Source organism: Daejeonella rubra, from assembly GCF_900103545.1.
Lineage (GTDB): Bacteria > Bacteroidota > Bacteroidia > Sphingobacteriales > Sphingobacteriaceae > Daejeonella > Daejeonella rubra.
Genome location: NZ_FNHH01000003.1, coordinates 57,672 through 173,014, shown reverse-complemented (window position 1 = coordinate 173,014; position 115,343 = coordinate 57,672). Strand labels below are relative to the sequence as shown.

The following is a 115,343-nucleotide window of genomic DNA, read 5'->3' as shown; positions in this document are numbered from 1 at the left end:
TGGGAGTAATGATCTGGCTTTTTAACTTTAGTATCATTATGAATGCTCTGGCTGGATTTATTAATCCAATATTCTGGCTGCTGGCCGCTGGCAGTATTTGTCTGAAAATGCTTGCTGAATTGATCTTTCTTATTCCTGTTTGCCGTTTTGAAGGAAGAATGGAACTACTCAGGTTCCAGCCTTTCCTCACTGTAATCCACATGTTCTATCTTGTATATATTGGTATTGCAGGGAATACAGGGAAGTACAGGTGGAAAGGGAGATTGGTAAGGTAATTTTTATAAAATAATCTATTAGAGAATTGTAAATGGAGCATTGCGAGATAGTTTTGAATTCAAAATGTATTCTCATCATTGTATCTGATAACCTATTACCCATAACCTACATTCAAAAACATCCTATCCGCAATGTGAAAGCAATATCTTCTTGTTAATTTGCATTATTTAAGTAATTTTAAAAGCAATCATTTCCCAAACAAAACGAATTGTCAAAAAAATCAACTTCAGTTATTAACGATGAAAGTGATTTGATTCAACTTCTCCTGAAACGTCAGGCAGAATTGAATTCTTTACTTGAAATTACTCAGGCAATTAATAAGAATAGTGCCTCCTCGGTGCTTTTTGAGATGCTTGAGTTGATTCTGAATGTTCATTTAAAAATTGGAAAGATTCGTTTGTTAATTCGTGAAGGGGAGCATTTTTATTGCGCTACCCGATTTGGTGGTGAATTTGAAAATGCAAAGATCCTGCAACAAACCTGTCAGGCTTTGGATAATTTCAAGGAAATAACTTCACTAAAATCAAATTCAGATCCACTGCTTAATAAATATGAATATTTTGTTCCTGTATTTCATAAGGATGAATTTCTTGCTTTTGTTCTGATTGGAGATTTTGATACCGGTCAGCAGCTGTTGAGTAATGATCTTAACTTTATTCAAACACTGATCAATGTGATCGTTGTTGCCCTTGAGAATAAGAAGTTATTCAAGGAAAGGGTTGAGAGGGAACGATTGCAAAGGGATATGGAACTTGCTGTTGAAGTTCAGGGCATGCTTATTCCGAGGAGTTTGCCTAAAAAAGGAGCAGTTGAAGTAGGAGCAACTTATCTTCCAAATGAGAATATTGGTGGTGATTATTTTGATTTTATTAAAACCGGTCCGAATGAATTCTTATGGTGTATTGCCGATGCTTCTGGGAAAGGAGTATCTGCGGCCTTGCTCATGGCAAATCTTCAGGCAAGCCTCAGAGCCTGGGCATCTGTTGAGAGCGATCTGGTAAAAGTTACAAAGCGGTTGAATGAGATCGTGGTTTCAAACACAAATGGAGAGCGTTTTATTACCTTATTTCTTGGCCTTTATAATGAGTCAAGCAGGGAATTGCAATATGTTAATGCCGGGCATAATCCTCCGCTTTTGGTAAGAGATGGGGAGGTCAAGTTCTTAAAAGATGGAACTACCATCATAGGGGCATTTGATGCACTTCCGGGTATTTGTGTTGGCAGAGAGATATTAACTCCTGGAAGTGTTATTTTTAATTATACAGACGGTCTTGTAGAAAGCCCCAATGAAGAGGTCTATATTTCTGATGAAGAGTTAGTTGGACATTTGTTGCAAAATAAAGATCTTCCGGTTGATAGCCTGAATGAAAATATATTAAGAGATATTCAATCTGCAAATAATGCAGTAATGAATTCGGATGATATAACGATCCTGACAATTCGTGTACTTTAAAAACCAGGTTTGAAATAATGCTTTTATCACCATTTTTTTCTGATATTTAAGCATGCTGCTACCTTATTTACAGGATGAGTTGATTGAAGCAGGCTGTGATGAGGCCGGCCGGGGCTGCCTTGCAGGGCCTGTTTTTGCTGCTGCAGTGATCCTTCCCAGGAATTTTTCACATGATATCCTCACTGATTCAAAACAGCTGAAGGAGAAAGATCGTGTTGATCTGCGAAGAATAATTGAGCGGGAAGCATTGGCCTTCGCTGTTTCAATGGTTGATCATCTGGAGATTGACAGGATCAATATTCTGAATGCATCAATCAAGGCGATGCACCTGGCACTTGAACAGCTAAGTGTGCAGCCGGGCTTCGTAATAATTGACGGTAACCGCTTTAAGCCATTTCAGGATATTCCATATGAATGTGTGGTAAAAGGGGATGGTAAATATTATTCCATCGCGGCTGCGTCTATTCTGGCAAAGACCTATCGGGATGATTATATGCTTAATCTTTCGACTGAATATCCAGACTATGACTGGGCAAATAATAAGGGATACCCTACAATTAAGCATCGAGAAGCGGTAATAGCTTTTGGTTTTACGCCCTATCACCGCAGAACCTTCAGGATAAGCGACCCTCAGCTTCGCCTTCCATTATGACCTGAAAGGCAAGCAAAAAATAGAGTCTGCCTTTTAATCGTTTTTAATTACTTTTGCCGCAATCAAATATAACCTCCGGATCATGAAGAATGTTGCTTTAAATGATACTCATATAGCGCTGGGTGCCAAAATGGTTCCCTTTGCAGGATTTAATATGCCCGTTCAATATAGTGGGATAAACATTGAACACGAAACCGTTCGAAAGGCGGTTGGTGTATTTGATGTTAGCCATATGGGAGAGTTTATTTTGAGAGGTGAAGGTGCATTGGACCTGATCCAGCGTGTATGTTCAAATGATGCCTCTAAACTTTTTGATGGAAAGATCCAATATTCCTGTCTTCCAAATGACCAGGGTGGAATAGTTGATGATCTTCTGGTTTATCGGATAGATGAGAAAACCTATATGCTGGTTGTCAATGCTTCAAATATTGATAAGGACTGGGACTGGATCTCAAAACATAATACAGCTGGAGTAGAGATGAAAAATATCTCTGATCAGACTTCACTGCTTGCAGTTCAGGGTCCTAAAGCTATAGAAGCACTTCAAAGTTTAACAGATGTGGATCTTTCGTCAATGGAATATTACACCTTTAAAAAGGGTGTATTTGCAGGAATAGAAAACGTATTGATCTCAGCAACTGGCTATACCGGTGCTGGTGGTTTTGAGTTGTATTTCGAGAAGGAACATTCTGAGCATATCTGGAATGAAATATTTAATGCGGGGGCGCCTTTTGGGATTAAACCTATCGGACTTGCTGCACGTGATACCTTACGATTAGAAATGGGATTCTGCCTTTACGGAAATGATATCGATGATACAACCTCTCCTCTGGAAGCAGGACTTGGCTGGATCACGAAGTTCAGCAAGAACTTTGTAAACTCTGCAAATCTGGCTGCTCAAAAACAAAATGGTGTTGAACGTAAACTTGTTGGTTTTGAAATGATCGAAAGAGGCATTCCTCGTCATGATTATCAGATTGTTGACGCTGATGGAAATGTGATTGGTAAAGTAACTTCTGGTACTCAATCTCCTTCTCTTCAAAAGGCAATAGGTATGGGCTATGTTAAAACAGAATTTTCTAAAGAAGGATCTGATATTTACATCAGTATCCGTGAAAACAAAATATTAGCGAGGGTAGTAAAATTTCCTTTTAAATAATCTTTATCCAAGAACAAAGAATGCAAAAACGTAATCTCGAAGTTTGCCTGACTCCTGCCCTGCTTCATTTACATGATTTTACCGAAAGTATCGTCGTAGTTATTGATATTTTCAGAGCCACTTCATCCATCTGTTATGGTATTGAAAATGGTGCGGTCTCTATTATTCCGGTAGCTACAATTGAAGCATGTGAATCTTATCGTCACACCGAATTTCTGTTGGCGGCTGAACGAAACGGAGAGGTTGTCGATGGATTTGATTTTGGTAATTCGCCCTTTTCTTATGTTAAGGAGAAGGTAGGAGGTAAAACTATAGTATTGACGACCACCAATGGAACACATGCCATAAACATGTCGCGCGGTGCAAATAAGATTGTGATCGGTTCTTTCTTAAATATTAGCTCCTTGTGTAACTGGCTAAAAACTCAGCCCAATGATGTTTTACTTTTATGCTCAGGCTGGAAGGATAAAGTTAATCTGGAGGATACGCTTTTTGCCGGTGGGGTTGTCCATTACCTGAAAGATGAAAATTATTCTCTCGATGATGCAGGTATTGCATCAGAAGATCTTTATAATATGGCCAAAGAGGATTTGGGTCTATATCTTAAAAAAACTTCACATAGTGAACGTTTAAAGAAGCTGGGAATTGAAGAAGATATTGCTTTTTGTCTTAATTTGAATATCACATCCAGCATACCCATTCTGGATGGAGAGCGACTGATCAGAATGGTGTAATATAGGCCTTACAGCAAATCAAACGCTGAAAAGTATATTATTTTAACTTCTCATTATTCTTATGCCTGTCGGCATCACGGATATTTTTCTTCTCCAGATTTTTTTGGAGTGCTTCAGTAAGGTCTGTTCCGGTTTGATTGGCCAGGCAGATTAAAACAAATAATACATCAGCGAGTTCATCACCAAGGTCGTGGCCTTCATCTGATTTTTTAAATGACTGCTCACCATACTTTCTCGCCATGATCCTGGCAACCTCTCCAACTTCCTCCATAAGTATAGCTGTATTAGTTAACTCATTAAAATAACGAACACCGGTAGTATTGATCCAATTATCTACGATCTTCTGTGCTTCCTCTATTGTCATCAGAATTGATTTATATTATTCCCTGGCTTTGGTATCGATGCAAATGGTAACCGGACCATCATTCACCAGACTAATTTGCATGTCTGCACCGAAAATGCCGGTTTGGATTTTTGTTCCTGTAATCTTAGTCAATTCCACTATCATTTTTTCATACAAAGGAATAGCATATTCAGGTCTTGCTGAGCGGGTAAAACCTGGTCTGTTGCCCTTTTTTGTTGATGCAAAAAGCGTAAACTGGCTAACAAGCAGGATATTCCCTTGTACGTCTGCCAGCGCTTTGTTCATCAATCCGTTCTCGTCTGAAAATACACGAATGTTTGCAATCTTCTGTGCAAGCCAGGTCAGGTCCTCATCGGTATCGCTGTCTTCAATTCCCAGCAAAACCATAAATCCATGAGCGATCTCACCGCTGATTAGCCCTTCAATACTGCAGGATGCATTGCTGACACGTTGAATTACTGCTCTCATCCTCTGGTTTCATTATCATGATAGATACTCAGGTAACTATCATATCGTGAAGATTCTAATTTACCCTTTTCAAGTGCTTCCAAAACGGCACATCCCGGTTCATTTATATGTCTGCAGTTGTGAAAGCGGCAATTCCCCATCAGTTTTCTGATCTCCGGAAATAAACGGCCAAGATCCTGTTTTTCAATATCAAAAACCCCAAGTTCACGAATGCCCGGAGTATCGATCAGGTATCCACCGAAAGGCAATTGGAACATTTCTGCAAAGGTTGTTGTGTGTTTACCCTTATCGCTCCAGTCAGAGATCTCACCTGTTTTAAGCTCTTTTCCCGGCAATAGTGCATTGATCAGAGTTGATTTTCCAACCCCCGAATGTCCGCTGACAAGTGTTACCTTGTCTTTTAGCAGATCTCTTATCTGATCCAGGTTAGTTTCTTTTATTGCTGAGACGCTGTAGCAGGGGTATCCTGCATTTTCATAGATCGATTGGTATTGCTCAAGAATTTCAAGTCCTTCTTCACTGAATAGGTCCAGTTTATTGAAAATCAGCTTGGCAGGAATTTCATAAGCCTCTGCTGTGACCAGGAAGCGGTCAATAAAGCCCAGAGAGGTCCGCGGAGAAGCCAGCGTTACGATTAAAAATGCCTGGTCTAAATTTGCCGCAATGATCTGTGCCTGTTTGGAAAGGTTAACAGATTTTCGGATTATATAATTTTTTCGGGGATGGAGCGCAGTAATAAGTCCTGTTTCCTGATCGGGTTCAGGTTCTACACGTACACGGTCGCCAACAGCGATCGGGTTTGTGGTTTTTATATCCAGTGTTCGGAATTTTCCTTTTATACGACAGTTTATGGTCTTTCCCTCGTCGGTTAAAACCTCGTACCAGCTCCCTGTTGATTTTATTACTAGTCCCTCCATCTGCTATGCAAAGATAAAACCTTGATTATGTATTCAGTAATTAAGTGCCTGATTTGTTGCTGTTTTATTAAGAAATAATCTTTTTTTAAAATAAATTAACAATCATTTGTTTATTCAAAAATTAAGACCGTAATTTACGGCACACAAAAAAGACATGATAACTACCTTTTATACCACAACAAACACAACAACCACCACGCTATCGCATGGGGAAGGTGATTGTATGGTGTAAATTAAACATAAAACATCAAAAAACGCCTTCCTCCGATAACGGGGAAGGCGTTTTTTTTTATCAGAAATCGAAGAAATACTATTAATAATGAAAGTTTTAAAGTTCGGGGGTACCTCGGTAGGATCGGTTGAATCGATCAGTAAATTATTGCAGATCATTGAAAAGGAACAGGCTCATTCCGGAAATCCGGTTGTTGTTCTGTCAGCAATGAGTGGTGTAACCAATCTCTTATCAGCTATGGCTGATAAGGCCGAAAAGGGAGGCACCTTCAGCAATGAATTAAAGGAACTTGAAGAGCGTCACTTCCATGTGATCAAAGAGTTACTAGCCGTCTCAAAGCAGAATCCTGTATTTACAAAGCTTCGTATCTTATTTAATGAGCTTGAAGATTTACTTCAGGGAGTAATGATCCTGAAGGAGTTGACTCCCAGAACGCGTGATCTGGTACTTAGTTATGGTGAGCGTTGTTCGGCATTCATGATCAGTAAAATAGCCGGACAAAAGTCGGACGATGATCTGTTTGTAAATGCAGCAGAATTAATTAAAACTGATAGCTCATATGGCCAGGCCCGTGTGAATATGGAGCTTTCTGAAATGCTGATCCGTGATCATTATAATAGAAATAGCGATAAAATTATTTTTGTTACCGGTTTTATTGCAAGCAATGAGGAAGGCAGAATTACGACCTTAGGTAGAGGGGGGAGTGATTATACGGCGGCTATTTTTGGTTCAGCTTTGAACGCAGAAGAGATAGAGATCTGGACTGATGTAAATGGGATGATGACTGCCGATCCGAGGATGGTCAAAAAGGCGTTTTCTCTGCCTGAACTTTCCTATACTGAGGCCATGGAGCTTTCGTTTTTCGGAGCAAAGGTGATCTATCCGCCAACGATGATCCCGGCATTTCTGAAAAGGATCCCTATCGTAATACGTAATACCTTCGAGCCTGAATTTCAGGGTTCTGTGATCCGTCACAACTGTCAAAGTTCTAACCTTGCAATAAAGGGGATCTCATCCATAAATGATATCAGTATCATCAACATTGAGGGAAGCGGAATGGTAGGAAAAGCCGGATTCAGCGGCCGCTTATTTTCTTTACTGGCACGCGAGCAGATCAATATTATCCTGATCACCCAGTCTTCGTCAGAACATAGTATCACTTTTGCTATCCATCCTTCTGATGCATCAAGGGCTCAGCATTTAATAGAACATGAGTTTGAACTGGAACTTTTGGCTAAGAAAATTGAAGCTCCTGTTTTTGAGCAGGGCCTTTCGGTACTGGCCATAGTGGGTGAAAATATGAAGCAAACCCCTGGAATTTCCGGCAAGCTATTTCATGCTCTTGGCCGTAACGGGATCAATGTGAGAGCTATTGCACAAGGTTCATCTGAGTACAATATTTCGGTTGTGATCTCACGCGAAGATCTTAATAAGGGGCTTAATGCAGTTCATGATGCCTTTTTTGTAGAGCTAAATAAAACATTACATGTATTCTGCCTTGGCACCGGCAATATTGGAACTACCTTATTTAAACAATTGCTGGAGCATAAAGATTTTCTTCAAAAACATAATGGCATTCAGATCAAGGTTGTGGGTATCAGTAATACTCGCAAAATGATGTTTAATGAGGAAGGAATTACGCTGGAAAGCTGGGAGAATGATCTGCAGGATCAGGGTGAAACTGCCGAGCTTTCTGGTTTTGTCAGCAGAATGAAAGCCATGAACCTGCCTAATTGTGTCTTTGCAGATAATACGGCAAGTAAAAACCCTATTGAATTCTATCATGAGATCTTCAGTTCAAATATTTCCGTTGTAACTTGCAACAAGATTGGAAATTCAGGGTCTTTTGCACAGTATAAGCAGTTCCGTGATACAGCAAGGCTTCATGGGGTTGACTATTTTTATGAGACCAATGTTGGTGCAGGGCTACCGATCGTAAAAACCCTGAAGGACCTGATGATCAGTGGTGACCGGATCATCAGTATCGAATCTATTCTTTCAGGAACTATCTCCTACATTTTCAATAATTATAAAGGTGATGTGACATTCCATGATATTGTGAAGCAGGCTCAGGAAAAGGGCTATACTGAGCCAGATCCAAGGGATGACCTTCGCGGTACAGACTTTATGCGTAAAATGCTTATTCTGGCCCGTGATGCGGGTTATGAGCTTGAAGCGGAGGATGTTGATATTGAAAGTATGCTTCCTCAATCCTGTATTGATGCTGAATCTGTAGATGATTTTTACCTTGCTCTTAAAACTGAGAATGATTTTTTCGAAAACATGAAAAAACAGGCTGAAGATGGTAAAAAAGTACTGCGATATATTGGTAAACTGGAAAATGGCAAGGTGAAGATCAGCCTTCAAATGGTAGATGATGCACATCCTTTCTATGCCTTGTCCGGAAGTGATAATATCATTTCATTTACAACTGAAAGATATAGAGAAAGGCCGATGGTGGTTAAAGGTCCGGGTGCTGGTGCTGAAGTTACTGCAGCAGGCGTTTTTGCAGATATAGTGAACGTGGGGGCACTAAAATTCTAAGTAGTGGAATTAATTTTAATATTTTTGGTTAGGATGCTTTTGGCAGCTTGTTCAGGAGATAATGGTACAATATGAAGAGATCAGTTAATGTTTTTGCTCCCGCCACGGTAGCCAATGTTGTTTGTGGATATGATGTTCTGGGATTTGCAGTAAATGCACCAGGTGATGAGGTGATCATGCGGTTAAGGGATGAACCCGGTGTGATCATAACAAAGATCAGTGGCGATGAAGGCCGTTTACCCTACGATCCTGCAAAAAACACGGTCAGCTTAAGTGTACAGCATTATCTCAATCATATTGGACGCCCTGATGTAGGGGTAGAGATAGAATTGTTTAAGAAAATGCCAATTGGCAGTGGATTGGGTTCCAGCTCTGCCAGTACTGTTGCCGGCTTGTTTGCAATAAATACGCTGATGGACAGTCCTTTAAGTAAAATGGAACTCGTTCCTTTTGCTATGAAGGGAGAAGAGATGGCCTGCGGATATGGCCATGCGGATAATGTGGCTCCTGCCTTGCTGGGAGGATTTGTCCTGGTCAGAAGCTATGAACCGCTCGATATAATCAAACTTCCCTATCCTGAAGAATTGTTCTGCTCCATTGTATTTCCACAGATCGATGTGCCTACACGTGATGCCCGACAGATTATTCGCAGTAAGATCCTTTTAAAGGATGCTGTTGTACAATGGGGAAATGTTGCAGGCTTGGTTGCTGGATTATATACCAAAGATATTGATCTGATTGCGAGGAGCATGAAGGATGTGATCGTTGAACCTGTTAGGTCTATCCTTATTCCTGATTTTTATAAACTCCGGGAAATTGCCATGGAAAATGGTGCACTGAGCTTTGGGATCTCAGGTTCCGGACCATCAGTTTTTACATTTACCAGGAATGAAGATGATGCCCGGATCATCAATGAAAAATTACAGAAACATTTCCTTTGGCTGGATACCGAAAGTATTGCTTACCGTTCGCCTATCAATGCTCAGGGACCTATTATTTTAGACTAATGAATTTATATAGTACCAATAATAAAGATTTGAGAGTACCCTTCAAGGAGGGTGTATTTAATAGCTTACCCGCTGATAAGGGATTATATATGCCGGAAAATATCCCGGTGCTGGATCCTGAATTTATCAGTGATCTTCATCTGTACTCTTTGCCTGAGATAGCATTTCAGGTTTCCAAAGCAATATTGAACGGAGCTATTCCTGATGATGACCTTCAGCGGATAGTAAATGAAGCGATCAATTTTGAGGCTCCGGTGGTAGAGATTTCTGGACGTATTCATGTTCTGGAGCTTTTTCATGGTCCTTCATTAGCTTTTAAAGATTTTGGTGCACGCTTTATGAGCCGCGTAATGGCCTATTTTCTGAGACAAGGCGAGAAAGAACTTAATGTTCTTGTTGCTACATCAGGTGATACTGGTGGGGCAGTAGCTCTCGGTTTTCTGGGTGTTGCCAATACCATGGTGACGATCCTTTATCCTAAGGGAAAGGTTAGTCCGATACAGGAGTTGCAACTCACAACTAACGGACAAAATATTCGTGCAGTAGAGATTGACGGTACATTTGATGATTGCCAGGCTTTGGTTAAAAGGGCATTCAATGACCCGAAGCTGAAGGAACGATTCCGCCTGACATCAGCCAATTCAATTAATATCTCCAGGCTTATCCCGCAGACCTTTTATTATTTCAATGCTTATGCCCAGCTTCAGCGTCAAGGCTTCAGCGAAGTAGTTTTTTCGGTTCCCAGTGGAAATTTCGGAAATATCGGTGCTGGTATGCTTGCCTTGAAAATGGGGCTTCCAGTGAAGCAATTTCTGGCTGCAACCAATGTGAATGATACCGTTCCGTCTTTTTTAAAAACCGGGGTCTATCAGGCTAAACCTTCTGTCCAAACCTGGTCGAATGCGATGGATGTTGGTGACCCGAGTAATTGGGTGCGTATCATGGATCTTTTTGGAGGAAACAGGGAAGAATTGAAAAAGGTTTTAACAGGTTATAGTTATAGTGACGAGGAAACCCTTGATGCGATAAAGCAGGTCCATGCTGACCATGGCTATATCATGTGCCCGCATACGGCAATTGCATGGCTGGCTTTGAAGCAATGGATGAATGATCATCCTTCAGAAGAAGCTGCCGGTGTGTTTTTATCTACTGCTCATGCTTGTAAGTTTCCGGATATTTTCCCTGAGGAAATCGCCCGGGAAATTGAAACCCCTGCTCAGGTAAAAGAATTGGAAGAGAAAATACGGGTAGTTGTAAGCCTTGGTAATGATTTTGAATCCTTCAGGAAGTATCTATTGGGGTAACGCTCAATAATATCACCCCTACGGGGTTTAATGCCACAATAATATCACCCCCTTCGGGGTTTAATATTCTAATCATTCCTAATTATAATAATGACATCCCTTCGGGATTTTGCATATCAAATATTGGTGTTTGGTTTTTCATTCCAACCAAACTGAATAATGCTATGATAATTTAATCAACGGGATCCGAGTAACTGATATTATTGTAAAAAAGCTTGAAGGGCTGATATTATCATTGAATCTCAATGAAATTCCAGCTAAAAACCCTGAAGGGTGTGATATTATTTTTGGATCTCAATTGAATTCCATCAAAAAACCCTGAAGGGGGTGATATTATTAAAAGATTGCTTCTGCGATTCTTTTTGTCGGTCCGGGATTACTCATAGTATAAAAGTGTAATACAGGTGCCCCGATTGTCATAAGTTCCTTACATTGAGCGATCATATGCTCAATTCCAACTTCCCTGACTTCCTTTTCTGATTTGCATTTTGCAACCGCTTCACTTAATTCTTCAGGAAGATCGATATGGAATATTTTTGGTAAACTAATCATTTGCTTGGATGATGTGATCGGTTTTAAGCCCGGTATGATCGGAACATTAATGCCATTTTTGCGACATTGATCAACAAATTCAACATATTTTGAATTGTCGAAAAACATTTGGGTAACGATAAATTCAGCTCCCATTTCAACTTTCTGTTTCAGGAAATTAAAGTCGGATTTCAAATTAGGGGCTTCGAAATGTTTCTCCGGATATCCGGCTACCCCGATACAGAATTTCGTTTTATAGGCCGTATCATGATCTTCATGAAGATAAATTCCGTTATTCATATCAACAACCTGTTTCAGAAGGTCGGTAGCATATGCATGCCCTCCGGGGGTTGGAATAAATCCGGAATCCGCATGGCGGGCATCTCCACGTAATACCAATACGTTATCGATCCCAAGAAACTGGAGGTCGATCAGTGCATTTTCTGTTTCTTCTTTTGTAAATCCTCCACAGATAAGATGCGGAACAGCATCTACTTTATATCTGTTCATGATCGAGGCACAAATTGCTACTGTTCCCGGGCGCTTACGATAAGAAACTTTTTCAAGCAAACCATTGTCATGCTGCTTATATATATAATCTTCCCTGTGATAGGTTACATCAATAAAAGGAGGATTAAATTCCATCAAAGGATCAATAGCATCATAAATACCCTGAATACTCTGACCCTTAACCGGTGGTAGCAGTTCAAATGAGAAGAGTGTTTTGCCTTTGGCGTTTTTTATATGTTCGGTTATTTTCATTTTATTTCGTAGTTAGTTGGTTCGTAGTTAGTTGGTTAGAAAATTGGCTACTAAATGACAACTAATTGTTTTATTATGCTTCCTTTTTTTCGGTGTTGTACCTTATGAATCCATTTAATAATTTTCCTAAATTCTCTATTTTATTCAAGCAGATACTAAGTTGATCTTCAGTAATATATGATAAGTCTTTTGAAATATATAGTTGTGTTTCTAATTCATATAATGAACCTCTGGCAATTGTTAGAAATTGAATAGTCTCTTTTTTATGTTGTCTTCCACAACCCTCAGCAATATTTGATGGAACCGAAACCACACATCGTCTAATCTGTGAAACTATTCCAAATTGTTCTGATTTTGGGTAGGTAGAAGTCAACTCATACGTATACGAAGCTAATGCTCTGGCATGTTTCCATACATCTAACTCTGTATATTTCTGATAAGCACTCATAATAGTCTAACCAACTAACCATCTAACTACTAACCAACTAATACGCTAAATTAGGACTCAACCACCTCTCCACATCCTCAAGCGGCATATTTTTGCGAATAGCATAATCTTCCACCTGATCTTTGTTGATCTTTCCCAAGCCAAAATAACGGGACTGAGGATGGGCAAAATAGAAGCCGCTGACTGCTGCTGTGGGATACATCGCAAAACTCTCTGTTAAATGGATAGTAGTCGCGTTTTCTGCATCCAGAATCTCAAATAGGGTTTCCTTTTCGGTGTGATCCGGGCATGCAGGGTAACCTGGTGCCGGACGGATACCGGTATATTTTTCCTTGATCAGTTCTTCAGAGCTTAGTGCTTCATCATGAGAATAGGCCCAGAATTCTTTTCGTACCAATTCGTGCATGCGTTCTGCAAATGCTTCGGCAAGTCTGTCGGCAAGTGCTTTGACCATGATACTGTTATAGTCGTCATAATTCTTTTCGAACTCTGCAACAAGTTCATCACATCCAATACCTGTTGTTACTGCAAATCCACCCCAATAGTCGGCGATGCCTGATTCTTTTGGTGCAATAAAATCTGATAAGGCATAATATGGTTCACCTGCTGCTTTCTCTGATTGCTGGCGAAGGGTATGGATCGTTTTGTAAACCTGAGTTCTGCTTTCATCAGTATAGAGTTCGATATCATCTCCAACAGAGTTTGCAGGCCAGAATCCGATCACTCCTTTAGCCTTCAGCGATTTATCAGCGATGATCTTATCCAATAAGACCCTTGCCTCATCGTATAATTTTTTGGCTTCAACCCCAACAAAATCATCTTCAAAGATGCGTGGATAACTGCCTCTCAGCTCCCAGGTATGGAAAAATGGAGTCCAATCGATGTATGGGACCAACTCTTCCAGAGAAAAATCAGCAAATATCTTAGTTCCTAAAAACGTAGGCTTCGGAACTGCCGGAAGACTCAGGTCAATTTGAAATTTAGCTGCCCGGGCTTCTCCAATAGTTTTGAAGCGCTTGTCCGATTTCTTGTTTAAATGAGCTTCTCTTGCCTTGTCATATTCCTCCCGGATGTTGTTGATATAAGCATCCCTGTTATCATCACTCATCAGTGTGCTGCACACCGTTACACTTCTTGATGCGTCAAGTACATGTACCGCCGGACCAGAATAATTGGGTGCCACCTTCACTGCTGCATGGATTCGGGAAGTAGTCGCTCCACCAATAATAAGTGGAATGGTAAACCCTTGTCTTTCCATTTCTTTGGCGAAATGCACCATTTCGTCAAGCGATGGAGTGATCAGTCCGCTAAGTCCGATAATATCAACATTTTCAGCTTTCGCTGTTTCTATGATCTTTTGTGCCGGAACCATAACGCCAAGGTCGATCACCTCAAAGTTATTACATGCCAGAACTACCCCAACGATGTTTTTACCAATATCATGAACATCACCTTTTACGGTAGCCAATAATATTTTCCCTGCATTCTTTCGCTGATTACTATCAGCATTGTTAAGTTTTTCCTCTTCGATGAAGGGCAGGAGGTAGGCCACAGCTTTTTTCATCACTCTGGCAGATTTCACAACCTGCGGAAGGAACATCTTACCCTGACCGAACAAGTCGCCCACTATACCCATTCCGTCCATCAGCGGTCCTTCGATCACTTCCAGAGGTTTATCATATTTCTGACGGGCTTCTTCAACATCATCGTCCAGGTAATCGATTATTCCCTTAACAAGAGAATGCGAAAGTCTTGATTCGACACTGTTTTTACGCCATTCTTCATCTTTAACTATTACTTTACCCTTTGTCTTGATGGTATCTGCAAAATCAACCAGGCGTTCAGTGGCATCTGATCTGCGATTAAGTAATACATCTTCCACCAGTTCAAGAAGATCTTTAGGGATCTCTTCATATACCTCCAGCATACCGGCGTTCACAATACCCATGTCCAGTCCTGCCTTAATTGCATGATACAAAAATGCAGAGTGCATGGCTTCACGGACTGTATTATTACCTCTGAAAGAGAATGAAATATTACTTACTCCGCCACTTACTTTTGCAAGAGGCAGGTTTTGTTTGATCCAACGTGTAGCCTCTATAAAATCGACGGCATAATTATTATGTTCTTCCAGACCTGTCGCCACTGTCAGGATGTTTGGATCAAAAATGATATCCTGAGGCGGGAAATTGACCTCGTTAACTAAAATATCATAAGACCTCTGACAAATTTCTTTACGTCTTTCCAGTGAATCGGCCTGTCCGGCTTCATCAAAGGCCATGACTACCACGGCTGCACCATATTGACGGATCTTTCCGGCATAGGTTTTAAATGCTTCCTCGCCTTCTTTCAGGGAGATAGAGTTTACAATTCCCTTGCCCTGAAGACATTTTAATCCGGCTTCAATGACACTCCATTTGGAGGAGTCGACCATGATGGGAAGTTTTGAAATATCCGGTTCTGAGGCGATAAGGTTCAGAAATTTGACCATGGCAGCTTCAGAATCAAGCATTCCTTCATCCATGTTCACATCAATGATCTGGGCACCGCCTTCAACCTGCTGGCGCGCGACAGATAAAGCCTCATCAAAATTTCCACTTAAAATAAGTTTGGAGAATTTAGGAGACCCGGTGATGTTAGTACGCTCACCAATATTCACAAAATTGGTCTCAGGTGTTAATGTTACTGGTTCAAGTCCGCTAAGGCGTAGAAATGGTTCAGGAACAGGAGGAACCCTTGGAGGGAATTTTGCTGCTTTTTCAGCAATACATTTGATGTGCTCAGGTGTAGTACCACAGCATCCACCAACAATATTGACAAAGCCATTCGCCATGAAATCTTCAACCAGATGGGCGGTTTCATGCGGTAGTTCATCGTATGCCCCAAATTCATTTGGAAGTCCGGCATTTGGGTAGGCGGAAATAAAACAAGCTGCTTTTTCAGAAAGTTCTTCAATATGCGGACGCATATCTTTTGCACCGAGGGCGCAATTCAGTCCGATACTTAGCAGGTTGGCATGACTCAAAGAATTCAAAAAGGCTTCAACGGTCTGTCCAGATAATGTTCTTCCGCTGGCATCCGTGATCGTTCCTGAGATCATGATATCGATCTTTTTACCACTTTCATTCTCGTAGTTTTTTGCTGCGAAAAGGGCGGCTTTTGTGATCAGGGTATCAGTGATTGTTTCGAATAAGAGAACATCTGCGCCACCTTCGATCAATCCCTTAACCTGTTCATAATAGGCATCAACGAGTTCATCAAATGTTACTGCCCGATATCCGGGATCATTTACATCTGGCGACATGGACGCCATTTTAGTTGTGGGGCCTAAAGCTCCGGCAACAAAACGAGGTTTATCAGGGTTTTTGAGTGTATATTCTGTGGCAATTTCTTTTGCGATTCGCGCACCTTCAAAACTCATCTCATAGGAGAGGTCTTCCAACTGATAATCAGCCATGGAAATACGTTGGGTGCTGAAGGTGTTGGTTTCAATTATGTCGGCGCCGGCTTCCAGATATTCAGCATGTATTGCTTTAATGATATCTGGACGAGTTATATTTAAGAGGTCATTATTGCCTCTTAAGTCGCATGGATGATCTTTAAATCGTTCGCCTCTGAAATCTTCTTCTGTTAATTGATAGCGCTGGATCATTGTACCCATGGCTCCGTCAATAACTAATATTCGTTTTTTTAATTCTTCTCTGATGCTCATTATTCTTTTTAAGATATAAGATATAAGATATGAGATATGAGAAAGGAAATAGAAGTAATCATATGCAAATCAATAATGCATGATCACAACTATCGTATCTCAGACCCAATTTCTCACATCTATAACAGGCTTATCTTCGAAAAGTCGGTATTCATTGACTTTAACTTATCTGTTCCGCCTTGGGCGGATAGAACGTAGCACCTTGTTAGCACAGGTTGCTAAGACTTCGCAGGGTCTAATCCCTCCGTCTTTCTGAATAAGCAGTGCAAAAGTGCAAGATAATTTGCTGAAAAGCAAATTTGTATAATCAGTTGTCACCCGATAGCTATCGGGTTAACAGTTTGGGTACGGTAGCCAGACAACAGACAACAGACAACAGACAACAGACAACAAACCTTCTACTTCTTTCCGCCGAATAAACGAAGCAGCATGATAAATAGGTTTATAAAATCAAGATAAAGGGTTAAGGCACCCATGATCACCATTTTATTTGCTGATGCATCGCCATACTCAATTCCGGCTGCAATACGCTTAAGTCGTTGCATATCATAAGCTGTTAAACCTACAAAAAGTGCTACTCCTATAAAGCTGATAATGTAATCCAGCTGGCTGCTTCCTAAAAAGAAGTTGACCACGCTGGCAATGATTATTCCTACTAAAGCCATCATCAGGATGGGACCGAATTTGGTTAGATCCTGTTCAGTAGTATAACCTGCCACAGCCATAACTGCAAATAGCAGAGAGGCTGATATAAAACAGCCGAGAACCGAAGAAGATGTATAAACCAATAAAATATAACTCAGACTTATTCCGGTTGCAGCAGAATATAATACAAAAATCAGGGCCAGTGCAGGGAAGGAGAGCCGGTTCATACCGAATGACATCACCAGCACAAAGGCCAAAGGGGCAAACATCGCTATAGTTCCCAGTGTAGTTCTTCCGCCAGTTGTAGTATCGATCAGCATGCTTAATAAAGCCTGATCAGAAGAAAATGACCATGCAAATCCAGCAGAAAGGGCAAGTGCGATAAACATCCATAAAAATACATTTGGCAGAAAGTTTCTGGAAGTTATTCCACCTTCACGCTGAATGATAGGCTCGTTGCTATACTGGTATACTGTTTCTCTTTGTGACATATTAATTTGTTTTATCGAATTTAATGAAAATGATCTGTTCAAGTGTTATCGAAGCGTAAAAGTTTAAAAGATGCCTTTAGAATTCAGCTAAATCTTTAAGCTGATTTACCTTTCAGCTTTTACCTTTCCCCTTTCAACTTTCCGCTTTCGGCTAATTAAGCCTTCGGCTTAATTCCATTTCAACATTTTTAAATAGCTGAATTGGTCTTAGGTTTCGCCATGCCATATCATCCAGGTTACCACCAAAGTTGATATAATAATCAATATTATTTCTTTTGAACTCACTGATTACGTGTTCCCTGAAGTTTATGCCAGCTATCCATCCATCTTCTACATCCTGGAACCATTCTTCATAATAACAATCATCTGAAGAATGAAAGTTGAGAACATTTTCTCCGATAAGGATGAATTTATTAATTCCCTCATCAATCATAAGTTCGATGATCTCCCGTTTCAGGGTCATGATATCATTATGAAGGGCATCATTCCACTCTCCCATAAATTCTATTATGGCAAATCCTGTCTCATAATCGGCATATAAAACCTTAAGATAGAGCGTTTGCGAACCAAAGAAATCCCATTGCGGGTGAATCAGGTAATTATAGATCTGTTTATCAAATTCAAATTCACTATATTTTGTTTCAAAAAACGGCGAAAGAGGATCTTCAGAAGCGATATAATCGTCTCTCCAGCGGTAATATGGTTCTATTTCATGCATGTGAACTTTGCAGGATCTTTATTTTTCCTGTGCGTTTTCAACGGCTTTACGCACGCTTCCGTATGTATCAAGCAGGGACTGTGCAGTTTTTTCATCCAGGGATGTTGCCTGCATCACCATATTTACGGCTCGTCCTACCAATTTAACATTGGTTAACTGCATATCTACCATTTTATTGCCTTTTACCCGGCCAAGTCTGATCATAGATGTTGTACTGATCATATTCAGAACCAGTTTTTGAGCAGTTCCCGATTTCATACGAGTAGAACCGGTTACAAATTCAGGCCCTACAACAATTTCGATCGGGTATTTAGCTGCCTGTGCAACCGGACTGCCGGCATTACACACAATACATGCTGTTTCTAATCCATTTTCATTGGCTTTATTAAGTCCTCCGATAACGTAAGGTGTTGTTCCTGAGGCTGCAATGCCAATCAGTACATCTTTATCCGAAATGTTAAATTCCTGGAGGTCTTTCCATGCTTGTTCTGCATTATCTTCTGCATTTTCAACTGCTCTTCTGATGGCGGTGTCACCGCCGGCAATGATACCAACAACCATATCAAAGGGAACACCATAGGTTGGCGGGCATTCAGATGCGTCAAGAATTCCCAGTCGACCGCTTGTGCCGGCACCGATATAAAATAAGCGCCCTCCTTCACTGATCTTCTCAACGATAATATTTACCACCTTTTCAATTTCGGGGATTACCTTTTCAACGGCTAAGGGGACTGTTTTATCTTCATTGTTTATTCCGTGCAGCAGTTCTGCAACAGACATTTTATCTAAATCAGTGTAGTTGGAGTCCTGTTCTGTAGTTCTTTTCATTTTCAATATTTTCTGGGGCTAAAATCGGAATATTATCTTGTAGCTGATAATTAATTGAAAATAAAATACCCGTTCTGAAATTTCAGAACGGGTATAGAAAAAATATTCTATTGATTAAAAATTAATTTCGAAACCAGCAGTAAGCAACCTTGGTAAACCTACACGGATTCCTTCTGGTCTTCGTGTACTGATATATCGTTTGTTACTTAGGTTTTTAACTGAAATATTAAGGTTGGCATTCGTTTTTGGGATACGGTAGAAGGCATTTGCATCAATGATGTATCTGCTTTTTAACTGGCCGATCCTGCCATTTGAAGAAGCTGAAGCAGTATTAAGTTCATCTGTATATTGCGAACCTATATAATTGCCGGCAATTCTGAAGCCGAAGCCATTTTGTAAATTCATTCCTAAGGCATTCCACATCATGACATTAGCTGAATATGGCAATGCATTATTCTTTACATTGATTGAAGCACCGTTTACCTGGATAAAACGATCATTACTATAAACAGAATTCTGAAGGGTTAAATTGGTTTCCAGAGTATATGAATTTTTTGACCCTGAAATTTTGCCAAAATCAAGCTTGATGCCTGCCTCAATTCCTTTGTGCAATGTTTGTCCGCCATTAACTACACCCGTAGCATTCACATTGCCTGATGAATTTGAAACCGGGATGATCTGGTTCTTAAAGTCAAGGATGAATGCGGTAAATTCTGCACTTAGAAAATTTTCGAAGCTCATACGCGTTCCAAGCTCATAGTTGGTGCTTAGTTCAGCATCCAGATTATAAGGGACCCCTTCGGAAGTAATTGCATCTTTTATTCGTGGAGGAGCAAAGCCTTTGTGTACTCCGCTGAATATGTTGACATTATCATTAACGGCAAAGTTAATGCCGAGGCCGGGAATAAGGGTAAAGGTATTATCATCCGAAACGATACTGGTATCCCTGATCACGTTATTTATATTATTGATGCGGTATCTTCCACGAAGGATCTTGCGCTCATAATCAAAGTTTTCCATTCTTAACCCAGCATTCAGAGAAAGTTTGGAACTGATATTAAATGTATTCTGGGCATAGGCACTGATAGAATTGCCCGTTCTGACTTCCTTATCGCGCATGGTGCCCTCTGCGGTATTGGCATTCTGGCCGATTATGAATTGTTCATCAGCTTTTTCATAAAGAAAACGAAGGCCTGTTTCAAGCTCGTTTTTAATATTCAGGAAATTGTAATTGATACTCAAACGTGGTTCAATTCCGGCTACCTCAAACTGCCGGTTACGGTTTCCTGTTGAATTGAGCATGTAAACGGCACCGTTTGTTATGCTCGTGTTCCCCCAGATTACACCTGTTTTGTTTGCGGTTGCAGAGTTGAATGAAAAGTCTTGTCTCTGCCAATTGCGGCTGGTTGTATAGGCATAAGCGGTTGTTTTTAAGCTGATGTTTTCGTTGATCTTAAGCTGATGGGTAGTACTTGCAGAAAAACGTTTGATCGGTAAATTGTCAAATGGCGACATCCTGACAAAATCCTCACCTCCCTGATCGTACATGGTTTGAGTTAAACCAATATAAGTTGAATTAGATTCTTCATCATAATATCCTAGTTTGATCCCTAAATTTGAATTTGAGTTGAGCTCGATCTTGATCTTTGCGGAAAGGTCGTTAAGCCTGAAGCTTGTTGGCCCCAGGTCATCCGCTCTTTTATGGAGGTAGGAAACAATAAAACCTGTTTTGCCGATAGTATTGCCATAAGTTCCGAATCCTGAAAAATAGCCATTTTTAGCACCGGTCAGTTTGATTCGGCTGGCTTCCATTGAAGGGGGGTCGGCTGTGAAAAAGTTAACAACACCGCCAATGGTTTGCGGACCAAACAAGATCTGTCCGCTTCCTTTCAGTACCTCAATTCCTGCCATTTTATCGATTGATGGTGTAAAATACATTTCGGGTTCTCCATAGGGGCCTAATGCAATGGGTACCCCATCTTCAAGCATAAGAACATTACGACTTCTGTCCGGATCTAAGCCGCGGATACTGATATTAAGCCTTAAACCGGCACCTTCTTCATCCACCACATTAACTCCGGTTACTTTGCGCAATAATTCGTTGGATGTAAGCGGTGCAAATTGTTTGATCTCTCTTGAATTTAGAATGGTGGCAGATCCCGGAGTTTTACTGATCAGGCCATCTCTTTTTCCAATGATGATGATCTGGGGCATTTCAATTATGGTACTGTCTGATAGTTTAACAGCTTGAGAAGGCCTTTTTGGTTGTGCCCAAACTCCTGATGCCAGGATAGAAAGAGAAAAGAAAACTGCGAAAATTCGCTTCATATTATTTAGACTAAATTCAAATAGGCTGCAATTATACGAGTTGATCTTCAAAAAATCAAATTATTTAGAATGATTATGAATAATATTATTGAATTTTAATCGTATTCAGAAGTAGGAGGATTTTGAATAGATTTGAGATCGCTATTAAGATGAAGTCCGGAACAAAAAAAAACATTCTGATTGCTGCCGGATATTCGGTTGTTTTGATCGCAGGATTAATTCTGGGGCCTAAATTAGTGCGTGAAAATCAGAATTCGAAAAACGGCTCCTTTCTTCCCTTTGGTTTATCAAACCGCTCTGCAAAAGTTGAGCAGGTGATCCAGATCATCAATGAAAATTATGTCGATTCTGTCAAGTTAGATACAATTCAGGATATTGCAATTCAGGAGATATTGAAGCAGCTTGATCCTCATTCTGCCTACCTGGCACCTGAAGAGGCGCAGCTTATGTCAGATGACCTTGAAGGAAACTTTAATGGTATTGGGATTGAGTATTATATTTTGAACGACACATTACTGGTTACTTCGGTAAATCCTGGTGGACCAGCATTCAAGGCTGGTTTACGGCATGGCGACAAAATTCTGGCGATCAATAAAAAAGCTGTTTCCGGTATTCGCATCACTTCAAGAAAAGTGGTAGAACAGATCAGGGGTAAGAAAGGTTCTTCGGTTGAATTGCTGGTAAAACGAGATACAGTAAATAGAAATTTCAGTGTTTTGCGCGACAGGATCGTTGTGAGCAGTATTGATGCGGATTATATGCTGGGCGATCAGACCGGCTATGTCAAGATCAGCAAATTTGGTGCACAAACTGATGAAGATTTTCATGCAAGCGTGTTAAAGCTTAAAAAGCAGGGAATGAAGAACCTGATCCTGGATCTTCGCGATAATGGTGGCGGTTATCTGAATTCAGCTACGGCCCTTGCGGATGAATTTTTAAAGGATAAGGCATTGATCGTTTATACGGAAGGATTGCATGAACCCCGGACAGATTATTTCGCCAGTTCAAAAGGTGAATTTGAGGATGGAAAGCTAGTGGTACTTATTGATGAGAATACAGCATCTGCAAGTGAGATCGTGGCCGGAGCAATTCAGGATCTTGAAAGGGGTACCATCATTGGCAGACGCTCATTTGGGAAGGGACTGGTTCAGGAGCAGTTTGATTTCGGCGATGGTTCAGCCCTTAATTTAACGATAGCCCGATATTATACTGCTTCAGGAAGATCGATACAAAAATCTTATAAAAACGGGAATCAGGCCTACTACAAAGAAGTGAATGACCGGCTTAAAAATGGAGAACTTAGTTCAGACGGAAAGGGATTAAGCGATAGTCTTTTTAATAAAAATAAGTCCTACACTACTAAGTCTGGGAAACTGGTTTATGGCGGTGGCGGAATTATGCCTGATATATTCATTCCTGTAGATACCAGTGGTTATACAGAGCTATATAGCACCCTTACCGTAAAGGGTGTTTTGAATGAAATGTTATATAATCATCTTGTCAGGAATAACCAGAAGTTCAACTCAGCTGAAGAGATCATCAGGAGTTTTGTATTGAGTGATCAGGATATAAAAAAAATCATTCAAATTGCCGCTGCTAAGAAAATTAAGGCAAATGCAGGTCAGTTACAGACTTCGAGGAATGAAATTGAAACGCAGCTTAAGGCTTTGTTTGCCAGGTATCATTTTGGTGATGAGGGTTATTACAAAGCTTTGAACTCTGGCGACCAGGCTATAAGCCGGTCGCTGGAGGTATTCAAAGTTTCTTCTTTATAATTATTTTTTACTGGATCGAATCAACAGTAATGGTGTCCTGGCTTAATGAGTCGGCTTCGATAGCTGAATTAAGCATTGAGTCGGCAGCTGCGGCCTCCTGAATTGAATCTTGTCTGTCAATTTCTCCCTGATCTGTACTGTTACAGGCTGTGAATAATATTGCTGATGCGCAAAGTGTAAATAATGTCTTTTTCATAGTTTATTAGTTAGTTGAATTTTATTTCTGTCTGAAGAATATTTGTATTGGTACTCCTGTAAAATCAAAGTTCTCACGAATTTTATTTTCTACAAAACGCTTATACGGCTCTTTAACATATTGTGGCAGGTTACAGAAGAATGCGAACATGGGTGAAGATGCGTTGATCTGTGTCACATATTTGATCTTTACATACTTTCCTTTCACAGCTGGAGGAGGGAAGTTCTCAATGATGGGAAGCATGACATCATTCAGTTTTGAGGTCGGGATCTTTTTCAGCTTATTCTCATAGACCTTTGATGCTGCCTCAAGTGATTTGTAGATTCTTTGCTTCTCAACTACTGAAGTAAATACGATCGGCACATCAGTAAAGGGAGCGATCTTTTGATAGATCTGTTCTTCAAAAACGCTGGTGGTTTTAGTGTTCTTTTCAATCAGATCCCATTTATTTACCAGGATCACGATCCCTTTTTTATTCTTTTCTGCAAGGTGGAAGATATTGATGTCCTGCGATTCAATTCCTTCTACAGCATCAATCATCAGGATCACCACATCGGCTTCTTCAAGTGCTTTAATGGTACGCATCACTGAATAAAATTCGATGTTCTCTTTAACCTTGGTTTTTTTACGAAGTCCGGCCGTATCGATCAGCATGAATTCATGCCCGAACTGGTTATAATGGATGTGAATAGAGTCGCGGGTTGTTCCTGCGATTGGTGTCACAATATTTCTTTCGCGGCCTATCAGTGCATTGATCAGGGATGATTTACCAACGTTTGGCCTACCTACGATCGCATATTTAGGAAGCTGATTTTCATCTTCATCTTCCGGTTCGAAATGTTTGATCACCTCATCAAGAAGCTCACCGGTTCCGGAACCTGACATGGATGAAAGCGGATAGATCTCGCCCAGACCTAAGCTGTAAAATATGCTGGCATCAGTTAGTCGCTGATTATTATCAACTTTATTAACAACCACAAAAACAGGCTTCTGACTGCGGCGAAGTAATTTGGCAATATCATCATCAAGGTCGGTAATTCCGGTAACCACATCAACCATAAAGAGAATAACTGTTGCCTCTTCAATTGCGATAACCACCTGCTCACGTATAGCGGCCTCAAACACGTCGTCAGAGTGCGCAACATAACCGCCTGTGTCAATCACTGTAAAATGCTTATCGGTCCACTCAGCCACTCCATAATGCCTGTCACGGGTCACTCCGCTGTAGTCATCAACTATCGCTTTACGCGTTTCGGTTAATCTGTTATATAATGTCGACTTACCTACATTGGGGCGGCCTACGATTGCTACTATATTGCTCATTTTCTTTTGATCTAAGATCCAAGAGTCAGGATGTAAGACAATTTAAGTCTTAATCCATTCGCACTTCAATCTGATTTGATATATTTATTACTCCAAGAGCCTCCAATTCTTGATTCTTGACTCTTGAATCTTGGTTCTATTTAATCTTCATACCCAAAACTCTTCAAATAGTTCTTCCGGTTTCTCCAATCAGGGATGACCTTCACGAACATTTCTAAAAAGACTTTTTTCTGAAGGAACTCTTCCATATCTTTTCGGGCATAGGTTCCAACTTTTTTAAGCATTTCACCTGCTTTACCGATGATGATATTTTTTTGAGAATCGCGTTCTACAATGATCTCAGAACTTATCCGGATGATCTTTGCTTCATCTTTGAAAGCAGTGATGATCACTTCGGTGCTGTATGGGATCTCTTTATCGTACAGTTTAAAAACTTTTTCACGGATTATTTCCGAAACAAAGAATCGTTCATTCCTGTCGGTGAGGGTGTCTTTATCGTAATATGGCGGATGCTCGGGCAGATTATCCATAATGAATTGCATCACTGCAGGAACATTATGATCATGTAATGCAGAAACCGCAAAAATTGCCTGTGGTTTCAGTTTTTCCTCCCAATACAGTATTTTTTCCTTTACCAGATCTTCGTTTGACTTATCGATCTTGTTGATAACCACGGCAATAGGTGAAGTGGTCTTGGCTAATTTTTCAAGAACATCATTTTCGTCATATTTTTCGTTGATATCTGTGACAAATAAGATGATATCTGCGTCGACAAGAGAGGAATTTACAAAACTCATCATCGATTCCTGCATTCCATAAACCGGTTTGATCACTCCGGGAGTATCAGAAAAAACAATTTGTGAGTCAGGTTCATTCACGATACCCAAAATGCGATGGCGCGTAGTTTGTGCCTTAGGAGTGATTATGGAAAGCTTTTCACCAACCAGGGCATTCATCAGGGTAGATTTTCCAACGTTTGGTTTCCCGACGAGACTAACAAATCCGGCTTTATGCGACATGTAAAATTTATTTTAAAATATATTTGCACCGCAAAGAAACGAAATATATCTTTGCAGTCCAATTTAAAAGCAACACAGGGCGTTCTTTAAAGCTTTAAATTGTCACAGTGCGGGATGGAGCAGTTGGTAGCTCGTCGGGCTCATAACCCGAAGGTCGTCAGTTCGAGTCTGGCTCCCGCTACCCAGGTAGTATCAAGCTGAAAGCAAAAAGCGTAAAGCCGAAAGCCGAAGCAAGCAAAAAGCATCTTCCGGGAAGCTTTTACCTTTTACCTACTTAGCTTTTAGCTTAAGAAGGCCCGTTCGTCTAGGGGTGAGGACGCCAGATTTTCATTCTGGAAACAGGGGTTCGATTCCCCTACGGGCTACAGACGTTAATGTCAAAACAAACCAAAAGGCTGTAAATCAATGATTTGCAGCCTTTTTTATTGACGCCAAAACACCATATTATTCACCAAATCGCATTAAAGCAGTGAGTAATTCAGTGAGTCAACAAAACGGAAAACTTTACTCACTGGAAACCTCGTAACTCACTGTATAATAGGATGTTTCATAATAGAACATCTTGACAGTCCGGTAGCTGCAAGCTTAATTTTGTTCACAATTTAAGCTTGTTTTATGGAAACAAATTACAGCCTGCTCTTCTACCTGAAGAAGCCAAAAAACTACACAACGGGCCCGATCCCAATCTATATGAGGATCACTGTTAATGCCCCAGGCAAAGAAGTATCAACCGGTCGCGAATGTGAGCCTCACCGCTGGTGCAGCAAATCTAATCGAGAGAGCGGAAACAAAGAGAGCACAAGATTATTAAACAGCTATCTGGACGAACTGAACAAAAAAGTCGAAGAAGCGCACACCTTGCTCACTAAGGAGCGTAAAGAGATCACCTCCACAAGCCTTAAAAACAAATTTCTGGGAAAGGAAGAAAAGAAGCCCATGCTGATGGAACTGTTCACACTTCACAATAATCAAATGGAAGAGCTGATTGGTAATGAGTATGAAGATAACACGCTAAAGGGTTACAAAACTACGTTCCGGCATTTAACCTCGTACTTGATTACAAAGTACGAAGTGGGGGATATCTGCATTGATGCACTGGACTATAATTTCATTAAAGGCTTCGAACATCATCTAAAAACATTCTTTAATCTTGCGCCGGTTTCTGCAAAAAAGTATATCAAAAATTTTAAAAAAGTTGTCAATAACTATTGCATCAAACCCAGATTGCTTAAAGATAACCCTTTCTCTGATTATACAAATAAAGCGAAAGCAAAGGAAAGAGAATTTCTGCACCAGGTACAGTTAGATCGGATGGTCGACAAAGATATCAGGGTCCAACGGGTAGATCGTGTGAGAGATATTTTCGTCTTCTGTTGCTATACAGGTCTCTCTTATGCCGATGTCAAAAAGTTAAAAAGAAGTGAAATTATGACTGGGGTAGATGGCGGTAAATGGATATTTACCAGTAGAAAAAAAACAGAGACCAATTCCAGTATACCTTTATTAGCCCCAGCCATCAATATTATCAATAAGTATAAGAAGCATCCGTTATGCTCTGAGTACGTTCTCCCGGTTTTAAGTAACCAGAAAATGAACAGCTACCTCAAGGAAATTGCCGATATGTGTGACATTACTCAGAATCTCACTTTTCACCTTTCCAGACATACTTTTGCTACAACCGTAACCTTGAGCAATGGGGTTCCTATCGAAAGTGTAAGCAAAATGCTTGGGCATTTAGACTTAAAAACTACGCAGCATTATGCAAAGGTTCTTAATACTAAAATTAGCGACGATATGAAAGCTTTGAAAAAGAAGCTTGCTATTGCTTGATCGTTAATGCTATGATGCAAAAGCTTATTGCCGTTTGGTGATAAGCTTTTTTGCTTTAAAGGGCTAAAAACATTACCAACTTTTCCAGATTGGGAAAGCCGCATAGAACAGATCAGGAATTTTGAGCCATAAAACATACACTTATGGCTCAAATAGAAATTATATCTAAGGAGGATCTACTGCAATTTAAAAATGATTTAATACAGGAAATCAAAGCAATAATACAACCTGCACGGGCAGAAACTACACAATGGCTGAGAAGTCGTGATGTTAGAAAAATGCTCAAAATTTCTCCCGGCACTTTGCAAACTCTTAGGATTAACGGAACGCTCCGTTTTACCAAAGTGGGAAGCATTATGTTTTATAAATACGAGGATATTGTTCGTCTCCTTGACAGTAAGTAGCTTTCAATGAAAAATATTCATTTATTCAAATTGGCAGGATACATACAGAGAATTACCTCAGATAACAGGATGAATACATCGCACCTTAGTATCTATATGGCATTGCTTACCTGTTGGCAAAATCAAAAATACCCCGGCCAATTTAAAATCTCAAGAAAAGAAGTGATGAGATTAAGCAAGATAGGAGCAATCAGTACCTACCATAGATGTATGAAGGAATTGATTCAATTCGGCTATTTTAAGTATGAGCCTGAATATGATAGTTATAAAGGCAGTAAAGTAAGTTTTATTCACAAAAGACTGAACTTATAGAGTTGGGCAATAGCTTTATGATATTCTGCCTCAAGTCGTAAATATTTAGAATATGAATCAAAATAAAACCGCTCATCCTGTGCATACTGAATGATTGTAATTTGACCGTATTTAAGTGCTTTGTCTAACAGTGCGGCATTATTGAGGGATGCGAGTAAAGTACGGTATTCTAACATCGCATTTTTACGAATCTCCAGCTGATCGTAATACTGTTTGTTCTCCAGTTGATGTTGCAGCTTATGATTGACCGCATTGAAATTCGCATAACTGAGGTTTGCTTCTGCTGCTTTTACACGGTTCCTGTTTTCCCAAAGGGGAATGCTGATACCGCCATGAATACCTTTGTAACTCTGACCGAGGATTGCCTGAGAGTGGTATCCGGTTTCTATTTTAGGGAGATTAAGGCGTTTTTGGACGGTTATCTGTTGTTGACGGATTTGTTGCTCGTGTTCGTATACCTTAAGAAGCGGGTCATTGGCTTCAATCAAACTATCTAATGTTCTAAATTCAGGCACTTGAGCAACGAGGGGATAAATGGTGTCTGTAAGGTTTACTTCTATTCCACCATTAAGTTCCTGCAAGCGAGTTAATGTTTGGCTGATCGCGTTGTCGTTCAGCAGGACATCCTGCTGAATGTTCAGTAGTTGCAGTTTAGCTTTATTTACATCGAGAATAATTGCATCCCCTTGATCGAGTTTCTTTTGATAATCGGACACCAAAGCTTGTGTACGTTCCAACCTACGTTTCAGCTCCGCTGAAAGTTTATTCAGGTAGATTAGTTCCAGAGCTTCCAGCTTCGCCTTAAGTAAAATATCCTGGATGAACACGCGATGCTCGAGGTCGGATTGGATTGACTGTTGATTCGACAGTTTCCTTTTACTGCTATAAACCGTCGGAAAATCCAGTTGTTGAGTAACTGTAAAATCACGCTGGTTCCCGGCACCTGCTGGTGACCCTGAAAGATAATCATACTCTACTTTTGGATCGTAAGGCGTAAGGCCTGTTGCAAATTCAGCTTTTCTTGCAAAGTGGTATTCTCTGTTAGCCTGTACAGCTTTATTGTTTTTGCTTACCTGCACCAGAAGACTGTCTATCCCCGTTTGAGAATAGACAGTTGTGGTTATCAGCAGGCAAAACGCGCTAGTTAACAATTTCATCATTTTCCTTCGTATTTCTGACAGTCATATAATAAACTATCGGTACAACAAATAAATTAAGCAAGGTAGAACTGAGCAAACCCCCAAGGATTACCTTAGCCATCGGGCTTTGGATCTCATTGCCAGGAAGAGTGCCGCCCATTGCCAGAGGAATGAGTGCAAGCCCCGCTGTTAGTGCTGTCATCAGTATAGGACTCAACCTGTCTTTAGATCCTTTAATCACCGTATCATACTGGTTTAATCCTTCGGCATGGAGGGTTTTATAATGGGAGACCAGCAGTATTCCGTTTCTGGTTGCAATTCCGAAAAGGGTAATAAAACCAATAATGGCCGGGATGCTCAGTACCCCGGAGGTTAGCCAAATACTTAATACACCACCTATCAAGGCCAGCGGTAAGTTCAGCAGGATGATGGAAGATATTTTCAGGTCTTTAAATTCATGAAAAAGCAGGAAAAATATGATCAGTAAGGCTAGGAGTGAGGCGACAATTAAGGTTTGTGATGCCTCCGCTTCAGCCTCAAACTGGCCGCCGTATTCAATCCGGTAGCCTTGCGGGAGTTTCACACTTTCTCCAATTTTTACTTTGATCTCATCAACCACACTTTTCTGGTCCCTTTCGGTAACATTTGCAGATACCACCGTCTTGCGCTGTACATTTTCCCGATTAATGGTATTCGGGCCAGTTGCTGAAACGATTTCAGCTACATAGCTTAAAGGTATTTTTTGACCGTCGTGAGTGTCAATCAGTGAATTGCGTATATTCTCAATATTTCCGCGATTGGCATCGTCGAAACGTAGAAGAAGGTCGAACCGTTGAGCCCCTTCATATACCTCTGACACCTTTTCGCCAGCAAATGCGATATCTACAAATTCGGTAAACTCACCGATAGTAATGCCATATTTACTGAGCATGGCCCGGTCGGCTTTAATCTGAACCTGTGGAATTTCTATTTGTTGTTCTACACTCAGATCAACCAGCCCATTAGTGCCCTCTATAGCACTTTTTACCTGGTTGGAAATATTGAACAAGGTGTTAAGATCTGTTCCGAAAATTTTGATAGCAATATTAGCACGGGTGCCTGAAAGCATGTGATCAATACGGTGACCTATAGGTTGCCCGATCGTAATATTCGCTTCCGTAATACCGGCCATTTTTTCACGCACCTCCGCCATGAATTCCTCCCGGTTTCTTTCGTCAAGTATAAACGGTGCATCAATTTCTGATGCGTTTACCCCTTGGGCGTGCTCATCCAGTTCAGCACGTCCCGTCCTGCGGGTGGTAGTTCTTACTTCCGGGACAGTTAGCAGAGTTTTTTCAACCCTTGCGCCAATTGCATTGCTTTCCTGCAAGGAAATTCCAGGCAAGCTGGTGACACTTACTACCAACGAGCCCTCGTTAAATTCAGGTAAAAAGCTTCTGCCCAGTGTAAAGAACAAGATCGATGCAAGGACGAATAATACCAGTGCCCCGCCCAGAATTAACTTCTTAAATTTCATTGCTTTTTCCAAGGACCGTTCATACCAGCCATTCAGTCGCTGCACCAGCCAACTTTCACGGTGCTGGCGGAGCAACATCTCGTCTTTAGTAAGGAGATAGCTGCATAGCACAGGAGTAACAGTGATAGCTACCACAAGTGACGCGAATAAAGCTACGATGAAGGCAATTCCAAGCGGGGCAAGCAATCTGCCTTCCATACCTGAAAGGAAAAATAGTGGCAGAAACGCCACAATGATAATAAACGTAGCATTGATCACTGATGTACGGATCTCAACTGAAGCATCGTAAATCACGGTCAGTTTATTTTGTCGCTCTGCCAGAGGCTTCGCGGCATTTTCTTTCAGTCGTTTGAAGACGTTTTCAACGTCGATGATAGCATCATCAACCAAATCCCCGATAGCAATAGCCATCCCGCCGAGGCTCATGGTATTAATAGAAAAGCCTAACCACTTCAAAGTAAGCACAGCAGTAAGAAGGGAAATCGGGATAGCCACGAGTGAAATGGCAGTAGCGCGCCAGTTCATTAGGAATAAAAACAAAATGATGACCACGAAGATTGAGCCTTCAATTAAGGTCTTTTGGATGTTGCTTACCGATGCATTAATAAAATCTGCCTGGCGAAATATTTTCGTATTTATATTTAAATCTGCTGGTAGCGTTTTTTTAAGATCAGTGATTGCAGTATCGATCTGATTGGTCAGCTCCAGCGTGTTAACGTTCGGTTGCTTCATCACCGTCATGATTACCGCTGGTTCCCCTTTTAATGAACCATCACCTATTTTGATAGATGAGCCAATTTTTATTTCCGCAACGTCTTCGATCTTAATCGGAACTCCATTATTGGTTTTGATCACTGAGCTGCCCATTTCATTCAGATCGCTGGTACGACCAATCCCGCGAACAATATATTCGTTGCTATATTCACTCATAAAACCACCTGCGGCATTTTTATTGGCTTGCTGTGCGGCTTCCAATAATTCATTGAGTGAAACGTTATAATAGCCCATCTTCTGTGGTGAAGCCAAAATTTGATATTGTTTGTACTCTCCGCCTATAACCACTACCTGTGATACACCGCCAATGGATAGCAGGCGGGGCCGTATACTCCAATCTGTTATGGTGCGGACATCCATCAAATTTGTTTTGGAGCCTGTAACGCTGATCAGCATGATCTCACCCATGATAGAGGATTGCGGGGCCATTACCGGCGCACTAACACCCAAAGGTAACTGATTACTAACAACGCTTAATTTTTCACTCACGGTCTGCCGCGCGCGATAAATATCGGTTCCCCATTCAAATTCAACCCATACGATAGAGATACCTGCTGAAGATGAAGAGCGAACCCTTCGGACATTGCCAGCGCCATTAACGGCAGTCTCAACAGGAAAAGTTACCAGCTTTTCTATTTCCTCGGGAGCCATGCCGTGCGCTTCTGTTAAGACGACAACTGTAGGGGCGGTTAAATCCGGAAAAACGTCCACTTCCATTTTCGAAGCGGTATATGTGCCCATTAGCATAAGCAGGGCGGCTGCTGTCAACACGATCAATCGGTTGTGCAGCGAAAATTGTATAATTCGGTTTAGCATCGCCTTTAGTTAATGTTCATGGCCGTGAGCAGGCATAGTTCCACTCATTGTTGCCAGTTTAATCTGATAGCTACCTTTATCAACCACACGCTCGCCTTCAGCAATGCCGGAAAGGATCTGGATGTTCTTTCCATCATTGGCACCTGTTTTCACTTCACGTTTCTGAAAGGACTCCCCGGCTGTTTGCACATAAACATAAAACACACCCTGCTCCTCGATCAGGCTAGTTTCAGGTATCACGAAAGCATTATAGATTGGCGTGGTTTGAAGATACACCTGGGCGTATGATCCGGGCATTATTCCCGACTTGCTGTCGATCTCAAAATGTACAGGGATGTAAGGGGTATTATTGCCGGTTGTTTTTGCAACTGAAAGGAGCCGTCCGTTCAATTCCTGGGTGCTATAGGTTTGCTTATTTTGGATGATAGTGAAGTTAGCTTGCTTAATTAAGCTCATCCGATCTACATCCTTTAAGGAAACATCAGCCCTTAGAACCAGTCGGCTATTTTTTGTAATGGTTGCAAGTGGTTGGCCTGCTGCTACATACTGGCCTTCGGTTACCAGCAGATCCTTTATAAACCCACTTGATGGCGCAACAGCACTTTTGCCTCCTGCTCCATAACTTTTGGATAGGTTGGTTAATGCTATTTGGCTTTGTTGATATCGAAGCTTTGCCTGCTGAAATTCGGTTTGAGTAATAAGCTTGTCTTTGATCAGCTCGGAAAATCGTTCAAACTCTGCTTTCGCGGAATTTTGTTCAGCCCTTGCGGTACGAATAGCTGCATCAATATTATCGACTGCAATATCACCTCCTGACACCGAAAACAATGCCTGGCCGGAACGTACAGGTAAACCTGCAAGGATATTAGCTCCCCTGAATTTGACTATTCCAGCTGACTTTGCAACTACCACAGCTTCATCGCCGGGAGCTGCCTGAACCTGGCCAGTTGTCTTGATCACATCATAAATTGTTTGTCTCACTACTGGCATATTAGAAAATTCAACTTTCCAGGCCTGCTCTTTCAGGTATGAAATGTCTGTTCCAACTTCCTCTTTCGGCTGTGTAGCAATTGCAGTTTTTTCATCCGCGTAGATGGGAATGCTGTCAATCACTATTTGATCACTAAAGTCTTTGGTTTTAATGTCAAATATCAGTTTACCTGTCCCTACGTGTGTTGGCTGCAAGGCCAGTCGATATATTCCTGGTGAAGAAGGAGCATCAGCGCTGTGTTTTATTCCTTTGTTACCAGTCACAAGACTTACCGTCACTGTTCCTTCTGTGTATGGTGTGAAGTTCTCACCGAGGTGGGTAAGATGCGCTGCAAACTTGGAAACCTGTCCCACTACCAGCGGCTTAAACTCAACAAAGAGTTCTGACTTATCAGTATATAATGTATAAGATAGTGCCTGTAGTTCCTCACCGGGGTGACTACCATCGGCAGCATGTGCATGATCTTCTTCTGTTGAAGTTCTATTGCACGACATAACACCTGTAAGGAGCATACAGGCTACTATTAAACGTTTCATATAAATAAGATCTAGTGTGAGTTTTTCTCCCCGTTGTCATGCGAATGTGCACCAGCCGTGTCCGCTTGTGCTGAATCTATTTTGAATTCTTCCTGTTTAACAGAAGCAGTATCTGGAGCATGGTCGTCATGAGTAGAGCCGTCGTCATGGGTATGGGAATCTTTTTTCTCCTGATTGTTGCACGCGGCAATACTGAATGAAGCGGTAAATAGGGCTATAATTAAAAATATCTTTTTCATTTGTGTATAAGTCTGTTTTCTGGTGCCAATGAAGCTTGCTTGCGCAGGTTTCATGTCGTTAGTATTACGTGTAATCTGTTAAGCATAGCAGATTAATCACCAACGTGAATAATAGATAAAACATCCCATAAATGGGGTAATCGAATACTAAACGAAAGAAGGAGGTCCTCGGAAACCGATGCCCTGAAGATAAGGGGCTGGAGGAATAAGATGGTTCCGAAGTTTGAGACGTAATTTAGAAGCGATATTATGGTACCGAGGTACTATAATATTCACACACTGTAATGGTGTATGCGGTGTAAGTTGCGGCTGTGTTATTTGATATTTGGAATCCGCCGGTTTTATAAGGGCATTTCCAAATTCAGCGCTATGATCAGTTTTATTTAATGGTAACGACTGATCACCTTCGCTGTGATGGTCATGATCTTGATGATCATGTTTGTGCGAATGGCTCTTAGCGACTTTCTCAACATGGTGATGAGGCATAATATTATGTACCTGCAGCATCAAAAATGCTGACAAGAATACTGATAATATGAAAATCCTTTTACACACCTGCCGTAAAAGTAATAATTAATTGGTAACAATGGAGGATTTCACTTGCAAAGTTCAGGAGATTGCTGGAACTCAAATTTAAACCGTAACGAACTTCATTATTGTTTTCTAATAAAATGGCCTGTCCTTGCTCCAAAACTTATCAGATCAATTTATATCTGACTACTTTATCATCTTCCCAGACACAAATTACCCTACCATTGGTTAATATATATACTCGCGGTGAAATCCCGTTTCCAATCTCTAAAGGGGTTTCTTTGCTCAAATCAAAGACGTTGATAACGTTTTTGTCTTGCCATGCTATCACTGTTCTATCTTTGTTTTCAGCCATACTTACATCGCGCCCACTGCCTACTTTCTTCTCGCTAGCATTTTCTGACCAATAATACACATCGCTGTTTCGTCTCCAGGCTGTTGATGTTATTCCGCTTTCCCTAATCGCTAAGCCGCCTCCATCCATTGGGCATGCACTGAGGCGCCACGTCCCAGTTCCGGATTTTTTGGGTATTGCAAATGTCTTACCCTTGTTGGTTGAAACTGCATAATAAATATCCCTTGAACCCATCAGCCAGTTGCGGAAGCCAATTGCCAGTTTGTTATTATTGAACGAAATATTTGGCTTGCAACATTCGCATACATGTTCATCCGGTGATTTATATACCATTAAATTTTCTGTCCATTTGGATGATCTGCCGCTCATGGAGGAAAAAAAGATATTATTCTTCTTTTCAGATCTTATATCAAGCCAAGTGGCGTAAAAACTATCATCCTTATCGGCAGTCAGAGCCATAAGCCCTTCTACAGCCGACCCGATTTTGTCATTCACATTAGCCAACTTAGCCCAGGTTTTATTTAAATGATTAAGTTTAAACGAATGAATGGTGCCCTGTTTATCAATTGCAGTTATCAAACTGTAGTTTTTTGAAGAAGCGATTTGCGGTCCCCTGGTATGCCCTAAATGCATGTCGGTTATTTGACCAACTAATACTGGTTTTGAGAAAGTTGCACCATTATTTGCAGAGGTAATGCAATAAATTTTTTCTCCTTCGCCATACGCGAGCCTGACAGTGCCTTTGGTATCAATTGCAACATTGGGTTGCTGACCCTTAATATCCGCAGCACTTATTTTAAACGGAATAATTAAAAGAAGGGAAAGTACTAATCTTATCATAGCTTGTTTATTAGATCCGTTTTAAAGATAACTTCTTATAGATTGTTAATGTTATAATTTCTGAATTTTAAGCAGAAGTAAGCCCTCAAAAGGAGGGCTTTACTTACACTCAATCAACTAAATCTAAACTTCTGCGCTTCACAAGCCTGACCTTCCTTTCTCCAAATCGGCGAAATTACTTTTCAACTCTTAGTTTTCTAGCCATTTCAGGTGTAATATTTTCTGCATACACACCATATGCATCTACCAGCATGCCTTTCAGGCTGTTATCGATTGCTGAAATCGCATATACAATGCTGTTATCAGCAGGGTCACTAGCACCTTCAAAACGATAATACTCATCTATAGTAAAATCTTCGGGATAAAGCTGTAAAGCTAAAGAAGGACATTCGATGCAAAAAGGTTTGAGATTCAAATTCTCAGTATAGCCCCGGCTTGTCAGGCTATTTATTGCCTGCGAAAGCGTATCGTAGTTTAACATAAATAATAATTTGACTGTAAAATTGATTTTTATTTGAATGATTTTTTAAACTGCGTACGTAGTAACTGTGCGTTTAATGCCACCACAACAGTGCTTAAGCTCATCAGTACAGCACCCATTGCAGGACTTAGCATAAAATTGGGATAAAGAACACCTGCTGCCAACGGAATCGCAATGACGTTATAACCAACTGCCCAGGCAAGGTTCTGCATCATCTTCCTATATGTCTTTCTGCCGAAGTCGATCATCTGCACAACATCTTTTGGATCGCTGTTTACCAGAATTATATCCGCTGTTTCAGCTGCTACATCTGTTCCGCTGCCTACAGCAATGCCTACGTCTGCTGCTGCCAGGGCCGGTGCATCGTTTACGCCATCACCAGTCATAGCCACTACTTCGCCTTTGGCCTGAAACTCGGCTACTTTCTCCTGCTTTTGGTGCGGCAGTACATTGGCTAAATAACCATCCATCCCTAACTTATTGGAAACAGCAGCGGCAATCTTTTCATTGTCACCCGTAAGCAGAAATGATTTGATATGCATGTTCTTTAACTGCTCAATGGCTTCGGCTGAAGTTTCCCTGATTGTATCTGCCAGCGTAACGATACCCACCGGTTCGCCATCAATCATCAGGAAATTGACTGTCTCCGTGTTCTGATCAATTTCTGTAGGTATAGCCGGAAGCTCCATATTCTGTTGTGCAAAATAATTAGGGCCCGCCGCAACAACGACCTTACCATTGACTGAACCGGACACCCCGATACCCGGCATGTAGGTGAAAGCGGACGACTGCCATAACTCCATGTTCTTTTCCTTCAATTTTTTCAACATGCCCCTGGCAATGTAGTGCTCAGAATGCTGCTGGATAGCGGCAGCGTACTGCAATATTTCATCGCTGCTGTATTTATCTGAAATGCTGAACACCTTCTGAACTTCATGTGAACCTTTGGTTAGTGTCCCGGTCTTATCAAAAATGATCGTAGTAAGCTTTCTTGCATCCTCAAACGCTGTTCTGTTTCTGATGAGCAAACCATTCGTTGCTGCTGCCGTGGTAGAAATTGCCGCTACCAGGGGAATTGCAACGCCTAAAGCGTGCGGACAGGATATAACCATTACCGTCACCATTCTTTCCAGTGCAAAAGCCAAATCATTGTTGATATACCAAATTATGAACGTGGCAACGCCTGCAACAATAGCAACAATTGTAAGCCATTTAGCAGCTTTATCAGCAAGGTTTTGTGTTTTGGATTTGGCATTCTGTGCATTTTCCACCATGGTTATTACTTTGTTCAGATAGCTTTCTTTTCCTGCGCCTGTAACGTTTACCCTTAAAGCGCCACCACCATTAACTGCACCGGCGATTACTTTAGCACCGTTCTCTTTCTTCACGGGCACACTTTCGCCGGTAAGCATGCTTTCATCTACAAATGAACTGCCGTCTATTACTAAACCGTCTGCCGGTATTTTTTCACCGGGCTTGATGATAACTGTATCTCCTTTCTGCAAGTCCTGTATGTCTATGTCTGATACTTCCCCGTTTCGTTCTACATGCACATTGGAAGGAAGCAAGGCCACAAGGGATTGCAAGGCGTTTGAAGCTGCCATTGACGACTTCATTTCTATCCAGTGCCCCAGCAGCATAATGTCAATCAGCGTTGCCAATTCCCAAAAGAAATCCATCCCCTGCAAACCAAATACTATGGCAACACTGTAAACAAAAGCAACGGTGATAGCCAGCGCCACCAGGGTCATCATGCCAATGGCATTGTTTCTGATCTCGGCTACCATCCCTTTCAAAAAAGGCATCCCGCCATAGAAATAGATTATCGTGCCCAGGGAAAGCAAAACATATTTATCGCCCTGAAAGCGGATGCTGAAATTAAACCAATCCTGTACCATGTGCGAAAGCAGGAGCACAGGGATGGTTAATATTAAACAGATCCAAAAGCGTTTTAAAAAATCATGGGTATGATGGCCTGCATGCTTATCATGACCCGAATGATCATCATGCTCTTTAGAATCAGGTCTGGCGTGATCGTCGGGTGCAGCATGGTGATGCTGATGTTCCGCATGCTCATGATGTTTGTGGTCGTGATTGCCGGTTTCTCCAAAAGGAATTAAATCCATCCCGCATAACGGGCATTTTCCAGGCTCATCTGTGAGTATCTGGGGATGCATTGGACATGTATATTTCTTCATAACAAGGGTTAAAGATTCTTATATTATTTATCCTTAATTAAGTATAAGATAGAACTTTTACACTGAAATATTTTCAATGTTGTAAAGTTGCGGGATTTCAGCGTCCCATCCGTAGGTTTCCTTTATACCTTTTTGTAGAGCTTCTGCACTTTCTTTTTCGCCGTGTACAATAAAGATTCGCTCTGGTTTATTTTTTATTTTGCCCATCCAATCGATAAGTTCGGCGTGGTCTGCATGGCCCGAGAGTCCTTTTATTTCAACTACTTCCATATCAAATGGCACCCATTTTCCGTAGACTTTAAGTTCTTTACTGCCCTCCAATAATTTTCTTCCACGGGTGCCCTCGGCTTGATAGCCTATAAACAATAAGACATTTTTGGAGTTCTGTGCCTGTGTTTCAAGATAGTTGAGCATCCTACCACCTGTGAGCATTCCACTACCAGCAATTACTATTTTAGGTTTATTATCTGTTCGCAATTCCATCGTTTCACTATAACTGTTTACAACCGTGAAATTCGAACACATTTCATCACATTCTTTGGCTGTTAGTCGATGCCAGTCCCTTGTTCGGTGGAACAGTTCCAATACATTGGCTCCCATTGGGCTGTCCATTATCATTTGTACTTTGGGTATTTTTCCTTCCTTAAGCAATTTCCAGAAAATAAGCATCATTAGTTGCGCACGTTCAACCGCAAAACTTGGGATAAATAGACTGCCACCTCTATTGATGGTGTCGTTAACTAGTTTTTCAATTTGGGGAATGGCTTCCTGTTCATCAGGATGAAACCTTCCTCCGTAGGTCGATTCTATGAAAAGAACATCGGCCATATTTGGTTTCAGGGGTGGGTACAGTAGTAAGTCATTTGTTCTTCCAATATCTCCCGAAAAAACAAAGCGTTTTCCGTGTACTTCTAATTCTATGAAGGTAGCGCCCAAAATATGTCCGTTATACTTAAATCGGGCTCTAATACCATCAAACAATGGAATCCATTGTGATTGCGGAACACCCTTAAAATGTGGAATAGTTTTTTCTACATCCATTAAATCGTAAAGTGGTTCTGCCGGACTGTGTTTGGAATATTCTTCCTTATTGGCACGCCCGGCTTCCTGTTCTTGTATTTTTGCACTGTCGTTCAGTATGATTTTTGCTATATCCAATGTTGGATGTGTTCCATAGATTGGGCCATTAAACCCTTGTTTCACCAATCGGGGCAGATAACCAATATGGTCTAAATGGCCGTGGGTAAGCAATACTACATCAATTTCTGACACTTTCACAGGCGGATACTCCCAGTTTTTAATGCGTAATTCCTTCAATCCCTGAAAAAGACCGCAGTCTATAAGAATTTTACGATCTCCTGTGTCTACTAAATATTTTGAGCCGGTTACGGTCCCTGCCGCGCCCAAAAAATGGATGTCTATATTATTATTTTTCATGTGTCATGCATTTTTAGTATCCACCTAATAAGGTGTCGGTATTTAAAATTAATGTTTGTTTATTATTATGAATTCACATTTTTAATGTGTGGAACATAATTCTTCTGAATCTTCAAGAATAGATCTATGTCTTGCTTCAGGCACTCCAATTTTATCTAATAAACCAGGGCTTCCATGAAGTTCTTTGCAGAGTACAATGCCTTCATCGAGTAATTTTGTTTTTTCAACCTTTGTGAGTGTTGTTAAAGCGGTTAACGGATGTAGCCCGGATTTGTCTATTCTATCTTTTAAACCATTTCCTCTGGGGTAATCCCAACTTGTCAATAATAATCCAACACATTTTCCATATTGAATGGCATCAGTTGTAAACCGGGTATTGGTGTACAGGCCTCCTTTATGAATTTTAGCCTCGTGATCTTTTAATTGCAGCCATTGTTTTTCTATATCCAAAAATCTTGAATGGATATATAAGGGAATCTTTACATTACAAAATCGTCCCTGATCACTATGGTATTTGCATTCTATCATGAAATGAGTATTATCTTTTTTTGCTATCACGTCTACTTCATGCTGTACACAATTGCCTTTTACAATTACACCAACCTCTGCCTCAAATCCTTCGTGAGCCAATAATTTACCAACCAATTTTTCAAAGGGAAAACCGGATGGGCCCAATTCCATCAGGGCTTTTTTGAGCGTGTACTTTGAGGCACTAACCCTTGATTGTGCCTTGAGTATTTTAAACGCCATCTGATAAATTTTTTGAGTGGAAATACCATCATATAATTGGTTTTCAACTTGCGTTACTATTTGCTGGATCAGTTCTTCACTTGCATGGGAACGTCTTAAGGAACTACGAAGCTTATTCACGTCAAAAGATACGACGTCGCCAGAATACTTTACTATGTTAATTGGGGGTTTCATTTTTATATGTATTGTCATTACTGGTAATGCTGAATGAATTGGTTTTGACCTCGGCAATGCTTTTTAAAAATAGCTTAAGAAGCTGCATACTTTACGCTATTGTAATTTTGCCGTCCAAATAAACGCTTTGAACCGCATTGACTAATTTAATCCCTTCAGCGAATGGTTTTTGAAATGCCTTTCTCCCCATAATCAACCCAATCCCCCCTGCTCGTTTATTGATAACGGCTGTGGTAACTGCTTCAACTAAATCAGACTCACCTTTAGATCCGCCTCCTGAATTGATCAATCCTATTTTGCCCATATAGCAATTGGCCACCTGTAATCTGCATAAGTCAACAGGATGGTCGGTGGTAAGCGCTTTATACATGGCATCGTCATACTTTCCAAATCCTATTTCTCTAAATCCGAAATTGTTGGTCGGCAGTTTTTGTTTGATGATATCCGCCTGGATGGTCACGCCCAAATGGTTGGCCTGTCCTGTTAAATCTGCTGCCGCGTGATAATCTTCCGTTTCAGTCTCAAAAGCATTATTGCGGGTATAGCACCATAAGATAGTTATCATTCCTAAATTATGTGCTTCTTCGAAGGCTTCTGCTATTTCATTAAGCTGTCTGTTGCTTTCTTTTGAACCAAAATAAATGGTTGCACCCACGGCAACAGCTCCCATATCCCAGGCCGATTTTACCTTTCCAAATAGTGTTTGGTCATAGGTATTTGGGTAGCTAAGTAGTTCATTGTGATTGATTTTTACAATAAACGGAATTTTGTGGGCATATTTACGGGCGTTCAACCCCAATACTCCAAACGTAGATGCCACACCGTTACAACCTGCCTCAAGGGCAAGTTTAATTATATTCTCGGGGTCGAAATAGTCCCGGTTTTTATAGAATGAAAAAGCGGCACTATGCTCAATACCTTGATCGACAGGCAGAATGCTTAAGTAACCCGTCCCCCCAAGATTCCCGTTATTGTACAGCTGGGCAAGGCTCCGCAGGACTTGTGGATTTCTATTGCTATTTCCAAATACATGGTCAAGACCATCCATACCGGGGGTTTGCAATTCATTCTTGGGTATTTTTTCACAAACGTGATCTAAATAGAAAGATGCATTTGTCCCTAATAGTTCCGGAATATTCTGCCAGTACTTTCTCTCAAGGTTTGATGTTTTTTCATTTGCCATTATAAGTTTATTTTATTTATAGGTGACAGTAAAATAATCTCCAGTTGTTTGCCTAAACACCTGCTTCTGTAATGAACCTGAAAGTGTTAAATATTCCGTTACATTATAATTAATTGTTCTTACCCGCAGGCCCATCAAATAAGCCTTAATGGAAATCTTTTCTGTAATCTTCAGGTTATTGTTTTCTTTTGTCAGCACTCGATTCGTAATATCTACATTGTTTTTTGAACCAAGAAAATTAAGAATCCCTGATTCCACATACATCGTCAGGCTCATACTTCGTATCATATCGTTAGCCGTTAAAGCATATAACTTTTTAAAATCTCCGGATTTTACAGATACCCTAACCTTCCTCTTTTTGGGATTGATTGCAAAGACCGATAAAAGCACGTCGGCTTCTCCCGCGTGGCACTCGTAACTGGTCGTATAGGTTTCTTCTAACTTCTGTGCTTCGTCATAAAGTTCCGATTTGATATTTATAAAGAAACTCTCCCCCCTTTTGGTCATTTTGCCGGCGGTGAATATTTGCTTCCCGGTAAGTTTTCCTTTATTGTCAAAGCTCTCTCTTGTTATCTTTTTGCCTTCTATTTGCGCAATCAACATTGCTTTGTCCTGAGCTTTCATTGAAGCGAATGGAATTAAAAGCAGCGCGAAAAATAATATGCGGTAAAATGAGTTTTTCATGTCGCGTTTTCTTTAAAAGTGCGCTGGTTAATAGAAACTTTGTTTTATGCCCAGGCTTTCATTCGTCTTTAGTATTGACTTTTCAGCCTCTGTTTCTATTCCTGTCAATGCACGGATAGCGTCGATGGTTTCAGGGATTACGATAGCCTGATTGTCCACTATGTAAGCATAAAACAATTCGTCACCCTGTACTTTCAGCATATCTTTCCAAACTGCTACTTCGTACATATCGCCATACGGTCGGCCCATTTCCAGCATCAGTTCTTTCAAGGTATTGTTGGCAGGCAGCCCGTCGCTGTAATTGATCAACGCTATCCTTGTGGAATTACCGAAAGCCCGTAATACTTCTTCTTTTGACGCCTGACGGGTTAGCTGCACATTCCAGTAGTGCAGGTGGCTTAGCGTTTCGGGCACCTTAATAGCAACCGTTATTACATCAAGAGAAGGGTCAATAGTTTGTGCATCCGGCCCCTGGTGACTGGGTATGTCTTTTTCAGGAACCAGCGTATTCATTATACCACTTAAATGACTTTCCCAGGGGTCGGTCGCCCTTCGAAGCAATGTACCTCTTGCTTTTACTAGTAATCCGGCGTTTTTTAATGCTGTAAGCGTACGCACAATAGAAGTGGTATTGCACGAAACTACACGGGTGCTTTCACGTCCGATGGCAGTTTCATAATTGTTTTCAGCACCAAAAGAGTGACCCGTGGTTTCATGTTTTTCTCCTCCGTGAACAATGAATTTTTTGCCCATTAGCCTGTATTTCGGAATGTTTTGCGCCGCAATCTTTTTTGGCGTACAGTCTATTACAATATCTGCCGCATGCAACATTTCATCCAGGTTCCCTATCACTGGAATACTGGCTTCTTTCATTCTGGCACTGAATGACAGGTCAAAACCATAAACAGGATAACCTTTTCTTACAGCCATTTTGATGCGCCAGTCAGTAACAACATCACAAACACCCATTAGCTCCATGTCATCCTGCAGCTTTACCGCATCGGCAACCCGTTTGCCTATTACGCCATACCCATTGATGGCTACTTTAATTCTTTCCATATTAATAAGTGGTTTTAATTGTCCATAATAAAGATGTTTAGATCGGACTGATTTTGAACGTTACCCCATCAAGAAGGCTAGTTCTCTATTAGTGCATTAGTTTCTTTATTCCAATAGCCAAAAGATCGCTCAAATCAATTTCATTGGAAGGATGTGGAATGGTATTACAGGTTACTATCTTTTTCACTCCGCTATCCAGTAATTCCTGATAGGCATTGCCCGCAAAAACCGCGTGTATACCTATGCATATCGGGGGTTTCATTCCAGCATTTTTTAAATGCTCCACTGTTTTAATCATTGTACGGGCGGTTGAGATGATGTCATCTACCAAAATAGGGGTATGATCCTTGTATTTATCAACCTCGGGGACAGAAACCTCCACTTCGCGGTCGCCGTGACGTACCTTTTGCAGGACCGTAAATGGGACTCCCGCATTCCTGGCAACCTCTGAAACCCATTGCTCGCTTTCAGAATCGGGACCGATAAGAACCGGGTTTTCGATGTTTTGCTTTAACCATTCTGAAATAGCATCTGCTGCACGGACAACCTTGTTTGGAATGTCATAAACTTCTTCCAGAGAGCTTATCCGATGCAAGTGAGGATCAACTGTAATAATGCTATCGGCAAAACCTGAAATCAATTTTCCGAAAAAACCAGAGGTTATCCCTTCACCTTCATTGAAAACTTTGTCTTGTCGCATATAGGCCAGATATGGGACTACCAAACAGGTACATTTCGCACCCAGTGATTTTGCTGTATGGCTTAAAAAGTAAAGCGGCAACAATTTTTCGTCTGGTTCATGCAAAGTACAGATCAGTACCACACATTTGTCTTTTACGTCAGACAAGATACGAGTATAGGTTTCTCCGTCTGGAAATTTACGAAAGGTTACTTCGCCAACTTCGGCATTCAGTTTTTTTGCTAAAAGCACTGTGAGATTTTCGTTTCCCGGAAGGCTTAATAATATCGTGTTCATAATACGGTTTTTAGATTACGGTTATAATATTGTCGTGATAGTTCTTATATTCCAGAGCATAGTTTAGCTCGCCTTTGGATTCCGCATAGATAGTGAATAGCAACTGGCCCTTTTCAATATTTTCTCCCAGACGGGCATTTAAAAGGATCCCTGCAGATTTAGCAGTAGGCGCGCCCGAAAGCTTGGCGAGTTTTGCAATTTTTCTGTTGTCGATTATTTTTAAAATACCTGACTTTTTGGCCCTGACTTCGAATTTATAAGGTGCTAAAACAGGTTGTGAAAAGTGACCCTGCGCTTCGCAAATAGCAATAAATTTTTTATAGGCTTTACCAGATTCCAACAGCTCCCTCGCTGTTTGATATCCAGTTCCAGAGTCGACTTTTCCAGACAGCTCCAACAGTTCTCCAGCTAAAAGCAATGATCTTTCTGTCAAGTCTTTAGGTGCATCCGCTTCATTTTTCAGCACCTTTAAGATATCGAGGGCTTCAAGAGCAGGACCAATTCCTCTTCCCACAGGTTGCGTACCATCTGTGATTACTACTTTGACATTCAATCCAATTGCATTCCCTATGGTTTCCATGTGATTCTGTAATTCCTGCGCCATTTTTGTACTTCTCACTTTTGCAGTTTCACCTACCGGAATATCTATCACAACGTGCGTGGATCCCGCCGCTGCTTTTTTTGAGAGTACCGAAGCAATCAATTGCCCTTCGCTATCAATATCCAGCGCTTTCTCGATTTTTATTAATAAATCATCTGCAGGGCTTAACTGAGCGGTTCCTCCCCAAACTATACATCCTCCTTCTTGCGCTACTACTTTTTTTATTTCTTCGGGAGAAAGTGTCACATTGGTAAAAACTTCCATGGTATCTGCAGTGCCGGCAGGCGAGGTAATAGCCCGGGAAGAGGTTTTGGGCATAGTAAGGCCAAAAGCAGCAACAATGGCAACTACCAGGGGCGTTGTTCTATTGCCCGGCAAGCCCCCAATGCAATGCTTATCGACTACAATCTCCTGGTTCCAGTGCAATTGCGTACCTGAAGTAATCATGGCTTTGGTAAGACTTGTGATTTCATCAAGATCCATCCTGTTTCCCGCACAGGCGGTGATAAATGCTGTCAGGTCGATATTGGAATAATTGCCCTGAACGATATCCGTTATGATTTCATTGTACGCCCTATAGCCCAGCTTCTGATTGTAGATTTTTGCCCGTACGTGGCCCAAAGATTCAATAGGTTCCAAGTGTGAAACATACAGGGTTTCATTTGGGGAAACATTCAGTTCCTTTGCCGCGGCATCAGACAACCCAATTTCATCATGCAATAAAAGATTTGATGTTATCACATTAAGGCTTGCTACGATTGAGCCGGCCAGAGTCGATATTCTAATTCGGGTAAGTGCTTCAAAGCCTTCTGAAATACAAATGTGGCAGTTCTCATGCATATATACCACCCTTTCATTTTGTGTGTTGATTCCGAGATATCTATATTTTACAACGTTAGATTGGTTTTCCATTTTTCCTTTCCATATTTTAAGTATCTGCCATTAATTATTAAATCATACTGATTTTGAACTGATATTATAAATAGCAGCAATGCAGGCTCCTACCAGCCAGCCGATAATAAAAACTTCAATGACCCCCATACATGCTTCCCAAAAAGAAACGTTCATCCGGATAATAGACGTCGTGTCTATCCCATGAAGAATGCTATTAAAAAATTTCACGGTTCCACTTTGACCTACGGTGGTCATTACCAAAATACAACCCACATACAGCAGGGCAGCGGTAGATCCTGTTGCAAAGCCAAACTTTCTTACATTAATGGTGTTCATGATTTTCTGGTTTAGTAGTTTCTGAATTCTGTTGCTTTTGGTTGTGATTGCCGTGAGAATGCATAGGCATCAATAAGTGGCAGGCAAACATAAAGATGATAAAAATGAACAGCGAAGTGTCGGAACCAAGGCCCAGCGCCGGCGCAAAAAAAATGAGCAGTAAAGGAATACCGCATCCGATAATCATCCAAAGAAAGTGTTTCATAATTTCGAGAATTTGTTATTGTTAATTTAAGCATTTAATGTTTCTGTTAATTTTGACATATATTCACGGGTTAAATAATAACTTTTAACCGTTTCAGAAGTTGATTAATCAAAAGTGAGAGGAATGCGAATACAATGATGATGCTCCAGTCTTTCCAGCCATGAATGGTTATTTTCAAAACATCGCGGATCGCTGGGATCCAGTATGCTGAAAGGGCCAGAATCGTACAGGCAAACACAGCGTACCACACGTAACGGTTTGTAAACACCTCTGATTTAAAGAAGGACACACCTCTTTCGAAATACATATTAAACACATGTAGTACCTGTGAAAAAATAAGGGTATAAAACAGGATGTTATTGCATAAATCCGTATTCCAGGCTTCATCAGCGTGCAATAATCCATGGCTTGCAAACACTGCGCTTATTGTAGCAATAGCAATTACAGACGAATAAACAAAAAGAGCCTTCCATCGTTCCCTGTCAATAATGGGTTCAGAAGAGGAAAACGGCTTACGCTCCATGATGTGCGGAGCGGCTTTGGTAACACCCAGGGCAAGCGCCGGCAATACATCCGTTATAAGATTTATATAAAGTATTTGTATCGGAAAAAGCTGAAAGTGCAAGTTTAGGATAGCTGCCGTTGCAATAACAAAAAGTTCACTCATATTGCATGAAAGCAGGAAAATGATGAACTTCCGGATATTGTCGAATATGGTCCGCCCTTGTTTTATTGCAAGTACAATGGATGAAAAGGCATCATCTTTTAACACCATATCGGCCACTTCCTGAGCTACCTGTGTGCCTCTTTGTCCCATGGCAATTCCTATATCTGCTTTCTTCAGGGCGGGTGCATCGTTTACACCATCTCCAGTCATGCCAACCACCATTTTCTTTTCCTGATACAAGGACACCAGGTCTAATTTCTGTGCCGGACTAACTCTTGCAAAGACCGATGTGTTCAGCCACTTCGTTTTATCTTCTGCTGTAAGCTCCGCATAGGGTTTCATAGCGTTGCCATGCATCACTTCATCTTCCTGATTAGCCAGACCTAACTGCAGCGCAATATTCTTTGCGGTGGCAGGATGATCACCGGTTATCATTACAACTTTAATTCCCGCAGATTTACATTCCGCAATGGCCTGTGAAACTTCGGGTCTGGGAGGGTCAATGAAACCAATTAAACCTGCCAGGGTTAGTTGATGCAGGAAATAGCTTTCCTTTTCGCTGGTATTACGGTAGGCAAAAGCAAGCATTCGCAAACCTGATTGTGCCCTTTGTTCGGCATAATTTAGCCAGTTGTTTCTTTTCGACTCATCAAGAGCTACCACTTCACTACCCTCTAATACCGATGTGCAGGAATGCAGCAATTCTTCTACTGCTCCCTTCGCCGCGATATAATATCCTTGTTTACTACCATGAAATGTGGCCATTACTTTGGTGTCAGAAGAAAATGGAACTTCATCCAGCTTGGGATATTCTTTAATATAGTCCAGCTGTTTGGTGTGTCCGCAATAGACCATTTTTAGTAATCCTACTTCCATAGGGTCACCCGACTCTTTTTCAGTACCACCTTCAGAATAATAAGTAGCCGTGTTGCATAAAGCGGCAATACAACATAGCTGATCATAAGCTGCTCTATCTTCAATTTCATTACCATCCATCCATTTAATGGAAGCGCCGGCAATATCCAGATTGATTCTTGATGCGCCTTCGTTGATTTGAATAAAGGCAGCCTCGATCTTATTTTGAGTCAGCGTTCCTGTCTTGTCTGTACAAATTACATTGGTGCCTCCCAGCGTTTCCACTGATGATAATTTTTTAACAAGTACATTGTGCCTTGCCATACGCAACATGCCAAACGCCAGGGCTAATGTTGACACAATAGGCAAGCCCTCCGGAATAGCTGCAACAGCCAGTGCAATGGACGTTTCCATCATTTGCACTAAATTTTGACCGTTTATAATCCCAGCGATAAAGATGATAACCAGCAGGATCACCGTCATCCAGATCAGTTTTTTACTAAACGACCGGATCTTTTTCTCCAGCGGTGTTGCTGCCTGGCCGGCCTTTTGAACCATGCTGGCAATCGTGCCCAATTCTGTATGCATGCCTGTTTGGACCACAAGTGCATAGGCATTGCCATTGGTAACAAACGTGCCTTTGTAAAGCATGTTATAACGTTCGGCAAGTGGAGTTTTTTCCGGCAGCACAGACACATTCTTTTCAATGGGCAGAGACTCGCCGGTTAAAGCAGATTCATCGGTTTGTAACTGAGTTGATTTTATGACCCTGGCATCCGCAGTCACCATATCTCCACCTTCTATAAATATGATATCACCGGACACCAATTCTTCCGAAGGTATTTCAGATAACCTGCCATCTCTTAGTACCCTCGCAGGAACTATTGTAAGTTTTTTCAGCGCCTCCATAGAACGTTCAGCCTGGAATTCCATAAAAAACCCGATGACTGCGTTGATCACAATAACAGCCATAATGGCGATACCATCCAGCCACTCCTGAAAGAAGAACGAAAGCCCTGCCGCAATTGCCAGCAACAACATAAAAGGACTGATAAACTGATTAACCATGATCATTAACGGGTTAATCTTTTTTCCGGATTCAATCCTGTTATATCCATAAAGGTCAAGACGGCGGACAGCTTCTGCTGCTGACAGTCCATGTTCAGGATCAGCGTGAAGCTGCTTCAACGCTGCTTCATAGTTTGAAGTCCAAGGTGTTTCTGTCGTTATAATTTCAGGGATTGACATAATATTATGCTAGCTGATTGATTAGAGACTATTAATCCCTACATATCCATTCCTTCCATGCCCGGCATTCCAGTTCCTTTTTTTAGTATTAACTCACTGTTGAGCAAGTAAGCGCCATTGGTTACTATTAATTCGCCTTCTTTTAAACCGCTAAGCACTTCTACTTCTTTTTTATTCTGAATGCCCAACTGGATCATCCGGTTTTCGTACGTTCCTTTTGCGGTCTTTACCCAGGCAGAAATCATTTCGCCAACCACTATCGAGCTCTTTGGAATCACCATAGTCTTTTTCTCATTCCTTTTGATGCTGATATATGCCATCATTCCAGGCCTCAATTTATTAGTAGGATTTTCGACCTGAAATCTCACGAGGCTTATTTTACTGTCTGCTTCTAAGCTTGGGTTATCAAATACCGGCACAACCGTAAATATTTCTCCTGGCAACGCGTCAAATTCTGCCTGTATGGCTGCCCCGCCATCTAACCACTTCAATTCATTAACATACATTTGGGCCTCTATCCAAAGTCGCGACATATCAGCAATACTGAACATGGCTGTACCTTCCTCCACATATTGCCCTTCGCTTACAGGCAAGTCCGTTAAGGTGCCGGAAACCGGGCTGTAAAAGGTAACCAGGGCTGAGGCAACACCAGATTTCTCTATTTGCTCAATTTGAAAGTTGGTTAGTCCCAGCAGAAACAATTTTTTCCTGGCTGCCTCAATAAGCTGGTCAAATGATACCTTTAAATCACTCGGGTTCGCTTTCATTTGAATGGCAGTCAGCAATTCATTTTCGTATGCTATGAGTTCCTCACTATAAATGGCATAAATTGGCTCTCCTTCCCTTACGTATTGCTGCGGATTTCTTACAAATAATTTATCAAGCCTGCCACGAATCCGCGAAGTAATTACAGTGAGTTTTCGTTGATCAAAATTAGCAGTTCCCAATACCGTAGAAAATTCCGCCATTGATTTTGTCCTGACGGTATCAATCCTAATATTTGCATGCCTTTCATCCTGGTCGGTAAGAGATAAGATCTCTTTACCAGAGGAGTCAGGAGCGGCATGTGCCTCTGTATGTTCCTCCTGCTCAGCCACCTTTTTGTCATTCGTACATGCAGCCGTTAAAAATATTCCCCACAAAACCATCACCCCAATCGCTATGATTATTATATTGTTCCGTTTCATAATTTAATATTGTATTATGGTTTCACTATCTGCCAGGTAGCCAGCATCTTTAGCAACAAATTCGCTACTGTTCAATCCTTTTAATACTTCAATGTATTCGTTACTTCGGTTGCCGGTTCTTATTGCTCTTGCCTGAAAAACGTTGCTCCCATCTTTAGTTTTTGTTTTTAAGACCCAAACGATTGCGGTGCTTCCCACATGATAAACACTGCTTGCAGGAACAATCAGAGAGCCCGAATTAACTAAAGCACTGGCCCTGATGAGAGAGTTTTGTTTGAGCTTTCGATTTGGGTTGGAAAAATATAGGCGGGCTTGTGTAAACTTCTGAGCACCCCTGTAAACCGGCTCTACCATCCGGACAACTGACCGAAGGGTCTGGCCCGGAAAAAGTTCACTTTTTACTACAACTTCTAATCCGGGTTTAGCTATCTTTTCGTTTTCATGTGAAAAGGCTACGATGCCCAATACCGTTTGGAAATCATTAATCCAAAATACCGTTTGGTCTTTACTGACATACATTCCTTCCCTGATAGAATTATCGTCTAACGAAGTACTGGCATTACCTGTGAATGCGCCCGCTCCGCCATTCATTCCACCACCCATACCCCCCTGGCTACCAGAGGAAGTCATACCACTACTGGCAGCCGATGGATTAAATAGTACATAGCCTTCAAAAGGGCTGTAAATGGATATGGTAAAGGGCGCAGCAGGGTTTTTATCAATTTGGGCAATCTGAGCATTCGAAAGACCAAGAAGCAATAACTTTTGCTTTGCTTTTTTCATCAGGTCCAGGTCATTGCTTTTCTGGCGTATAAAAATGTATTCGGAAATATATGTGTTTAAGTCAGGGCTATATATTTCCATTATCTTTTCTCCTTTACGTACATACTGATAATTGTATTTTACGTAAAGGCGTTCAATGCGTCCGCCGATGCGCACAGAAATTTTCCGGTTCCTCCTTGGGTCGAACGTGATGTAACCTTGTCCGGTAATTGTAAACTGCTGGATACTGTCTTTCACAGGTACGGCCGATTGTTTTGAAATAACGCTTTGATTGGCGGGCAGCGCACTCAGGTAAAGTTCATCCAGTGTATCCCGGGCTGGCTGCATATCCATTTGTTGATGCTCTTTGGCTTTTTCATTTGAATGGTCCATATTAGAATGGTCTTCCATCTTTGAATTTTTATTCATTCCGACCACAGTATCGGTTTCAGTTGCATGGTTTCCTGTATGTTCCTGTTGATTCCCGTTGGAACTACAGGAAGCCAAAAGCAGCAACATGATGAAACCAGATGCAGCAATTGAATACTGCCTGATCGTATATAGAATATTTTTTTTCATGACTTATTTTTTTTCCCGCTGGTATTCGTATTCTGATTGAATGGCAAACACCTGCGCGAGTTTATCAATGCGTTCCATTTCTTTCATCAGCAGCATGTTCCAGGCATCCAGTAACACAAAAAAATTACCGGTGTTCTGACGATAGGCGAGCAGGTTACTTTCAAGATTTTTTCGGTAAGCGGGTAAAATGCTGATATCGAAATTTCTCAGCTGCTGGTTCTCAAAGTTGAGCATAGTGATTTTTTCGCGGATCATTTGCCTCGTCATTAAACGCATGGTTGATCGTTCGTTTTGCATGGCTTCAATATCGAAATTCATGGAACGAACTTCGGACTTATACATTCGCGACGACCAGGGAACAATGGGGATCGTAACCATGCCCATTAGGGAAAATTGGTTAGGCATACCAAACATCTGCCCGTGAGAGAACTGGATGCCAAAGTCAGGCTTAGAACCTGTGGCAGCCAACCGAAGGCTGCTTTTCATGGAACGTATCCGGCTTTCAGTTGCAAGAATATCGCTACGATTAAAAAACGTAGTATCATCGGTATTCACAAAATCGGCCTGATAATCTGTTGGTTGTAAAAGCGAATCAATCACAAACGGCGTATTCACATCCCTGCTCAATAGAGTATTAATCCCGATAGTACTTTCGGCAACCTGTGAAAGCAACATGGTTTCCATATTTTTCAACTCACTAAGAGAAGCTTCAGCTTTAAAGATGGAAGGCAGGTCTGACTGGTTGTAAACATATTTATCCCTTGCTGTTTTGACAAGCATCTTTAATAGCCCTTCATAATCATGCACCAGCTTTATTTTCCTTTCAGCAGTGAAACGGCGATAGTAATAAAGCCGGGCGGCATAATGAAGAACATTCTTTTCCCATTCGGCTTCATTGCTGGATATGTCCTGCTGTGAAAGAATAAAGTCTCTTTTTGCATTGAGCTTGGCAGCGTTTGGAATCATTTGTTGAGCTGAAAACATGATGCCCGCCTGGTTCATAGCAGATTTTTCCCTGATCATACTTAACTGATAGGGAAACTTGTCAATTGCTACCGAAACAGTGGGCGGCATCCAACTCCGGGCACCTTCGGCAAGCGCTCTTATACTGCTGATCCGGTTTTGATAAACTCGTAGTAGCGGATAGGATTCATCAACCTCTTTGAATATATTGGGCAGAGAAAGAGCAACTGTATCCTGTGCTTTGATGGTACTACCCGTAACCAGCAGGTTTAGAAATAGTGCTATTATAGTTTTTACTTTCATGTTAGAGGTCTTTATTGACTTATTTCCATAATCTCGAGCTTTCCAGCCTTTTTTAATTCCCACTCTTTTACCAGATTGAAAATGACCGGCAGTACTATCAATACAAAAAGAGTTGCCGTAATCAACCCAAATACAAAGGGAATGGTTATGGGTTTCATTACGTCACTACCTGTGCCTGTTGATACCAGCACGGGTATCAAACCCAGGATATTCGCCAGAACAGTCATGAGGAGTGGCCGCACTCTTTGGGTGGCCCCAAACAAAATAGCTTCCTTAAGCGCCGGAAGACTGATAGCTTGTGGATTGTTCCCTTTTTCCTGCACCAATTTTTTAACGGTATCATTGAGATAAGAGATCATGAGTACACCGGTACTTACGGCCACACCAAAGAGGGCAATAAAACCAACAGCAACTGCCACAGAGAAATTGACATTGTAAAAGTATAAAGAGTAGACACCCCCGATAAGAGCCACGGGAATACTCACAAAGACCATGAGTACAGCCTTATAGGAATGAAAAGTAATAAATAAGATAAAAGCTATAATCAGAAAAACGATGGGTATGATGATGCTTAAACGTTGGTTGGCCCGCACCTGATTTTCATACTGTCCACTCCATTCGATATAATAACCTTGTGGCAGCTTTTTAAAGGCCTCATCGATCCGTTCTTTGGCATCTTTTACTACACTTCCCATATCCCTTCCGCGGACGTTAAAAAGCACGGTGCCTCTCAACATAGCGTTTTCAGAACTTATCATAGGCGGGCCTTCTGTAATTTTTACATCAGCAACTGCTGAAATGGGAACTACTCCATAATTCATGGTTTGAATTGGGATTCGTTCAATTTCATTAATATCGTTGCGGTATTCCTGCGCTAACCGAAGGTTTACATTAAAGCGCTCCCTTCCCTCTACGGTTGTGGTCAGGATCATCCCACCGAGGGCGCTCTCAATGACCATATTTACATCATCTACGTTGAGGCCATAGCGGGCTATGTCACGCCTGCGAATTTTTATATCGAGATATTTGCCTCCCGTAAGTTGCTCTACATACAAATCTGCCAAACCTTCTATTCCTTTAATAGTGCTTTCGACCTGGCGGCTAAGATTGTATATGCTATCGAGGTTTTTGCCGTATATTTTTATCCCTACATCTGTCCGGATACCGGTAGATAGCATGTTTATCCGATTTATTATAGGCATGGTCCATCCAACACTGACACCAGGTATTTGAACTCTTTCATTCATTTCTGAAATCAGCTTTGCTTTGGTCATTCCCTTACGCCACTGATCCTTTGGTTTTAATATGACTATTGTCTCAATCATGCTTATCGGTGAGTTATCAGTAGCTGTATTGGCCCTACCTGCTTTTCCTAGTACATTCTCCACCTCCGGGAAACTCTTAATAATTTTATCCTGTAACTGAATAATTCTTTTGGCTTCGGAATTGGAAACATCAGGAAGTGTTACAGGCATGAAAAGTAAAGAACCTTCATCGAGAGGGGGCATAAATTCTGACCCCAGGTTAGTTACTAATGGAATACTTCCAATCACCAGCGCCAGGCATGCAGCTAAAATAGTTTTGCGCCAGTTAAGACAAAAACGGGCAACGGGTTTATAAAGGGTGATAAATAGGTTGGAGACAGGGTTACGGCTTTCCGGTATAAGCTTCCCTTTCATGAACGTCCTTGTTAACATTGGAGCAACAGTAATTGCAAGGATAGCGGCGCCAATAAGTGAAAAAGTTTTGGTCAGAACAAGGGGGCTAAACATTTTAAATTCCTGCCCGGTAAGAAATAGAATTGGTGCGAATGAAATAATCATTATGAGGACTGAAAAGAACACAGAGCGCCCTATCATTTTTGAAGATTCCCTAATTATTTCCACACGTTCTTCATCGGAAATTTCATTTGTATTGCCGATCCGCTCTTTTACTTTTTTGTTTTTATCTACTGACATACTAATCTTCAGTTTGAGGTTTTAAAACACGGTTAGTCAGAGAACGGTAGGCATTCTCAGCCATTACTATCCCAGGGTCAACTACATCGCCGATAGCAAGAGCAATTCCACCCAGTGACATGATGTTTGAGGTTACCCCAAAAAATTGCATCAGGATAAATCCTATAAGTACAGATAAAAGGATGCAGGCAATGGCAATCAAACCACTACGGATACTGAATAAGAAAATAATTACTACAATGGAAACGATCACAATCATTTGCCATAACGATTCGGTCAATGTATCAATAGATGCCAGAATCAAATCACTTCGATCATACGCAGCTTTGAATTTTACACCGGCCGGTAAGCCTTTTTCTACCTCCTGCATCTTTACTTTAGTCCGCTCTATCACATCTTTTGCATTTTCGCCAAAACGCATGACTACAATGCCGCCTACTACCTCACCTTCACCATTTTCATCCACTATACCTAATCTTAAATCAGCTGACATTTGAACATCGGCCACATCACTGAGCACAACAGGTATTGATTTATATGTACCAATGGAAATATCTCTTATATCTTCAAGGCCGGTTATATAACCTTGTCCCCGGATCAGGTATCCGGTGGAATTCATTTCGTAAAGACTTCCGCCCACATCCCGGTTATTTGCAGTTACAGCTCGGGTAATATCCATTAAAGGTACCCCATAATAGATTAGCTTGTGAGGATCAATGGTTACCTGGTATAGCTTTTGAAATCCTCCAAAAGAGGCAACTTCACTTACTCCATCCACATTCTGAAGTGCAAACTTTACATACCAGTCCTGTAATGCCCGCAACTCTCCAAGATTATAACCATCTCCATCTAATGTATACCAAAATACATGGCCTAAGCCAGTTCCATCCGGTCCCAGAGTAGGGGTAACACCTTGCGGCAAAAATCGCTGCGCATAATTTAGTCGCTCAAGAACTCGGGTACGGGCCCAGTACTCATCAACACCATCATCAAACACGACAAAAATGAAGCTCATACCAAACATGGAAGCAGCCCGGATAGATTTTATTTTGGGTATGCCCTGTAAATTGGAAACCAGTGGATATGTTATCTGGTCTTCCATGATCTTGGGATTACGGCCCATATACTCTGTGTAAACGATTACCTGATTTTCAGAAAGATCAGGAATTGCATCCACTGGCATGTTTTTAATGGAATAGAATCCGCCTATGGCGATCATAACTATCCCTAACCACACAAAAAACCGGTTATTAATTGACCAGGTAATAATTTTTTCGATCATTTCATCTGCATTTAATGTTTGATGTAAGCATGTACCTGAATGGCTATTCGCGAAAGCATTTTATATTTATTGAAATTATAAAGGGTTGTTGCGATCTAATTTTTTAAAATCGCCTGGTCTCAGAGGGCTTTATTCATTATTAATTATCCAGTTCAGCTTTATACGTTTTATAAAGCGGATCATAATCACAGAAATGCTGTTTTAATTGTTGTTTTAGGCAGAGACTGTGGTGTAGAAAATCCATCTGGACTGAACAGTACATTGGAGAATATTTTGCAGTTTCTTTGGGGGAGTGGGGCGAATGCTTGTAGACATAAATAATTAATCCGTCGGCTGGATTAAGTATCTTGAATTTGTTATTATCTAAAAACCTAAATTCCTCCCCTTTTCTGCTATAGCCGCAAGAATTATATCCTGTAGACGCAGTTACGAATAAAAAGAGGCAAATTTTGAACTCGGGGAGGTGCTTTTACAAGTGGGTCTCCTTCCATTAATGAAGGAACATATATAGCACTTAATTCAAAAGAATTGTGGATTAGAGCATTAGATGCAAACTGTGGTAATTGATAAGACGTATTGGGAGTTTTCTGATCTTTATCAATTTTAAGAAACTGTTGTTGGTCTTTGCAGCAGCCATTACTTTCGCTTTCTTTCATGCCGCAATTAGAGCAAGCGACATCTTTGCTTTTTGATATGCTCCAATCAGTCAATTTTCCCATGCAATAGTGCATGTTTATCATTGCACCAGAAGATGTGGTGATGTATAAAAGAGCTAATATGAAAACAGCAAAGTTCTTCACAAGAGTAAAAATTATTATTAAATGTAAAAATTATTAGTAAATGTAAAAATTATTAGTAAATGTAAAATTATTAGTCACTACATATTATGACTAGAATCATAAAAAGGAGTGACTCTCAGCACTAATTCAGTATCAATAGATATAAAAAAGTTATAATGCATCATCACCTTCTAATACATTAGAAACTTTTATATTAATTAGGCAAAGAATTATATTGGTTTAAATGACGGTGGGGCCTTTTTAGAGCGACTAGTTTTCCGAGCCCTTTCTACTCTTTGTGCTTTATATTGTGTGGGAGTAAATCCAGTAACTTTTTTGAATTGCCCGGATAAATGAGGTAAGTTGGCATAACCTAGTTTTTTTGATATTTCGGTAAGAGTGAATTCATTTTGGAATATCAATTCCTCTGCACGCCTTGTTTTTTGAATAATAATAAAATGTTCCAACGTAACGCCCTCGACAATAGGAAATAGTCTACTTATTTGGTTAGACGAGTATTTCTGACTCAGTTGGCTTGAAATTATATTATACCAGTCAATTTTTTGAGGGAGGATATCGGCTGAATGAATATATCGTATTACAATAGTTTTGATCTTCTCGACAATAATGCTTTTAAATGTATTTATCAGGCCTAATCCATATTTCTGAAGTTGTATAGAAATTTCATCTAAGACTTTATCAGTCAAATCTTCCTTAACTTTTACAATACCTAAGTCAATGGTTATTGGCGTACAACCAGCTTTCTCTACCTCCATTTTAACAACATGAATGCAGCATCGGCAAATCATATTCTTTATATACAGTTCTGTCATTATTTCATTAGTTGGGTTTGAGGGAACGGTTAAATAATCGAATCCATCGCTGTTCTTGTGGTTCTGGCTTTTTTGAAAAGAGAAGGAGTTTGACCTGTAACTTTTTTAAACTGAGCCGAAAGATGAGCGATGCTGCTATATCCTAGCTTATTAGCGATCTCCCCTAAATTAAGTTCATCGTAAAATAATAACTCCTTTACACGTTCAATTTTTTGTCGAATGACATATTGCTCAATTGTTATTTCCTCAACCGAAGAGAACAGGGTACTCAGGTAATTATATTCATAAAAACATACATCAGATATTAGCTTCGACCAGTTTACTCTTTCATCTAAATTCTCAGAGTGAAATATTCTATTGATTATAGCATTTTTGATCTGTTCTATAATTCTGGTTCTTTTGCTATCTAATACATCAAATCCCAGACTGTTCAAGACTTCTGTAAGTTTTGATCGTTGTTTAGGAGTAAGATGATCATCTTCTAAATTCACTATCCCTAGTTCTGTTTTAAGTGGGTGTAATCCCAGCTTTGCGAACTCTTCCTTTACAACTTTAATACAGCGATCGCAAACCATGTTTTTTATATAGATTTCCATTTTTTTTACGATAAATAAATTTATTTTGTTAAATAAACATCTTGAATGGTCTGAATTGAGTTGCTTCATTGCCGAGGTTTTACTTGCTTGATGCTATAAATATCTGCCTAATAACTGTACATCATTTACATTTTGCTCATATTGTGCTTTGTCATAGCATCAGAACCCTTCTTTAAGATAAATTCGCTTGATAATAGATAAGCGCCACTTACCACAACTTCTTTAACATTCTCTAATCCTGAAATGATGACAATTTGATTCTCATCCTCCTGGCCGGTTGTAACCATTTTAGGAGCGAACGTATTTTTACCCGTTTTAATCCAAACGTGTGCGCCTTTACCATCCCGAATTACTGCATTGAGAGGTAATGCAACAGCATTATTGATTTTTGCTGTATTTAATAATACAGTGGCTTGCATTCCGGATTGCAATTTCCCCTGACTTTGTATGGGTCCCCTGACTTTTAATATCTGACTTGAAGGATCTATCTGAGGCGAAATAAAATTTATTTCCACTGTTTGTTCTAACTCAGGAAACCCGTAAACAGATACTTTGACAGGAGTACCGACTTTTATAGAAGAAGCTTCACCCGGATAAACATCTGCTTCTACCCATAACTGGTTGAAATTTTCTAATCGTATAATTGGAGAACCCTCCGAAACATATTGGCCCTCTGAAACACTGACTTCATTAACTATGCCCGAAGCAGTGGCATTGACTGTTACAAATGGTGAAATTTTATTGCTTCGAACCAGATTCTCTATCTGGGGATTGGAGTAGCCAAATAGACGAAGTTTACTTTTGGCAGCTTCCCCAAGTGTAACATAAATCTTTTCGTTAGGAAATGCAGCGACTTGTTTTACCTGGAGTAAATAATCCTGCTGAAGTGTTTGAAGTTCTTCACTATAAATCTGGAAAAGGGCTTGCCCCTTAGAAACCTGACGGCCGGTTTCTTTGACAAATAACCGTTCAATACGCCCGGCGTACCGGCTTGATATTACTTCTGAAAGTTCAGGATTTGTAACCAACCTTGCATTTAATACTTTAGAAGTGCCAAAATTGCTTTGCGCAATTTGCATAGTTGTAATATTGGCTAGCTGAATTTGGCTATTCATTAATATGAGCTCATTTTTATCGCTGCCACTACTAACCGGAACCAAATCCATTCCACAAATGGGGCAAGAGCCTGGAACATCTTTAATTATCTGAGGATGCATCGGGCATGTGTAATTTTGAGATGCAGCGGCCTTCTTCTCATTTCTGCATGCCGCAATAAACAGAGAAGGTGCAAGCGTTACCAGCACCAGGCTCTTTACAAATCTTTTCCTTTCCATACTTATTGTGCAGTTATATTTTGAACGTTAATAAAGCTTTCACTATCTACCAGGAACCAAGCGTTTAAAGCTACATCCTGTTTCATATTTATGCTGTCACCTATATCTATCCAATCTCCTAAAACACTTTTTACATTTACATAAATGGGTAAAAAAGCATTATTTTTCTTAATGAACGAAACGTAGCGGGTACCCAGTTGAAGTACAGCAGTGCGCGGCAGCCAAGTGCCAATTTTTCGGGTACTTTCACTTTTTACGTTGATCAGTTCCCCAACTTTCCATGATTTATCTGAATTGGTAACAGTGGCCCGGACAAGGGAAAAATATGTTCCTTGACTATAGTATGGTTGTACTAAGCTAACCGGCACCTTGTTTTTCTTAGCTTTCACATCAACCGATTGTACCTCTATCATCGTACCCACTTTAAACTTGTCGAGATCAGCAGGATTTACATAAAATTCGGCCCAGATCACATTAGAATTAACCAAGTTAAATATTTTTTGTCCTACAGACACATAATGACCCTCTCTCAATCGTAAAGGCGAATTAGTGGCTACATCAGGAATTGAAGCTGTGGAATTGGACGCAGAGCTGGGGGAAGAACCTCCCATTTCGCCCATAGAAGAGCCGCCCTCTGAGGATTCAGATGCGATCATGGTCCCACCTGCTGAACTGGCTCCGTTAGCTGAGACCGAAGCATTTTGAAGTTCTGCAACATAGCCTGTATACGGACTGTAGATACTAACCGTATAATCTACTTTGCCAGTGATCAGAATCTGTTTAATTTGCTGTTCCGTTGCTCCCAAAAGTCGAAGTTTCTTTTTCGCCTGCTCTAAAAGAGCGGGTTCGTTATTATTCTTTAAAAAGAGTAATTCCTGTTGGGCACTGGCTAAATCCGGGCTATAAATATCCATAAGCTTTTGTCCTTTGGATACTGGCTGATAATTATACTTTACATACAATTTCTCAATCCTTCCCCTTACCCTAGACGAGACTGAATTTTGATAATTCGTATTATAATTGATGACTCCTTTTATATTTATGTCCTGAAAACGCGGGCCAGTTTGAGGCTTTATAGATTTTATTCCTGAAAGCACCACCTCATTTGTCGGTTTAACCAGGGCTGCAAGCGTGTCGTTAACGCCCCCATCTTTCCCCGGTGCATTCATTGGCACTAAATCCATTCCGCAAATAGGACATGATCCTGGCGCATCTTTAACTATTTGAGGATGCATGGGGCAAGTATATTTAGTCACCTCTTTTGTTTCTGCCTGCTTATCTTTTCCTTTACAGGCTGAGAGTAAAAGAATGGCAAATAAAACGACTATTGGAAAACTACCTTTCAATATTTTTTTCATATTCAACAATCATTTGATAAAATTTCTGTAAAGCATCCAAGTAGTTCATCTGAGACATATTGACTGCTTCCCAACCATCAATTACTGTATTCACATCACCTTTATTCTCCTGATAAGAAAGCATAGACACTTTTAAATTCTTGTCTAAGGCAGGTAAAATTTTAGTTTCGTAATTTTTTAACTGGATTTGCATGTTTAACAATTCGGTTTCCATGGATTTGGTCATTCCAAGCATTTCGGATAACATTCCTTCTTTTTGCTGACGCATGGCCTCACGCTCAAAATTCATAGACTTAATCTCAGACTTATACATCTTAGATGACCAGGGGGCAATTGGAATAGATATCATCCCCATAAGGGTGTATTGATTTGGCATCATTTCCGCACGTGGGGACATGTGTTCCAACCGGATACGGAAATCAGGTTTGGCTTCCTTCCTCATCTGATTAATGTTGAGCTCCATTGCACGAATAGACCGGTCCATTTGCTGAATATCACTTCGGTTAGTTGCTAAATAAGAAGTATCCAGTTCAGCCAATGGCGTAAAAGTTGCCTTTTGAGTAGTATCTAAAGTAAAATCGGAATTAACCGGACGATACATTAATGCATTCAAAGCAATCTTTTTAGATCGTATATCACTTTCAGTCATTAAAATCATGTTCGCCGATTCATGAAGCCGCCCTTCAGCTTTAAAGACCTGGCTTAAGGACCCTTGATTAAAGGGATAGCGAATTTCTGCAAGCTTTTTCATTGTTCCCATTATAGTTTGGTTCTCCAGTTGAAAAGCATTTTTTTTGCTAGCTACTAACAACTCATAATACAACTGTTTCGCCCTCGCTCTTAATTGATTGGCTTGTACTGCCTGTTCGGCTCTTGTAATAGATGACTGGGCGGCAAGGTATTTTGCTTTAGCCTTGATCTTAGCGGGATTAGGAATATCCTGTTCCGCTGACAACATCCAGGCCCCTTTATCTGCTTCATCCATAACCCTTGAACCAGGGTACGGCGTCATAAATGTTCCTGCGCCAACCATCGGAGCCATCCATGATCCCGCTCCTTCAACCTTAGCGTCCTGGCTTTTAACCTGGTTGTCAAAAGCCTTTAGGGTTGGATTATTCGCGTTAATTTCCTGTAATACTTTTGTCAGGGTTAATACTTCCTGACCGTAGGTTATTGTAGAACCCAATAGCAATACAAGCAGGATAAAATTTCTAATGATGTACATCATGCACCTCCAGTTTTCCAAACTTTTTTAATTCATATTCTTTTGTCATCAGAAAGATGAGTGGGGTTACTAACAGGATATGTGTAGATGAGGTTAACACTCCGCCGATCATTGGCAGAACAATGGGTTGCATCATGTCGCTCCCCACACCGGTCGACCACAACACCGGTGTCAAGCCAAAAAGAGCTACGCAAACAGTCATGATCTTTGGGCGTAGACGTTTTGCTGCACCGTTAATTACATATTCCCTTAAATCTTCTTTTGTAATCGTTTCGCTAGAATTGCCCTTCAATGCTACTAATTGCTTCATCGCATCGTTCAGGTAAATGACCATCACCACCCCGGTTTCAACTGCAATACCAAACAATGCAATAAATCCAACGGCAACAGCAACCGACATATTAACCCCCCAGAAGTAGATAATGTAGGCTCCGCCGATCAGAGCAAAAGGAATAGTTACTAAGCTTAAAAATGCCTCCCTGGCGGATTTAAACGCCAGGTACAGTGATAAAAAGATAATGACCAGAACAATTGGCAGAATATAAATTAAGGTTTGCTGTCCGCGGATCAGATTCTCATACTGCCCGCTCCATTCTACAAAATATCCGTTCGGCAGCTTTAAATCGTTGTTTAGTTTATCTATTGCCTCCTGAACAGTGCTTCCCAAATCCCGCTCTCTTACGTTGAACATTACCGCCCCTCTTAAAATTGCGTTTTCGGAAGTGATCATCGGAGGACCATCGGCAAACCGGATATCAGTAACTGCCGAAAGCGGAATGGTGCCGGCATCCGGAGAGTTTATAGGGATGCGCTTAAGCCTGTCAATGCTATTCCGGTAATCCTGACCAAGCCTTAAATGGATATTAAATCGTTGTCTTCCTTCAATGGTAGTACCGAACGGAGCCCCACCAATCGCAGTTTCCACCGTTCCATTAATATCATCTACAGTTAATCCATATCGCTCAAGCTGGTCACGTTTTATATCTATTTCAAGATATTTTCCTCCGGTGACAGGTTCAACATATAAGTCTTTAACTCCCTCAATATTTTGCAATAATGTTTGCACTTTTTTTGATACCGTAGCAATTTGATTTAAATCCTGACCATAGACCTTGATACCTACATCGGTACGGATACCGGTAGAAAGCATATTAATGCGGTTAATGATTGGTTGTGTCCATCCGTTTACCACTCCCGGAATCTGAAGTTTTGCATCCAGTTGTGCTATGATATCCTTTTTCGTTATTCCGGGTCGCCACTCACTCTTAGGTTTTAAGGACACAATTGTTTCAATCATGCTAATTGGCGAATTATCAGTTGCTGTGTTCGCTCTCCCGGCTTTTCCTAAAACCTTATCAACTTCAGGCACAGATTTAATTATTTTATCCTGAACCTGTAAAATACGCTTGGCTTCTGCATTTGAAACATCCGGTAAAGTAACTGGCATGAACAAAATTGATTGCTCATCAAGCGGAGGCATAAACTCCCTGCCCAAGCTCATTACTAAGGGAATGCTGATTAATAAAGCAAGGATATTTATTCCCAACGTGGTCTTCCGATACTTCATACAAGCCCGGATAACGGGTTCATACTTCTTTTCCAGCCATCGGTTAATCGGGTTCTCATGTTCAGAACGAAATCTTCCTTTCATGAAAAAAGAAATGATTACCGGTGCGAGTGTGATAACCAGCATCGCGTCGACAATTAATATAAATGTCTTGGTATAAGCTAGCGGATGAAAAAGCTTCCCTTCTTGTCCGGTTAGAAGAAATACCGGAAGAAAAGAAGTGATGATAATTACAGTGGAGTAAAAAACACCACGTGAAACTTGTTTACAGGCTTTTTCAATAATACTCAGTCTTTCTTCATTAGAAAGCTTCACATAATCGTCTTTTTTGGCTTTTCTTTTAAAAAAGTTTTTTAGTTTATTTTGCATCTGTTTTCCCTCCAATTCTTAATTCGTTAAGTTCGGCCTGCCTAATGGCCAGGTGTTTATAAGAGTTCTCGGCCATAATAATTCCATTATCGACAATTACACCAATAGCTAAAGCGATTCCGGTCAATGACATAATGTTCGAGGAAATATCGAAAGCGTTTAAAATGATAAAGCTGGCTGCTATCGTAATAGGGATTTGGATAATAATACTGACAGCGCTTCTCCAGTGAAATAGAAAAGCAATCACTATTAATGAAACTACAATCATCTCTTCAATAAGTGTATTTGTAATAGAAGAAATAGCTTCTTCAATTAACTCACCCCGGTCGTAGACAATATTAAATCTCATCCCCTGGGGTAAGCCTCTGCTAACTTCGATCATCTTTGCTTTTATTTTTTTAATAGCTTCATCAGCGTTCTCACCATAGCGCAGTACCACGATTCCGCCTACCGCCTCACCCTCACCGTTGTAATCAAATATGCCTAACCGGCTTTCGCCAGCCATTTGCACCGTTGCAACGTCTTTTATTTTAACAGGAATTGAATTTTGGGTACGAACAGCAAGGTTTTCCATTTCCTTAATGGATTTCAAATAACCGGTAGTTTTGATAATATACCCCACGTCACTCATCTCAAATTTACGGCCGCCTGCTTCATTGTTATTAGCATTGACGGCGCGAGTGATGTCAGACACTGAGAGTTTGTAATAGGTAAGTTTATTGGGATCAATGTTAATTTGATATTGCTTTTGAAAACCGCCGAAAGAGGCGATCTCACTAACGCCGGGGACATTTTGGAGGGCAAATTTGACATACCAATCCTGAACTGCACGCTGTTCGCCAAGATCCATTCCCGGAGCCTCAAGCGTATACCACAACACATGTCCGACTCCAGTACCGTCTGGTCCCATCGTCGGTGTCACCCCCTTGGGTAGTGCGCTTCCGATCGAATTTAATCTTTCCAGCACTCTTGAACGAGCCCAGTAAACATCAACGTTATCCTCAAAAATTATATAAATAAAGCTCATTCCGAACATGGAATTGGCTCTTACATATTTTACTTTTGGTAAGCCCTGGAGGTTTGTTACCAGCGGATAAGTGATTTGATCTTCAATAATCTGAGGACTCCTTCCCATCCATTCAGTGAATACGATGACCTGATTTTCCGACAAATCGGGTATTGCATCAATTTTGCTGGTTTTAACAGAATAGATACCCCAGGCAAAAATCCCCACGGCAAAAAGTAGTACCAGGAATCTGTTCCGCAATGAAAACGCGATAAGTTTCTCTACCATGATTTTTAGTGTTGGTGACCAGTGTGATCTTCTTTTTCTTCTTTTGCGACTAAGTTCATTTTGCATTCCGGACATTTTCCGGGTTTATCACTAAGTACTTCCGGGTGCATAGGACAGGTATATGTCGTACCTGGTGCATGAACTGATGTAGAGTCAGTAGATTTATTTTTGTCTGAAGTACTGTTTGAATTGCAAGCTGAAATAAATATGGCGACTAAGGCGATAGCCGTCAGAATTAAACTTTTCATTGTGTTTGTCTTTATTAGTTATTAATTAATTAGTAATTGCAACTGCAGTTATATCCATTATTTGGGTATGATGGTTCTTTTGCGGCGTTTTCGATCGTTAGTTTTCTTATGCTACAATTTCCGGATACTTTAAAGGATGTGCTATCATCCAGGGCAAGTACAGCAGTACTAAATAGGATTGAAATAGCCACACCAAACAATGAAGTGGTTCTCATGATTTTTTAAAAACGGTCAAGAAAGAAATAAAGGATTTGGCACGAAATGCCTACGTCAAACTATGGAATTAGCTTGAACTTTAAAGAATGTTATTATATACGGAAGGTACAATTTCGGATAAAAACAGGGGTGTTATCCGTAGTTGGTGGGGCATTCGACAGAGGCTGATCTTCTGTTATAGAAGAGGTGTAAACCCTTGGGATCACAGAATATTTGTGCCAAGCCAGATCTGAACTAAAGGTTTTAAATTGATAAAAATTATCGGAAAGCTTTTGCGCACTGTCAACTTTGACCAGCTTACTTTCATGCTTGCAGCAATCTTGCGTAGTGTCTGCCTTCATGCTGCATTTATCACAGGTTTTAGATTCCTTAGATAAAAAGCCGGATTCAATTAACTGCCCCATGCAATAATGAAAATGCATAGTGGCTCCGGATGAGATACCCAGATAAAAAACCGCTAATATGGAGACAATTAACTTTTTCATTTAAACTTCTACAAAGATCAGAAAAAAAGACGTGTTTTTCCATTTTTTCGTAATCATTTTATAATGTCGAACTTTCACATACTAAAACTGACTTCGCATAAGGTTGATGATACTACCATAAATTACAATTAGGTATTGTTTTTTTGAGCTTGGATTATAGATTAGATTGTAAAGTGCGTTTTCTGGTGGTAAAGATTTTGATTTCATGTTTTATTATTTGAAATCAAAAGTATAGGTAGGCTTAGAACGCGACTATTACGGGTAATTTGTATAGAAATTCGTTCGGATGAAAGTAAGGATTGTTATATCACTAGGCTGCCGTAGCCATTTCCTCACAAGCCTCAGCACACCTTCGGCAGGCTTCAGCACACTCCCTGCAATGATTCATACCCCTTTCAGCATGCTTTTCACACTCTTCTGCACAGGCATAACAAGCGTCTGCGCATATCCTGCACATGTGGGCACTGAATTCACTACCAAGGCTCATGACTTCTGCCGCTGAACGACATAGGACGGCACATTCAAGATCCAGTTGAATGCAGCGAGCCATCATTTTAATATCTTCTTCTTTTAAACATTCAGTAGCGCAATGGCTACAAGCTACTGCACACGCCACACAGGCGTCAATGCAGTCTTGGAATTTTTGATGTGACATAATTAATGTTTTATAGGTAAATTGATATGATTATTTACCATCTGACAACAGCCATTCCTGTAGTTCTTTTATTTCTGCCTGCTGGGCATCAATAATTTTTTGTGCCATAGTTTTCATACTTGCATCATGACCATATATTAGTTCCAAGCGTGAATTTTCGATAGCTGCGTGGTGATGGCCAATCATGAGCATAGCAAAGTCGTGGTCGATATCTCCATTGATTACCTGTAAGTCAGCCTGTCTCCCACTTTTTTCCATTTCCTTCATCATCTGATCAGTAAATTCCATAGACATCATATGTGGGTTATGCACAGCCAAAAACGTTTCTAATTGTACGATTTCCGCCTTTTGAGCATCAATGATTTTTTGGGCGATTTCTTTCATTTTTGGATCATCTCCGTTTTTCAATTCGGCACTAGACATATCAATGGCTCCCTGATGGTGCATTTTCATCATCATAGCAAAATCATCATCCGGGTCTTTGCTCATTGGCATTGCCATCATTTTAGTCATCATGCTATGCATAATACTCATCATTTGGTTTTGGTCATGATCCTGAACCTTGATTTTATTATCATCGTCTTTACTACATGCCTGAGTGAACAGTATTAGACCTACTACTGCAATAATTTTAATTGTATTTTTCATAAATTTTTAGTTTAAATGTAGATGTGTTTAAATTGATATGTATTTATAAACTGAAATTTAGCCATATCAAAAGCTCCCTGATGATGAGATTTAATCATACATATCAGGTCATAGTCTGCATTTCCAGCCATGATCAGCTTTAGCAAGTTGATCAGCGTAATGAAAGCCTAATTGCCGCCTCTCCTTTCATATCAGAATTTCATGATTATTCATGTAACTCTTTATACGACAATCCATATAGGGTTTTGTTCTGATTTTTTATCTTTTCAGAACTATGTCAGATCGATCAACAACCGAGAAGGAAATATGCAGTTTTGTTCAAGTAAACTAGAAAACATCAATTCAATGTCAGACTTGACGTTTTAATGTTTTTCCTTCGCCCCCGCCAACTGAGAAAATAACCTGGGCTCTGCCAGTTTTATCAGGGGACGAAAACCACGCTATCGTTAACAATCGACATAATCAAGAGCTATATGTATTAACAAGCCGATTGCCATGATACGCAGTCGTGGAAAGATTAATAATACAGCATAAACACCAATTGCAATGTAAGAATGCAAAGGGTGAAATCCAATACTGCATCGGTCGGGATCATAGATGGGATTAGCCAGTAAGTGATCCAGGTCTACTGCCATTGTTGCGATCATAATCAGCCACGCTTTGTATGTCAGTTTTTTATAAAACAGAACTGCGATCAGTGCGGGAACTATAAAATGGAGAGCAATGTGTAACATGTCTATAAGTTCAACTCATTAAGATTTCACTTTTAACATACTTGCATTGATTGCTACAACAATGGTGCTAACAGTCATGAGTACTGCCCCAGCAGCCGGACTCAATAACACTCCCTGATTGTACAGTACACCAGCGGCCAGAGGCAATGCGATAACATTATAACCCGTTGCCCAAACCAGATTTTGCATCATCTTACGATAAGTGGCCTTGCCAAATAAAATCAGGTTAACCACATCCTTTGGATTACTATTAACCAAAATGATCCCGGCGGTTTCAGCGGCTATATCGCTTCCACTGCCTACGGCGATACCAACATCTGCAATGGCTAAAGCAGGCGCGTCATTCACCCCATCGCCTGTCATGGCTACAAACTCCCCTTTACCCTGCAGTTCCTTTATTTTTTCCAATTTCTGGTGAGGCAATACCTGAGCCATAAAACTATCCATTCCCAGTGTTTCACTTACGCTCTTAGCGACTTTATCGTTATCACCAGTAAGCAGAATAGATTTAATATTGTTCTGCTTTAGGGTTTTAATGGCTTCTGCGGATTCAGGCCGTATCTCATCTGATAATGCAATGAAACCCGCCAATGCATTATTGATCAATACAAAGACCACTGTTTCAGTATCGTTAACTTCGAAACTGTCAGGGATGGGAATGTTGTTTTCTTTCAGGTAGCCCGGACTAACTACCAAAATCTTTTTGCCTTCTACCGTAGCTTCAACACCTTTACCAGTAATAGCGTTGAAATTTTCAGTTGCAGGAATAGGGAGTGATAATTCTTTAACCTTTTGCAGGATGCCTGTGGCTATAGGGTGTTCTGATTTTTGTTCTAATGCAGATGCCAGGCGAAGGATTTCGTTTTCAAGAAGTTCCTTTTGCAGTGAAACAACTTTGGAGACCTCAAATTTCCCTACCGTAAGCGTACCTGTCTTATCAAATACGATGGTGGTGATCTTTCGCGAATTTTCAAACGCTGTTCTGTTCTTGATCAGTAAGCCATTTTTTGCAGATAGGGCAGTTGATTTTGCAACAACCAAAGGCACTGCCAATCCTAAAGCGTGCGGACAGCAAATTACTATAACTGTAACCATTCTTTCCATAGCAAATGCCAAGGATTGTCCTGTTAAATACCAATATAAAAATGTACCTATACCCGAAACCAGAGCAATTAAAGTTAACCATCTTGCTGCCTTATCTGCCAGCAACTGGGTTTTAGATTTGGACTTTTGAGCATCATCTACCAGCTTGATTACCTGCGATAGATAAGAATCTTTTGCTGCATGGGATACGGTAACTTTAATGGAACCATTCCCATTAATGGCGCCTGCAATTACATTATCCCCTTTCCCTTTTTGTACAGGCTTTGATTCACCTGTCAGCATGGATTCATTGAGGTAACTTTCTCCTTCCAATACTACTCCATCTGCTGCCACTTTTTCGCCGGGTTTAACCAGAATAATGTCATTCTCTTTTAACGTGTCGGTCTTTACATCATGCATCATATCCGGCATCACCATGTGCGCATCAACGGGCATCAATTGTACTAACAATTCCAGCTCTTTGGATGCGCCAGCTATAGATTTCATTTCGATCCAATGACCTAAAAGCATGATGAGAATCAGGGTTGATAATTCCCAGAAAAAATCCATCCCCTGCAAGCCAAATACAACAGCTACACTATAAACATATGCAACCGTTATGGCAAAGCCAATCAAAAACATCATACCTGGATTCTTAGCCTTTACCTCATCAACTAATCCTTTTAAAAAGGGCCAGCCGCCATAAAAAAACACAATCGATGATAAGGCAAATAAGATGTAGGACGAACCTGTAAACTGCCACTCTACACCAATGAACTGCTGTATCATTTCCGATAAAAGCATTATAGGAAAAGTAAGTGCCAGCACAACATAGAACCGCTTTTTGAAATCAGCGATCATCATGGCGTGATTGTGCCCTTCGTGACCCATTGTCGGGTTAGATCCATGCTTCGTCTTGCTATGGGCCATTTTTGAGTGGTCCATTTTTTCTTTTTTAGCAGGTTTTTCTACATGATGCTGATGTTTCATAGTTCTTGATTTTAGAGATCATCAAATGTTAGAGCCTGTTTTCATTTTCAGGAAGATAAATAGCCATGGTATTAATTATCAACTTTACTTTCGTGACGAACTATGGCTGACCATGATCTTCCATTTTCCGTCAATTTTCTTTAGTACGGAAGTGGCTACCCCTTTCCGTTTTATTTCGAAATTATCTTTGGCTACTACAATGGTATAGTTATAGGTTTCGGTAGCAAACGCATAATCTCCATCAACTTTCACATCGGCTTTGTAATCACTAAAAGTAAAAGACTTGAATACCTGTAACTCAGGCCCAAGGTGATGCTCCAGGTAATGTACATAGGTGCCTTCGATTCCACCGGATTCATAAATTTTAGAATCCGCTGTAAAAAGCAATTCTGTACCTGCAGCGTCTAATTTCTGAATAGCATCATGATATTTTCTAAGAACCATCTTTGCTGCTTCGACCTCATTGGTTTGTGTAAATGCAGTCACATATAAAAACAGCATACTAACTATTAAAGTTATTTTTTTCATTTTTTTTCATTTTAATTAATGTTAAAATTCTAGTAAGTAAGGGTTAATCCACCCCCAAACCCCATGTCGCTGTCGTAGTGAGTGGATAAATTAAAGTATTTTGTTACAATGTACCTTAGTCCGGTGGTATATTCTTTATCTGTATTACCAGAAATGTTCAACCTTAACCTTGGCGCTACTGGAATATCCTCTCGCGATAATTGAAAACGAAGTTTGCCTTTACTATCAATTCTCTGTTCCGCAATAAATAACATGGGAAGTGTGTACTGTATACCGGCTACAAAAGCTTTTCTGTTGGTTTGATTACTAATTTGACCAAACATGTTTTTTTCACCTTCGTTTCTCATTGTATTTCGATGATAATCAAAGCCAATAAAAGGGAATATCCATTGGTTCCTCCCTAAGTACCTTCCAAAATTCGTTTCGCTCTCGTTACCATGCATTGCATCTAAACCGAGTCGCCATTCGGTAGATAGCTTAAAACGAGTACTCGCCAGCATGAATTCGCCATCGCTGCCATTACTTTCTAGCCCGACTGAGCCCATTGCATGAAATTTTCTGTCTTCCGAGTTTAATCCACGCTTAGCTACTTTAGGATTGGTAATATCGGTTTTATCAACCAGTGGATTATCGTAGGAAAAAACTTTGCCCATACCGCTCATCATGTGGTATAAAATATGGCAATGAAAGAACCAGTCACCACCCCGTTCATTTGCGTTGAATTCTATGGTGTCTCTTTCCATAGGCATGATGTCAATGACGTTTTTCATGATGGCGTTTTCACCTTGGCCGCCTAATAGTCTGAAGTCGTGGCCGTGTAGGTGCATAGGATGGCGCATCATACTGTTATTGAACAAAATTATTCTTACGTTTTCACCTTTTCGTATAAGTATTTTATCGCTTTCCGAAACTACTTTGTTATCAATGCTCCAGACATAACGGTTCATATTACCCGTCAGATCAAATTTTATCTCTCTCCAGGGGCCTACAGGTAAAGTGGTTTTTTCAGGAGCCCGCAACATTTCGTAACTAAGTGAGACCATGTCAGAGTTGGTCTCATCCATGCCTGCCATAGGTGTCGTTTGTTTCTTACCGGCTCTCCTTTTCTCCATTCCTTCCACCTTTTTCGCGCTGCGGATTTCTTCTCCTGTAATCTCCGGATACATTACCGTGTTCATGTCCATTACCTGGTTTTTCATCTCCATTCCTTCCATCTCAATTAAGTTGCCATTCATGTCCATCATGTCGTTCATCATCCTCATCCCTAAAAAATATTTGGGCCGATTCCATCTTACAGCAGGCACTTTCTCGCCGCTTCCGAGCCACAATGAAGTAAATTTTGTCCGATCTTCCGGTGTTGCAAGAAATTCGTAACTCTTGTTTTCAGGAATAGTTACAACAACATCATAGGTTTCTGAAACAGCTATAATTAACCGGTCAACTTCTATCGGTTCCACATCATTGCCATCGGTGGCTACTACTGTAATTTTTCCGCCAGAATAGCTAAGCCAGAAATAATCGGACGCCCCACCGTTTGCTATGCGCAACCTTACTTTATCACCCGCTTTAAATTGTGGCTGATGGATTTGATTTCTACCGTTAATTAAAAGACTATCATAATAAATATCAGTTAAATCCATCGCATTCATCCGCTTCCATTCATTCTTCACTTTTGTTTTAAACCAACCCAACTTTATTGCTTCTAAATAGGTTTGCTCAGCACCTTTTCGCACTGCAAACCAATCGGTAGCCGCATGTAAACTACGATGGGCCTCATCTGGTTTCATATCCAGCCATTCACTAATAATTACGGGGATAGTTGGTATGTCCCATTCCTCTCTTTTGTTCATAATAAAAGAACCGTACATACCCAATTGCTCCTGCAGACCACTGTGGCTATGGTACCAGTGGGTACCGTGCTGAATAATGGGAAACTTGTACACGTAAGTGGCGCCGGGTTTTATAGGCATTTGTGTAAGGTATGGTACCCCATCCATTTTGTTGGGTAAAAACAGCCCGTGCCAATGCAGCGAGGTTTCTTCTTTCAGCCTGTTGTGTACATATATTTCAGCAGTATCTCCTTCGGTGAAAGTGAGTGTAGGCATGGGGATTTGTCCATTCACGGCAATAGCCCGTTTTGGTTTTCCCGTGAAATTCACCATGGTGTCGGCAATATATAGGTCGTAACGAACAGTTCTTGGCGGAGTTTTATTAGAGATGGTTTTAACGGGTCCAAGATTAGCTTTAGCTATTTGGATCGCATCAATCTCTTCGGCAGCTTCTACGGTGTCCGTTTCTGTCATGGGCATCTCATGCTCCTGATGATTTTCAGCTGGCTCTGAAACAGGTTCAGCCTTGACAGGCGTACTCTCTTTTTTCGCTGGCATGGTCATTCCATCCATATTTCCCTTTTTAGCAGGCGGAGTTTTCTTAACAGGCGAAGGTGTCGCACGTTTGGGAGCGGCAGATTTTTGCACTACCAATTTCATTCCGCATTTAGGGCAGTTTTCAGGCTTATTTGATTTTACCTCAGGATGCATGGGACAGGTGTATACCACAGCCGATTGTGGGGCGGGAGCTATTTTTACGGGACTAGCTGCTTTAGGCATCGGGGCTGTTTTAACAGGTGCTGGTGCCGGAGGCTTAACAGCTTTTGTTTTCTGTAATACGAGTTTCATACCACATTTCGGACAATTACCTGGTTTGCCGGATTTTACTTCCGGGTGCATCGGGCAAGTGTAAACAACCTGCATTGAAGCGGATAGTGAATGTAAATGCACTGGATACTCCGCATACAGTCCTTGCTGGAAAAAAAGCACGATGACAAGTAATAATAGCTTATTCATAATTGTTTTATTTAGAAATTTCATCTTTGGATATTTCTATCCAATCTTTTAATAGGTTTCTATCCGTTTTTGAAAGATTAGCAGCCCTGTGTATGAATGTATAAGATGGCAGGGGCATACTCTTATCCTCAATAGATCCTTGTATGGCTTTTAATTTACTGAGCTGCCTTCGCTTGGAATAGTTCCCAAATTCGTCAAAATTCAGCTCCGCTTTTCCTTCCTCTATATGCCAGGCCATCCACCAGGCCCCGGGCTGCAGCGTAGCATACCAGGGATAACGGGTATTGTTACTATGGCAATCATAGCAGGAGTTTTGCAAAATAGCTTGCACATTTTCCGGCACATTGATTACGCTGGCTATGCCCCCGGTTGAAGCCTGCACGCTTTGATTGCGTGCAGGCTTAACAAACTGAATTATAACCATTATAATCAATAAGACAATTAGTCCTATTTTTGTTCTGCTCATCGAATTTAATTAAGCTCTTCTTTTACTAATCCGCATGTCGACATAGCTAGTCCGAAATAGGGGTTCTTCACTTCCTTGGTTTCACTTAGCCAGTTAGCACCTTTGTTATTATTATACATAGGACAGTGGGTATAGTACAGCTTTTGTCCGGCACCCGTAGCTTTAACCAATTCATATACCTCTTCGCTTAAGGTTTCAAAATGTTCCCGCTGATGAACCAGGTTACCGGCATTGGCAGCGATGTGGTCGGCATGTTCTATTGCATCGGCTTCAACATCAGTAAACACCTGCCTTTGTTCCGGCGTTAGAGCTGTTTTATCCATCGCTTTGAAGGCACCAGCTAATTCCGTTGCAATCGCAGCAGCTTCTTTATCGTTATCATTTGTAAGCGCATTTTTAAGCCTAAGGTATGCTGATAATATTTCGCTGGCGGGCTTCTTATTAACGGTCGCTTCCGTAGCGGCTGTTCCCATGGTCGAGGTACTGTCAGATGCTTGTTTATCGGATCCATTATTATTACACGCAGCAAAAAGGATCGTTACTAGTGTTAGACTTAAGAGAAAATTTTTCATATTCTTAATTTTTTAATTTGTTGTACCGGAACGCCTCTTTTAAAAAGGAACCGGAATGATTTAATAAAGTTCTAAGGGAAATATTAGATTTTTTAGCATAGAGTAAAGCATAGGATTATTTTATCCTATGCTTTATGACTAAAATTTATTTTATGGTTTCTACAACCTTCCCACAGGTAAGCATAGCGTTGCCGTAATAGGGATTTTTAATTGCAGGTTCTTTGCTAAGCCAACTCGCTTTTTTCATCGGGCAATACGCCTTATAAATATCACCGTGACCTAGCATTGTAACTTTGGCTAAGGCTGCCATGTTTTCAGAGAAAGCCGAGAAAAGTTCTCTTTGCTTTTTCAGATCTTTAGTGCTGGCAATAGCAGAGGCATCCTTAACAAGTAACGCCCGGTTGGCATCTGGAAGGTTTTTAGCATCAACGGATCCTGCCGCTTTAACGAATTGAGCAGCATGGGTTGCCGCAAGGTCAGCCTTGCTAGCCACTAAAGCATCTTTAATTGCATAATAATGGGTAAGCACGTCAATGTGTAAGGGCAATCTATCCAGTGCAAATGTTTGCACCAGTCCTGCTGCAATGAATGCAACTATAAAAAATATCTTTTTCATTTTGAAATGATTGAAATGTTTAAAGCAAATAATTCTTTACATGGCTCAAATAATGACCATGGGTATCAAACTTTAAACAAAAATCAAATCAGGAAGCTCTGGATAGCAATTCGGGTATCCGCAATGGGCGGATGGTGATTTCTTACAAAATATTTATTACTTGGTTTGTGAAGATAAGAGATCAACACATTTATATTGAAGGGGGTATTGAACGGTAAAATAGCAAGCGGAGGCTGTAAATTATTAAAGGATGGCGGGATACGCTTTTCACTTTTTTCAAATTTAGCCACCTCATCTTTACAGCAATTATCATCTGGGCTTTCCTGGGAGTTGCTAACTTGTTTATGATGGTCTGCAGGAGGCCCGTGATGGCTTACAGGCTCCCGATGATGATCAGCCGAAGCAGTATGCTCATGGGATTCGCCATGCTCATGACTATTTTGTTGTTGACCTACCGTTTCTTTATGATGATCAGCGTTAAAAGTCTTGTCTAATCCGACAGAACAAGCAAATCCTACAACCGTACTCAATGAGAATACGATTAGCAAAAAAGCTGCTTTAAACTGAACGGATGAAATTTTCATTAAAATATATTCGCCTAATAATTTTAGTTGATGCATCAAAGATACTTATCAATTGGTTTATTCTGCTATAAAATAGATTGAAAATTTTGTATAATTACAGAGATTAAGAGTTGCGAATCCAAAGAAGGTTGATACACTGGCTTGAAAATCAGTAGTTATTAGGTGAGGTTTTCCGGAAAATCCGATTGTCAAGTGTACAGGCAATTCAATCTGATCACCGTCTGAGGCGGGCCGAACACTTAAAGCGCCCTAGCTTCTGACATAAGAAAAGAAGTCACGGAAATTAAGAACAAAAGACAAGAAATACTAGTGGGAGCTTCAAGGCTCCTTTTTTCTTTTATGATTATATATTAATCATTTGCACAAAGTTAGGCTCAGGGGCTGCTGTAGCGGACAAAAGCTTCCGGCATAAACACTCGTATCCTTCCCTCCAGTCCATTTATTCCTTTTCCTTTTGCCCTTAATTGCCCTGAGCCAACCGGAGCACCATAATTAATTATTTAACATTTTAAACTCTCTAATTATGGAAAAGCTTCAAAATCAAATTTCATTGCTTCATGTATCTGAAATCAGTGTGACTTACAAGCCAATATTTAAAGCTTCTGAAAGGCCAGTTATAAGTACTTCCCAAGATTGTTATAACATATTACTGCAAAACTGGGATATGAATAAAATTGATTTATTAGAGCAATTTAAAATCCTTTTATTAAACCGAGCTAATAAAGTGCTAGGAATATATGAAGTTTCATCAGGAGGGATGGCTGGAACGGTGGCCGATCCTAAGCTAATCTTCTCAGCGGCTTTAAAAGGCTGTGCAAACTCAATCATTCTTGCTCACAACCACCCTTCAGGCAGTTTAAAGCCAAGTCAAGCAGATATTAGCCTTACTCAAAAGCTCAGAACTGCTGGAAATTTTCTGGATATTGATGTTTTAGATCATATCATCCTGACCAGTGAAGGATATATTTCCTTTATTGAAGAAGGGCTAATGTAGCCCTTCTTCAATAATTTAGCTGAATTTGAGTAATTCACTTGGGGTAACATTCAAGCCCTTCTTTCTCGACTTTCGATTTTGCCATGTTTAAAAGCCGGTTTTTTACAACGATTTCTTTGATTGACGAATGCATAGCGGTAGCCATTCCCGAAAGGGACATTAAACAAGCCAAAAGAAAAAAGCCATAAACTTCATGATGCAAATAGCGTAATTTTGAGGCATAAGTTTTCTGAGACGGATTTATCTCTGTCTGAGCGTAATGCGATTACTCAAAGATCATTGGTGTCCGGTTAAAACCAATATATAGCTTCAAATCTATTTGTACTAACGGGAAACGTTGTTTCTGTCGGGTTGTCTCAGAGGTAAGCCCCCTGCTTAAGTTTTAAAAAGGGTAAGCTGATAATCGGGTTGTGATTCTTTATAGCCTATGAGTGACCTTTCGGGGTTAATCAGGAATTGCAGCAAATCAATATAAGTGCCTAAATGTTGCCGTATCAGTCCGGCAACATTGGCAAATGACCATTTTTGTTTTCTGCGTTTATCGGCTCTGTCCTTGACGATCTTGATCAAAAGATCGGCAATCAGGGCGCACCAGATCTGTATCTTGATGGCGTTTTGATTATCTCCAAGGAAATTAGTCAGCTGAAAGTTTTGCTTTAACCGTTTAAAGAGCAACTCGATCTGCCATCTCTGTTTATAAATGCCGGCAATAGTCATGGCACTGAATTGCTGGTTATTGGTCAGGAACTCAAAGGTCTTACCGGACTGTTTATCGTAATAGGTAATGATCCTGGCCTGTTGCACCCGGACCCTTGTTTGGGGTTTACCTAAGGAAATGCGCTTATCGCTGATGACACCCTGCCGTTTTTGCTGTTCGCTTACGGGGTTTTCTTCCAGCAAGGCCCAGTAAGAACATTTGTTCAGCCGGGTCACCCAACTTACCCCCTGGCCGGTCCAGGCTTCCATCGGCAAGTAATTGTTATACCCTTTATCCATTACCAGGATAGAGCCTGAAGGCAGCTTTAGTTCTGGCATGATGCTTTTATCTGCACCTGAAGCTGCCCCCAGGCGAACAAAACAAGGCACGTCATCTTTGACCCTGATCAGGGTATGTGCTTTCACCCCACCTTTTTTCTTCCCATTGGCCATCGCGTTTCCACAAGCTTTAAAAACCTCAGAAAACAGAGTTATTGTCGTGGAATCGACAATAAATAACCGATCCCTGATCTTGCCTTTGATCCGGCTGTCCGGTAAAAAACCAACATAACGGTTTCTCAGGAAATGAAAAAGGTCACTAAAGAAATCCACGCTCCGACGCTTATTGGCATCCGCAAGCGTGCTTCTGCGGGGCGTACTAGTTATACCCAGGTGGCTCAGACGGGATGAGCCGGCCTGTAAACCGGTGATAAGCTCCCGTAAGGACGTGCAGTGGTGGAAGCCACTAAAAAGCATTGTCACCAAATGATCAAATGCCTTAAACTTTTTGCAATAACGGTCAGCACTATGTTTAAGCGCTAATTGTTCCACCTTGGAACGGGGTATAAAACAAAGTAACTGATTGAACACCGGCTGTCCGGTAAAAAATGTACTTTTGGGCATAGTCTAAATTTGTGGTGTGGTAACTTCAAATCTATACTAATCAGGGGCTTCGGCCCCTATTTTTTTGCCTTTTTTGTTCTTTAACGGACACCAATGACTCAAAGATCACCAGACATGTATCAGGAAAATAAAGAAACTAAATTAATCAGTAAAGGCGTGAAGCCCACTGCTATGCGTTTGTTAGTGATGGATGTGCTGTCTAACCAGGAAGCTGCAATTAGCCTTGGCCAATTAGAACAATCTTTTGAAAAAGTGGATAGAATAACCCTATACCGTACACTAAAAACCTTCGAAAATAAAAATGTAATACATAGTATTGATGACGGCTCAGGTGCAATAAAATATGCTTTGTGCGTGGAGGGATGTGAGTGTCATCCGGAAGATCTCCATGTACATTTTCATTGTACAAAGTGTAAAAGAACTTACTGTCTTCCTGAGATTATTATACCTGCTATCAGTCTTCCCAAAAAGTTTGTATCGAAGCAAATTAATATGGTAATCAAAGGTTTGTGTGGGAAATGTACAACCTAAATGACAATTGCAATACTATTGCATGGTATCTTATCCTATATTTGCAATCTAATGAGATCTTTAACTTTCATAATGGCAATAATGGTGCTTGTACTAAGCTGCATTCCCTGTGCGGAAGCAGAAGTATTTGCTGGCAAATATGAAAGCAAGACACTACTCTTCAAGAGTGATACGCAAAATTTGCCTATCAATTCAGATGCCTGTTCCCCCTTTTGTACCTGCTCCTGCTGTTTGGGCTTTTCAATTGCAGCAACTGTATCACCTTCCTTTAGTTTAATGTACACTTGTAGGCAGAAAATTTATAGTTCTTATTATCCCAAAATTATTTCTTCTATATCATTGTCAATCTGGCAACCTCCCCAATAGTAATGTGATCCTGGGTATGTGTTAAGAGGTGCGATAGGAATTATCTGCACCAACTTATTTATCCGTTTCTCTCAAAGAAACAGTTTTAAATAAAATCCCAAATACAAGCCCATAATATTCAACATTTATAACAAGTAATACTCATGCTGTAACTAATGCTATTGGTTCACACATTTGAGTTTACATTCAACACCTCAAGATCAGTAAAGCATATGTTTAATAAAATCATTTTATTCTCCATAAAGAATAAAATAGCTGTAGGCCTGATGACCCTGGCGCTAATAATATGGGGAATTTATTCATTAACAAGGCTGCCTATTGATGCCGTACCTGACATTACTAATAACCAGGTACAGGTCATTTCACAGGCACCAAGCTTAGGGGCACAGGAAGTCGAACAATTTATCACGGCTCCCATTGAATTGGCAATGGCGAACATTCCGAATGTGATTGAGAAACGTTCTATCTCAAGGTCAGGCCTTTCGGTGATTACGATAGTTTTTACGGATGAAACAGATATTTACTGGGCACGACAACAGGTAAGTGCCCAATTAAAGGAAGCAGAGGGAAAAATACCGTTAGGTCTTGCAGAACCTGCATTAGCACCTATTACTACGGGCTTAGGAGAAATTTATCAATATGTACTTCATGCAAAAAAGGGATATGAAAGCAAGTATTCAGCTACCGATCTGCGAACTTTGCAGGATTGGGTTGTCAGAACACAATTAGCCGGAACAAAAGGGGTTGCCGAAGTGAGTGGCTGGGGAGGATACGTCAAACAATATGAAATTGCCCTGGACAATGATAAACTCAATTCCTTTAATATCACTGTTCCAGAAATCTATGAGGCCCTTGAAAAAAATAATGAAAATACAGGCGGCTCTTACATTGAGCAACAAAGTAATTCATATGCAATCCGTGGAATAGGCCAGGTAAAGACACTTGCCGATATTGAAAGAATCGTAGTAAAAAATTCAGGTGGGGTACCTATCCTGATCCGGGATATAGGAATGGTACAATTTGGCAGTGCAACCCGCTATGGCGCCGTAACGCGCAATGGAGAGGGAGAAGTTGTAGCTGGGATCACCCTGATGCTGAAGGGCGAAAATTTTAATGAGGTTATTAAAAATGTAAAGGAACGTGTCGTTCAAATTCAAAAATCATTGCCCGAAGGCGTGGTTATAGAACCCTTTATTGATCGTACAGAATTGGTTGGACGTGCTATCAGCACGGTACAGAAGAACCTCATTGAAGGTGCACTGATTGTTATTTTTATCTTGCTCCTTCTGTTAGGTAACTGGCGGGCAGGTTTAGTGGTAGCATCTGTAATCCCACTATCGATGCTGTTTGCCTTTGCTATGATGCGCCTGTTCGGTGTTTCAGGAAACCTGATGAGCTTAGGAGCGATTGATTTTGGCCTGATCGTAGATGGGGCGGTGATTATTGTAGAGGCCATTGTTTTCCGTTTAACAGAAAGCAAGCTTTTTCCCGATAAGCCACGGCTAACTCAAAGCCAAATGGATCAAGAGGTTTTTACGGCCTCTTCCAAGATCCGTAACAGTGCAGCTTTTGGCGAAATAATTATTCTTATCGTTTATCTGCCCTTATTGTCTCTGGTGGGGATTGAAGGGAAAATGTTCAGGCCGATGGCAGAAACTGTTGTTTTTGCCATTCTCGGGGCATTCATATTATCTATGACCTACGTGCCGATGATGAGCGCCCTATTTCTTAGCAAGAATACAGTGCACAAGCGTACTATTTCTGATAAATTGATGGATCGGCTCCGGGATGTTTACCAGCCTGCTTTAGAAAAGGTGCTGAAGTTCAAAAAACTCACTGTTGCCGCTACTTTGTTGCTGTTTGGATTTTCACTTTGGCTATTTAGTGGTATGGGCGGCGAGTTTATTCCCCAATTGGATGAAGGAGACTTGACTGTAGAAATTGCAATGGCGCAGGGAACATCGCTCACGCAAGTAGTAGAAACCTTTGGCAAAGCAGAAAAAATTCTCAAAAGCCAGTTTCCTGAAGTAAAACAGGTAGTTACACGAATTGGCAGTTCAGAGATTCCAACAGACCCAATGCCGGTAGAGCGTGCTGATATGATGGTGGCCATGAAACCCAAAGCCGAATGGGTAAGCGCAGATACCAAAGAAGAGATGGTAGAAAAAATGGAAGAAGCACTCTCTGTATTACCGGGTGTTAACATAGAAATTACCCAACCTATGCAGATGCGTTTTAACGAACTTATGACCGGTGTCCGCCAGGATGTTGCCATAAAAGTATATGGTGAAGATCTAGACGTGCTGACCCAACAAGCCAACCGGATAGCGAAATTAATTGCCCCAGTTGACGGAGTAAGTGAACCAATAGTGGAACGGGTAAGTGGACTACCACAGATCGTTGTAGAATATGACCGGGATAAGATTGCCCAATATGGATTAACCATCAGTGATGTCAATTCGATACTAAGAACGGCTTATGCCGGACGGGTGGCAGGGGTTGTATTTGAAGGCGAGAAACGCTTTGATATGGTGGTTCGTTTGCAAAGGGATTTAAGACAAAACATAAGCGGTATAGACAACCTGTTTATTCCCCTGCCGTCCGGCAATAAAATACCCTTAAGCCAGATAGCTTCGATATCCCTGAAAGAAGCCCCGGCGCAAGTTTCAAGAGAAGATGGAAAACGGAGAATTTATGTAGGTTTTAACGTTCGCGGGCGTGATGTGGAACGTACCGTAGCTGATATTCAGGAAATAATGAATGAAAAACTTAAACTTCCGCCGGGTTATTATGTGACTTATGGCGGACAATTTGAAAATCTGGTTGAAGCAAAGAAACGATTGGCCATAGCGGTACCGGCCGCATTAATTTTAATCCTCGGGCTGTTATATGCAACCTTCCGGTCTTTTACTCAAATGTTCCTTATTTTTACTGCCGTTCCTTTATCTGCAATAGGTGGTGTTTTTGCACTGCTTGCCAGGGGGATGCCTTTTAGTATTTCGGCAGGTGTAGGATTTATTGCACTGTTTGGTGTTGCAGTGCTAAATGGTATTGTACTGATCGGCTATTTCAACCAACTGAAACAGGAAGGAGTTACAGATATATATAAACGGGTAATTGAGGGTACGAAGGTCAGGCTTAGGCCTGTAATTATGACCGCTGCCGTGGCATCACTTGGTTTTTTACCAATGGCCTTATCGGCGGGAGCCGGTGCCGAAGTACAAAAGCCTCTTGCTACCGTTGTTATCGGGGGATTGATCTCTGCTACATTTTTAACCCTTTTCGTCTTACCCTGCCTTTATATCCTGTTCTCGGGTAGAAAAATAAAAATCAGTAAAGCCAGGAAACCATTGGTGATAGTTTTTTTATTGGTTCTATCAGGGTTTGGAAGTTTTAGCACGGCACAAGCTCAAACTGCGCCGTTAACCTTGGACAGCATTATCTCACTGGCAATAAAAAACAATTTGCAAGTCAGGTCTGCAAATTTAAGTGTGGATCAGGCTAGGGCCTTACAGAAAACAGGGTTTGATCCTGGTAAAACAGAATTTACACTTTCACAAGACCCGTCCGGAGGCGGAGGAAGCGACAACTCTTTGGGCGCGACTCAGGCTTTCGCCTGGCCGGGACTTTACAAAAAACAGCGGACGGTACTAAACCTGCAAACCCAGCTCGCAGAAAAATCCAGAAACTTTACCCAGGCAGAAATTATAAGGGCTACAAAAATAGCCTATTACGGCTACCTGTTTAGTTTGAGAACACTTCGTACTTTGGATTTTCAGGATAGCGTTTATCGGAACTTTATAAATAAATCGGAGATCAGGTTTAAAACCGGTGAGACCTCCAACCTGGAACTGATCACCGCCCGAAACAAATATCAGGAAGTGCAGGCATTAAAAAAAGCAGCTCAAACAAACCTCAAAATTCAGGAACTCAACATACAGCAATTGCTTAACACCCATGTTCCAGTTCAATTGGCGGAAAACGACCTGCCTATATTATTGCTCAATGACCCGGGTACAGACTTTGCAAGCGGTAATCCACTGGTCGGGTATTATCAGCAACAAATTGAAATCGCAAACGCCAGGATCAAACTACAGCAATCAAGAGCTATGCCTGATCTTACTTTGGGGTACAGTCAGCAATTAGTTATCAAATCATTTGATCCTGCTAAAATTAACCGGGGATACACCCCAGGTACACGAATCGCAGGTATCCAATTTGGAATTGCCGTTCCTCTGTTTAATGGAGCGGGACGTGCGAGGGTAAACAGTGAAAAATTAGCAGCCCAGATTGCCGAGACAGATTACCTGCGTATTCAAGGACAATTCCAGACCCAATACCAGCAGGCATTACAAGAGTACGCCAAAAATAAACAGATGGTGGATTATTATACCTCGTCAGGCCTAAAACAGGCCGATGAACAGCTTCGTATCGCACAGGTTTCTTTTGACTTGGGAGAGATTGGCTATATTGAGTTTATTCAGAATGTTTCATTAGCCATACAGAGCAAGCTTACCTATCTGGAAACGGTAAATCAATTAAATCAATCGGCCATTCAATTACAATATTTAAAAGGAGAATAATCAGATGAAATTACCAATCAATATAAAGCAGGGATTAAGTGCTATCCTGGTATTGCTGATCATAGGTACAATGATAACGGCGTGTACCAATGGAAAAGAAAACCAATCAGAAAATACGGCAGAAAGCCATGCAGAGGAAGAACCTGCCGAAGGCCTGGAGCTGTCTAATGCGCAATTGCAGGCAGTGGGTATAGTTATCGGGAAGATCGAGCACAAGAACCTCTCTGCTGTTGTAAAAGCAAGCGGCACGTTGGAAGTGCCCCCTCAAAATGAAGCCCAGGTGAATGCCCTTTCAGGTGGGGTGATTTTCAGAATCAATGTAATGGAAGGCCAGAAAGTTAGTAAAGGGCAAATTTTAGCTATTATAGAAAACCAGGAACTGCTCAAAATACAGCAGGATTATCTTTCCGCAAAAAATGGATTTACCTATGTAGATGCAGAGTATAACAGACAAAAGCAATTAAAAGAGGCAGGAGCTGGTACCGGGAAATCATTTCAGCTTTCACAGGCCAATTACAATTCCGAACTATCAAGGATAAAAGCCTTAGAACGCCAGCTCCAACAACTTGGCATTTCACCTAAACAAGTTGCTACAGGTAATCTGACCTCCCGGTATCCTATCATTTCACCAATAAAGGGTACTATAGGAACTATTAGTGCTCAAACGGGTTCCTACGCTCAGCCTGGCACATCCCTTATGGATATAGTGGATAACTCCAAAATACATGCAGATCTAATCGTATATGAAAAGGATCTATCTAAGATAAGGGTTGGACAAAAGGTAAATTTCCAGTTGACCAACCAAAACAATCAGCTAATCGAAGGTAAAATCTACGGTATCAACAAATCCTTTGAAAATGACAGTAAGGGAGTTGTGGTACATGCTGTTATAAACCAACCAGGGGGAAACTTAATTCCGGGAATGTATGTAACCGGTTTGATTAATGTGGGAACTGAACTTTTAACTGTAGTTCCTGTGGATGCCGTAGTAAAGGCAGAGGGAAAAGAATACATTTTTGTTGTAGAAGAAGGCACCGAGAAAAAGCAACATGGATCTTCCGAAGGTGACGAAGAAAAAGAAGCAGCAGCAGCCATACATTTCAAAAAAGTAGAGGTAGCTACGGGTGTTTCAGAGCTTGGTTATATTCAAATTACACCTTTGGAAAAACTAACCGAAAACGCACAGATAGTTACAAAGGGAGCATTTTATTTGCAATCAAAATCAATGGGCTCAGCTGAAGAGGAATAATACAATGATTATAGTAACTCAAATATCACAACTATGACAGACGCTAATAATAAAACCCTTTTACAAGTGGATGAACCCAAAGCCGAGGGTTTAGAAACTGAAGGAGCTTTATCAATTGAACAATCGTCCGTGGGCAAAACTGATGAAAATAGCTGGAAGGCTCATTGGGATTTGCTGCTTTCATTTCTTATCCTCTCCATTATACTGATATTGGAATACGGCTTTAAGATAGAATTATCAAGGCCATTTGCCTTAGTTGTAAACGGTATTGCCTATTTATTGGCAGGCCGGGGAGTACTCGCATTGGCATTCCGAAAATCAATACGTGGGGACATATTTAATGAATTTGTTTTAATGAGCGTAGCCACTATTGGTGCATTCTGTATAAGCGAGTTTGAAGAAGGCGTAGCCGTTATGCTGTTCTATCAAATAGGAGAATGGTTTCAGAATGCAGCAGTCAACAGGGCCAAAAGAAGCATTAAGGCATTACTGGATATTAGGCCGGATGAAGTAACCGTAATTAGAAATAATAACACCGGTGTTGTAAATCCATCGCAGGTAAATATCGGGGAAACTATAATGATAAAACCAGGTGAAAAAGTAGCATTAGATGGTGAACTGATTTCCGAAAATGCCTCGTTCAACACAGCAGCACTTACAGGTGAAAGCAGGCCGGACACAAAGTATAAAGGTGAACGGGTCTTAGCGGGAATGATTAATCTAAATACGGTATCGGAAGTGAGAGTAACAGCGGCTTTTAAAGACAGCAAGCTAAGCCGCATTCTAGAAATGGTACAGGATGCAACAGCCCGCAAATCACAAACGCAATTGTTTATTTCAAGGTTTGCAAAAGTTTATACGCCTATTGTTTTCTTTTTAGCCTTGGCTCTTGTGGTGATTCCCTATTTTATACTAGATAGCTATCATTTCTATTCATGGTTTTACAGGGCGTTGGTATTCCTTGTAATCAGTTGCCCATGCGCATTGGTCGTATCTATTCCGTTAGGTTATTTTGGAGGTATTGGACTGGCTTCGCGCAACGGTATTTTATTCAAGGGCAGCAACTTCTTGGATGTTATGACCAGGGTAAACACCATTGTAATGGACAAGACCGGCACACTAACCAAAGGCGTTTTCAAAGTACAGCAAGTTGTGCCGGAAGGCATAGAAGCTAAAGAATTGTTAAGGCTAACTTCTGCGTTAGAACGCAATTCCACGCACCCTGTAGGTAAGGCAATAACAGATTATGCTCCCAATATAGAGGATAACACGAAAGCTACAAACGTGGAAGAAATTGCAGGGCATGGTTTAAGAGGTACGATTGATAATAAAGAAATATTGGCGGGCAATTTAAAATTGCTAAAAAAATATTCAATAGACTATCCAAAAGAAATTGAACAGATAGTTGACACTATTGTAGTGGTAGCAGTTAGCAATCGTTATGCAGGGTATATAACTATTGCCGACGAAATTAAAGAGGATGCTGCATCAGCTATCAAAGCAATGCACGATCTGAATATTAAAACGGTTATGCTATCGGGAGACAAGCAAGCAGTTGTCGATCATGTTGCCAGGCAAATCGGTCTTGATGAGGTTTATGGGGATTTACTACCCGAAGGGAAAGTAGAAAAAGTACAATGGCTAAAAGATCAGGGAAGGCATATTGCGTTTGTGGGAGACGGCGTAAATGATGCCCCCGTAGTAGCCCTGGCAGATGCCGGTATTGCAATGGGAGGTTTAGGAAGTGACGCGACAATTGAAACAGCAGATATAGTAATCCAGAACGACCAGCCTTCAAAAATTGTTTCAGCAATTAGGGTCGGGAAGATTACCAGGAATATCGTTTGGCAGAATATTTCTTTGGCTATGGGTGTAAAAATAGTTGTCCTCATCCTGGGGGCCGGAGGGATAGCGAATTTGTGGGAAGCTGTAATTGCGGACGTTGGAGTTGCATTACTTGCTATTTTGAACGCTGTAAGAATTCAACGGATAAAATTATAGGTAACAATATTCTTTAACCCTAAAAAGTAACGTTATGAATAACCTTTTGCTATTAATCCTAGATAACTGGAAAGCTAAAAAGCTGGGCAAACCAGCAATAGTCAAGAGACAGCAATTACGCCTCGCTGAAATGGTCAAATTTGCCCGTCAAAATTCACCATATTATAAAAAATTATACGAAGGGCTGCCCGAAAACATTGAGGATGTTTCCCTCTTACCAGCAACAAACAAGAAAAAGCTGATGGAATTTTTTGATGACTGGTGTACCGATAGAACTGTAACCCTATCGAAAGTACGGGAACTGGTTAGCAATCCCGATCTCATCGGAGAAAAGTTTTTAGGTAAATACACAGTTGCTACTACTTCAGGCACAACCGGAAGCCCTGGGATTTTTCTTTTGGATGATCGTAGCATGTCTATAACAAGTGCATTAGCTTTTCGAATGCTTAGCTCCTGGCTTGGTTTTACCGATGTTCTAAAAATTATTGCAGGTCGTGGAAAAATGGCTATGGTCATGGCAACAGGAGGCCACTTTGCTTCCTCGATTGCAGCTGCGCGTATGAGCAAAAGCAGGGGTAAAAGCTTCTTGGCTTTATCTGCACATAAACCCATGCCCGAACTTGTAACAGCTCTTAATAAGTTTAGGCCTGTATTATTGGCTCCCTATGCAAGCATGGGTGCTTTATTAGCTAGTGAGCAGGAGGCGGGCCGTTTAAATATTAAACCCGTTTTGCTTGCACTTTCTGCGGAAGGACTGGCTGAAAGTGAATATATCAGAATAGCAAAAGCTTTTGATTCTAAGGTCGGAAATTCCTATGCTGCCACCGAATGCCCTTTTTTTAGTTACAGTTGCCGGGAAGGTTGGCTGCATACAAACAGCGATTGGGTAATTGCCGAACCTGTAGATGCTAATTATAAGGCTATACCTGCGGGTGTTCAATCTCACACCGTATTGATCAGTAATTTGGCAAATAGGATACAGCCAATTCTTAGATATGATCTTGGAGACAGCATCATCCTTCGTCCGGACCCTTGTCCATGCGGCAATAAATTACCGGCTATTAAAGTTACAGGCCGATCTTCTGATGTAGTCAATTTTTTAAATGAACAAGGCGAACAGGTCAGTGTACCGCCTTTAGCGTTTGGAATATTGGTAGACCATATCCAAGGAATCGAGCGCACTCAGATAGTTCAAACAGCACCTACGAACCTGAAAGTGAGATTGCGTTATAGCGATGCAACAAATCAAGATGCTATTTGGGAGGAAGTACATAATGCAATTACCAACCTTTTAAACGAGCGGGGCCTAAATAATATAACTGTCGAACGTGCCAGTGAGCCGCCAGAACAATCCTCTGGGGGAAAATTTCGCGAAGTTATTCCTTTCAAAAAGCAATAGCGATGAGCAATATGGAAACTGAATTCGAACTGGATGTCAGTAATAAAGCAGAACGCCGCACTCTGAGGTTGGTACTTGTGATCAATCTTTCACAGGCGGCTTTAGCCGGAATAGTTGGTTTCTTCGCTGATTCCACAGGACTTATGGGAGCAGCACTTGACAACTTAGCTGATGCGGGGGTATATATTGTGAGTCTGTACGCTGTAGGTAGATCTGCTTTGGCCAAATCACGGGCCGCTTACCTTTCAGGCACCCTGTTGATCATACTTGGATTAGGCTTGCTCATTGAGGTAGTTCGCAGGTTTGTTGCCGGAGGTGAGCCAGCCGGCATTCTCATGATTGTTACAGCAATTATAAATGCGCTTTCCAATCTGTTTTGCGTTAAATTATTAAGTGCACATAGAGATAAAGGTGCACATATGAAAGCGTCTATGATCTTTACTGGAAATGATATGATGGTCAATCTGGGAATAGTCGTCTCCGGAATTATGGTTATGATATTTAAGTCATCAATCCCTGATCTTGTAATAGGGCTAGTAGTTGTTGGAATTAGTATTAAAGGAGGTATAGAAATTTTAAGGGAAGCAAATAAGAAACAATAAAATCATTTTAGACCTTAAGCATTAACATATGAAAATAGCAATAGCGCAACAAAACTACCATATTGGCAATTTTGAATTGAACAGGAATAAAATCATAACTGCAATTGAAGAGGCAAGGCAACAAAATGTTGATCTTGTTGTATTTTCTGAACTTTCAGTTTGCGGTTATCCACCCAGGGATTTTTTAGAGTTTTCTGATTTTATTGATAAATGTTATGAGAGCGTTGAGCTAATATCACAGCATACATTTGGAATAGGTGTAATTATTGGTGCACCGCAACGAAACCCTAAAATCGAAGGAAAGGATTTATATAATTCTGCCCTTTTACTTTTTGATGGTAAGATCATTGCAACTGCTCATAAATCATTATTACCCACCTACGATATTTTTGACGAATACAGATACTTTGAGCCTGCCAATACCTGGAGTGTAATAGATTTTAAAGGGGAACGGATTGCCCTGACAATTTGTGAAGACATCTGGAATCTTACCGAAAATCCTTTATATTCAACATCCCCTATGGAATTGTTGGTTCAGCAACATCCAACTATGTTGATTAATGTTACAGCTTCCCCTTTTGATTACGACCATGATGACGATAGAAAAGAGATTATACTGGAAAATATTAAGCGCTATCATTTGCCAGTAATCTATTGTAATACCGTTGGCGCTCAAACGGAATTGATTTTTGATGGCGGGAGCTTGGTATTTAATAATACCGGCAGCCTTCATAAAGAATTAAAATATTTTAAAGAGGACTTCTACGTTTTCGATTCCAAGGATTTATTGACCGATAATCAACCAATAGCAAACTATCGATTTGTAGACACACGGGTTGCTAAAGCGAGAAACAGAGAAAAATTAGTTGAATACTTAACAAGTGAAAAGAATATAGACCAGATTTACCAGGCACTTATATTAGGCATTCAAGACTATTTTAAAAAGATGGGCTTTAAAAAAGCGATTTTGGGTGCTAGCGGTGGAATAGACAGTGCTGTAGTACAAGCTTTGGCCGTAATGGCATTAGGCAAAGAAAATGTGCATGTTTTATTAATGCCATCGGAATTTTCTACTTCTCATTCAATTACTGATGCGGAGCAATTATCAGGAACATTAGGAAACAGCTTTGATCTTATTCCTATAAAAAACATATATCAAACATATCTAACATCATTAAATCCAGTATTTATGGATTTGACGTTTAGTATTGCCGAAGAAAATATTCAAAGCAGAATTCGAGGTAACTTATTAATGGCTTTGGCTAATAAATTTGGATATATTTTACTCAACACATCCAATAAAAGCGAACTAGCTGTTGGTTATGGGACGTTGTATGGAGATATGGCAGGTGGGTTATCCATTCTTGGCGATTTATATAAATTACAAATTTATGCATTAGCAAGGTTCATAAATAAGAGCGAAGAAATTATCCCTGTAAATATTCTAAGTAAAGCACCATCTGCTGAATTGAGGCCTGATCAAAAAGATGCTGACACCCTTCCGGATTATTCTGTTTTGGATCAGGTACTGTATGAATATATTGAAATGAGAAAGGGATCAAAGGAAATTATTGAACAAGGGTTCGATTCAGAACTTATTACAAGAATATTAAAATTAGTAAATACCGCTGAATACAAGCGCAATCAGTTTTGTCCCATTATAAGGGTGAGCAGAAAGGCATTTGGAGTAGGAAGAAGAGTACCTATAGTTGGGCAATATTTATACTAATCTGTTAAAATTATAAACCAATTATCAAGTTGTAGTGTTAATTGTAGTAAACTGAATAAAAAAACCGAAAATATCTTTCGCATCGTTAATAATGAGGGTTAAAAATGGCAAATTGATTAATTTCTACTTAATGGGTAAATTTGATGTTGGATGAGTTTCTGTGGTTACATATTTCTATCTATATTCTTTTCCTGTCAATTGAGCCGGGATTAGAAGCGATGTGTGCCAACCTAAGCAATCAGAAAATTGATTGTTGTGATACCTACGATTCATGCGAACAGGATTTGACCAATTCACAAAAGAAATCTTCGAATAAAGCACCTTGTAATGAGAATTGCAATCCCCTTAAAGTTTGCAATAACTGTATAGGATATGTAGTCAGTCCTTCTATAAACACGCTAGCAATGCCGCCTGTCCTTTTTTTAGATAACCACATTGTATTGTCCCCTAATAACCTTTTCCCGCAATTTTCTCCCGATTTCTGGCAGCCACCGAAATCCATTTTATAATTTCTATTCTTTAAACCCCAAGAGGTAGGTGCTCTCGACTTAATTAATTTAAACATTTCAAATAGATGTCATTTACAGCATAATGCTATAAAGATGTCATTTGTGATGTAACCTTATATATTGTCAATCCGAATAAATTTGAATACGTAGTTAGGCCAGAATCAACCTACTATGGCAGGCAAATTTGTTTAAATGATATATAGATATTTCCTTTTTTAGAGGAGATCAAGGGGCCCTATAAGTCTCGATTTTTTTAATTAAAGTAAAACCTATGAAAAAAGCAGAATACAACGACAAAGATTTGATAGTAGATATACTGACTAAATCGTTTGAAACTAACCAAAGTGTTAATTATATAGTAAAACAAGATTCGAAAAGATTAAGCCGGATTAAAGCCCTTATGGACTATTCTTTTGAAGTCTGTTATTCATTTGGAGATGTGTTTTTATCTGATGATAATAAAGCATGTGCCTTAGTGTTGTACCCTGACAAAAAAAAAACCACAATTAGATCCATATTGCTTGATGTGAAATTAATTTTATCATGCGTTGGCTTAGGTAACATTAAAAAGACCATGACCAGGGAGACGATGATTAAAAAAATACAGCCTAAAGAATCAATTTATTATTTATGGTTTATAGGTGTTGATCCGGCAAATCAGAATATGGGAATTGGGAGTGAATTATTAAAGGAACTTATAGAGGATAGCAAATTAAATGAGAGACCAATCTTCCTGGAAACTTCCACATTAAAAAATCTCCCGTGGTATAAAAAGTTTGGCTTTAATGTATATCATGAAGCGGAATTAAGCTATAAATTATTTTTTCTTAATAGGAGTCTTACTTAACAATTGTGTGTATGCTGGTATTTGGAACAGAAATGCACATTGTTACTTTTATTTTTGTGGTGCTGGAACTGCTAATGTTTGTTTTTCAGTTGTCCTATTATTTACTAAAGCCACAAGATGAATATCGGAAATGGTATTTAATACTGCTATTGCTTTTAATATTTTATAACATTACCGGAGGTCTGTTTCCTGATCCAAACATCAATATTCCCATTATTACACAAAATATTATTGCTTATGGCAGTGGCTTTTTAATGGCCTCTTATTTTCCCTACTATTTTTATAAGGGGTTCGACCTCAGGTTACTTCGTTTTCATGCGATTTATGGTGTCCCTTTATTCCTAATACTACCGTATGTTGTTTTTTTTGTGATTGCCTATTCTTTTAATAAGAATCTGGATTTTGCAATTCAATATGGCGTTATTATCCCCTTCTTTTATTCGTTTATTGTGCTCAGAGCTATATTAATTGCGATAGGTAAACACTATAAAGAGAATCGAAATCATCATTACTATATGGAAGAAATTGCTGTTTATTGTGCGGTTGTTCCATGGGCAGCCATGATTCCTATCACATATTTTCATTTTAGCCAGTTAGTTGAGGCTCTTTTTACGAATCTGGGTTTTCTTATTATAACTGGAATGTTTATTTATAAGTCTGTAAGACGTGCAAGAAAGGAAAATGCATTACTGGCTGAACTTGATTTGGTTGTTGCAGATCCTTTATCTATAAATAAAAATTGCAAAATATATGGCTTAACATGTCGGGAAACTGAAGTGGTCATACTTATATGTCAACGGTTCAAATCTAAAGAGATAGGTGAAAAGCTTTTTATTTCAGAAAGAACAGTGAACAAGCATGTCGAGAATATTTTCAGTAAGGTACTTGTGACAACAAGATTGGAGCTTATTCAGAAAATTGGACGCTGACCAAATTATTAGCTAATAATGATTATAATTTTAAATACGTAGTACCAACGTAGTAAAAAATACGCAGCATCCGCGTATCAAAATACGCATCCAATACTTATTCTATCAATAATTTTCTAGTTGAACTTTGACCTTCATTTATTAATAGAAGGTCGTATGGATCTATAGCTACATTTTTTTGGCCCGATGTGATAGTTGTTGCCAGTAAACAGGCAGGGCCGAATTCACTTTTAATCTACTACTATATGTTAATCAAGTACACAGAAGAATTGTATGCGCAGATGGAAACGCAATTGGAAAACATTAATGGATCATTAAAAGAAGCTATTCAGAATTTAACGGAATCGCTCTTTTGTATTACAACAACCTTGAATCTTTTAAAAAGATTCATTCAGGAGCATCCTTTTAAGGATCCCGAGGGTGAGATTGATTTTTTTAAGAACATTAAGCCACGATTTTATAGCTGGTATATTTATGTGGTTGAGCTATATCATATACTTTCAGCTGTACCTAGTGGTACAGATCAGATGATCCGAGATTATTTTATGGGTGAGTTAAAGATCATTAACAGGTATTTTACCATTCATCAGTTTTACTACCAATACTTCCAGCGGGACGAGACCGCGATGGATGAAAACTATTTTCTACGCGTCAATCTTGTTCCTTTTCCAATCGGATCTGAACAGACCGCTGTTGATCCCGACTTCTCCACTAACCAGGATTATATGTTTTCCAAATTCCGGGCTTATGAGATGCTTAGGACATTCCTGATCAGGAGGCTAAAACTTCTTTATCAAAACCCGGATAATATTTTTATCGCTGAAATACTTGCGGGGAAAAAAAGGTGTTGGTCTGGTGACAAAGTAGAACTCATTGAAGTTGCCTATGGTATTTATTATACCAATAGATTAAATGAAGGCAAAGCAGAGATTGGAGATGTTATTGAATGGCTGGAAGATAGCCTTCAAATTGATCTTAGCCAGGCTTATCGCATGTTTCTGGATATCCGCAGGCGAAAAACACTTAGTTATACCAAATATCTGGACGAAATGCGTGATTCAATCCACAAGCATATCGACGAAACCAACCGTTACAAACCAAAGACTCCCAAGCGACAGAATATGTAATTGTTCAAGTCAGCAATAAATCATTACCAACATTTTGAAGTTGTGAAAGCCCCGTCTGCACCCTCCCCAATTTTGCTCCCAGTGACAAACAAGATCTTTGACATTGGGGGATGAAGCATTATCCTGCGAGGAGCGGGAAATTTTGCGAAGGTGAGATTATATCAATAATCTGAAAGCGCATTGGCAGGCGAGGGCCCGGTTCGTAGGAACCGACGTGAGTAATCTCGAATATATAGAACCAGTATCCGCATAACGTTTGGTGCGGATACTGGATTACCAAGGGGGCATTCTGCCCCTTTTGTGTTTCTGAACTTTTCAAAATACTATCAATAAACTTAATTTATATATTATGTTCTTAAATGCGAATGAGATCCGGGAAAAAGTTTCCCTTGTGGATCTGTTAGCCCATTTGGGTTATGCTCCCGCTTATAAATCAGGCAAAGAACTATTCTATCTTAGCATGCTCCGGGAAGAAAAAACTGCATCGCTTTGTGTTAATGAGCAACTGGGAATGTGGTATGATCATGGTGGGCCAAACCGCTCCGGTATTAAAGGAGGAAATGTAATTGACCTCGGGCTAGCCTATTGGTTCCCTCTTTCCTTTCAAGAAGTGCTTGAAAAGATTAAGAATACCTGTTCTATTGAAATTTCAAAAATCCCTGTTCAAAAAGAATTAAATCAAAAGGCCAGACCCCGGATCGCAATTAAGCTTCCAAATTATAAAATTGCAGAAGTAAAACCACTGGGCAGTAATCCGGCTATTACCGGTTACCTGCAATACAGAGGGGTGTGGGAGACAGCTGCGGAACATCTGAAAGAGATTTACTATAATGTAGAGGATACGAAGAAAAATCGAAAGCCTTTCTTCGCAGCCGGATGGAAAAACGAGAATGATGGGTGGGAAGTGCGGAATAAGTATTTTAAAGGTTGCCTGGGTAAAAAGGGAATGAGCTTTATTCAGGGAGAAGAGAATCGATTGGCGGTTTTTGAAGGATATTTGGATTTCCTAAGTTGGAAACATGAACAAACAATAAACAAGCCAACTGTTTTAATCCTTAATTCCTTGTCTTTTATCTCAGCTGCTATTGACCGTTCCTCCAAATTTGAAGTGGTGGATGTGTTTTTTGACCATGATCAATCCGGTAGGCAGGCCACGCAGCAGTTGTTATCCGCTATTCCTCATGCCAAAGATCGATCAGATTTATATGCTGGCTATAAAGATTATAACGAGAAACATATGGCTGAACAAGCCGAATTATTGCGCATAACGTCGCCTATTGATGTTTTTAAAAACCTTAAAGTTGGTTTTAGCCGGTAACTATTTTACAAAACATTCTCTGAAGGAAGAATCTCGTTTTACCCTAATAATTTAGTTTTTTATCATGCAAAGGTATCGCAATCTGCTTTTAAACCGTCAAGGGTATATAAACCCGATGAAGGATCGGGCCCTTGACAGTTTAGCAGATCGCTTCTATACCAGGCATTAAAAAACTAAATTTTATTGTTATGGAAAGCTTGATTTTAAATCTTCAGTCAGAAAAAGTAATAAACAAATACATACACGAGAACCATCTTGTAAAGTATGAGAAAGGAATCCTAAACGAGATCTTAACTGCTATTAAGAAAAACGATGCTGGATCGCTTTCCTGGTTTGCCAGTTTTGGTACATCTTTAAGACATATCACCATGAATGTATATGCTTATCGTAAGCAACTGGAATTCGGTTTTACCGAAATCAGTTTTGACCAGCATGGATGGCTTTTAAGACCTCAATTTTTGGACAGGGAAGATCTCGTATTTGGAAACGTGGATCGATATTCAGAACATAGTATTATCTACTTAGGAAGGGGAGAAAACCATATCTGGACATACTCGCTTAATTATAGCTACGGCATGGCAGGCGGAGGAAGTTTAATATCAGTTTATGATACGCAATTTAAGAGCCGTCATGATGCATTAACCGCTGGGCTAAATGAGCTGAAGGAAATGATGTCAGCAAAACTCGGTAATAGTGATATTTCAAATTACAATCAATCTGTACTAACTACTACGCTGAAGGACATTGCGAAATTTGAGGTTGCTATGGTTCAACTTAGCTTGTTCTATATATCTCTTAATGCGTTAATACAGCTATTCATTTATATAAATTGCTGTATAGCCATATATACGAATAGCTATTTATTTATCTAAACAACTCTTTAAATAGCCCGCTAACTGAATAACCAGATATACAACTACCGACTTATATAACTAACCTTATAGCGATATATATAAATAGATATTTACATCAATAATCCAATAAAGGTTAATTTATATATCTGTTTATGCCTAATCCAAATAGCTCTTATACTAATAGCCAGCAAGTCTAATTATTCAGGCCATAAAAGAGCTCCAGAGAGTTTTGCCCTTATAAACACACATTAGCAATACAATCTTCTTTAAAGGGTATTAGCCCCGGTCTTTGCTTTTTTACCGGCAAGTTGTGTTTTTGGGTACCCAAAAACTCACTTGCCTTTGTCCCGGCTAACCCCTGAAGGGGAAAGGCAGGACAAAGGAGTGAAAAACCGCGCAACTTGGTTTTTCTGCAAAGCACCTTAAAGCCCATCCGAAGCCTCATGAAGAAAGCAATTAAGAAAGTTGGTCGGCCGGAAATGACATCAGGAAAACGCACGAAGATTATTAAAGCCAGGCTGACAGAAGATGAATTTAACCAAATCTTGATTATTGAAAAAAGCCTCGGTATCACTCGTATGGAACTTATCCGGACAAGAGTGCTTTACAATTCAAGTAAGGTTTTGGTTAATGCAGGGGGGCTTTTAAAACAGCTTGATGCTATCGGTGCAGAAATGGGCAGAGGTGGAAATAACATTAATCAACTGGCCAGGCATGCTAATATACTCAAGAACGATGGTTTGCTGACTGAAAGCGTAGTTAGAGAATTTAACGAGCTTTTTGGATCCTACATTACTATCCAACAAGAATTGGAAAAAGCTATCCGGCATATTATTCGACTGATGAAATCTTAATCTATGATTGTAAAAATTCTCAATAAATCCGCAGCCTTTAAAGGGGTAAGTTATAACACTAGCAAGGTTGAAAAAGATAAAGGCGAACTAATGAAGGTACAAAACTTCGGGGCTATACAAGGCTTGGATTATTTACGGCCACAGGATTATATCAATTATCTTGAAGCTCAATCTGCCCGAAGTACCCGGACGAAGTTTCCGCAATTCCATGCTGTTATTTCGGCTGAAGGAAGATCACACAGCAAAGAGCAGTTAAGCCACATTGGGGAGCAATGGCTTACAGGAATGGGCTACGGAGACCAGCCCTATTTGCTGATTTTCCATAAGGATACGAAAAACAACCACATACACATGGTTACTACACGTGTGGGTAAAGATGGTCGGAAAATTCCGGATGCTTTTGAAAAGATAAAATCCTACCAGGTGTTGAACCGGATATTAGGGGTGGATGAAAACAGGGCTGCCAAAGCTCAAGTTGAAAAAGCGTTAACCTACAGCTTTTCCACCCGTGCGCAGTTTATGATGATTTCAGAAGCACAGGGTTACGCGGTTACATTATCAGCAACCGATTATAAGATTAGCAAGTTTGGTAAAGAACTGGCTCAAATACCTATAAAAAAAGTAGATGAGAGAATTGCTGATCATCAAAAAAATAAAGAGCGCATTAGCCAACTGCGGGCGATAATCGAAAAATACAGGCTAAAGGTAAATCCGGCAATCTACTCTATAACCCGTGATCTTCCCGGAGGTAGGACAAAAACAGTTAGCGGCTATTCTTCCAAACTTGCAGAAATGCTGAAGGCTAAATTTGGAGTCCAGATACTATTTCATGCGAAAGATGATAAACCCCCTTATGGATACACCATCCTGGATCATGTGGGGAAAGCGGTTTTTAAAGGTAGCGAAGTCATGTCCCTAAAAGAGTTTATCGACCCTTTACAACCAAGAATAAAACAGGAAGCCAGCCCTGAATTTTCTGAAATAATGAAAGAGATATCTCAAGACAATCTGGCTTTTTATGAGGAGGCTCTTAATGAATATTCAAGTGAAGGTCGAAATCCGGATGAATTCCATGCTTTAAATGCTGAACCTTCAGCCGATCAGTATGATACAGGAATATCAGTTGGGCTACCTGAATTGCAAATAGATATTTCTGATGACATTGACGATGAGGCAATACCTGGACGGAACCGGCGAAAGAAAAGAAAATCAATAACAAACAACCGATAACTATATAAAATTCATGAAATGGTCATACTAATAGGCAACCAAAAAGGCGGTGCAGGTAAGAGTACACTCACCCTGCTATTTGCTAATTATTTAGCTACCATTCGCAACCGAAGGGTAACAGTACTAGACATGGATTACCAGCAGTCCATCGCTTCCAAATCTGAAAAGGCGAAGATTTTAGAAAATGAACCGGACTATGAAGTGATCCCTTCAGATCTCAAACATTTCCCCATGCTGTTGAATCTATTAAATAAGAATAAAGGCGAGATCGTACTCATTGACTTACCAGGCAAGATGGACGATGACGGCCTGATTCCTGTGTTCCTGGCTGGAGATATGGTCTTATGCCCTTTTAATTATGATGAATTCTCTGTGGACTCAACACTGCTGTTTGCGATGGTAACCAGGAAGATCAATAACCACGCGCCTTTTATTTTTATTCCCAACCGTATCAAAAACACGGTGAAATATGAAACCAGGCTTGAAGTGGAAAAGGTATTACAACGCTTTGGTGTCATTACACCCGGCATTGCTGACCGCGTAGATTTTCAAAGGATCAGTACGGTACACACGCCTCTTATCCTGTTTCCGGTAATCCTTCCTATTCTTGATCTGGTTTACGAAGCATATCTTTTAAAGGAGGAACAGCCATGACGAGTATTAAATCCCTTGCCGATGAACTGAGGGAAAAAATCCGATTACAGGACACAGAAAATGCGGTAACCCCTAAAGAAAACCCTCCTGAAAACACTAAAAAGCCTTCTTCAGTTAAAGAAATTGATAAGGAAATTTCATCCCTATTTAATGCTCTTGATGCCTACGAGCTTTGCGGCTCTGACAAAATGCTTATTCGCCTCGATACCCGCACTACCAACTTGCTAAAGCAACTAAAGCTGGCCAAAGGCATTGACATGAACAAATTCATTGCTTACAGCCTGCAAATTTTCCTGGAGCAGCGTCCCTGGCTCAGCTTTTATATCAAAGAAACCCTTAAAAACACTGACTTATGACATGGACAAATTTTTTATTGATTTTATTAGTGATTTATCTCACCTACTATGGGCTAAATGTAATCTTTGACCTTATTATGGCCAGCAAACAACCAGGGTCCGAAAGTGATCAGGATGTATTGTTTTTCAATGAAGATACCAGCCCTGAACTGATTACTTATGAAGAAGAGTCGGAAGCGCCAGCACCCCCATCGGCACCTGAAAATCCAGAGCCGGACGCTCCAAAACAGTCCAACTTTACTTCAGGACTGCTTAGATCAACCGGAGCCGTTGGCATCAAAGAGTTATTCAATCTTGCAAAGGATGACCTCATCGAATATACCAGGGCGATCCCTTATTAAACTTTATAGCTAAGCGCATGATCTCTTCACGTTCACCTTAATCAAATTCCAGGATGAAAACCATTCCTCAATTTTTGAAGGCAGCTTTGGCTGCCTTTTCTATTGCATTACCTTTCTATTGCTATGCTCAGCAACCACCCGGTATAAACGAATTCTACCAGGTAAGCGGCGAAATGCACCGCTGGTATTTCAGTCTGTCCGATCTGGTTTTGGTGATCGGTGCGATCAGCGGAATACTTGGAGGTCTGAGAATCTATACTAACTGGCAATCCGGCAAACATCATCACATCGATGCCCAGGTTATGGGCTGGTTCTTTTCCTGCCTTTTCCTCACGTTGATCGGTGTCTTTCTCAGAGCTCTCTTCAGGGTCAATTAACTCTTCATTTAAACATTAACCTTTTTAATTCTTACTCTTATGACAAGTAAAACTCAAAAACTGTTATCATTTGCTGCGCTGTCTATTGTAGCAGTACAAACCGTCTTGGCTCAGGGCGGCGGCGGCACAACCGGAATCAATGCAGCAACATCTTCACTGACAAGTTACATAGATCCGGTATCAACCTTAACCCTTGCGATTGGGGCGGTAGTTGGAATCATAGGAGGTGTACGAGTATACATCAAATGGAATTCCGGTGATAATGACATCAACAAAGAGCTTATGGGCTGGGGAGGATCCTGCCTCTTCCTGGTTTTGGTGTCAGTGGTTATTAAGGCATTTTTCGGTGTCTGATGATCCGCAAATTTTCCATATACAAGGGGCTGCAGAAACCCCTTGTATATAAAGGATTTAAAGGAAAGTTTATTGCCTGGGGTATTGGGTCGCTTGCTTTAGGCTTGGTCTCAGGGGGCTTATTGGGTGCCCTGACCAATATGTATCTGGGCGGGATAGTAACCATACTGTCCATTGCCGGAGGACTATCCTATACCTTTTTTCAACAGAAGAATGGCCTGCATTCAAAAACCCGCCACAAAGTAGTCTTTATACATCTTATCCATTTAAAAATAAATTATGCAAACACATCAAAAGACCGCATTTAAAATGCCCTATGCCGGTATTGATCCTGATGATGGTCAAGCTGTACTGTATGGGGAAAGAGGTGATTTCTCAATGATCTTTCAGATTCGGAATCCTGTTTTGCAGTACGGTGCAGATCCTGATGCTTATTCAGCTTATCATCACCTCTTGCTTAATATGATCAAGATTCTGGGTGAAGGGTATATAATTCAGAAACAGGATGTATTCTCCCGCCAAAAATATCAGCCTAAGCCTGCAACAGAATTTCTGCAACAAAAATATAATGAACATTTTGAGGGAAGGGAATATACCAGCATTAGCACCTACCTTATTCTGACACGTCAGGTTAAAAGAGGGGCATTTTATGTGTACGATAAAAAAGTGCTGAACGATTTTCATCAGCACCGGAGCAAAATATATGACCTTTTGAACGGTTCAGGCTTAAGCCCTCATCTTTTAGATGAAACAGAGATCAACCGCTATATCACCGCTATCCTAGGCATGGAGTTTTCATCCGGACACGCTGCCCTGGATAATATACTTTCAGGTGATCAGCAACTGGGAATTGGTACAAGGGCAGTCCGTAGTATTAGTTTAATCAATACAGATATAATAGACCTTCCGGAAAAGCTCGGCACATATACTGAAAAGCATGATGGTAAGAACCTTCGGGAATTCCCGGTTGATAACCTTTCCTTCCTTCATCAGGTACCCGGTTATCAGTGCATCGTTTATAATCAGGTAATTGAGATTCCCGGACAACAGCTTACACTGAATAAACTGGAATTAAAACGTAAACGACACTCCGGTGTGCCTGATCCGGCTAACCTGATTTGTGTGGAGGATATTGATCAGCTCCTTGTTGATGTGGCCAGGGAAAATCAGCTGCTGGTAAATGCTCATTATAATATTATAGTTTGCGCAGAGGTTTCCAAAATCAACAAGGCCGCCAATTTTATTGAAGCAGCACTTTTTCAGCAAGGTATCATCCCTTCACGCAATGCCTATAACCAACTGGAACTTTTTCGCTCTGCTCTTCCTGGCAATGCAGTAGAATTGAAAAAATACGACTGGTTTTTAACCACCTCGGATGCGGCGTTATGCTTTTTCTTCAAAGAATCCATGCTCACAGATGAGGACTCAGATTTTCTGATCCGTTTTACCGACCGCCAGGGAATTCCTGTAGGTATAGACCCGGCGGATTTACCTATGCGTACCAATCGCATAAATAATCGCTCAAAATTTGTTCTGGGAGGCAGTGGAAGCGGGAAATCTTTTTTTATGTGTGCCCTTCTTGAACAGTACATGCTCTATAATATGGATGTTGTGATTGTGGATGTAGGACATTCTTATTCCGGACTGTGTGCCTACTTCGGTGGTAAGTATTACACCTACACGGAAAAGAACCCTATCACTATGAACCCCTTTGCCATCAGCGAAAGTGAATATAATATCGAGAAAAAAGACTTTTTAAAAACGTTAATCGGGCTGCTTCTTAAAGGGGCAGAAGGAACGATCTCTCAGGTAGAGGATACCGTGTTTTCTAATGTGATCTCTGCATATTATTCGGAATACTTTATGCCGGAATCTGAAAAAAAGATAGATAATCTAAGCTTTGATTCCTTCTATCATTATTCAGTAGAGAAAATTAAAGAAATCAAAGATCATGAAAAGATCAGTTTTGACCTTGATGAATACCGGTATGTTTTAAAGAAATTTTGCAGAGGCGGTGAATACGGATCGCTCCTGAATGAAACCTCTGATGCTTCCGTATTTACTGAAAGGTTTATCGTCTACGAAATAGATTCCATCAAGGAAAATAAGGTTTTATTTCCCATAGTGACTCTCATCATTATGGATGTGGTTCTGCAAAAGATGCGTCACCGGACAGGACAACGTAAAGCTTTAATCCTAGAAGAAGCTTGGAAAGCTATTGCATCACCCTTAATGGCCGGGTACATTCTTTATTTATATAAAACCATGCGTAAATTCTGGGGGGAACCTATTGTTGTCACCCAGGAGCTTGGAGATATTTTGGGTAATGCGGTGATCAAAGACAGCATCCTGAATAACTCCGATACCATTTGCCTGCTGGATCAAAGCAAGTTCAAGGAGAATTACGACGATATCGCAAAGCTGCTTTCATTGACACCAATTGAACAGAAAAAGATCTTCACCATTAATCAACTTGACAACAAGGAATATCGTGGAAAATTTAAGGAGGTATATATCCGCAGGGGATCAAGCGGGGAAGTATATGGTGTGGAAGTTTCGCTATTTCAATACCTGACTTATACCACCGAAAAGCCCGAAAAAAATGCCGTTGAAACTTACATGAGGGCTTACGGATCTTACCAGACAGGGCTGGAAGCTTTTGTTTCCGATCTGGAGAGAAGCGGCTTGAAGCTTGAAACATTTGTCCGAAAAGTTAATCTGGAGGGAATATTCCCAGCTGGTTCTATAGAATATTTTAAACCTGATTTTATATGAAAAAACTAATCTCAATTTTAGGGTTTTGCCTGCTGGTTTTGCCTGGCTTTACCCAGATCTACATCGATCCCGCAACAGCTGGTGCAACAGCTGCCCATTCGGGAATCATTAATGGACAGCTAAATAAAACCAACGAGAACCTGACCCTGATACAGCGCGGGCAACTGGCGGTAACAGGGCAACTGGTAATCGTAAACGACTTGCAAAATCAGATCTATAAAGGGCTGAGTGAGGTGTCAGGTGTGGTTCGATCATTACTTGCAGTAAAGGATATTACCGAAATCAGTATTGACATAGTGGAAGATGTAAACAAAGCGGTCACTATAGCCCAAAGTAATCCCACGCTGTTGCTGTTTGCGGAGGGGGGAGCCAGGGAGTTTAAAACACGAGCTACTAACCTAGCCGCAGAGGTAAGTTCATTTGTATTGCAAGGTGGTAAGAGTAACCTCATGGATTCAGGGGAACGGGCAAAACTGTTGAACAGGATCGTTAATGAACTGATGATCTTACGGGGTGTGGCATACGGTATGTACCGCTCCATGTACTGGGCAAAACAGCGTGGGATACTAAATTCTCTGAACCCCTATGCGGGGTATACCAATATCGATAAACAGATCGCTGATGATATTATCCGAAATGCCAAATACCTGAAGCAATGAAATACCTGATATTCTTTTTGATCTTGTTAGGCATGGTGCCTGAAGGATCAGCCCAGGTAAACGTACAACTCTTGCATCAGTTAGTGGCCGAAAGCAAATCAGAGCATAGCAAGCAAGAGGAAGCTAAAAATAAACAAGCCATTACATCTGCAAATGAAGAAGTGAACCGTTCTCAAATGAGCAAGCTTAAAACCAAATACCGCGAATTGCAAAGCCGCTTTCAAATGCTCGGATTGGCAATAGATGCTACACAGATTGGATTACAAGCTGCGCCTGTTATAACAGAAATCATCCAGCAGCAAGGCCTTATTTTCCAGCAAGCAGGTAATGACCCATTGTTGATATTGCTTGCCTATAATGCTGAAATGGATATGGCTGATCAGGCATATTTACTAAGTAACTACTTGTACGGACTGGCAATAAGTTTCGGTGATCTAAACCAGATGAAATCCAGCGACCGCAAAATACTGTTCAGCCATGTTTTGACAGAATTGCGTAGGATCGCCGGGGCATCGAGAGGGCTGGCAGCAACGATGTACTACGCCAGCAGGAGAAAAGCACTTCAATCTATAAACCCCTTTGCAGACTTTATCAATGAGGATAAACGATTAGTTAATGACATCCTGCGAAAAGTCGATCTTCTTAAAAACCCCTGATCTTATGAAACACATTCTCTTTTTATTTTTAATATCGACGGACTGGCTAACTGGGTTTGCTCAGGTGATGGTTTTTGATCCCAGGCACTTTGCCATAGTCAATGAAAACGGGGCAGCTCGTCTCGCAGCCGAAAACACGCACAATAATTACCTGACTACGATCAATAACCGACTGGATGATATTAACCTTAATATCTCCTCAGTAGTGATGGTACAAACGCTCATCCATAACTCGTTAACTCAAGTAAACCAGGCACTCAAAAGCGGTTTAACAGTCATGCAGATCGGGCAGATCTCCGACGAAATCATTAAGGAAAGTAGTAATATGATCGCTATAGCAAGGACGGATCCTGTGTTGCTTTTGTTTGCTGAAGATGTTGCCCGGCAAATGAAATCGCGTGGCGTTAATCTGGTCAGTGAGGTATCCGGGTTCATCTTAAAAGAAGGAGATAACGTTCTGATGGATTTTGAAAAGCGAGACGCTCTTCTGCGCAAAGTTATCCTGGAGCTAAGGGTAATGCGAGCTTTATGTTACAGCATGAGCCGATCCATGTACTGGGCAAAAGTGAACGGAGTGTTGAAAACAGCTAATCCATATCGTGATTTTATTAACCAGGACACCAGACTGGTAAATGACATCCTGTTTAAATATAACCTCCTAAAAAAATAACTATGAAAACAACACGATTATTAATCCTGCTTCTCTTCTTAGGGTGCAAGTTCGCTTCTGCACAAATGGTGATCAATGATGAATCTATCCGGTATCAGCAAGAGCGCATGGTATTTAAACAATGGGACAAGGATAAGTTTACTCCAAAACCAGGTTTTTTAGGTCTTAATCCCTTGTACTGGCTAACATGGGCCTGGCATCCTGATTACAAGAAAAAAGATCTGCGTCCCTTAGGGCCAATAGGGCCCCAGACTCAACGTCTGATTTTTGTCGCTGCCATGCAAAACACGGAGAATGCTTATAAATTACAAGCAGACACTTTGCGAAACACGGCAGTCACCGAAGCTGTCAACTATTCCGGCATCACCTCTGCTACCGACCCTTTATGGTTGTTGTACTATCGACATGAATTCGATCCGCTAATAAATCAACAGGATGACGGATTACTAAACGGCCTTGCCCAAAAAGAGAAGGAATACTTGAATCGTAGCGGAGTATTGAGCTGGTACCTGGAAGAAAGTCAAACTTTGAATGAACGGCTGGATGCAGCACGTAATGCAACTGTAGATAGAGGATCGCGCATGTTAGCTTATCATCGCCTCCTGGCCGAATACCGCAAGCTGGCTGCAGCATGGGATTCCAAGAAGCAAAATGCAAAACTATATCTTTCTCTAGCGGAGTCAGCAGATAATGTTAAAGGTCAGGGCGTCCCGATTGCGAAAAATACCGGGTACAGCAGAACGGATAAACAGATCGCAGATGATGTACTGAACAAATCCAAACTTTAAACGAATAGCTATGACAACAATCCAAATGATAACCGGCCTCGCCGGTTTTTTTGTGCAGGGTCAGCCCGTGAATGTCCCGGAATCTTTCAAGGATACATTTAATTTTCTACAAGGGAATGGAGTATATGAGGAAGGAACAATGCACTTTTTAAAACAGATGAAGAACACCATCTGGACGCATTATGATGCTTTCATTGCAGATGCACAGGCACTGTCAGCCATCTTTATGCTCATTTTCTTTGCTATTAAATCATATGAGATGATGTCGGGCGACAAAAAGCTGGAGATTATGCCGCTCTTACGGCCTTTTGGCCTGGTAATGGTCATTCTCTGGTGGTCGACTTTCACAAGGGTCATTGCTTTTCCGACTGATGTGATTGCCAATAAAACCGAAGCCATGTTTGATGGCAGCCAGACAGCAGTGAATGACCTTCGCCTTCAACGTGCCAAGCTCATGGTTGAAGTTTCGGATCAGCTGCTCACCGTACAAGCCCAAACTGAAACAGCCAAAAAGGAGGCAGATACCTGGTATGAAAATGCCTGGGAATCCGTCAAGTCTTCAGTAAAGGAAGGATTTTCCGAAGTTTGGAACCCGATTGTAGAAATGCGCAACCGTTTACAAGTCGGTCTTCAACTGCTTGCAACTTCCTTACTTGAGACAATTGCTTTGTGGTTCTTGCGCATATGCGTCTATGTGATCTTTATTATACAAATCATTTTTTCAACGATATTGATCATTCTTGGACCTTTTTCAGTAGCGGTCAGTATTCTGCCTGCTTTTCGGGATTCGTTTGGTACATGGGTGGCACGCTTTATATCTGTCAATCTGTACTCTGGCATTGCATATTTAGTAATGTATGTTGCTTCCCTTTTTCAACAATATGCTATGGAAGCAGAAATTACCCGTTACCAGGAACTGGTTGGTACATCCGGAGCAAGTATGGAGAAACTTAGTGTGTTTGCAGGAAATGGTGTCCTCTCTTTCGGGATTGTTATCGGAACATTTATCATTGGGGCACTGACCATGCTTACCGTTCCCAGTATATCCACATGGATTGTTTCCACCTCTGGTATTACCTCCGCTGCTTCTTCAATGGGTAGAGGAGCATCCAATATGTCCCGCATGATGACCCGCATGATCACTAAAGCATAATACTTTATTCTTTAACCCCGATTTGGCTGCTCTACCGGGTGGCCATTTCTTTTAAATCCAATTTCAATGATCATCAAAAATATTGAAAGTAAGGTCAGGCTGGCCACCTTTCTATCTGCGGGCAGTTTCCTCACAGCCATCATCATGGTATTAATTATCAGCTTTTTTGCCTATAAACAGGTATCCGATGCCCGTAAAAGTGTTTACCTTCTGGATGCCAACAGCGTTCCACTTCTGGCCAGGCAAACGGATGTACAGATGAACCGTGCGGCAGAATACCGGGCACATATTAATCTGTTTCATACACTCTTTTTTAATCTTACTCCCGATGATAAGTTTATCGAATATCAGATGAAGCAGGCCATGTACCTGATCGATGAAAGCGGTGCTGCTCAGTATAATAACTTAAAGGAAAAGGGATATTTTAATTCGATCCTTTCATCAAGTGCTGTACTTACTATCCGTACAGATTCCATTTACGTGGATGAAGCAAAAAAGTACTTCCGCTATTACGGTACGCAAAAGATAGACCGCAGAAGTTCAACCATAACACGCTCTCTAATTACCGAAGGCTATCTAAGTGATCTTAAAAAACGCTCGGACAATAATCCGCATGCGGTACTGATTACGCGCTGGAAAACTTTGGAAAACAAAGACCTTGAAAATGTCCAGAAAAACAATTTCTGAACAGGATAACCAGGTTACTCTGTTCACTGAACTAAGAAAAGAATTCGCAGGGTACTTTGCCCTGCTTTCACAGCGGCGAAACCAATTTCTGCAAAGATATCCAAGGCAAGTTTTTACGGGTATGCTGATCTGCCTGGTTACCTCTGTTGTGCTTGCATTTTCGGTAATGCGTCAGAAGAAGGTTTCAACCCCATCGGGGGTAGGAAAGGCCGGAGCCGAGATGGCTTCCGGATTGGGGCAGATACTAAATACAGGCACTGCCCTGAAAGAAGTCCTGGAACTGCAAAGTCAAGTTGAAATTATTCTTAAAAAAGATAGCCTGAACCAAGCCGATAGTCTTTTATTAGAAGCGGCATTCGACAGACTGGAATTTATTAACAAAAAATTAAACCCTAAGCCATGAAGATAGATTTTAAAAAGCCACGGTACATTATACCGCTGATTATACTGCCTTTTGTGTGCATTTTCTTTTATGTCTATAAGAGCAGCTTTGGTAAAGAAACACCACCACAAGCAGGTAAAGACTCTCTGCAAGTAAACCTTGCCGGTGTATCTGATCAGGTCAGAAACCAGGCGCTAACAGATAAGCTGGATGCTTACCGTAATGAGTATAAAAAAGCAGATGGTTATACTGCTATCGGACAGATCCAGGAAGAGCAGGCCAGTAATCAGGATCCAAATTCATTATATAACGATAAAGAAAAGCGAATGCTTGACTCTATCTATAAAGCCATGAACCGAAAATATGGAATGGCCTCACAGGAAAAACCAATCGGTTCCAATAACAATTTTCCAAATGCTTCCCTCCTGATCAGGAAGTCAAGATCGCCAGAACAGCAGGATAAGGCTCTCGCAGAAGCTCTGGCAAAGATGAGCCAACAACCCCCTGTTACCAGTTATCGCCTGACTGCACCTGAACAAACAGATCCTATGCAGCTATTCCGACAGCAAATGGCTTTAGTTGATAGTATGGGGAAAGCCAATGACCCCGACTACAGGGAAAAACAGCAGCAGAAACAGCAGACTGAGTTAATGGAAAAAGACTCGAAAAGCAACAAAAAATTACCCGTCAGTAAATCTGATGTTAATGCCCATGTATTTAACACCATAACTGCCAATCAAAATGAAACTTTGATTACTGCGATCATTGACCAGGATATTGCCGGTTATGCAGGCTCACGTTTAAGGATTCGCTTATTGGAGGATATGGTGGCGGGACGCTTTCTGATAAAAAAAGGTACTTATTTGTTTGCTCAGATCTCCGGTTTTAGTGGACAGCGGGTTAACCTGACCATAACCACGATCATGCAGGGGAAAAACATCCTGCCCGTAAAACTGGATGTTTATGACAACGATGGGCTTCCGGGCCTGTATGTCCCAGCCTCAGCCTTCAGGGAATTTACCAGGGAATTGGGTGGCAGTACCAGCCAGGGCATTACGCTTCAACAACAAGCTGAAAATAACAATCAACTGGTTATGAGTATGATTCAGAAAATGTTTCAGTCAACAACAACCGCTGTTAGCAAACTGATTCGCCAGAATAAAGCAAAGCTCAAATATAACACGATAGTCTACCTCATAGATCCCGACGAATTGAAAGCCAATCAAAACAACTACTAAATCTTTTTTTATGAAAACAACATATGTCATTTTACTAGCTGTGTTCAGCCTGTTCCAGGAAATGTATGCACAAAGCGTATCTGGTATCTACCGAAAAGACTTGCCGGATATTTTTATTAGCGAGGGAGTTTCACTTCATTTTATTTCGCCTGAACCTATTACTTATGTAGATATATCCACATCGGGAATAGCAGGCGATCTGCCAGTTAAGAACATACTTCGGCTAAAAATTAAAACTGATTCCCTGACTATTGACGCAGACTATATGGGCGTGGTTACCATTATAGGAGAAAGTTTTATCGCACAGTATAACCTTCGGTATCCAGGTGTTCTGCATCCAGTGATTAGTTCGCAAGTGCAAATTTTACCGGAGCAAATGCGTCCATTAGATGTGCCGGGTATCGGCCTGACCGGGCAGGAAATGAAAAGTTACGCTTTGGCAATATTAAAAGATCACAGCAGATCTGGACGAAAAGCAAGTGCTTACGGGCTTAAAGCCAGACTAAATCATGTTTATACTATCGGTGATGATATATTTCTCGACTTAACTTATAAAAATGAGACGAACCTGGCTTATGATATGGATGAGCTGCGTTTCAAGATTGAAGATAAGAAAATTAATAAGGCTACCAACGTACAATCTATAGAAATTGAACCGGTCTGGCAGCTTTACCCTTTATCCAGCTTCAAAAAAACCTTCCGAAATATATATGTGCTTAAAAAAGTCACGTTCCCAGAAAACAAGGTGCTGAACATTGAACTCACTGAAAAACAAATCTCCGGAAGGACATTGACCCTGCAAATTAAATATCGTGATATATTAAAGGCAGATACTTTCTGAAATCATCTTACAAAGATTAACTGCAGCACGATGTTCCCTGCTGGATAGGCGGGCATTTAACCGTTCCATAGCTGCAAAACACACAGCAGTCACCCGCAGATGGCTTTAAGCGGATCTTACATCTTTCGCACTCATAAAAGTACTGGCAGGCATCGGTCGGCATTTCTTCCTCTTTTTGAAAGCCGCAATTGGGACAGGTAATTACAGAATTGAGCAGGATTGCTGTTGCCATATGATTAATTATTTTTGATCAAAGTGGGTTGATACCCAATTTCTTTTATTTTATGATTGATGCTGTCGGCATTTGTCTTAGCCGGGTCATAGCGTACGATCGTTTCTGACTTTTCAAAGGATGTGCGGGAAGTTGCAACACCGTTAATCTCCAGCAAAGATCCATCAATATGTTTGGTACAATCCGCGCAGCTCATACCTTTAATATTCAGTTTGACGTAGCTGAATCTCGCTTGGCTAATAGCTGCGGCTGATGGCCGAGGGGTTCTATAAAACAAGGAAGAGTAATAGGGAAAGAAAATAAGCATTCCTGAACACAGTGTGACGATCAGTAAGAACTTTTTAGACTGCCAGAACGAACGTTTTACCGGTTCGCAGCAATCCCCTTGTTGTCCCTGCCTGGTAGCCAGTTGCTGGTACCAGATTATCGCAAAGATCAGAATAGTCAGGCCAATCATATAAGGACGAAAGGGTTCCATCCAGTTAAAATAAGTGGCAGCACCGCTTATCCCCCCAAAAACGGCCAGCAAGGGTGCAATACAACAAAGAGATGCAGCTATTGCTGCTAGTATTCCACCTAACCAGCTTTTTTGAATTGCATTTTTCATACTCGTATTGTTGCTGATTGATTTTTTATGATACTGAATAAGGGTTTGAGCAGATGTAAATGGGATGGGCAAACCGAATAGAATATCGTCTGACCGGACTTTCGCGATTGTATAACGCTGCCATTTTTCAATTTATGAAGATGCTGTGAAATAGCTGGAATCGTCATTTCCAGAATATCGCTTAAATCACAGGGGCACAATTCATGTTCCTGATCTAAAATGAAAAGTATTTTTAATCGTACTTCATTTCCCGCTAAAGCTACAACCTGGGAAAGTTCAGAAAAAGATTGCTGGTTTTTTTTTATGATTTCCCTGCAATTATTGATCTGCCCTAAATCAGCAAAAATTCTCTTACATGCGCTCATATCAAAATATCAAGTTACAAAGATACGTATTTAAGCAATTGCTTAAATAATGATTTTTTGATAAAGCGACTTGCATGAATGATAAAACTTAAAACTCATTAAGGAGAATTCACAGTTTTTTAATATCTCACCCTTTATTTAATTAATTATGGAAGAAACGAAAGAACAGCAATCGTTGCACCGCTTCCTGCAATTTGGTATTTATCTTTCTGTAGTCTTTGACGTATTACTATTTGTCTATGCTCGCAAAATAACCGGCACAGCAATAAGCGAGCATTATGGTCTTTCTCATTTTTTAGAGAGAATGGCTAAAATAATAATCTACAAAGATCCTTTAAACAGCAGGTTATTTACCCTGATTCTGATTTGCCTGGTTTCGGTTGGAACACTCAGCCGAAAGAAAAAAGACCTTAACCCTAAAAATTCCATTGTATATCCGCTAACCGCGGGCCTGCTGATTTTTATTGGTGGACTTTGGTTCTATGGAAAGAGCGGAGGGATCGTCTTCCCTCATACCAACTGGTATGATATCGGGTACATAACTTCTGCTTTTTTGGGTGCTATCGTGGTACATATCGCAATGGATAATGTATCTAAGATCATAAGCTCCAATCTGGGCAAGGATAAATGGAATGTCGAGGGCGAATCCTTTATGCAGGCCACTAAGCCAAAACTCACTCCGTACGCTGTTAATATCCCAACATTATTCTATTACAAGAAGAAAGTCCGTAAGGGTTACATCGTGTTGGAAAATGTATTTCGCGGAACATTGCTCTGCGGAGTACCCGGCAGTGGTAAAAGTTTTGGAGTTGTAATGCCTGTGATCAGGCAATTCATGGCTCTTGAATTCACCTTGTGTTTATACGATTTCAAGTTTCCTGATTTGGGTAAAGTGGCCTATTACCACTACTTACTGGCTAAACAAAAAGGGAAATGCCGTAACTATGAGTTTCACGTTGTTAACCTTAGCGAGCCGGAAAAAAGCAGGAGGGTTAATCCGTGGCGGGCAGCTTATTTATCTACCCTGGCTGATGCGTCTGAAACCGCTGAAGGTCTGGTCGAGGCGATGAAAAAAGGAGATAAATCAGGAGGCAGTGATCAGTTTTTTACCCAGTCAGCCATCAACTTCCTTGCCTCCTGCATTTACTTTTTCAGTAAGTATAATGGAGGGCAATACTCAAGTTTTCCTCATGTACTTGCTTTCCTTAACCTTTCATATGAAGACATATTCAGCACCTTGTTTAGTAATAAGGAACTTGCTTCATTGCTATCCCCTTTTATGACGGCCTATAAAGCTCGTGCTTTTGATCAGCTGGAAGGCCAGGTTGGAACACTTAAGATCTTTATTAGCCGTCTGGCCACTAAAGAAACCTTTTGGGTATTTTCCGGTGATGACTTCGATCTGAAGATCAGCGACCAAGCTCATCCGGGGGTTCTTGTACTGGCAAATGATCCAAATACTCAGAGTATAAACTCGGCTTGTTACTCGGTTATTCTTAACCGGATAACCAGGCTTGTCAATTCCAGAGGCAATATTCCGGTAGGTTTGGTAATAGATGAGGCACCCACTTTATACTGCCATAAAATCGAAAATCTGATTGCCCAGGCCAGATCGAATTTGACTGCTGTCCTTTTGGGACTTCAGGAGCTGCCTCAGCTAAAGCAGCAATATGGAAAGGAAACTGCCGCCACCATAACCGCTGTAGTAGGTAATGTACTTTCAGGGTCGGTAAGAAATAAAGAAACGCTGGAATGGTTGGAGCGGCTGTTTGGCAAGGTTAAGCAGCTAGGCGAAAGCCTCTCTATTGACAGGACTAAAACATCTGTATCCCTGAATGAAAAGCTGGAACCTCTGATTCCTGCGGGAAAGATTGCCTCTTTAAAAGCAGGAGAAATGGTCGGCATTCTTGCTGCCGATGCTGTAGAAAAGTTTACCGGCCAGTATGAAACCTCTGCGGTTAACTGCAGAATTAATCTGGATTTAAAAGCGATCAAAAAAGAAGAGCAGGCTTATCGCGAGCTTCCTTTTTACTATGATTTTAAAGGCCGGAAAGAAGAAGTACTGCTACAAAATTTCAATAAGATAAATTGCGAAGTACAGGAGATGGTCAGGCAGTTTAAACCTATGGCAGCACCTCAGCCTGCCCCAACTTCAAAAGGATCTATGAAGCCTGGTTTCAAAAAATAAGTCTTTTTGCGGCTTAAGATCCTCACTCATTTTTCAATTCAAATTAAAAGTTATGGAAGAACGGCGAAGCCCTCCTTCCAGCCTTATAACAAATTATCATGGAAGAATTAACTGGTACTGTAGTTCTGGTTCACCCGGAACTTATGAATGATCCTGTGAACCGTCAGGGTCAGGTTGGCATTGTTGCCACAGCAGATCTTGGACAAGATGAAGTATTTGTGGGTTTTGGCAAAGGCCCATTAGGTCTGTATTCTGTCGATGCACTGCTTGCATTAAAACCACACAATGAAATCTATAAAGACCTGCTTAACCACGTTCAGGA

The 115,343-nt window shown here is 40.7% G+C and carries 105 protein-coding genes, 2 tRNA genes and 1 riboswitch (2 of these 108 cut by a window edge); of the genes, 47 read left to right on the top strand and 60 right to left on the bottom strand.

Translation table 11 applies throughout. The annotated features are described in order from the left end of the window. The 5 genes from BLR27_RS03470 to BLR27_RS03450 form a co-directional block, all read left to right on the top strand. Window positions 1-275, top strand: the end of a protein-coding gene (locus tag BLR27_RS03470) for a glycosyltransferase family 2 protein (RefSeq protein ID WP_245704420.1). The gene continues 859 nt to the left of window position 1, outside the view; only the last 275 of its 1,134 coding nucleotides appear in the window; the start codon falls outside the window, past its left edge; it ends in the stop codon at window positions 273-275. A 209-nt stretch (window positions 276-484) separates the two neighbouring features. Beyond that, a complete protein-coding gene (locus BLR27_RS03465) occupies window positions 485-1,729 on the top strand; it encodes a PP2C family protein-serine/threonine phosphatase (protein WP_245704419.1) in 1,245 nt (414 codons plus the stop codon). A 52-nt stretch (window positions 1,730-1,781) separates the two neighbouring features. After that, window positions 1,782-2,381 (top strand): ribonuclease HII, encoded by a 600-nt coding sequence (locus BLR27_RS03460; protein ID WP_090699987.1) that lies wholly within the window; start codon window positions 1,782-1,784, stop codon window positions 2,379-2,381. An 82-nt stretch (window positions 2,382-2,463) separates the two neighbouring features. Continuing rightward, a complete protein-coding gene (gcvT, locus tag BLR27_RS03455) occupies window positions 2,464-3,540 on the top strand; it encodes a glycine cleavage system aminomethyltransferase GcvT (RefSeq protein ID WP_090699983.1) in 1,077 nt (358 codons plus the stop codon). A 20-nt stretch (window positions 3,541-3,560) separates the two neighbouring features. Continuing rightward, a complete protein-coding gene (locus tag BLR27_RS03450; RefSeq protein ID WP_090699979.1) occupies window positions 3,561-4,274 on the top strand; it encodes a 2-phosphosulfolactate phosphatase in 714 nt (237 codons plus the stop codon). A gap of 37 nt (window positions 4,275-4,311) precedes the next feature. Here the strand turns inward: BLR27_RS03450 and BLR27_RS03445 are convergent, their stop codons facing one another. From BLR27_RS03445 to rsgA, 3 genes are read right to left on the bottom strand one after another with little or no spacing between them, the layout of a single operon-like run. After that, on the bottom strand, window positions 4,312-4,638 hold the full coding sequence (locus BLR27_RS03445; RefSeq protein ID WP_090699976.1) for a nucleotide pyrophosphohydrolase: 327 nt from the start codon (window positions 4,636-4,638) through the stop codon (window positions 4,312-4,314). 15 nt (window positions 4,639-4,653) lie between these two features. Next, window positions 4,654-5,106 (bottom strand): D-aminoacyl-tRNA deacylase, encoded by a 453-nt coding sequence (gene dtd, locus BLR27_RS03440; protein WP_090699972.1) that lies wholly within the window; start codon window positions 5,104-5,106, stop codon window positions 4,654-4,656. Continuing rightward, window positions 5,103-6,023 carry a ribosome small subunit-dependent GTPase A gene (rsgA, locus tag BLR27_RS03435; RefSeq protein ID WP_090699969.1) on the bottom strand — a complete coding sequence of 307 codons (921 nt, stop codon included), beginning with the start codon at window positions 6,021-6,023 and terminating at the stop codon, window positions 5,103-5,105. The genes dtd and rsgA overlap by 4 nt, the downstream gene beginning before the upstream one ends. Window positions 6,024-6,342: 319 nt before the next feature. Between rsgA and thrA the strand changes: the two genes are divergently transcribed. From thrA to thrC, 3 genes are all read left to right on the top strand, one after another. Next, a complete protein-coding gene (thrA, locus tag BLR27_RS03430; protein WP_090699965.1) occupies window positions 6,343-8,799 on the top strand; it encodes a bifunctional aspartate kinase/homoserine dehydrogenase I in 2,457 nt (818 codons plus the stop codon). Window positions 8,800-8,870: 71 nt separating this feature from the next. Then, entirely contained in the window at window positions 8,871-9,806 is a 936-nt protein-coding gene (locus tag BLR27_RS03425; RefSeq protein ID WP_090699960.1) for a homoserine kinase, read from the top strand. After that, window positions 9,806-11,110 (top strand): threonine synthase, encoded by a 1,305-nt coding sequence (thrC, locus tag BLR27_RS03420; RefSeq protein WP_090699955.1) that lies wholly within the window; start codon window positions 9,806-9,808, stop codon window positions 11,108-11,110. The genes BLR27_RS03425 and thrC overlap by 1 nt, the downstream gene beginning before the upstream one ends. A gap of 336 nt (window positions 11,111-11,446) precedes the next feature. Here thrC and metF read toward each other — a convergent pair whose 3' ends face one another. The 7 genes from metF to BLR27_RS03385 all read right to left on the bottom strand — a co-directional run bounded on the left by metF (window position 11,447) and on the right by BLR27_RS03385 (window position 21,573). After that, window positions 11,447-12,403: a methylenetetrahydrofolate reductase [NAD(P)H] gene (gene metF, locus BLR27_RS03415; RefSeq protein ID WP_090699950.1), complete on the bottom strand. Its 957-nt coding sequence runs from the start codon at window positions 12,401-12,403 to the stop codon at window positions 11,447-11,449. A 73-nt stretch (window positions 12,404-12,476) separates the two neighbouring features. Further along, the gene (locus BLR27_RS03410) at window positions 12,477-12,851 is read right to left on the bottom strand and encodes a four helix bundle protein (protein WP_090699945.1); all 375 of its coding nucleotides are present in this window, start codon (window positions 12,849-12,851) and stop codon (window positions 12,477-12,479) included. A 37-nt stretch (window positions 12,852-12,888) separates the two neighbouring features. Then, window positions 12,889-16,563 (bottom strand): methionine synthase, encoded by a 3,675-nt coding sequence (gene metH / locus BLR27_RS03405; RefSeq protein ID WP_090699940.1) that lies wholly within the window; start codon window positions 16,561-16,563, stop codon window positions 12,889-12,891. Between the two features lie 162 nt (window positions 16,564-16,725). Beyond that, window positions 16,726-16,826, bottom strand: a riboswitch (SAM riboswitch). A gap of 135 nt (window positions 16,827-16,961) precedes the next feature. Next, window positions 16,962-17,699 (bottom strand): Bax inhibitor-1/YccA family protein, encoded by a 738-nt coding sequence (locus tag BLR27_RS03400; protein WP_090699936.1) that lies wholly within the window; start codon window positions 17,697-17,699, stop codon window positions 16,962-16,964. Between the two features lie 151 nt (window positions 17,700-17,850). Then, a complete protein-coding gene (locus BLR27_RS03395; RefSeq protein ID WP_090699932.1) occupies window positions 17,851-18,417 on the bottom strand; it encodes a hypothetical protein in 567 nt (188 codons plus the stop codon). Between the two features lie 18 nt (window positions 18,418-18,435). Beyond that, complete coding sequence (murQ, locus tag BLR27_RS03390; RefSeq protein WP_090699928.1) at window positions 18,436-19,245, bottom strand: N-acetylmuramic acid 6-phosphate etherase; 810 nt, start codon at window positions 19,243-19,245, stop codon at window positions 18,436-18,438. Window positions 19,246-19,359: 114 nt separating this feature from the next. Further along, window positions 19,360-21,573, bottom strand: coding sequence for a TonB-dependent receptor family protein (locus BLR27_RS03385; RefSeq protein WP_090699924.1), 2,214 nt, complete (start codon window positions 21,571-21,573; stop codon window positions 19,360-19,362). 122 nt (window positions 21,574-21,695) lie between these two features. On the opposite strand from BLR27_RS03385, the gene BLR27_RS03380 reads away from it, so the two are divergent. Continuing rightward, entirely contained in the window at window positions 21,696-23,348 is a 1,653-nt protein-coding gene (locus BLR27_RS03380; RefSeq protein WP_245704417.1) for a S41 family peptidase, read from the top strand. 7 nt (window positions 23,349-23,355) lie between these two features. Here the strand turns inward: BLR27_RS03380 and BLR27_RS03375 are convergent, their stop codons facing one another. The 3 genes from BLR27_RS03375 to era all read right to left on the bottom strand — a co-directional run bounded on the left by BLR27_RS03375 (window position 23,356) and on the right by era (window position 25,886). Beyond that, on the bottom strand, window positions 23,356-23,544 hold the full coding sequence (locus BLR27_RS03375; RefSeq protein ID WP_090699915.1) for a hypothetical protein: 189 nt from the start codon (window positions 23,542-23,544) through the stop codon (window positions 23,356-23,358). A gap of 21 nt (window positions 23,545-23,565) precedes the next feature. Next, window positions 23,566-24,867 carry a ribosome biogenesis GTPase Der gene (gene der / locus BLR27_RS03370; protein ID WP_090699911.1) on the bottom strand — a complete coding sequence of 434 codons (1,302 nt, stop codon included), beginning with the start codon at window positions 24,865-24,867 and terminating at the stop codon, window positions 23,566-23,568. Window positions 24,868-25,007: 140 nt separating this feature from the next. Beyond that, entirely contained in the window at window positions 25,008-25,886 is an 879-nt protein-coding gene (gene era, locus BLR27_RS03365) for a GTPase Era (RefSeq protein WP_090699907.1), read from the bottom strand. 108 nt (window positions 25,887-25,994) lie between these two features. On the opposite strand from era, the gene BLR27_RS03360 reads away from it, so the two are divergent. From BLR27_RS03360 to BLR27_RS03345, 4 genes are all read left to right on the top strand, one after another. Further along, window positions 25,995-26,071, top strand: a tRNA-Met gene (locus BLR27_RS03360). Between the two features lie 108 nt (window positions 26,072-26,179). Beyond that, window positions 26,180-26,251: transfer RNA gene (locus BLR27_RS03355), tRNA-Glu, on the top strand. A gap of 250 nt (window positions 26,252-26,501) precedes the next feature. Then, window positions 26,502-27,716 (top strand): site-specific integrase, encoded by a 1,215-nt coding sequence (locus BLR27_RS03350; protein WP_090699903.1) that lies wholly within the window; start codon window positions 26,502-26,504, stop codon window positions 27,714-27,716. 143 nt (window positions 27,717-27,859) lie between these two features. Continuing rightward, window positions 27,860-28,120: a helix-turn-helix domain-containing protein gene (locus BLR27_RS03345; RefSeq protein ID WP_090699899.1), complete on the top strand. Its 261-nt coding sequence runs from the start codon at window positions 27,860-27,862 to the stop codon at window positions 28,118-28,120. A 290-nt stretch (window positions 28,121-28,410) separates the two neighbouring features. Here BLR27_RS03345 and BLR27_RS03335 read toward each other — a convergent pair whose 3' ends face one another. The 43 genes from BLR27_RS03335 to BLR27_RS03125 all read right to left on the bottom strand — a co-directional run bounded on the left by BLR27_RS03335 (window position 28,411) and on the right by BLR27_RS03125 (window position 77,013). Next, the gene (locus tag BLR27_RS03335; protein WP_090699892.1) at window positions 28,411-29,592 is read right to left on the bottom strand and encodes a TolC family protein; all 1,182 of its coding nucleotides are present in this window, start codon (window positions 29,590-29,592) and stop codon (window positions 28,411-28,413) included. Further along, window positions 29,573-32,677, bottom strand: a complete 3,105-nt coding sequence (locus BLR27_RS03330; RefSeq protein WP_090699888.1) for an efflux RND transporter permease subunit — start codon at window positions 32,675-32,677, stop codon at window positions 29,573-29,575. The genes BLR27_RS03335 and BLR27_RS03330 overlap by 20 nt, the downstream gene beginning before the upstream one ends. A 9-nt stretch (window positions 32,678-32,686) precedes the next feature. After that, window positions 32,687-34,204, bottom strand: a complete 1,518-nt coding sequence (locus BLR27_RS03325; RefSeq protein WP_090699884.1) for an efflux RND transporter periplasmic adaptor subunit — start codon at window positions 34,202-34,204, stop codon at window positions 32,687-32,689. An 11-nt stretch (window positions 34,205-34,215) separates the two neighbouring features. Continuing rightward, complete coding sequence (locus tag BLR27_RS03320; RefSeq protein WP_090699879.1) at window positions 34,216-34,497, bottom strand: hypothetical protein; 282 nt, start codon at window positions 34,495-34,497, stop codon at window positions 34,216-34,218. A gap of 643 nt (window positions 34,498-35,140) precedes the next feature. After that, entirely contained in the window at window positions 35,141-36,169 is a 1,029-nt protein-coding gene (locus BLR27_RS03310) for a hypothetical protein (RefSeq protein ID WP_090699864.1), read from the bottom strand. 175 nt (window positions 36,170-36,344) lie between these two features. Beyond that, window positions 36,345-36,650, bottom strand: a complete 306-nt coding sequence (locus tag BLR27_RS03305) for a phosphoribosylpyrophosphate synthetase (RefSeq protein WP_090699859.1) — start codon at window positions 36,648-36,650, stop codon at window positions 36,345-36,347. 29 nt (window positions 36,651-36,679) lie between these two features. Next, window positions 36,680-38,848: a copper-translocating P-type ATPase gene (locus BLR27_RS03300; RefSeq protein ID WP_090699854.1), complete on the bottom strand. Its 2,169-nt coding sequence runs from the start codon at window positions 38,846-38,848 to the stop codon at window positions 36,680-36,682. A gap of 57 nt (window positions 38,849-38,905) precedes the next feature. Continuing rightward, window positions 38,906-40,285: an MBL fold metallo-hydrolase RNA specificity domain-containing protein gene (locus BLR27_RS03295; RefSeq protein WP_090699851.1), complete on the bottom strand. Its 1,380-nt coding sequence runs from the start codon at window positions 40,283-40,285 to the stop codon at window positions 38,906-38,908. Window positions 40,286-40,366: 81 nt separating this feature from the next. Further along, a complete protein-coding gene (locus BLR27_RS03290) occupies window positions 40,367-41,209 on the bottom strand; it encodes an ATP cone domain-containing protein (RefSeq protein WP_090699849.1) in 843 nt (280 codons plus the stop codon). A 91-nt stretch (window positions 41,210-41,300) separates the two neighbouring features. Continuing rightward, window positions 41,301-42,392, bottom strand: a complete 1,092-nt coding sequence (locus tag BLR27_RS03285; RefSeq protein WP_090699847.1) for a class I fructose-bisphosphate aldolase — start codon at window positions 42,390-42,392, stop codon at window positions 41,301-41,303. Between the two features lie 12 nt (window positions 42,393-42,404). Continuing rightward, window positions 42,405-43,076, bottom strand: a complete 672-nt coding sequence (locus BLR27_RS03280) for a hypothetical protein (RefSeq protein ID WP_090699844.1) — start codon at window positions 43,074-43,076, stop codon at window positions 42,405-42,407. Between the two features lie 27 nt (window positions 43,077-43,103). After that, window positions 43,104-44,135, bottom strand: a complete 1,032-nt coding sequence (locus tag BLR27_RS03275) for a type II glyceraldehyde-3-phosphate dehydrogenase (protein WP_090699842.1) — start codon at window positions 44,133-44,135, stop codon at window positions 43,104-43,106. Window positions 44,136-44,223: 88 nt separating this feature from the next. After that, complete coding sequence (locus BLR27_RS03270) at window positions 44,224-45,111, bottom strand: ribose-phosphate pyrophosphokinase (protein ID WP_090699838.1); 888 nt, start codon at window positions 45,109-45,111, stop codon at window positions 44,224-44,226. Window positions 45,112-45,121: 10 nt separating this feature from the next. Beyond that, the gene (locus tag BLR27_RS03265; protein WP_090699835.1) at window positions 45,122-46,624 is read right to left on the bottom strand and encodes a thymidine phosphorylase family protein; all 1,503 of its coding nucleotides are present in this window, start codon (window positions 46,622-46,624) and stop codon (window positions 45,122-45,124) included. Window positions 46,625-46,666: 42 nt separating this feature from the next. Next, on the bottom strand, window positions 46,667-46,942 hold the full coding sequence (locus BLR27_RS03260) for a DUF5676 family membrane protein (RefSeq protein ID WP_090699833.1): 276 nt from the start codon (window positions 46,940-46,942) through the stop codon (window positions 46,667-46,669). Next, window positions 46,929-47,147, bottom strand: a complete 219-nt coding sequence (locus BLR27_RS03255) for a hypothetical protein (protein ID WP_090699830.1) — start codon at window positions 47,145-47,147, stop codon at window positions 46,929-46,931. The genes BLR27_RS03260 and BLR27_RS03255 overlap by 14 nt, the downstream gene beginning before the upstream one ends. Before the next feature lie 70 nt (window positions 47,148-47,217). Beyond that, window positions 47,218-49,917 carry a cation-translocating P-type ATPase gene (locus BLR27_RS03250; RefSeq protein WP_090699826.1) on the bottom strand — a complete coding sequence of 900 codons (2,700 nt, stop codon included), beginning with the start codon at window positions 49,915-49,917 and terminating at the stop codon, window positions 47,218-47,220. A gap of 38 nt (window positions 49,918-49,955) precedes the next feature. Continuing rightward, window positions 49,956-51,104, bottom strand: coding sequence for an efflux RND transporter periplasmic adaptor subunit (locus tag BLR27_RS03245; RefSeq protein WP_090699823.1), 1,149 nt, complete (start codon window positions 51,102-51,104; stop codon window positions 49,956-49,958). A 3-nt stretch (window positions 51,105-51,107) separates the two neighbouring features. Further along, window positions 51,108-52,445: an efflux RND transporter periplasmic adaptor subunit gene (locus tag BLR27_RS03240; RefSeq protein WP_090699822.1), complete on the bottom strand. Its 1,338-nt coding sequence runs from the start codon at window positions 52,443-52,445 to the stop codon at window positions 51,108-51,110. 3 nt (window positions 52,446-52,448) lie between these two features. Further along, on the bottom strand, window positions 52,449-53,711 hold the full coding sequence (locus BLR27_RS03235; protein WP_143007692.1) for a TolC family protein: 1,263 nt from the start codon (window positions 53,709-53,711) through the stop codon (window positions 52,449-52,451). A gap of 11 nt (window positions 53,712-53,722) precedes the next feature. Then, window positions 53,723-55,669, bottom strand: a complete 1,947-nt coding sequence (locus BLR27_RS18785) for an efflux RND transporter permease subunit (protein ID WP_090699817.1) — start codon at window positions 55,667-55,669, stop codon at window positions 53,723-53,725. Window position 55,670: 1 nt separating this feature from the next. Then, a complete protein-coding gene (locus tag BLR27_RS18780; protein ID WP_090699814.1) occupies window positions 55,671-56,951 on the bottom strand; it encodes an efflux RND transporter permease subunit in 1,281 nt (426 codons plus the stop codon). Between the two features lie 407 nt (window positions 56,952-57,358). Next, window positions 57,359-57,751, bottom strand: coding sequence for an HYC_CC_PP family protein (locus tag BLR27_RS03220; RefSeq protein WP_143007691.1), 393 nt, complete (start codon window positions 57,749-57,751; stop codon window positions 57,359-57,361). 209 nt (window positions 57,752-57,960) lie between these two features. After that, a complete protein-coding gene (locus BLR27_RS03215) occupies window positions 57,961-58,506 on the bottom strand; it encodes a helix-turn-helix domain-containing protein (protein ID WP_176767597.1) in 546 nt (181 codons plus the stop codon). Between the two features lie 86 nt (window positions 58,507-58,592). After that, window positions 58,593-59,159, bottom strand: coding sequence for a helix-turn-helix domain-containing protein (locus tag BLR27_RS03210; protein WP_090700255.1), 567 nt, complete (start codon window positions 59,157-59,159; stop codon window positions 58,593-58,595). A gap of 125 nt (window positions 59,160-59,284) precedes the next feature. Next, window positions 59,285-60,493: an efflux RND transporter periplasmic adaptor subunit gene (locus BLR27_RS03205; protein WP_090699801.1), complete on the bottom strand. Its 1,209-nt coding sequence runs from the start codon at window positions 60,491-60,493 to the stop codon at window positions 59,285-59,287. A 2-nt stretch (window positions 60,494-60,495) separates the two neighbouring features. Beyond that, a complete protein-coding gene (locus BLR27_RS03200) occupies window positions 60,496-61,851 on the bottom strand; it encodes an efflux RND transporter periplasmic adaptor subunit (protein WP_090699798.1) in 1,356 nt (451 codons plus the stop codon). Continuing rightward, window positions 61,829-63,079, bottom strand: a complete 1,251-nt coding sequence (locus tag BLR27_RS03195) for a TolC family protein (RefSeq protein WP_245704415.1) — start codon at window positions 63,077-63,079, stop codon at window positions 61,829-61,831. Before BLR27_RS03195 ends, BLR27_RS03200 begins: the two co-directional genes overlap by 23 nt. After that, on the bottom strand, window positions 63,063-65,012 hold the full coding sequence (locus BLR27_RS18775; RefSeq protein WP_090699789.1) for an efflux RND transporter permease subunit: 1,950 nt from the start codon (window positions 65,010-65,012) through the stop codon (window positions 63,063-63,065). The genes BLR27_RS03195 and BLR27_RS18775 overlap by 17 nt, the downstream gene beginning before the upstream one ends. Then, window positions 65,002-66,306 carry an efflux RND transporter permease subunit gene (locus BLR27_RS18770; RefSeq protein ID WP_090699784.1) on the bottom strand — a complete coding sequence of 435 codons (1,305 nt, stop codon included), beginning with the start codon at window positions 66,304-66,306 and terminating at the stop codon, window positions 65,002-65,004. Before BLR27_RS18770 ends, BLR27_RS18775 begins: the two co-directional genes overlap by 11 nt. A 5-nt stretch (window positions 66,307-66,311) precedes the next feature. After that, window positions 66,312-66,416, bottom strand: coding sequence for a heavy metal-binding domain-containing protein (locus tag BLR27_RS18900; RefSeq protein WP_407641179.1), 105 nt, complete (start codon window positions 66,414-66,416; stop codon window positions 66,312-66,314). A 167-nt stretch (window positions 66,417-66,583) separates the two neighbouring features. Next, window positions 66,584-66,769 carry a hypothetical protein gene (locus BLR27_RS18390; RefSeq protein WP_143007690.1) on the bottom strand — a complete coding sequence of 62 codons (186 nt, stop codon included), beginning with the start codon at window positions 66,767-66,769 and terminating at the stop codon, window positions 66,584-66,586. Window positions 66,770-66,862: 93 nt separating this feature from the next. Next, a complete protein-coding gene (locus tag BLR27_RS03175; RefSeq protein WP_090699773.1) occupies window positions 66,863-67,255 on the bottom strand; it encodes an HYC_CC_PP family protein in 393 nt (130 codons plus the stop codon). 310 nt (window positions 67,256-67,565) lie between these two features. Further along, window positions 67,566-67,643, bottom strand: a complete 78-nt coding sequence (locus BLR27_RS18685) for a four-helix bundle copper-binding protein (protein WP_245704424.1) — start codon at window positions 67,641-67,643, stop codon at window positions 67,566-67,568. Window positions 67,644-67,940: 297 nt separating this feature from the next. Beyond that, complete coding sequence (locus tag BLR27_RS03165) at window positions 67,941-68,558, bottom strand: DUF305 domain-containing protein (protein ID WP_090699765.1); 618 nt, start codon at window positions 68,556-68,558, stop codon at window positions 67,941-67,943. A gap of 446 nt (window positions 68,559-69,004) precedes the next feature. Beyond that, complete coding sequence (locus BLR27_RS03160) at window positions 69,005-69,292, bottom strand: DUF6122 family protein (protein ID WP_090699760.1); 288 nt, start codon at window positions 69,290-69,292, stop codon at window positions 69,005-69,007. Between the two features lie 18 nt (window positions 69,293-69,310). Continuing rightward, on the bottom strand, window positions 69,311-71,365 hold the full coding sequence (locus tag BLR27_RS03155; RefSeq protein ID WP_090699756.1) for a copper-translocating P-type ATPase: 2,055 nt from the start codon (window positions 71,363-71,365) through the stop codon (window positions 69,311-69,313). 84 nt (window positions 71,366-71,449) lie between these two features. Further along, on the bottom strand, window positions 71,450-71,893 hold the full coding sequence (locus BLR27_RS03150) for a nuclear transport factor 2 family protein (RefSeq protein WP_090699751.1): 444 nt from the start codon (window positions 71,891-71,893) through the stop codon (window positions 71,450-71,452). Between the two features lie 29 nt (window positions 71,894-71,922). Continuing rightward, window positions 71,923-74,739, bottom strand: a complete 2,817-nt coding sequence (locus BLR27_RS03145; protein ID WP_245704414.1) for a multicopper oxidase domain-containing protein — start codon at window positions 74,737-74,739, stop codon at window positions 71,923-71,925. Between the two features lie 7 nt (window positions 74,740-74,746). Next, the gene (locus BLR27_RS03140; protein ID WP_090699741.1) at window positions 74,747-75,205 is read right to left on the bottom strand and encodes a heme-binding domain-containing protein; all 459 of its coding nucleotides are present in this window, start codon (window positions 75,203-75,205) and stop codon (window positions 74,747-74,749) included. Between the two features lie 5 nt (window positions 75,206-75,210). Beyond that, window positions 75,211-75,777: a DUF3347 domain-containing protein gene (locus tag BLR27_RS03135; RefSeq protein ID WP_090699737.1), complete on the bottom strand. Its 567-nt coding sequence runs from the start codon at window positions 75,775-75,777 to the stop codon at window positions 75,211-75,213. 145 nt (window positions 75,778-75,922) lie between these two features. Further along, a complete protein-coding gene (locus BLR27_RS03130; protein WP_090699734.1) occupies window positions 75,923-76,393 on the bottom strand; it encodes a DUF3347 domain-containing protein in 471 nt (156 codons plus the stop codon). Between the two features lie 83 nt (window positions 76,394-76,476). Next, on the bottom strand, window positions 76,477-77,013 hold the full coding sequence (locus BLR27_RS03125) for a hypothetical protein (protein ID WP_090699729.1): 537 nt from the start codon (window positions 77,011-77,013) through the stop codon (window positions 76,477-76,479). Between the two features lie 487 nt (window positions 77,014-77,500). On the opposite strand from BLR27_RS03125, the gene BLR27_RS03120 reads away from it, so the two are divergent. Further along, on the top strand, window positions 77,501-77,971 hold the full coding sequence (locus BLR27_RS03120) for a JAB domain-containing protein (RefSeq protein ID WP_090699726.1): 471 nt from the start codon (window positions 77,501-77,503) through the stop codon (window positions 77,969-77,971). Between the two features lie 375 nt (window positions 77,972-78,346). Here the strand turns inward: BLR27_RS03120 and BLR27_RS03115 are convergent, their stop codons facing one another. Next, the gene (locus tag BLR27_RS03115; protein WP_090699723.1) at window positions 78,347-79,570 is read right to left on the bottom strand and encodes an IS4 family transposase; all 1,224 of its coding nucleotides are present in this window, start codon (window positions 79,568-79,570) and stop codon (window positions 78,347-78,349) included. Between the two features lie 93 nt (window positions 79,571-79,663). Between BLR27_RS03115 and BLR27_RS03110 the strand changes: the two genes are divergently transcribed. The 31 genes from BLR27_RS03110 (at window position 79,664) to traN (ending at window position 111,629) form a co-directional block, all read left to right on the top strand. Continuing rightward, the gene (locus BLR27_RS03110) at window positions 79,664-80,101 is read left to right on the top strand and encodes a Fur family transcriptional regulator (protein ID WP_245704412.1); all 438 of its coding nucleotides are present in this window, start codon (window positions 79,664-79,666) and stop codon (window positions 80,099-80,101) included. After that, window positions 80,102-80,467 (top strand): DUF6660 family protein, encoded by a 366-nt coding sequence (locus BLR27_RS18895; protein ID WP_407641177.1) that lies wholly within the window; start codon window positions 80,102-80,104, stop codon window positions 80,465-80,467. It begins immediately after the preceding gene. Window positions 80,468-80,679: 212 nt separating this feature from the next. Beyond that, entirely contained in the window at window positions 80,680-85,050 is a 4,371-nt protein-coding gene (locus tag BLR27_RS03100) for a CusA/CzcA family heavy metal efflux RND transporter (protein ID WP_090699714.1), read from the top strand. Between the two features lie 4 nt (window positions 85,051-85,054). After that, the gene (locus BLR27_RS03095) at window positions 85,055-86,299 is read left to right on the top strand and encodes an efflux RND transporter periplasmic adaptor subunit (RefSeq protein WP_090699711.1); all 1,245 of its coding nucleotides are present in this window, start codon (window positions 85,055-85,057) and stop codon (window positions 86,297-86,299) included. 33 nt (window positions 86,300-86,332) lie between these two features. Continuing rightward, window positions 86,333-88,300: a heavy metal translocating P-type ATPase gene (locus BLR27_RS03090; RefSeq protein WP_090699707.1), complete on the top strand. Its 1,968-nt coding sequence runs from the start codon at window positions 86,333-86,335 to the stop codon at window positions 88,298-88,300. A 34-nt stretch (window positions 88,301-88,334) separates the two neighbouring features. After that, on the top strand, window positions 88,335-89,699 hold the full coding sequence (locus tag BLR27_RS03085; protein WP_090699702.1) for a phenylacetate--CoA ligase family protein: 1,365 nt from the start codon (window positions 88,335-88,337) through the stop codon (window positions 89,697-89,699). A 2-nt stretch (window positions 89,700-89,701) separates the two neighbouring features. After that, complete coding sequence (locus BLR27_RS03080; protein ID WP_090699697.1) at window positions 89,702-90,301, top strand: cation transporter; 600 nt, start codon at window positions 89,702-89,704, stop codon at window positions 90,299-90,301. 28 nt (window positions 90,302-90,329) lie between these two features. Continuing rightward, complete coding sequence (locus BLR27_RS03075) at window positions 90,330-92,030, top strand: NAD+ synthase (protein ID WP_090699694.1); 1,701 nt, start codon at window positions 90,330-90,332, stop codon at window positions 92,028-92,030. 780 nt (window positions 92,031-92,810) lie between these two features. Next, the gene (locus BLR27_RS03065; RefSeq protein WP_090699685.1) at window positions 92,811-93,386 is read left to right on the top strand and encodes a GNAT family N-acetyltransferase; all 576 of its coding nucleotides are present in this window, start codon (window positions 92,811-92,813) and stop codon (window positions 93,384-93,386) included. Between the two features lie 11 nt (window positions 93,387-93,397). Then, window positions 93,398-94,315: a helix-turn-helix transcriptional regulator gene (locus BLR27_RS03060; protein ID WP_090699676.1), complete on the top strand. Its 918-nt coding sequence runs from the start codon at window positions 93,398-93,400 to the stop codon at window positions 94,313-94,315. A gap of 245 nt (window positions 94,316-94,560) precedes the next feature. After that, window positions 94,561-95,442, top strand: a complete 882-nt coding sequence (locus BLR27_RS03055; protein ID WP_090699674.1) for an RteC domain-containing protein — start codon at window positions 94,561-94,563, stop codon at window positions 95,440-95,442. Window positions 95,443-95,791: 349 nt separating this feature from the next. Beyond that, window positions 95,792-96,760 (top strand): toprim domain-containing protein, encoded by a 969-nt coding sequence (locus BLR27_RS03050; RefSeq protein ID WP_090699671.1) that lies wholly within the window; start codon window positions 95,792-95,794, stop codon window positions 96,758-96,760. Between the two features lie 188 nt (window positions 96,761-96,948). Then, window positions 96,949-97,632: a hypothetical protein gene (locus BLR27_RS03045; protein ID WP_090699668.1), complete on the top strand. Its 684-nt coding sequence runs from the start codon at window positions 96,949-96,951 to the stop codon at window positions 97,630-97,632. A 425-nt stretch (window positions 97,633-98,057) separates the two neighbouring features. Continuing rightward, complete coding sequence (locus BLR27_RS03035) at window positions 98,058-98,468, top strand: plasmid mobilization protein (protein WP_090699661.1); 411 nt, start codon at window positions 98,058-98,060, stop codon at window positions 98,466-98,468. A gap of 3 nt (window positions 98,469-98,471) precedes the next feature. Beyond that, window positions 98,472-99,698, top strand: a complete 1,227-nt coding sequence (locus BLR27_RS03030; protein ID WP_090699657.1) for a relaxase/mobilization nuclease domain-containing protein — start codon at window positions 98,472-98,474, stop codon at window positions 99,696-99,698. Between the two features lie 18 nt (window positions 99,699-99,716). Further along, window positions 99,717-100,352, top strand: coding sequence for a ParA family protein (locus BLR27_RS03025; RefSeq protein ID WP_090699653.1), 636 nt, complete (start codon window positions 99,717-99,719; stop codon window positions 100,350-100,352). Beyond that, window positions 100,349-100,708, top strand: a complete 360-nt coding sequence (locus tag BLR27_RS03020; RefSeq protein WP_090699648.1) for a hypothetical protein — start codon at window positions 100,349-100,351, stop codon at window positions 100,706-100,708. Before BLR27_RS03025 ends, BLR27_RS03020 begins: the two co-directional genes overlap by 4 nt. Beyond that, window positions 100,705-101,049, top strand: coding sequence for a hypothetical protein (locus BLR27_RS03015; protein ID WP_090699643.1), 345 nt, complete (start codon window positions 100,705-100,707; stop codon window positions 101,047-101,049). Before BLR27_RS03020 ends, BLR27_RS03015 begins: the two co-directional genes overlap by 4 nt. 53 nt (window positions 101,050-101,102) lie before the next feature. Then, a complete protein-coding gene (locus BLR27_RS03010; RefSeq protein WP_090699639.1) occupies window positions 101,103-101,426 on the top strand; it encodes a DUF4134 domain-containing protein in 324 nt (107 codons plus the stop codon). A gap of 39 nt (window positions 101,427-101,465) precedes the next feature. Then, on the top strand, window positions 101,466-101,780 hold the full coding sequence (locus BLR27_RS03005) for a DUF4134 domain-containing protein (protein WP_090699635.1): 315 nt from the start codon (window positions 101,466-101,468) through the stop codon (window positions 101,778-101,780). Beyond that, window positions 101,780-102,088 carry a DUF4133 domain-containing protein gene (locus BLR27_RS03000; RefSeq protein ID WP_090699631.1) on the top strand — a complete coding sequence of 103 codons (309 nt, stop codon included), beginning with the start codon at window positions 101,780-101,782 and terminating at the stop codon, window positions 102,086-102,088. The genes BLR27_RS03005 and BLR27_RS03000 overlap by 1 nt, the downstream gene beginning before the upstream one ends. After that, the gene (locus tag BLR27_RS02995; protein WP_090699628.1) at window positions 102,060-104,555 is read left to right on the top strand and encodes a TraG family conjugative transposon ATPase; all 2,496 of its coding nucleotides are present in this window, start codon (window positions 102,060-102,062) and stop codon (window positions 104,553-104,555) included. Before BLR27_RS03000 ends, BLR27_RS02995 begins: the two co-directional genes overlap by 29 nt. After that, window positions 104,552-105,214, top strand: a complete 663-nt coding sequence (locus BLR27_RS02990) for a hypothetical protein (RefSeq protein ID WP_090699624.1) — start codon at window positions 104,552-104,554, stop codon at window positions 105,212-105,214. The genes BLR27_RS02995 and BLR27_RS02990 overlap by 4 nt, the downstream gene beginning before the upstream one ends. Beyond that, complete coding sequence (locus BLR27_RS02985; protein ID WP_090699620.1) at window positions 105,211-105,870, top strand: hypothetical protein; 660 nt, start codon at window positions 105,211-105,213, stop codon at window positions 105,868-105,870. The genes BLR27_RS02990 and BLR27_RS02985 overlap by 4 nt, the downstream gene beginning before the upstream one ends. 4 nt (window positions 105,871-105,874) lie before the next feature. Next, window positions 105,875-106,540, top strand: a complete 666-nt coding sequence (locus BLR27_RS02980; protein WP_090699615.1) for a hypothetical protein — start codon at window positions 105,875-105,877, stop codon at window positions 106,538-106,540. Between the two features lie 2 nt (window positions 106,541-106,542). Further along, complete coding sequence (locus BLR27_RS02975; protein WP_143007689.1) at window positions 106,543-107,328, top strand: hypothetical protein; 786 nt, start codon at window positions 106,543-106,545, stop codon at window positions 107,326-107,328. 10 nt (window positions 107,329-107,338) lie between these two features. Beyond that, entirely contained in the window at window positions 107,339-108,481 is a 1,143-nt protein-coding gene (locus BLR27_RS02970) for a plasmid transfer protein (RefSeq protein WP_245704410.1), read from the top strand. A gap of 66 nt (window positions 108,482-108,547) precedes the next feature. After that, window positions 108,548-109,168 carry a conjugative transposon protein TraK gene (gene traK / locus BLR27_RS02965; protein WP_090699604.1) on the top strand — a complete coding sequence of 207 codons (621 nt, stop codon included), beginning with the start codon at window positions 108,548-108,550 and terminating at the stop codon, window positions 109,166-109,168. Next, a complete protein-coding gene (locus BLR27_RS02960) occupies window positions 109,146-109,571 on the top strand; it encodes a hypothetical protein (protein ID WP_090699600.1) in 426 nt (141 codons plus the stop codon). The genes traK and BLR27_RS02960 overlap by 23 nt, the downstream gene beginning before the upstream one ends. Beyond that, window positions 109,568-110,788: a conjugative transposon protein TraM gene (gene traM / locus BLR27_RS02955; protein WP_090699595.1), complete on the top strand. Its 1,221-nt coding sequence runs from the start codon at window positions 109,568-109,570 to the stop codon at window positions 110,786-110,788. Before BLR27_RS02960 ends, traM begins: the two co-directional genes overlap by 4 nt. 10 nt (window positions 110,789-110,798) lie before the next feature. Then, the gene (gene traN, locus BLR27_RS02950) at window positions 110,799-111,629 is read left to right on the top strand and encodes a conjugative transposon protein TraN (RefSeq protein WP_090699590.1); all 831 of its coding nucleotides are present in this window, start codon (window positions 110,799-110,801) and stop codon (window positions 111,627-111,629) included. Between the two features lie 16 nt (window positions 111,630-111,645). Here traN and BLR27_RS02945 read toward each other — a convergent pair whose 3' ends face one another. Genes BLR27_RS02945 through BLR27_RS02935 form a run of 3 tightly spaced genes read right to left on the bottom strand, consistent with a single transcriptional unit; the run spans window position 111,646 to window position 112,833 of the window. Then, window positions 111,646-111,861 carry a GDCCVxC domain-containing (seleno)protein gene (locus BLR27_RS02945; protein ID WP_090699585.1) on the bottom strand — a complete coding sequence of 72 codons (216 nt, stop codon included), beginning with the start codon at window positions 111,859-111,861 and terminating at the stop codon, window positions 111,646-111,648. A 4-nt stretch (window positions 111,862-111,865) separates the two neighbouring features. Then, window positions 111,866-112,468, bottom strand: a complete 603-nt coding sequence (gene merTP, locus BLR27_RS02940) for a mercuric transport protein MerTP (protein WP_090699581.1) — start codon at window positions 112,466-112,468, stop codon at window positions 111,866-111,868. Next, window positions 112,465-112,833 carry an ArsR/SmtB family transcription factor gene (locus BLR27_RS02935; RefSeq protein ID WP_090699577.1) on the bottom strand — a complete coding sequence of 123 codons (369 nt, stop codon included), beginning with the start codon at window positions 112,831-112,833 and terminating at the stop codon, window positions 112,465-112,467. The genes merTP and BLR27_RS02935 overlap by 4 nt, the downstream gene beginning before the upstream one ends. A 148-nt stretch (window positions 112,834-112,981) precedes the next feature. On the opposite strand from BLR27_RS02935, the gene BLR27_RS02930 reads away from it, so the two are divergent. After that, window positions 112,982-115,021 (top strand): type IV secretory system conjugative DNA transfer family protein, encoded by a 2,040-nt coding sequence (locus tag BLR27_RS02930; RefSeq protein WP_090699573.1) that lies wholly within the window; start codon window positions 112,982-112,984, stop codon window positions 115,019-115,021. A gap of 98 nt (window positions 115,022-115,119) precedes the next feature. Beyond that, window positions 115,120-115,343, top strand: the 5' portion of a protein-coding gene (locus BLR27_RS02925) for a hypothetical protein (protein WP_090699570.1). It continues 205 nt past the right edge of the window; the window shows 224 of its 429 coding nt (coding positions 1-224); the start codon lies at window positions 115,120-115,122; its stop codon lies beyond the right edge, outside the window.

What these genes read in the sequence shown, in the direction of transcription:
- BLR27_RS03000 (WP_090699631.1), top strand. Translation starts at nt 101,780, where the DNA reads ATGATCCGCAAATTTTCCATATACAAGGGGCTGCAGAAACCCCTTGTA.
- BLR27_RS03120 (WP_090699726.1), top strand. Translation starts at nt 77,501, where the DNA reads ATGGAAAAGCTTCAAAATCAAATTTCATTGCTTCATGTATCTGAAATC.
- BLR27_RS18685 (WP_245704424.1), bottom strand. Translation starts at nt 67,643, where the DNA reads ATGAATCATTGCAGGGAGTGTGCTGAAGCCTGCCGAAGGTGTGCTGAG.
- BLR27_RS03110 (WP_245704412.1), top strand. Translation starts at nt 79,664, where the DNA reads ATGACTCAAAGATCACCAGACATGTATCAGGAAAATAAAGAAACTAAA.
- BLR27_RS03005 (WP_090699635.1), top strand. Translation starts at nt 101,466, where the DNA reads ATGACAAGTAAAACTCAAAAACTGTTATCATTTGCTGCGCTGTCTATT.
- BLR27_RS03290 (WP_090699849.1), bottom strand. Translation starts at nt 41,209, where the DNA reads ATGAAACCCCCAATTAACATAGTAAAGTATTCTGGCGACGTCGTATCT.
- BLR27_RS03250 (WP_090699826.1), bottom strand. Translation starts at nt 49,917, where the DNA reads ATGTCAATCCCTGAAATTATAACGACAGAAACACCTTGGACTTCAAAC.
- BLR27_RS03050 (WP_090699671.1), top strand. Translation starts at nt 95,792, where the DNA reads ATGTTCTTAAATGCGAATGAGATCCGGGAAAAAGTTTCCCTTGTGGAT.
- BLR27_RS02980 (WP_090699615.1), top strand. Translation starts at nt 105,875, where the DNA reads ATGAAACACATTCTCTTTTTATTTTTAATATCGACGGACTGGCTAACT.
- BLR27_RS03150 (WP_090699751.1), bottom strand. Translation starts at nt 71,893, where the DNA reads ATGAAAAAAATAACTTTAATAGTTAGTATGCTGTTTTTATATGTGACT.
- BLR27_RS03300 (WP_090699854.1), bottom strand. Translation starts at nt 38,848, where the DNA reads ATGAAGAAATATACATGTCCAATGCATCCCCAGATACTCACAGATGAG.
- traM (WP_090699595.1), top strand. Translation starts at nt 109,568, where the DNA reads ATGAAGATAGATTTTAAAAAGCCACGGTACATTATACCGCTGATTATA.
- BLR27_RS03020 (WP_090699648.1), top strand. Translation starts at nt 100,349, where the DNA reads ATGACGAGTATTAAATCCCTTGCCGATGAACTGAGGGAAAAAATCCGA.
- BLR27_RS03240 (WP_090699822.1), bottom strand. Translation starts at nt 52,445, where the DNA reads ATGAAAAAAAATATTCTATATACGATCAGGCAGTATTCAATTGCTGCA.
- BLR27_RS18785 (WP_090699817.1), bottom strand. Translation starts at nt 55,669, where the DNA reads ATGTCAGTAGATAAAAACAAAAAAGTAAAAGAGCGGATCGGCAATACA.
- BLR27_RS03125 (WP_090699729.1), bottom strand. Translation starts at nt 77,013, where the DNA reads ATGCATCAACTAAAATTATTAGGCGAATATATTTTAATGAAAATTTCA.
- BLR27_RS03375 (WP_090699915.1), bottom strand. Translation starts at nt 23,544, where the DNA reads ATGAAAAAGACATTATTTACACTTTGCGCATCAGCAATATTATTCACA.
- BLR27_RS03095 (WP_090699711.1), top strand. Translation starts at nt 85,055, where the DNA reads ATGAAATTACCAATCAATATAAAGCAGGGATTAAGTGCTATCCTGGTA.
- gcvT (WP_090699983.1), top strand. Translation starts at nt 2,464, where the DNA reads ATGAAGAATGTTGCTTTAAATGATACTCATATAGCGCTGGGTGCCAAA.
- BLR27_RS02985 (WP_090699620.1), top strand. Translation starts at nt 105,211, where the DNA reads ATGAAATACCTGATATTCTTTTTGATCTTGTTAGGCATGGTGCCTGAA.
- BLR27_RS03140 (WP_090699741.1), bottom strand. Translation starts at nt 75,205, where the DNA reads ATGAGCAGAACAAAAATAGGACTAATTGTCTTATTGATTATAATGGTT.
- BLR27_RS03260 (WP_090699833.1), bottom strand. Translation starts at nt 46,942, where the DNA reads ATGAACACCATTAATGTAAGAAAGTTTGGCTTTGCAACAGGATCTACC.
- BLR27_RS03060 (WP_090699676.1), top strand. Translation starts at nt 93,398, where the DNA reads ATGCTGGTATTTGGAACAGAAATGCACATTGTTACTTTTATTTTTGTG.
- BLR27_RS03345 (WP_090699899.1), top strand. Translation starts at nt 27,860, where the DNA reads ATGGCTCAAATAGAAATTATATCTAAGGAGGATCTACTGCAATTTAAA.
- BLR27_RS03410 (WP_090699945.1), bottom strand. Translation starts at nt 12,851, where the DNA reads ATGAGTGCTTATCAGAAATATACAGAGTTAGATGTATGGAAACATGCC.
- BLR27_RS18775 (WP_090699789.1), bottom strand. Translation starts at nt 65,012, where the DNA reads ATGCAAAATAAACTAAAAAACTTTTTTAAAAGAAAAGCCAAAAAAGAC.
- BLR27_RS18770 (WP_090699784.1), bottom strand. Translation starts at nt 66,306, where the DNA reads ATGGTAGAGAAACTTATCGCGTTTTCATTGCGGAACAGATTCCTGGTA.
- BLR27_RS02960 (WP_090699600.1), top strand. Translation starts at nt 109,146, where the DNA reads ATGTCCAGAAAAACAATTTCTGAACAGGATAACCAGGTTACTCTGTTC.
- BLR27_RS03130 (WP_090699734.1), bottom strand. Translation starts at nt 76,393, where the DNA reads ATGAAAAAGATATTTTTTATAGTTGCATTCATTGCAGCAGGACTGGTG.
- BLR27_RS03055 (WP_090699674.1), top strand. Translation starts at nt 94,561, where the DNA reads ATGTTAATCAAGTACACAGAAGAATTGTATGCGCAGATGGAAACGCAA.
- thrA (WP_090699965.1), top strand. Translation starts at nt 6,343, where the DNA reads ATGAAAGTTTTAAAGTTCGGGGGTACCTCGGTAGGATCGGTTGAATCG.
- BLR27_RS03295 (WP_090699851.1), bottom strand. Translation starts at nt 40,285, where the DNA reads ATGAAAAATAATAATATAGACATCCATTTTTTGGGCGCGGCAGGGACC.
- BLR27_RS03270 (WP_090699838.1), bottom strand. Translation starts at nt 45,111, where the DNA reads ATGAACACGATATTATTAAGCCTTCCGGGAAACGAAAATCTCACAGTG.
- BLR27_RS02975 (WP_143007689.1), top strand. Translation starts at nt 106,543, where the DNA reads ATGAAAACAACACGATTATTAATCCTGCTTCTCTTCTTAGGGTGCAAG.
- BLR27_RS03310 (WP_090699864.1), bottom strand. Translation starts at nt 36,169, where the DNA reads ATGATAAGATTAGTACTTTCCCTTCTTTTAATTATTCCGTTTAAAATA.
- murQ (WP_090699928.1), bottom strand. Translation starts at nt 19,245, where the DNA reads ATGAAAAGAACTACAGAACAGGACTCCAACTACACTGATTTAGATAAA.
- BLR27_RS03160 (WP_090699760.1), bottom strand. Translation starts at nt 69,292, where the DNA reads ATGTTACACATTGCTCTCCATTTTATAGTTCCCGCACTGATCGCAGTT.
- BLR27_RS03045 (WP_090699668.1), top strand. Translation starts at nt 96,949, where the DNA reads ATGGAAAGCTTGATTTTAAATCTTCAGTCAGAAAAAGTAATAAACAAA.
- BLR27_RS03255 (WP_090699830.1), bottom strand. Translation starts at nt 47,147, where the DNA reads ATGAAACACTTTCTTTGGATGATTATCGGATGCGGTATTCCTTTACTG.
- BLR27_RS03305 (WP_090699859.1), bottom strand. Translation starts at nt 36,650, where the DNA reads ATGTTAAACTACGATACGCTTTCGCAGGCAATAAATAGCCTGACAAGC.
- BLR27_RS03275 (WP_090699842.1), bottom strand. Translation starts at nt 44,135, where the DNA reads ATGGAAAGAATTAAAGTAGCCATCAATGGGTATGGCGTAATAGGCAAA.
- BLR27_RS03145 (WP_245704414.1), bottom strand. Translation starts at nt 74,739, where the DNA reads ATGAATAAGCTATTATTACTTGTCATCGTGCTTTTTTTCCAGCAAGGA.
- BLR27_RS03155 (WP_090699756.1), bottom strand. Translation starts at nt 71,365, where the DNA reads ATGAAACATCAGCATCATGTAGAAAAACCTGCTAAAAAAGAAAAAATG.
- metH (WP_090699940.1), bottom strand. Translation starts at nt 16,563, where the DNA reads ATGAGCATCAGAGAAGAATTAAAAAAACGAATATTAGTTATTGACGGA.
- BLR27_RS03460 (WP_090699987.1), top strand. Translation starts at nt 1,782, where the DNA reads ATGCTGCTACCTTATTTACAGGATGAGTTGATTGAAGCAGGCTGTGAT.
- BLR27_RS03030 (WP_090699657.1), top strand. Translation starts at nt 98,472, where the DNA reads ATGATTGTAAAAATTCTCAATAAATCCGCAGCCTTTAAAGGGGTAAGT.
- BLR27_RS03035 (WP_090699661.1), top strand. Translation starts at nt 98,058, where the DNA reads ATGAAGAAAGCAATTAAGAAAGTTGGTCGGCCGGAAATGACATCAGGA.
- BLR27_RS03015 (WP_090699643.1), top strand. Translation starts at nt 100,705, where the DNA reads ATGACATGGACAAATTTTTTATTGATTTTATTAGTGATTTATCTCACC.
- BLR27_RS03010 (WP_090699639.1), top strand. Translation starts at nt 101,103, where the DNA reads ATGAAAACCATTCCTCAATTTTTGAAGGCAGCTTTGGCTGCCTTTTCT.
- thrC (WP_090699955.1), top strand. Translation starts at nt 9,806, where the DNA reads ATGAATTTATATAGTACCAATAATAAAGATTTGAGAGTACCCTTCAAG.
- BLR27_RS03385 (WP_090699924.1), bottom strand. Translation starts at nt 21,573, where the DNA reads ATGAAGCGAATTTTCGCAGTTTTCTTTTCTCTTTCTATCCTGGCATCA.
- BLR27_RS03090 (WP_090699707.1), top strand. Translation starts at nt 86,333, where the DNA reads ATGACAGACGCTAATAATAAAACCCTTTTACAAGTGGATGAACCCAAA.
- BLR27_RS03075 (WP_090699694.1), top strand. Translation starts at nt 90,330, where the DNA reads ATGAAAATAGCAATAGCGCAACAAAACTACCATATTGGCAATTTTGAA.
- metF (WP_090699950.1), bottom strand. Translation starts at nt 12,403, where the DNA reads ATGAAAATAACCGAACATATAAAAAACGCCAAAGGCAAAACACTCTTC.
- BLR27_RS03265 (WP_090699835.1), bottom strand. Translation starts at nt 46,624, where the DNA reads ATGGAAAACCAATCTAACGTTGTAAAATATAGATATCTCGGAATCAAC.
- rsgA (WP_090699969.1), bottom strand. Translation starts at nt 6,023, where the DNA reads ATGGAGGGACTAGTAATAAAATCAACAGGGAGCTGGTACGAGGTTTTA.
- BLR27_RS02995 (WP_090699628.1), top strand. Translation starts at nt 102,060, where the DNA reads ATGCAAACACATCAAAAGACCGCATTTAAAATGCCCTATGCCGGTATT.
- BLR27_RS03085 (WP_090699702.1), top strand. Translation starts at nt 88,335, where the DNA reads ATGAATAACCTTTTGCTATTAATCCTAGATAACTGGAAAGCTAAAAAG.
- BLR27_RS03320 (WP_090699879.1), bottom strand. Translation starts at nt 34,497, where the DNA reads ATGAAACCTGCGCAAGCAAGCTTCATTGGCACCAGAAAACAGACTTAT.
- BLR27_RS03205 (WP_090699801.1), bottom strand. Translation starts at nt 60,493, where the DNA reads ATGGAAAGGAAAAGATTTGTAAAGAGCCTGGTGCTGGTAACGCTTGCA.
- BLR27_RS03335 (WP_090699892.1), bottom strand. Translation starts at nt 29,592, where the DNA reads ATGATGAAATTGTTAACTAGCGCGTTTTGCCTGCTGATAACCACAACT.
- BLR27_RS03325 (WP_090699884.1), bottom strand. Translation starts at nt 34,204, where the DNA reads ATGAAACGTTTAATAGTAGCCTGTATGCTCCTTACAGGTGTTATGTCG.
- era (WP_090699907.1), bottom strand. Translation starts at nt 25,886, where the DNA reads ATGTCGCATAAAGCCGGATTTGTTAGTCTCGTCGGGAAACCAAACGTT.
- BLR27_RS03245 (WP_090699823.1), bottom strand. Translation starts at nt 51,104, where the DNA reads ATGAAACGGAACAATATAATAATCATAGCGATTGGGGTGATGGTTTTG.
- BLR27_RS03135 (WP_090699737.1), bottom strand. Translation starts at nt 75,777, where the DNA reads ATGAAAAATTTTCTCTTAAGTCTAACACTAGTAACGATCCTTTTTGCT.
- BLR27_RS03280 (WP_090699844.1), bottom strand. Translation starts at nt 43,076, where the DNA reads ATGAAAAACTCATTTTACCGCATATTATTTTTCGCGCTGCTTTTAATT.
- dtd (WP_090699972.1), bottom strand. Translation starts at nt 5,106, where the DNA reads ATGAGAGCAGTAATTCAACGTGTCAGCAATGCATCCTGCAGTATTGAA.
- BLR27_RS03215 (WP_176767597.1), bottom strand. Translation starts at nt 58,506, where the DNA reads ATGGAGGTAGAGAAAGCTGGTTGTACGCCAATAACCATTGACTTAGGT.
- BLR27_RS18780 (WP_090699814.1), bottom strand. Translation starts at nt 56,951, where the DNA reads ATGATCGAAAAAATTATTACCTGGTCAATTAATAACCGGTTTTTTGTG.
- BLR27_RS03100 (WP_090699714.1), top strand. Translation starts at nt 80,680, where the DNA reads ATGTTTAATAAAATCATTTTATTCTCCATAAAGAATAAAATAGCTGTA.
- traK (WP_090699604.1), top strand. Translation starts at nt 108,548, where the DNA reads ATGATCATCAAAAATATTGAAAGTAAGGTCAGGCTGGCCACCTTTCTA.
- BLR27_RS02990 (WP_090699624.1), top strand. Translation starts at nt 104,552, where the DNA reads ATGAAAAAACTAATCTCAATTTTAGGGTTTTGCCTGCTGGTTTTGCCT.
- BLR27_RS03395 (WP_090699932.1), bottom strand. Translation starts at nt 18,417, where the DNA reads ATGCATGAAATAGAACCATATTACCGCTGGAGAGACGATTATATCGCT.
- BLR27_RS03065 (WP_090699685.1), top strand. Translation starts at nt 92,811, where the DNA reads ATGAAAAAAGCAGAATACAACGACAAAGATTTGATAGTAGATATACTG.
- BLR27_RS03210 (WP_090700255.1), bottom strand. Translation starts at nt 59,159, where the DNA reads ATGGAAATCTATATAAAAAACATGGTTTGCGATCGCTGTATTAAAGTT.
- BLR27_RS03115 (WP_090699723.1), bottom strand. Translation starts at nt 79,570, where the DNA reads ATGCCCAAAAGTACATTTTTTACCGGACAGCCGGTGTTCAATCAGTTA.
- BLR27_RS02970 (WP_245704410.1), top strand. Translation starts at nt 107,339, where the DNA reads ATGACAACAATCCAAATGATAACCGGCCTCGCCGGTTTTTTTGTGCAG.
- BLR27_RS03165 (WP_090699765.1), bottom strand. Translation starts at nt 68,558, where the DNA reads ATGAAAAATACAATTAAAATTATTGCAGTAGTAGGTCTAATACTGTTC.
- BLR27_RS03450 (WP_090699979.1), top strand. Translation starts at nt 3,561, where the DNA reads ATGCAAAAACGTAATCTCGAAGTTTGCCTGACTCCTGCCCTGCTTCAT.
- BLR27_RS03195 (WP_245704415.1), bottom strand. Translation starts at nt 63,079, where the DNA reads ATGATGTACATCATTAGAAATTTTATCCTGCTTGTATTGCTATTGGGT.
- BLR27_RS03200 (WP_090699798.1), bottom strand. Translation starts at nt 61,851, where the DNA reads ATGAAAAAAATATTGAAAGGTAGTTTTCCAATAGTCGTTTTATTTGCC.
- BLR27_RS03425 (WP_090699960.1), top strand. Translation starts at nt 8,871, where the DNA reads ATGAAGAGATCAGTTAATGTTTTTGCTCCCGCCACGGTAGCCAATGTT.
- BLR27_RS03445 (WP_090699976.1), bottom strand. Translation starts at nt 4,638, where the DNA reads ATGACAATAGAGGAAGCACAGAAGATCGTAGATAATTGGATCAATACT.
- BLR27_RS03285 (WP_090699847.1), bottom strand. Translation starts at nt 42,392, where the DNA reads ATGGCAAATGAAAAAACATCAAACCTTGAGAGAAAGTACTGGCAGAAT.
- BLR27_RS03025 (WP_090699653.1), top strand. Translation starts at nt 99,717, where the DNA reads ATGGTCATACTAATAGGCAACCAAAAAGGCGGTGCAGGTAAGAGTACA.
- BLR27_RS18900 (WP_407641179.1), bottom strand. Translation starts at nt 66,416, where the DNA reads ATGCACCCGGAAGTACTTAGTGATAAACCCGGAAAATGTCCGGAATGC.
- BLR27_RS03400 (WP_090699936.1), bottom strand. Translation starts at nt 17,699, where the DNA reads ATGTCACAAAGAGAAACAGTATACCAGTATAGCAACGAGCCTATCATT.
- BLR27_RS03350 (WP_090699903.1), top strand. Translation starts at nt 26,502, where the DNA reads ATGGAAACAAATTACAGCCTGCTCTTCTACCTGAAGAAGCCAAAAAAC.
- der (WP_090699911.1), bottom strand. Translation starts at nt 24,867, where the DNA reads ATGAGCAATATAGTAGCAATCGTAGGCCGCCCCAATGTAGGTAAGTCG.
- BLR27_RS02935 (WP_090699577.1), bottom strand. Translation starts at nt 112,833, where the DNA reads ATGAGCGCATGTAAGAGAATTTTTGCTGATTTAGGGCAGATCAATAAT.
- BLR27_RS03235 (WP_143007692.1), bottom strand. Translation starts at nt 53,711, where the DNA reads ATGAAAGTAAAAACTATAATAGCACTATTTCTAAACCTGCTGGTTACG.
- BLR27_RS03330 (WP_090699888.1), bottom strand. Translation starts at nt 32,677, where the DNA reads ATGCTAAACCGAATTATACAATTTTCGCTGCACAACCGATTGATCGTG.
- BLR27_RS18895 (WP_407641177.1), top strand. Translation starts at nt 80,102, where the DNA reads ATGACAATTGCAATACTATTGCATGGTATCTTATCCTATATTTGCAAT.
- merTP (WP_090699581.1), bottom strand. Translation starts at nt 112,468, where the DNA reads ATGAAAAATGCAATTCAAAAAAGCTGGTTAGGTGGAATACTAGCAGCA.
- traN (WP_090699590.1), top strand. Translation starts at nt 110,799, where the DNA reads ATGAAAACAACATATGTCATTTTACTAGCTGTGTTCAGCCTGTTCCAG.
- BLR27_RS03080 (WP_090699697.1), top strand. Translation starts at nt 89,702, where the DNA reads ATGAGCAATATGGAAACTGAATTCGAACTGGATGTCAGTAATAAAGCA.
- BLR27_RS18390 (WP_143007690.1), bottom strand. Translation starts at nt 66,769, where the DNA reads ATGAGAACCACTTCATTGTTTGGTGTGGCTATTTCAATCCTATTTAGT.
- BLR27_RS02945 (WP_090699585.1), bottom strand. Translation starts at nt 111,861, where the DNA reads ATGGCAACAGCAATCCTGCTCAATTCTGTAATTACCTGTCCCAATTGC.
- BLR27_RS03175 (WP_090699773.1), bottom strand. Translation starts at nt 67,255, where the DNA reads ATGAAAAAGTTAATTGTCTCCATATTAGCGGTTTTTTATCTGGGTATC.
- BLR27_RS02930 (WP_090699573.1), top strand. Translation starts at nt 112,982, where the DNA reads ATGGAAGAAACGAAAGAACAGCAATCGTTGCACCGCTTCCTGCAATTT.